The 115,343-nt window shown below is 42.6% G+C and carries 100 protein-coding genes (2 of these 100 only partly in view); 41 read left to right on the forward strand and 59 right to left on the reverse strand.

What is annotated here, in order from left to right; all coding sequences use genetic code 11:
- Positions 1–159, forward strand: the 3' portion of a protein-coding gene (locus tag U0035_RS09595; protein ID WP_114792093.1) for a 2'-5' RNA ligase family protein. Its footprint begins 444 nt before the window's first position; only the last 159 of its 603 coding nucleotides appear in the window; its start codon lies beyond the left edge, outside the window; its stop codon occupies positions 157–159.
- 44 nt (positions 160–203) lie between these two features.
- Positions 204–1,313 carry a PA0069 family radical SAM protein gene (locus U0035_RS09600; protein WP_114792094.1) on the forward strand — a complete coding sequence of 370 codons (1,110 nt, stop codon included), beginning with the start codon at positions 204–206 and terminating at the stop codon, positions 1,311–1,313.
- Here the strand turns inward: U0035_RS09600 and U0035_RS09605 are convergent.
- The gene (locus tag U0035_RS09605; RefSeq protein WP_114792095.1) at positions 1,310–1,546 is read right to left on the reverse strand and encodes a hypothetical protein; all 237 of its coding nucleotides are present in this window, start codon (positions 1,544–1,546) and stop codon (positions 1,310–1,312) included. The two genes, U0035_RS09600 and U0035_RS09605, sit on opposite strands and share 4 nt — an antisense overlap.
- Before the next feature lie 127 nt (positions 1,547–1,673).
- Here U0035_RS09605 and U0035_RS09610 point away from each other — a divergent pair, with 127 nt between their 5' ends.
- Complete coding sequence (locus U0035_RS09610; RefSeq protein ID WP_114792096.1) at positions 1,674–2,162, forward strand: ribonuclease H-like YkuK family protein; 489 nt, start codon at positions 1,674–1,676, stop codon at positions 2,160–2,162.
- Between the two features lie 742 nt (positions 2,163–2,904).
- On the opposite strand, the gene U0035_RS09615 is transcribed toward U0035_RS09610, so the two are convergent.
- The 4 genes from U0035_RS09615 to U0035_RS09630 form a co-directional block, all read right to left on the reverse strand.
- Positions 2,905–4,275 carry a DUF4153 domain-containing protein gene (locus U0035_RS09615; RefSeq protein WP_114792098.1) on the reverse strand — a complete coding sequence of 457 codons (1,371 nt, stop codon included), beginning with the start codon at positions 4,273–4,275 and terminating at the stop codon, positions 2,905–2,907.
- A gap of 52 nt (positions 4,276–4,327) precedes the next feature.
- Positions 4,328–4,618, reverse strand: coding sequence for a winged helix-turn-helix domain-containing protein (locus tag U0035_RS09620; RefSeq protein ID WP_114792099.1), 291 nt, complete (start codon positions 4,616–4,618; stop codon positions 4,328–4,330).
- Positions 4,619–4,635: 17 nt separating this feature from the next.
- Positions 4,636–5,250: a hypothetical protein gene (locus U0035_RS09625; RefSeq protein ID WP_114792100.1), complete on the reverse strand. Its 615-nt coding sequence runs from the start codon at positions 5,248–5,250 to the stop codon at positions 4,636–4,638.
- Between the two features lie 94 nt (positions 5,251–5,344).
- On the reverse strand, positions 5,345–5,833 hold the full coding sequence (locus U0035_RS09630; RefSeq protein ID WP_114792101.1) for a hypothetical protein: 489 nt from the start codon (positions 5,831–5,833) through the stop codon (positions 5,345–5,347).
- A 305-nt stretch (positions 5,834–6,138) separates the two neighbouring features.
- Between U0035_RS09630 and surE the strand changes: the two genes are divergently transcribed.
- Positions 6,139–6,987, forward strand: coding sequence for a 5'/3'-nucleotidase SurE (surE, locus tag U0035_RS09635; protein WP_114792102.1), 849 nt, complete (start codon positions 6,139–6,141; stop codon positions 6,985–6,987).
- Between the two features lie 39 nt (positions 6,988–7,026).
- Positions 7,027–8,169 carry a lipid-A-disaccharide synthase gene (lpxB, locus tag U0035_RS09640; RefSeq protein WP_114792103.1) on the forward strand — a complete coding sequence of 381 codons (1,143 nt, stop codon included), beginning with the start codon at positions 7,027–7,029 and terminating at the stop codon, positions 8,167–8,169.
- Here lpxB and U0035_RS09645 read toward each other — a convergent pair.
- The 3 genes from U0035_RS09645 to U0035_RS09655 all read right to left on the reverse strand — a co-directional run bounded on the left by U0035_RS09645 (position 8,155) and on the right by U0035_RS09655 (position 10,546).
- Positions 8,155–8,319 (reverse strand): DUF6728 family protein, encoded by a 165-nt coding sequence (locus tag U0035_RS09645; protein ID WP_317048840.1) that lies wholly within the window; start codon positions 8,317–8,319, stop codon positions 8,155–8,157. The genes lpxB and U0035_RS09645 overlap by 15 nt on opposite strands.
- Before the next feature lie 29 nt (positions 8,320–8,348).
- Positions 8,349–9,047, reverse strand: a complete 699-nt coding sequence (locus U0035_RS09650) for a hypothetical protein (protein WP_114792104.1) — start codon at positions 9,045–9,047, stop codon at positions 8,349–8,351.
- Between the two features lie 89 nt (positions 9,048–9,136).
- The gene (locus U0035_RS09655) at positions 9,137–10,546 is read right to left on the reverse strand and encodes an FAD-binding oxidoreductase (RefSeq protein ID WP_114792105.1); all 1,410 of its coding nucleotides are present in this window, start codon (positions 10,544–10,546) and stop codon (positions 9,137–9,139) included.
- A gap of 124 nt (positions 10,547–10,670) precedes the next feature.
- Here U0035_RS09655 and cysM point away from each other — a divergent pair, with 124 nt between their 5' ends.
- From cysM to U0035_RS09675, 4 genes are all read left to right on the forward strand, one after another.
- The gene (gene cysM, locus U0035_RS09660) at positions 10,671–11,552 is read left to right on the forward strand and encodes a cysteine synthase CysM (protein WP_114792106.1); all 882 of its coding nucleotides are present in this window, start codon (positions 10,671–10,673) and stop codon (positions 11,550–11,552) included.
- Between the two features lie 129 nt (positions 11,553–11,681).
- Entirely contained in the window at positions 11,682–13,421 is a 1,740-nt protein-coding gene (locus U0035_RS09665; protein WP_114792107.1) for a DUF885 family protein, read from the forward strand.
- 23 nt (positions 13,422–13,444) lie between these two features.
- On the forward strand, positions 13,445–14,536 hold the full coding sequence (locus tag U0035_RS09670; RefSeq protein WP_114792108.1) for a mandelate racemase/muconate lactonizing enzyme family protein: 1,092 nt from the start codon (positions 13,445–13,447) through the stop codon (positions 14,534–14,536).
- Between the two features lie 6 nt (positions 14,537–14,542).
- Complete coding sequence (locus tag U0035_RS09675) at positions 14,543–15,103, forward strand: 2'-5' RNA ligase family protein (protein ID WP_114792109.1); 561 nt, start codon at positions 14,543–14,545, stop codon at positions 15,101–15,103.
- Between the two features lie 2 nt (positions 15,104–15,105).
- Here U0035_RS09675 and U0035_RS09680 read toward each other — a convergent pair whose 3' ends face one another.
- Positions 15,106–15,432: an MmcQ/YjbR family DNA-binding protein gene (locus U0035_RS09680; protein WP_114792110.1), complete on the reverse strand. Its 327-nt coding sequence runs from the start codon at positions 15,430–15,432 to the stop codon at positions 15,106–15,108.
- Positions 15,433–15,610: 178 nt separating this feature from the next.
- On the opposite strand from U0035_RS09680, the gene U0035_RS09685 reads away from it, so the two are divergent.
- From U0035_RS09685 to U0035_RS09695, 3 genes are all read left to right on the forward strand, one after another.
- Positions 15,611–17,893, forward strand: coding sequence for a glycosyl hydrolase family 95 catalytic domain-containing protein (locus U0035_RS09685; protein ID WP_114792111.1), 2,283 nt, complete (start codon positions 15,611–15,613; stop codon positions 17,891–17,893).
- 85 nt (positions 17,894–17,978) lie between these two features.
- Positions 17,979–19,250: a sulfatase-like hydrolase/transferase gene (locus U0035_RS09690; RefSeq protein WP_245957785.1), complete on the forward strand. Its 1,272-nt coding sequence runs from the start codon at positions 17,979–17,981 to the stop codon at positions 19,248–19,250.
- A 34-nt stretch (positions 19,251–19,284) separates the two neighbouring features.
- Positions 19,285–20,730 carry a sialate O-acetylesterase gene (locus U0035_RS09695; RefSeq protein WP_114792113.1) on the forward strand — a complete coding sequence of 482 codons (1,446 nt, stop codon included), beginning with the start codon at positions 19,285–19,287 and terminating at the stop codon, positions 20,728–20,730.
- Between the two features lie 134 nt (positions 20,731–20,864).
- Here the strand turns inward: U0035_RS09695 and priA are convergent, their stop codons facing one another.
- Both priA and U0035_RS09705 read right to left on the reverse strand, forming a co-directional pair.
- Positions 20,865–23,360, reverse strand: coding sequence for a replication restart helicase PriA (priA, locus tag U0035_RS09700; protein WP_114792114.1), 2,496 nt, complete (start codon positions 23,358–23,360; stop codon positions 20,865–20,867).
- Positions 23,361–23,375: 15 nt separating this feature from the next.
- A complete protein-coding gene (locus U0035_RS09705; protein ID WP_114792115.1) occupies positions 23,376–24,116 on the reverse strand; it encodes a lysophospholipid acyltransferase family protein in 741 nt (246 codons plus the stop codon).
- Positions 24,117–24,368: 252 nt separating this feature from the next.
- Between U0035_RS09705 and mtaB the strand changes: the two genes are divergently transcribed.
- Entirely contained in the window at positions 24,369–25,658 is a 1,290-nt protein-coding gene (gene mtaB / locus U0035_RS09710) for a tRNA (N(6)-L-threonylcarbamoyladenosine(37)-C(2))-methylthiotransferase MtaB (RefSeq protein ID WP_114792116.1), read from the forward strand.
- A gap of 9 nt (positions 25,659–25,667) precedes the next feature.
- Here the strand turns inward: mtaB and U0035_RS09715 are convergent, their stop codons facing one another.
- The 3 genes from U0035_RS09715 to rpoB all read right to left on the reverse strand — a co-directional run bounded on the left by U0035_RS09715 (position 25,668) and on the right by rpoB (position 34,774).
- Positions 25,668–26,270, reverse strand: coding sequence for an OmpH/Skp family outer membrane protein (locus U0035_RS09715; protein WP_114792117.1), 603 nt, complete (start codon positions 26,268–26,270; stop codon positions 25,668–25,670).
- Between the two features lie 308 nt (positions 26,271–26,578).
- Positions 26,579–30,871, reverse strand: a complete 4,293-nt coding sequence (gene rpoC, locus U0035_RS09720) for a DNA-directed RNA polymerase subunit beta' (protein WP_114792118.1) — start codon at positions 30,869–30,871, stop codon at positions 26,579–26,581.
- A 99-nt stretch (positions 30,872–30,970) separates the two neighbouring features.
- A complete protein-coding gene (rpoB, locus tag U0035_RS09725) occupies positions 30,971–34,774 on the reverse strand; it encodes a DNA-directed RNA polymerase subunit beta (RefSeq protein ID WP_114792119.1) in 3,804 nt (1,267 codons plus the stop codon).
- Positions 34,775–35,024: 250 nt separating this feature from the next.
- Between rpoB and U0035_RS09730 the strand changes: the two genes are divergently transcribed.
- Positions 35,025–36,017 carry a ComEA family DNA-binding protein gene (locus U0035_RS09730; protein ID WP_245957786.1) on the forward strand — a complete coding sequence of 331 codons (993 nt, stop codon included), beginning with the start codon at positions 35,025–35,027 and terminating at the stop codon, positions 36,015–36,017.
- Positions 36,018–36,098: 81 nt separating this feature from the next.
- Here U0035_RS09730 and U0035_RS09735 read toward each other — a convergent pair whose 3' ends face one another.
- From U0035_RS09735 to rplK, 5 genes are all read right to left on the reverse strand, one after another.
- A complete protein-coding gene (locus U0035_RS09735) occupies positions 36,099–38,318 on the reverse strand; it encodes an autotransporter outer membrane beta-barrel domain-containing protein (protein WP_162817951.1) in 2,220 nt (739 codons plus the stop codon).
- Positions 38,319–39,146: 828 nt separating this feature from the next.
- A complete protein-coding gene (rplL, locus tag U0035_RS09740; protein WP_114792121.1) occupies positions 39,147–39,518 on the reverse strand; it encodes a 50S ribosomal protein L7/L12 in 372 nt (123 codons plus the stop codon).
- A 173-nt stretch (positions 39,519–39,691) separates the two neighbouring features.
- On the reverse strand, positions 39,692–40,288 hold the full coding sequence (gene rplJ / locus U0035_RS09745; RefSeq protein ID WP_114792122.1) for a 50S ribosomal protein L10: 597 nt from the start codon (positions 40,286–40,288) through the stop codon (positions 39,692–39,694).
- 52 nt (positions 40,289–40,340) lie between these two features.
- Positions 40,341–41,033, reverse strand: a complete 693-nt coding sequence (rplA, locus tag U0035_RS09750) for a 50S ribosomal protein L1 (protein WP_114792123.1) — start codon at positions 41,031–41,033, stop codon at positions 40,341–40,343.
- Between the two features lie 26 nt (positions 41,034–41,059).
- The gene (gene rplK, locus U0035_RS09755; protein ID WP_114792124.1) at positions 41,060–41,503 is read right to left on the reverse strand and encodes a 50S ribosomal protein L11; all 444 of its coding nucleotides are present in this window, start codon (positions 41,501–41,503) and stop codon (positions 41,060–41,062) included.
- 232 nt (positions 41,504–41,735) lie between these two features.
- Here rplK and U0035_RS09760 point away from each other — a divergent pair, with 232 nt between their 5' ends.
- The 7 genes from U0035_RS09760 to U0035_RS09790 all read left to right on the forward strand — a co-directional run bounded on the left by U0035_RS09760 (position 41,736) and on the right by U0035_RS09790 (position 49,500).
- On the forward strand, positions 41,736–42,665 hold the full coding sequence (locus tag U0035_RS09760) for an SMP-30/gluconolactonase/LRE family protein (protein ID WP_114792125.1): 930 nt from the start codon (positions 41,736–41,738) through the stop codon (positions 42,663–42,665).
- 93 nt (positions 42,666–42,758) lie between these two features.
- On the forward strand, positions 42,759–43,682 hold the full coding sequence (locus tag U0035_RS09765) for a hypothetical protein (protein ID WP_114792126.1): 924 nt from the start codon (positions 42,759–42,761) through the stop codon (positions 43,680–43,682).
- Between the two features lie 218 nt (positions 43,683–43,900).
- Positions 43,901–45,787, forward strand: coding sequence for an asparagine synthetase B family protein (locus tag U0035_RS09770; protein ID WP_114792127.1), 1,887 nt, complete (start codon positions 43,901–43,903; stop codon positions 45,785–45,787).
- Between the two features lie 14 nt (positions 45,788–45,801).
- Positions 45,802–46,065: a PqqD family protein gene (locus tag U0035_RS09775; RefSeq protein ID WP_114792128.1), complete on the forward strand. Its 264-nt coding sequence runs from the start codon at positions 45,802–45,804 to the stop codon at positions 46,063–46,065.
- A gap of 20 nt (positions 46,066–46,085) precedes the next feature.
- Entirely contained in the window at positions 46,086–46,502 is a 417-nt protein-coding gene (locus U0035_RS09780) for a lasso peptide biosynthesis B2 protein (RefSeq protein WP_162817952.1), read from the forward strand.
- A complete protein-coding gene (locus tag U0035_RS09785) occupies positions 46,493–48,277 on the forward strand; it encodes an ABC transporter ATP-binding protein (protein ID WP_114792130.1) in 1,785 nt (594 codons plus the stop codon). Before U0035_RS09780 ends, U0035_RS09785 begins: the two co-directional genes overlap by 10 nt.
- Positions 48,274–49,500: a nucleotidyltransferase domain-containing protein gene (locus tag U0035_RS09790; protein WP_114792131.1), complete on the forward strand. Its 1,227-nt coding sequence runs from the start codon at positions 48,274–48,276 to the stop codon at positions 49,498–49,500. The genes U0035_RS09785 and U0035_RS09790 overlap by 4 nt, the downstream gene beginning before the upstream one ends.
- 8 nt (positions 49,501–49,508) lie before the next feature.
- On the opposite strand, the gene U0035_RS09795 is transcribed toward U0035_RS09790, so the two are convergent.
- The 3 genes from U0035_RS09795 to U0035_RS09805 are packed head-to-tail and all read right to left on the reverse strand — an operon-like array spanning position 49,509 to position 56,638.
- Complete coding sequence (locus U0035_RS09795; protein WP_114792132.1) at positions 49,509–50,399, reverse strand: glycosyltransferase family 2 protein; 891 nt, start codon at positions 50,397–50,399, stop codon at positions 49,509–49,511.
- Positions 50,400–50,428: 29 nt separating this feature from the next.
- Positions 50,429–55,513: a putative type IX secretion system sortase PorU2 gene (porU2, locus tag U0035_RS09800; protein WP_114792133.1), complete on the reverse strand. Its 5,085-nt coding sequence runs from the start codon at positions 55,511–55,513 to the stop codon at positions 50,429–50,431.
- Positions 55,514–55,528: 15 nt separating this feature from the next.
- Positions 55,529–56,638: a putative type IX sorting system protein PorV2 gene (locus U0035_RS09805; RefSeq protein WP_114792248.1), complete on the reverse strand. Its 1,110-nt coding sequence runs from the start codon at positions 56,636–56,638 to the stop codon at positions 55,529–55,531.
- A 240-nt stretch (positions 56,639–56,878) separates the two neighbouring features.
- Here U0035_RS09805 and tyrS point away from each other — a divergent pair, with 240 nt between their 5' ends.
- Positions 56,879–58,159: a tyrosine--tRNA ligase gene (gene tyrS / locus U0035_RS09810; RefSeq protein WP_114792134.1), complete on the forward strand. Its 1,281-nt coding sequence runs from the start codon at positions 56,879–56,881 to the stop codon at positions 58,157–58,159.
- 38 nt (positions 58,160–58,197) lie between these two features.
- Here tyrS and U0035_RS09815 read toward each other — a convergent pair whose 3' ends face one another.
- The 3 genes from U0035_RS09815 to U0035_RS09825 all read right to left on the reverse strand — a co-directional run bounded on the left by U0035_RS09815 (position 58,198) and on the right by U0035_RS09825 (position 61,122).
- Complete coding sequence (locus U0035_RS09815; protein WP_114792135.1) at positions 58,198–58,953, reverse strand: sulfite exporter TauE/SafE family protein; 756 nt, start codon at positions 58,951–58,953, stop codon at positions 58,198–58,200.
- Between the two features lie 43 nt (positions 58,954–58,996).
- Positions 58,997–59,662: an SGNH/GDSL hydrolase family protein gene (locus U0035_RS09820; RefSeq protein ID WP_114792249.1), complete on the reverse strand. Its 666-nt coding sequence runs from the start codon at positions 59,660–59,662 to the stop codon at positions 58,997–58,999.
- An 86-nt stretch (positions 59,663–59,748) separates the two neighbouring features.
- A complete protein-coding gene (locus U0035_RS09825) occupies positions 59,749–61,122 on the reverse strand; it encodes an exonuclease domain-containing protein (RefSeq protein ID WP_114792136.1) in 1,374 nt (457 codons plus the stop codon).
- 109 nt (positions 61,123–61,231) lie between these two features.
- Here U0035_RS09825 and U0035_RS09830 point away from each other — a divergent pair, with 109 nt between their 5' ends.
- From U0035_RS09830 to U0035_RS09845, 4 genes are all read left to right on the forward strand, one after another.
- On the forward strand, positions 61,232–62,065 hold the full coding sequence (locus tag U0035_RS09830) for a hypothetical protein (protein ID WP_211316495.1): 834 nt from the start codon (positions 61,232–61,234) through the stop codon (positions 62,063–62,065).
- Positions 62,066–62,229: 164 nt separating this feature from the next.
- Complete coding sequence (locus U0035_RS09835) at positions 62,230–63,180, forward strand: class I SAM-dependent methyltransferase (protein WP_245957788.1); 951 nt, start codon at positions 62,230–62,232, stop codon at positions 63,178–63,180.
- A gap of 29 nt (positions 63,181–63,209) precedes the next feature.
- On the forward strand, positions 63,210–63,554 hold the full coding sequence (locus tag U0035_RS09840) for a hypothetical protein (RefSeq protein ID WP_114792137.1): 345 nt from the start codon (positions 63,210–63,212) through the stop codon (positions 63,552–63,554).
- Positions 63,551–64,246, forward strand: a complete 696-nt coding sequence (locus U0035_RS09845; protein WP_114792138.1) for a peptidylprolyl isomerase — start codon at positions 63,551–63,553, stop codon at positions 64,244–64,246. The genes U0035_RS09840 and U0035_RS09845 overlap by 4 nt, the downstream gene beginning before the upstream one ends.
- Before the next feature lie 4 nt (positions 64,247–64,250).
- On the opposite strand, the gene U0035_RS09850 is transcribed toward U0035_RS09845, so the two are convergent.
- The 3 genes from U0035_RS09850 to U0035_RS09860 all read right to left on the reverse strand — a co-directional run bounded on the left by U0035_RS09850 (position 64,251) and on the right by U0035_RS09860 (position 67,405).
- Complete coding sequence (locus U0035_RS09850; RefSeq protein ID WP_114792139.1) at positions 64,251–65,012, reverse strand: sugar phosphate isomerase/epimerase family protein; 762 nt, start codon at positions 65,010–65,012, stop codon at positions 64,251–64,253.
- Between the two features lie 54 nt (positions 65,013–65,066).
- Positions 65,067–66,110 carry a UDP-3-O-(3-hydroxymyristoyl)glucosamine N-acyltransferase gene (gene lpxD, locus U0035_RS09855; RefSeq protein ID WP_114792140.1) on the reverse strand — a complete coding sequence of 348 codons (1,044 nt, stop codon included), beginning with the start codon at positions 66,108–66,110 and terminating at the stop codon, positions 65,067–65,069.
- 77 nt (positions 66,111–66,187) lie between these two features.
- Positions 66,188–67,405 carry an HD domain-containing protein gene (locus U0035_RS09860; protein WP_114792141.1) on the reverse strand — a complete coding sequence of 406 codons (1,218 nt, stop codon included), beginning with the start codon at positions 67,403–67,405 and terminating at the stop codon, positions 66,188–66,190.
- A 116-nt stretch (positions 67,406–67,521) separates the two neighbouring features.
- Between U0035_RS09860 and U0035_RS09865 the strand changes: the two genes are divergently transcribed.
- From U0035_RS09865 to U0035_RS09885, 5 genes are all read left to right on the forward strand, one after another.
- Entirely contained in the window at positions 67,522–67,806 is a 285-nt protein-coding gene (locus tag U0035_RS09865) for a hypothetical protein (RefSeq protein ID WP_114792142.1), read from the forward strand.
- Between the two features lie 71 nt (positions 67,807–67,877).
- The gene (locus U0035_RS09870; RefSeq protein WP_114792143.1) at positions 67,878–68,660 is read left to right on the forward strand and encodes an MBL fold metallo-hydrolase; all 783 of its coding nucleotides are present in this window, start codon (positions 67,878–67,880) and stop codon (positions 68,658–68,660) included.
- 166 nt (positions 68,661–68,826) lie between these two features.
- Positions 68,827–69,093: a DUF2089 family protein gene (locus tag U0035_RS09875; RefSeq protein WP_114792144.1), complete on the forward strand. Its 267-nt coding sequence runs from the start codon at positions 68,827–68,829 to the stop codon at positions 69,091–69,093.
- Between the two features lie 5 nt (positions 69,094–69,098).
- The gene (locus U0035_RS09880) at positions 69,099–69,278 is read left to right on the forward strand and encodes a hypothetical protein (RefSeq protein ID WP_162817953.1); all 180 of its coding nucleotides are present in this window, start codon (positions 69,099–69,101) and stop codon (positions 69,276–69,278) included.
- A 43-nt stretch (positions 69,279–69,321) separates the two neighbouring features.
- Positions 69,322–69,564, forward strand: coding sequence for a hypothetical protein (locus U0035_RS09885; protein WP_114792146.1), 243 nt, complete (start codon positions 69,322–69,324; stop codon positions 69,562–69,564).
- Between the two features lie 212 nt (positions 69,565–69,776).
- Here U0035_RS09885 and U0035_RS09890 read toward each other — a convergent pair whose 3' ends face one another.
- The 13 genes from U0035_RS09890 to U0035_RS09950 all read right to left on the reverse strand — a co-directional run bounded on the left by U0035_RS09890 (position 69,777) and on the right by U0035_RS09950 (position 84,430).
- Positions 69,777–69,968, reverse strand: a complete 192-nt coding sequence (locus tag U0035_RS09890; RefSeq protein WP_114792147.1) for a hypothetical protein — start codon at positions 69,966–69,968, stop codon at positions 69,777–69,779.
- A 137-nt stretch (positions 69,969–70,105) separates the two neighbouring features.
- Positions 70,106–72,376 (reverse strand): S9 family peptidase, encoded by a 2,271-nt coding sequence (locus tag U0035_RS09895; protein ID WP_114792148.1) that lies wholly within the window; start codon positions 72,374–72,376, stop codon positions 70,106–70,108.
- A 63-nt stretch (positions 72,377–72,439) separates the two neighbouring features.
- The gene (locus U0035_RS09900) at positions 72,440–73,930 is read right to left on the reverse strand and encodes a glycine--tRNA ligase (RefSeq protein WP_114792149.1); all 1,491 of its coding nucleotides are present in this window, start codon (positions 73,928–73,930) and stop codon (positions 72,440–72,442) included.
- Between the two features lie 51 nt (positions 73,931–73,981).
- A complete protein-coding gene (locus U0035_RS09905; protein WP_245957790.1) occupies positions 73,982–74,512 on the reverse strand; it encodes a YdeI/OmpD-associated family protein in 531 nt (176 codons plus the stop codon).
- A 47-nt stretch (positions 74,513–74,559) separates the two neighbouring features.
- Entirely contained in the window at positions 74,560–75,429 is an 870-nt protein-coding gene (locus U0035_RS09910) for an outer membrane beta-barrel protein (RefSeq protein WP_245957791.1), read from the reverse strand.
- 76 nt (positions 75,430–75,505) lie between these two features.
- Positions 75,506–76,360: a porin family protein gene (locus U0035_RS09915; RefSeq protein WP_114792151.1), complete on the reverse strand. Its 855-nt coding sequence runs from the start codon at positions 76,358–76,360 to the stop codon at positions 75,506–75,508.
- Positions 76,361–76,478: 118 nt separating this feature from the next.
- Positions 76,479–77,480, reverse strand: coding sequence for an anti-sigma factor (locus U0035_RS09920; RefSeq protein WP_114792152.1), 1,002 nt, complete (start codon positions 77,478–77,480; stop codon positions 76,479–76,481).
- A 17-nt stretch (positions 77,481–77,497) separates the two neighbouring features.
- On the reverse strand, positions 77,498–77,983 hold the full coding sequence (locus tag U0035_RS09925; RefSeq protein ID WP_114792153.1) for an RNA polymerase sigma factor: 486 nt from the start codon (positions 77,981–77,983) through the stop codon (positions 77,498–77,500).
- 139 nt (positions 77,984–78,122) lie between these two features.
- The gene (gene rodA, locus U0035_RS09930; RefSeq protein WP_114792154.1) at positions 78,123–79,463 is read right to left on the reverse strand and encodes a rod shape-determining protein RodA; all 1,341 of its coding nucleotides are present in this window, start codon (positions 79,461–79,463) and stop codon (positions 78,123–78,125) included.
- Between the two features lies 1 nt (position 79,464).
- Positions 79,465–81,600 (reverse strand): penicillin-binding protein 2, encoded by a 2,136-nt coding sequence (mrdA, locus tag U0035_RS09935; RefSeq protein ID WP_114792155.1) that lies wholly within the window; start codon positions 81,598–81,600, stop codon positions 79,465–79,467.
- A gap of 264 nt (positions 81,601–81,864) precedes the next feature.
- A complete protein-coding gene (locus U0035_RS09940; protein WP_114792156.1) occupies positions 81,865–82,398 on the reverse strand; it encodes a rod shape-determining protein MreD in 534 nt (177 codons plus the stop codon).
- The gene (gene mreC / locus U0035_RS09945; protein WP_114792157.1) at positions 82,395–83,270 is read right to left on the reverse strand and encodes a rod shape-determining protein MreC; all 876 of its coding nucleotides are present in this window, start codon (positions 83,268–83,270) and stop codon (positions 82,395–82,397) included. Before mreC ends, U0035_RS09940 begins: the two co-directional genes overlap by 4 nt.
- Before the next feature lie 134 nt (positions 83,271–83,404).
- Complete coding sequence (locus U0035_RS09950; RefSeq protein WP_114792158.1) at positions 83,405–84,430, reverse strand: rod shape-determining protein; 1,026 nt, start codon at positions 84,428–84,430, stop codon at positions 83,405–83,407.
- A gap of 276 nt (positions 84,431–84,706) precedes the next feature.
- Here U0035_RS09950 and U0035_RS09955 point away from each other — a divergent pair, with 276 nt between their 5' ends.
- The 4 genes from U0035_RS09955 (at position 84,707) to U0035_RS09970 (ending at position 87,331) form a co-directional block, all read left to right on the forward strand.
- The gene (locus tag U0035_RS09955; protein WP_114792159.1) at positions 84,707–85,669 is read left to right on the forward strand and encodes a transketolase family protein; all 963 of its coding nucleotides are present in this window, start codon (positions 84,707–84,709) and stop codon (positions 85,667–85,669) included.
- A 93-nt stretch (positions 85,670–85,762) separates the two neighbouring features.
- Complete coding sequence (locus U0035_RS09960) at positions 85,763–86,329, forward strand: RNA polymerase sigma factor (RefSeq protein ID WP_114792160.1); 567 nt, start codon at positions 85,763–85,765, stop codon at positions 86,327–86,329.
- A gap of 27 nt (positions 86,330–86,356) precedes the next feature.
- Positions 86,357–86,935, forward strand: coding sequence for a hypothetical protein (locus tag U0035_RS09965; RefSeq protein WP_114792161.1), 579 nt, complete (start codon positions 86,357–86,359; stop codon positions 86,933–86,935).
- A gap of 42 nt (positions 86,936–86,977) precedes the next feature.
- On the forward strand, positions 86,978–87,331 hold the full coding sequence (locus tag U0035_RS09970) for a hypothetical protein (protein WP_211316496.1): 354 nt from the start codon (positions 86,978–86,980) through the stop codon (positions 87,329–87,331).
- 131 nt (positions 87,332–87,462) lie between these two features.
- Here the strand turns inward: U0035_RS09970 and U0035_RS09975 are convergent, their stop codons facing one another.
- From U0035_RS09975 to U0035_RS09985, 3 genes are all read right to left on the reverse strand, one after another.
- Complete coding sequence (locus U0035_RS09975) at positions 87,463–88,194, reverse strand: MBL fold metallo-hydrolase (RefSeq protein ID WP_114792163.1); 732 nt, start codon at positions 88,192–88,194, stop codon at positions 87,463–87,465.
- A 509-nt stretch (positions 88,195–88,703) separates the two neighbouring features.
- The gene (locus tag U0035_RS09980) at positions 88,704–92,069 is read right to left on the reverse strand and encodes a methylmalonyl-CoA mutase family protein (protein WP_114792165.1); all 3,366 of its coding nucleotides are present in this window, start codon (positions 92,067–92,069) and stop codon (positions 88,704–88,706) included.
- A gap of 306 nt (positions 92,070–92,375) precedes the next feature.
- Complete coding sequence (locus U0035_RS09985; protein ID WP_114792167.1) at positions 92,376–94,844, reverse strand: TonB-dependent receptor; 2,469 nt, start codon at positions 94,842–94,844, stop codon at positions 92,376–92,378.
- A 568-nt stretch (positions 94,845–95,412) separates the two neighbouring features.
- On the opposite strand from U0035_RS09985, the gene U0035_RS09990 reads away from it, so the two are divergent.
- Positions 95,413–96,594 (forward strand): aspartate aminotransferase family protein, encoded by a 1,182-nt coding sequence (locus tag U0035_RS09990; RefSeq protein WP_114792168.1) that lies wholly within the window; start codon positions 95,413–95,415, stop codon positions 96,592–96,594.
- 37 nt (positions 96,595–96,631) lie between these two features.
- Positions 96,632–97,309 (forward strand): ribose-5-phosphate isomerase RpiA, encoded by a 678-nt coding sequence (gene rpiA / locus U0035_RS09995; RefSeq protein WP_114792169.1) that lies wholly within the window; start codon positions 96,632–96,634, stop codon positions 97,307–97,309.
- Between the two features lie 82 nt (positions 97,310–97,391).
- On the opposite strand, the gene U0035_RS10000 is transcribed toward rpiA, so the two are convergent.
- The 6 genes from U0035_RS10000 to U0035_RS10025 all read right to left on the reverse strand — a co-directional run bounded on the left by U0035_RS10000 (position 97,392) and on the right by U0035_RS10025 (position 101,275).
- Positions 97,392–97,598: a hypothetical protein gene (locus U0035_RS10000; protein ID WP_114792170.1), complete on the reverse strand. Its 207-nt coding sequence runs from the start codon at positions 97,596–97,598 to the stop codon at positions 97,392–97,394.
- A 27-nt stretch (positions 97,599–97,625) separates the two neighbouring features.
- On the reverse strand, positions 97,626–97,913 hold the full coding sequence (locus U0035_RS10005) for a hypothetical protein (protein WP_114792171.1): 288 nt from the start codon (positions 97,911–97,913) through the stop codon (positions 97,626–97,628).
- A gap of 231 nt (positions 97,914–98,144) precedes the next feature.
- Positions 98,145–98,462 carry a hypothetical protein gene (locus U0035_RS10010; RefSeq protein WP_245957792.1) on the reverse strand — a complete coding sequence of 106 codons (318 nt, stop codon included), beginning with the start codon at positions 98,460–98,462 and terminating at the stop codon, positions 98,145–98,147.
- Between the two features lie 19 nt (positions 98,463–98,481).
- The gene (locus U0035_RS10015; RefSeq protein WP_211316497.1) at positions 98,482–99,054 is read right to left on the reverse strand and encodes an RNA polymerase sigma factor; all 573 of its coding nucleotides are present in this window, start codon (positions 99,052–99,054) and stop codon (positions 98,482–98,484) included.
- A 311-nt stretch (positions 99,055–99,365) separates the two neighbouring features.
- Positions 99,366–100,730: a histidine--tRNA ligase gene (gene hisS / locus U0035_RS10020; RefSeq protein ID WP_114792173.1), complete on the reverse strand. Its 1,365-nt coding sequence runs from the start codon at positions 100,728–100,730 to the stop codon at positions 99,366–99,368.
- Between the two features lie 89 nt (positions 100,731–100,819).
- Entirely contained in the window at positions 100,820–101,275 is a 456-nt protein-coding gene (locus U0035_RS10025) for a low molecular weight protein-tyrosine-phosphatase (RefSeq protein WP_114792174.1), read from the reverse strand.
- 150 nt (positions 101,276–101,425) lie between these two features.
- Between U0035_RS10025 and rlmN the strand changes: the two genes are divergently transcribed.
- The gene (rlmN, locus tag U0035_RS10030) at positions 101,426–102,466 is read left to right on the forward strand and encodes a dual-specificity RNA methyltransferase RlmN (RefSeq protein ID WP_114792254.1); all 1,041 of its coding nucleotides are present in this window, start codon (positions 101,426–101,428) and stop codon (positions 102,464–102,466) included.
- A gap of 55 nt (positions 102,467–102,521) precedes the next feature.
- Here rlmN and U0035_RS10035 read toward each other — a convergent pair whose 3' ends face one another.
- The 4 genes from U0035_RS10035 to U0035_RS10050 all read right to left on the reverse strand — a co-directional run bounded on the left by U0035_RS10035 (position 102,522) and on the right by U0035_RS10050 (position 106,092).
- On the reverse strand, positions 102,522–103,496 hold the full coding sequence (locus U0035_RS10035; protein ID WP_162817955.1) for a hypothetical protein: 975 nt from the start codon (positions 103,494–103,496) through the stop codon (positions 102,522–102,524).
- Between the two features lie 94 nt (positions 103,497–103,590).
- The gene (locus tag U0035_RS10040) at positions 103,591–104,190 is read right to left on the reverse strand and encodes a helix-turn-helix domain-containing protein (protein ID WP_162817956.1); all 600 of its coding nucleotides are present in this window, start codon (positions 104,188–104,190) and stop codon (positions 103,591–103,593) included.
- 153 nt (positions 104,191–104,343) lie between these two features.
- Complete coding sequence (locus U0035_RS10045; protein ID WP_114792178.1) at positions 104,344–105,390, reverse strand: sensor histidine kinase; 1,047 nt, start codon at positions 105,388–105,390, stop codon at positions 104,344–104,346.
- Between the two features lie 27 nt (positions 105,391–105,417).
- On the reverse strand, positions 105,418–106,092 hold the full coding sequence (locus U0035_RS10050; RefSeq protein ID WP_114792179.1) for a response regulator: 675 nt from the start codon (positions 106,090–106,092) through the stop codon (positions 105,418–105,420).
- Between the two features lie 212 nt (positions 106,093–106,304).
- Between U0035_RS10050 and U0035_RS10055 the strand changes: the two genes are divergently transcribed.
- Positions 106,305–108,566: a hypothetical protein gene (locus U0035_RS10055; protein WP_114792180.1), complete on the forward strand. Its 2,262-nt coding sequence runs from the start codon at positions 106,305–106,307 to the stop codon at positions 108,564–108,566.
- Between the two features lie 63 nt (positions 108,567–108,629).
- On the opposite strand, the gene U0035_RS10060 is transcribed toward U0035_RS10055, so the two are convergent.
- The 4 genes from U0035_RS10060 to U0035_RS10075 all read right to left on the reverse strand — a co-directional run bounded on the left by U0035_RS10060 (position 108,630) and on the right by U0035_RS10075 (position 112,694).
- Entirely contained in the window at positions 108,630–108,980 is a 351-nt protein-coding gene (locus U0035_RS10060) for a RidA family protein (RefSeq protein ID WP_114792181.1), read from the reverse strand.
- A gap of 179 nt (positions 108,981–109,159) precedes the next feature.
- Entirely contained in the window at positions 109,160–110,134 is a 975-nt protein-coding gene (locus U0035_RS10065) for a transglutaminase family protein (RefSeq protein WP_114792182.1), read from the reverse strand.
- Positions 110,135–110,221: 87 nt separating this feature from the next.
- Positions 110,222–111,157 carry an alpha-E domain-containing protein gene (locus tag U0035_RS10070; RefSeq protein WP_114792183.1) on the reverse strand — a complete coding sequence of 312 codons (936 nt, stop codon included), beginning with the start codon at positions 111,155–111,157 and terminating at the stop codon, positions 110,222–110,224.
- An 88-nt stretch (positions 111,158–111,245) separates the two neighbouring features.
- Complete coding sequence (locus U0035_RS10075) at positions 111,246–112,694, reverse strand: circularly permuted type 2 ATP-grasp protein (RefSeq protein WP_114792184.1); 1,449 nt, start codon at positions 112,692–112,694, stop codon at positions 111,246–111,248.
- A 499-nt stretch (positions 112,695–113,193) separates the two neighbouring features.
- On the opposite strand from U0035_RS10075, the gene flxY reads away from it, so the two are divergent.
- Positions 113,194–114,489, forward strand: coding sequence for a flexirubin biosynthesis putative acyl-CoA ligase FlxY (flxY, locus tag U0035_RS10080; protein ID WP_114792186.1), 1,296 nt, complete (start codon positions 113,194–113,196; stop codon positions 114,487–114,489).
- Here flxY and U0035_RS10085 read toward each other — a convergent pair whose 3' ends face one another.
- On the reverse strand, positions 114,490–114,951 hold the full coding sequence (locus tag U0035_RS10085) for a hypothetical protein (protein WP_114792187.1): 462 nt from the start codon (positions 114,949–114,951) through the stop codon (positions 114,490–114,492).
- A gap of 204 nt (positions 114,952–115,155) precedes the next feature.
- Here U0035_RS10085 and U0035_RS10090 point away from each other — a divergent pair, with 204 nt between their 5' ends.
- Positions 115,156–115,343, forward strand: the 5' portion of a protein-coding gene (locus U0035_RS10090) for a TonB-dependent receptor plug domain-containing protein (RefSeq protein WP_114792188.1). 1,867 nt of this gene lie beyond the right edge of the window; only the first 188 of its 2,055 coding nucleotides appear in the window; its start codon is at positions 115,156–115,158; its stop codon lies beyond the right edge, outside the window.

Here is a 115,343-nt window from a genome sequence, read left to right on the forward strand (position 1 = left end):
GGTTGGTTGGATTATAGCCATCAATCATTCAGCGGCAGGTTTATTGCGAACACGATGGTTTTATTAAGAAGAGAGACGCCGGATCAAAAGTACGAACTGGTTCATCGGTTTGAGTTCCAGGGAATGGCAGTTGGCGCTTCCCAGGCTGTGCTGTTTTAGCAATTAATAATTATCAGTAACCCCACTAACACCCGTATGTGCAGATGGACAAGAAATTAAAGCAGGACCATTTTAAAGTGGCCGTATCATCCAAAAAAGAAGAGCAGCAATACCTGCAGGGACGCGGCGCCCAGATCAATACCCGCAATCGCTTTTTAAAAGATGAACGGGTTAAGGAGCATATAGAAGCCATTGATGAATGGGATGAACCCAACCTGGCAACCCAGTATATTGAACAGGAAGCAAAAACGATCGTCAACAAAGTGGATAGTCCCGATGTAGGCATGGCTTATAGCATGAATGCCTATGCCGGCTGCGAGCATGGCTGCATTTACTGCTACGCCCGTAATGTGCATGAATACTGGGGATACAGCGCCGGGCTGGATTTTGAAAGAAAGATCATTGTCAAAAAAAATGCACCCCAGTTACTACGCAAGCAGCTCATGCATCCTAAATGGGAAGTAATGCCCATTATGCTCAGTGGGAATACTGACTGCTATCAACCCGCCGAAAAAAAGTATCGCCTGACGAGAGGTTTACTGGAAGTGTGCAATGAGTTTAACCAGCCCGTGGGTATCCTTACTAAAAATTCAGGCATTTTAAATGATAAAGATGTGCTACAGGAAATGGCCCAGAAAAACCTGGTGAGAGCCATGGTGTCTATTACTTCGTTCAATGAGGACCTGCGTCGCGTTATGGAGCCCCGCACTACTACTGCCACACAGCGCCTAAAGGTAATTGAAGAGTTGAGTAAGGCGGGAGTTACCATGGGCATTATGATGGGACCGATGATACCTGGCTTAAACGAACATGAAATGCAAAGGATTATGAAAGCCGCTTCAGAGGCCGGCGCTACATTTACAGCTTATACCTTTATACGATTAAACGGTGCTATCAAATTTTTGTTTCACGATTGGTTATACAAAAATTTTCCCGACCGGGCAGATAAAATATGGCACCTGATAGAGCAAAGTCATAACGGGAAAGTAAACGATAGCCGCTGGGGATTGCGCATGCGCGGGGAAGGCAGCATCGCTGAAATCGTAGCCCAGCAATATGCCAAGTATGGAAAACTCTATAACATGAACGAAGGCCGCACCGGCCTTAACCTGAATAGCTTTAAAAGGCCTGGTCAGCAGTATACATTGTTCTAATCACTGCGTCTGTTGCCCCTTAGAAGCGCTACCAGCAATAGAATAAAAAGGGCCCCGCCTACAACCCAAACCCAGGGCTGCATGAAGAAACTGTTGGCACTCTCACCAGCCCCTTTCGTATTGATGTCCACTTCAATTTTTTTAGTGTCATCCTGGGCCCATGAGGCTATAGAAATAAGGCCTGCGATAAGTGATAACACAATCTTAATGTGTAGTTGCTGCAAAGCTTTCATAACTTCAGTTTAAGTTAAAGTGATAAATATTATGCCAAAAAACCGAAGGCGCTCATTCACATACTGTGCATAAGTTTATTTGCTTTATATAACGAATAAATGATAACGTTGTGAAACACTAATTTCCATGCAGCATCAAACAAAACAATGGAGGAAGTTGACGGGCGAGTACCTCAAGAACTACATTGCAGACGAGGTACATGGCGCCATACTCCGCGAAAAAGAATTAGGTCACACACTGAAAGTGTGCATTGGCACCGACAGCCAGGTAAAAGGCTCCCAGACAGAATTTGCTACAGTTATCGTTTTCGTTCGCAAAGGCCGCGGTGGCTTTATGTTTTTAAATAACGAAACCACACGCGAAAAAATGAGTATCAAACAGCGTATGATGACTGAAGTATCCAGGAGTATTGAAGTAGCTTATCATTTAAGCAATGTATTTTCGGATCATAGTGTTGATATGGAAGTACATGTAGACATCAATACCAGCCCTCTTTACAAAAGTAATGACGCTTTAAAAGAAGCAGTTGGTTATATAACCGGCATGGGCTTCTCTTTTAAAGCCAAACCCGAAGCCTTTGCCAGTTCCTGTTGCGCGAACAAAGTGGTGCAGTAAAGAGAAGTTGACAGGTTGACCAATTGACGGTTGACGGGGTTTCCTATGCATTTATAATGTAACATTTCTGCTTGCGGGTTAAAGCAAATATCTCCAATCGCAGTGGGTAAAACACGCAATAACAAAATTATGAAACGGTTATTGTAATTCTTCATGCTATCGTAGGGTGAAATCCCATACCTGATAAGTCCCCTGTCCGGAAGCCGACCGGCATCCGGTTAATACCAATAAAGTTATAATGAACAAAACAGTCATGTCTATGACGGGTTTAATTAGTATGGTATCCCTCAAATGCACTACACCAAAAAATTCGAAAATCAGGGATGGCCTAACTTTGAAACAGCTATCAAAGTAAATAGTATTAACAAAAATATCAGCTGTTACTCAAACTATACCCCCGATGTAAACTTGAATCGCAGTCAGCTATACCAAAGGAAAGAAACGTACGATGTTATTATGATTAAACCCGGCGGAAAAAAGCCTGTTATTATTTCGATAACCAACTTGACGCATAAACCTATAAAAATGGCGCGTGTCTCCACGCGCCCGGGCACAGTATACCCATTGCTGTTTTCATAGGCAGGTCAAATGGTGCTGTAGTTATTGGTTAAGCTGTATAAATACCAGTATTGCAATAACAGAGAGTAGTGTAATTAATATCAGTATTTGATCTTTTTTCATGCATGTAATTTTAAAAAGGATGCCATAAACCCTTACTTATTAAATGCTGCGAGAACAAAGGCTATTGTACATCCAGGAATTCAAAGTATAATCTTTTAGAAAGGAATTGATCTGAGCGCTCTGCATCTATATCACGCTTCATTTCAGTATCAGGCATTCCTTTTTCTTTGTAAATGGTATTCAGCAGTTGCCTGTTGTAGTGCAGTGAGTTTAAATAGTTCCAGTCAGGATTGGCAAAATGGCTGGTATTGTAAAGGGTTACTATCCAACCCCAGTTAATCAGGCTACTTACCACTAAAACATAGAAAGCAGCCCAAACCATCCTGTTGATTAAAAATATATTGGTCTTCCTGTTCTTTAATTTTACCCAGGTAATAAAAAGCCCAAACAGGCTGAGTAAAAGGAATATAAACACACCAATGCGTTTAAAGGTAAGGCCATAGGCAACGATATATTCCATGTTTTGAAAAAACACCGTACCTATCAACAATACATTTAGGCCGATCCATATAAATGAAAGTTTTTTAAGCAAACCCGACTGTGTATCGAAATTGAGTAATCCCTGGAAATAAATCATGATCACACCAATGGCCATAACAATTGAGAGGATCAATACATATACGCGCTCATGTACATCGTTGCTTAAAGTTCCCGATGAGCCCGGTGTTCCAAACTGCTCTATACCATAAATAATGATGAAGAAAATCAATACCGCATTTAACAGGATCAGCGATATTTCACCGCTACGCCTCTGCGAAATCACGTCCAGTAAATGAAACCTTTTGTTTCTTCTTTGCACAAAGCCGTCCGAAAAATCATCTTTTAAATAGCCATTACAGGCAATAACTGCTTTAGGTACTGAAGAATAGAAAAAATTAAACATCAGGAAAAATCCAAGTACCGTTAACACTGCCAACTGCAGGAAATCAAACTCGAGGTTGATAACCAATAACGACGCAAACTTATCACTGGCTGCAGTATAGACACCAATAAAAATGGCGGCAAATGCAGCAGGAATCAGCACATAACTGATTGCCTTCTTTGCCAACCCGTCGCTGGATAACCGAACACCTAACCATTTCTGCGGAGTTAAGACACGAAAGATAAAGGTAATGTAATTGAAAGCGGTATTAAAGGGTAAAACCAAAACATTTAGCCTGGGGTAAAAGGCTTTAAACCCGGTTAGCAACAATGACAGGAACAGGGCGGCGAAGCAGATAAAATCACCATACCAGGCAAATGCCCCCACCGATACCAAACTGGTGACGGAGAGCGCCCAAAACATTTGCGTGCGCTTGATGGCGGGAGTTATGCCTAATAGAAACAGCCAGGTCATCAGACCAAAAAAGCTGATATTAATCCCGGGACTTTGGTTGTAAAACAACCCTACAAAAACAATCACCGAAACGAAGAAAAACAGATTCTTTTTCATATTTAAAAATTAAAAGTACTTTGTATTTCAAAGTTATAGTACAAAAAAATAGTTACCCCCGTAATAGCTTCTCCAAAGCATTGATATGCTTTTCAAATGCCCCCTTACCCGTCTTAGTGGCTTTGTAAGATGTTTTGGGCTTTTTCCCGACAAACTCTTTTTTCACTTCTATATATTTTTTCTGCTCCAGCGCATTAATATGACTGGCCAGGTTGCCATCAGTCACCTGTAAATGATCTTTCATCTCCAGGAAATCAATCCATTCGTTTACCACCAGAATCGACATGATACCCAGCCTCACCCTACTTTCGAAATCTTTATTTAAATGCTCTAATAAGCTCATTACACAATTTAATAGTCTTACCGGTACTTCTGATACATCAATAAACCGTACACAATATGTAACACACCAAACCCTAATGCCCAGAACACCAATCCATATCCGGGTATAAACATCGCAATAACACCTAAAAATGCCTCACAATAGCCCAGGTTCTGAATGTCAGAAAAGGTATACCTACCTGCATTAATGAGCGCCAGTCCATAAAATACCAGCATTAACGGAGCCATTATGATAAAATGTCCATGGTACATAGCGGCCAGGCAAAATAAGCCCCCAAAGATCAATGGAACAAATAAAGCAACCAATAATTTCTTAGTAGTGGAAGTCCATATTTTATGACCCTGCTTTTTCGTTTTATTTACAGTAAGCAAAATGCCCAGACCAACAGCTGCAATCAACACCACAATCGCCAGCAAGGTTAACTGGGTTACTACTCCCACACCTGTAGCTCCGCTATAATCCTGGAAATAATCGATACTACTTTTTTGCAGAATGTAATAGGCCACAAAAGCTCCTGCTAACGCAACTACGCCTGCCACTACACCCGATAACCCGTTGAGCGAAATAAACCGGGATGATTGCTCCATCATTTTCCGGATATGTTGTAAGTCGTCTTTTAATTCCTGACTCATAAAAGCACTTTGAAATACAAAGTAAGTAATCTAATGCCGGTCTACCAAAAAAAAGTCGCTGAAAAGCGACTTTTATCAATTTTAAACATCTTTCCTATCTGCGTCCTCTTCTTACATAATCCCTGTCACGGTTATTATTGTTGCGGCCGTTATTCCATTCTTTATGCTTAGGATGGTGCTTGCTTTCATAATATTTATATTCACGGCTATCACGTATTACAGCCTGGCCATGAGCACTACGGTACCGGTTGTAGCTCTGAATATCGCGGCTATTGTCACGGTACGGCTCATAATTCCTGTTTACCACAACTTTGTAAGTATTATAGAGATTTACCCTCCCGTAAGACGCAGGCAAAGATCTGCCATAAACCCAGCTGCGCCTGTTAGGGTATATGAATTGCTCACGCGCCACATCATAATAAACATTATACTCGGGCAGGTAGTAATAGCGGGCATAATCGTATCCCACCGGGCCCCATGCCGGCTGGTTACCAATATTTATATTAATCCGAACCTGTGCATTGGCATTTTGTGCTAAACTAAAACCGGCAATCACTAACGCAGCAAAAATGAACTTTTTCATGATCTTTAATTTTATCGTCGTTCCTTTTGAAGGGGTTGGACGGGTTTACAATTTTTTTGTAAAGCGCTTTGATTAATAGACGCTGAATTAAATCCAAAAGGTTGTGGGCCTTCTCACTTTATCAAATTATTAGCAAATCATTTTTTTACAATTATTATTCTATACTAAAGTCAGCCCATTGAATAGAATATTTTCTAAGTACCCGTGCTCCCAATCAACCAGTCACCTTTTCAACCTATCAACCAGTTACCTTATCAACCTCACAACTCGTTAACTTACCAACTTATCAGCTAAATTTGCTAACTATGGCAAAAGCAAAGAACAGCAAACCCGTTATCCTGATCACTAATGATGATGGTATTACATCACCTGGCATCAGGGCTTTATACGAAGCAGTTAAAGACCTCGGACAAATAGTTATTGTGGCACCTGACAAGCCCCAGTCGGGTATGGGGCACGCGATCACCATCGGACATCCCCTCCGTTTGCAACCGTCTGACCTGTTCCCGGGTATTGATGCTTATTCCTGCTCGGGCACACCGGTAGATTGTGTGAAGCTGGCAGTTGACAAAGTGCTCCATCGTAAGCCGGACCTTTGCCTGAGTGGTATTAACCATGGACCCAATCATAGTATCAACGTTATTTATTCGGGCACTATGTCTGCCGCCATGGAAGCCGCTATTGAAAACATTCCCGCAGTAGGTTTTTCACTCATGGATCATAGCATCAATGCAGACTTTTCTGCTGCCCAACACTATGCCAGAGTGATCACTGAAAAAATGCTGAAGGATAAACCGACCAAACATATCCTGCTGAATGTAAACATTCCCAACTTTCCTTTATCTGAAATAAAAGGGTATAAGATCTGCAAGCAGGCTTATGCCAAATACCAGGAAAAATTCCTGGAACGCAAAGACCCGAGTGGTAAAAAGTATTACTGGTTAACCGGGGAGTTTGTGAACTTTGATAATGGGAGGGATAGTGACGTATGGGCTTTGGCGAACAATTATGTGAGCGTAGTTCCGGTGCAATTTGATTTGACCAACTATGATCTCAAAACCAAACTGGAAAAGCAATGGAAAGACAAGCCAGACCGTTCAGTGAAAGCTCCTGTTAAGAAGATCGTTAAAAGATCAATGCCGAAATCTGAATAAAAAATCAGCATCGCTACGTATCACATAAATACAACTCACTTGAGTCAACAGAAAAAATACTATATCATCGCCGGCGAAGCATCGGGCGACCTGCACGGGGGCAACCTTATACGTGCAATTAAACAGCAGGATGCTGCTGCCGATATACATTGCTGGGGTGGTGATAAAATGCAGGCAGCGGGTGGTGTTTTGGTGAAACATTACCGGGACCTGGCTTTTATGGGTTTTATAGAAGTAGTAAAGAACCTGGGCACTATTTTAAAGAACTTAAAATTCTGCAAGCAGGATATACTGGCTTTCAAACCCGATATACTGGTGTTGATAGATTACCCGGGATTTAATTTGCGCATTGCCAAATGGGCTAAAGAACAGCGGATAAAAGTGGTGTATTATATTTCTCCGCAAGTGTGGGCCTGGAAAGAGAACCGGGTAAAAATGATGAAGCAATGTATCGATGAGATGATTGTAATTTTGCCTTTTGAGAAAAGCTACTTCGAGGATAAATGGAACTGGAAAGTAAGCTATGTGGGGCATCCGCTGATAGAAGAAATCGCCAAAAAAAGGGCGCATTCATCTGACCTGGCAATAAATGATGCTGCGGGGAACAACAACACCAAACCGGTTATCGCGTTATTACCTGGCAGCCGTAAACAGGAAATAGAAAAGAAACTCCCGGTTATGCTCGAAGTAAGTAAAGCTTTTCCCGGTTACCAGTTTGTGGTGGCCCAGGCGCCCTCTCTTGACAGTGAATTTTATCACACTTACACCCATCAATATCCCAATGTAAGCATAGTAAATAACCGCACATATGATTTGCTGATGCAATCAAAAGCCGCCCTGGTGACTTCTGGCACCGCTACCCTTGAAACTGCACTGTTTGGCGTACCGGAAGTAGTTTGCTACAAGGGGTCTGAGATCAGCTACCAGATAGCGAAGCGTGTGATCAGCATCAAATACATTTCGCTGGTTAACCTGATTATGGATAAGGAAGTGGTGAAGGAGCTGATACAACAGGACATGAATGTTGTCAACCTTACAACTGAGCTTAATAAATTACTGAACGATGCAGGCAGGCAGCAACAGATACGGGAAGATTATGTACAGCTTCAACAGATACTGGGGGCAGGCGGCGACGCGTCGGCAAAAGCAGCAGCTATTATAATAAAGTCAGCTTCTCAGTAACTTGATGATTAATATAATCATGCAAATGATAAAAAGGAAAATACTGAGGCGGTTGATATTATGCATGTAGCCTACCCAACTGCTCTTCGGCCTGCCGGGGTCTTTCTTTTTCAGAAAAAGATATTCAGCCAATTGTTTCAATACACCCATCAGTTCTTATTTAAATAACGACTCCTGGTTTAGTATTCGGGATCATAGCGGTTGTAACGCTTTTGAAACAAGCCCACATTTACACCAGCGCGTAATACAGGCACTATCCTGATACGTTCATCCGGGGTACCATAATAGTCTACATCTACATAAGGACTATTCCTGTTTTTGAGTATGTCTGCCAGAACAGAGAAGTAAAAGAAAGTAGTTCCCCCCTTAACTCTGCCTGTCGAAAGTCCGCCTCCCACTAAAAAAGAAGTGGCGCTGGTATTGGTTTTCAAATCAGCTGTAGCTGAGCCGGCTCCATAATAGCGTTGTATGGTAAAGTTTTGCTCCAATTGCACCTGGGCAAATAAAAATGGTAAAGGATAAGCTCTTGCAAAAACGCCGGGCCCGAATACATGCTGACGAAATTTATCGTTATAAACATAGCGGTCTCTGTTTCCCTGGTAAACATAATTAACTACTACTCCGGCATCAAAATAGTCATTCAGCTTATATCCTAAAACCGGGCTGGCGCCTAACAAACTTCCACCGGAGTAAAAAGACGCAGTGGCCCCTCCTCCCGTAAAAAGATTTTCCTTTTTAAACCCTTTTTCCACTACTACAGGTTCCGGATCTTCATTAGCATTTCTCACTTTTACTTCTTCATCCTGCGCCAAAGCAACAAAATTGAAAACCAGCATAAATACCGCTGACATACCTGTTATACAAAAAAATTTCTTCATCTATATCTGTTTAGTTTTACCGGCCGTAAAAATAGTATATATTTTTCAGGGCTGTATACACCAGCTAATCTGGCCGGCAATTTAACATCTTAATCAAATATTTTACCGGCATTCAGGATATTATTAGGATCGAATACCTTTTTGATCTCCCGCATAATCTGCAGCTGGCGTTCTTCAAAAACAATATCCATAAATCCTTTTTGAATAAGCCCAATGCCATGTTCTCCGCTGATAGTGCCGCCTAATTGCTTTATTAAAGCAAACAACTCCCGCACGATAGTATCCATTTCGGGATTTTGATAGCTATTGGGAACACCTTCTTTTTTGATGCGGATGTGCAGGTTACCGTCGCCCGCATGTCCGTAAGCCACTGCATCAAAGTCATGTTGCCTGCCCAGAACTTTTAATCCCCTGATCAGCTTAGGCAGTTCTGCCCGTGGCACTACCGCATCTTCTTCTATGGTGTAACCGGCCAATTTTACATACTCTGCTACCTTGCGGCGTAATTTCCAAAGTTCTTCTTTCTGCTGCGCGTCTTCAGCCAATAATAGCTCCCCAGCCTCAAAGTGCTCCAATACGCCTGCAATTTGTTCCATCTCTTTTAGTAATACGTCAGTATCATTTCCGTCTACCTCAATCAATAAATGAGCTTCCGTATGGTCGTTAACCGGCATCGCATGATTATCTATCATACTGCTCACAACCTTTAGCGCATTGATCTCCATAAGCTCCAGCGCACTGGGTGTATACCCTGCCCTGAATATAGCACTTACAGCCTCACAGGCCTTTTCCAGGTTGGCAAAAGGAGCCAGCATCAGTACATCGTATTTTGGCAAAGGAATCAGGCGTAATACAATTTTAGTAACGATGCCCAAAGTACCCTCGCTGCCTACTACCAGTTGTGTAATATTATAACCTGTGGCATTCTTCAAAACATTGGCGCCGGTCCATATAATTTCACCCGTTGGTAATACTACCTCCAGATTTAAGACATAATCTTTTACTACGCCGTATTTTACGGCCCTGGGGCCGCCACTGTTTTCTGAGATATTACCGCCTATAAAACAGGAACCTTTACTAGCCGGGTCAGGCGGATAAAATAAACTCTTTTCCGCAACAGCCCGCTGTAATACTTCAGTGATCACTCCGGGTTCGGTGGTTACCTGCAGGTTGCGCTCATCAATATCCAAAATTTTGTTCAGCCGTTCGGTAGAAATCACCACTCCCCCTAAATGCGGAAGCGCACCGCCGGTTAAACCAGTCCCCGCACCTCTTGGGGTAACCGGTACCTGGTGCTCATTGCATATTTTAAGTACAGCACTAATCTCCTGTGACGTAGCGGGCTTTAATACTACATGCGGTTTGAAGCTCAGTGTTTCCGTCTCGTCACGGCTGTAGCGCAGCAACGATTCGTCATCAGCAAAAAAATATTCGTTTCCTACTATTGATTTGAACGATTCTATAAGGTCTGCTGTTATTCTGTTTGGCAAATGCTCCATCGGTGTAAATATACCTTTTTACTTTTAAGCTAAATATAGTGACAGGTAAAAGAACCGGGGGCAGTGAAGCCGGATAGTCGATAAATTTAACATACTTATCTTTGAAGCATTCAAAATAAAAAAAATGGCCGGAATACTTGACCAGATTGGCAATACACCTTTAGTAGAGCTTACAAAAATAGCGGTAAATAAAAATGTAAAAATATATGCCAAGCTGGAGGGGAATAACCCCGGCGGCAGTGTGAAAGACAGGGCCGCCTATGGCATGATCAAGGGAGCTTTAGACCGGGGAGAGATTCAACCCGGAACTCAATTAATTGAAGCAACAAGCGGCAATACGGGTATTGCTTTGGCGATGATTGCTAACCTGTTTGGAATTGATATTGAGCTGGTAATGCCTGAAAGTGCCACGCGGGAACGGGTATTGACGATGCAGGCTTTTGGCGCCAAAGTAACACTCACCCCCAAAGAAAGAGGTATGGAGGGGTCTATTGACTACGCAAACGATAAAATAAAATCGGGCGGTTATTTGATGCTTAACCAGTTTGGTAATCCGGATAACCCGGGTATGCACTATAAAACCACAGGGCCCGAGATATGGAGAGATACCGAAGGCCGGATCACACATTTTGTTTCTTCAATGGGTACAACGGGTACTATTATGGGTGTTTCCAGGTATTTAAAAGAAGTGAATCCTGATATACAGATCGTGGGTTGCCAGCCAACAGACAACTCCAGCATCCCCGGCATACGTAAATGGCCGGAAGCCTATTTGCCCAAGATCTTCGATAAAAGCCGTATTGACCGGGTAATCGAACTGGATGAGTCTGATGCCCGCACCATGGCAAAAAGACTGGCCCGGGAAGAAGCCGTATTTGCGGGTATGAGCAGCGGCGGCGCCGTACATGCAGCCATTGAGCTTTCAAAAGAACTGGAGTCGGGTATTATTGTTTGTATTATTTGCGACAGAGGCGATCGGTATTTATCTTCTGATTTGTTCGATTAGTAGTTAGTCTATCATAAAAATCATTGTTGATGCGGCGCCTTTGGTGCCGCATTTTTACATAACTATACCAATAAAAATACTTCAGTTCAGCAGAAGAATTTATCTTCACGCCTTACTAAAGTTTTATAAATGAAAAGGTTCCTCACCATTTGCCTGCTGCTGGCATGCTGCACTGCTTTTTCTCAAAACTCCGCTGATCTCTATCTGCAAACCAGCGAAGTACATGATATCATGGTTCGCTATAATGCCGATAAAGGAAGCATCCTGCGTTTTTATGGAAGCAGCGATGGATGGCGGAGTGAAACTGGTTTTAATACTCCCGAACGAAGAGAACGCCTGATGAAACTGATCGGCAGCTACTTGTCTGAATTAGAGCAAATGCGTTTTGAGACGATGAATGTTAACGGTAAAGTAGATTATATCCTATTTAAAAATCAACTGGAAGACCAGCGCTATCAATTAAAAAAAGAAGAAAAAACATACAGCGAGATAGCAGGCCTATTGCCATTTTCTGACAGGATCCTTCAAATGTATACACCCCGAAGACGCGGTATTTCGGTAAAAGGAGAAGAAGTAGCCAGGGAAATGAATAGCATGAGCGGGGAAATAAAAGCCCTCATTAAAAAGCTGGAAAATAGTCCGGCTCTTGAAAAAGACCAGGCTTTAACGGCATCCGGATCAGCAAAAACCTTACAGGCCCTGCTACAAAATTACTTTAATTTTTATAATGGTTACGATCCCCTGTTTAGCTGGTGGGTTCCTAAGAGCTATAACGTATTAGACAGTGTTTTGGGAATATACACGACGGCATTGTCTAAAAAGATCACTACCAATGGTGTTCAGAAAGATGACGGCAGCGGTATTATCGGCAACCCCATTGGCCGTGAAGAGCTGATACGCCAGTTGAAGCTGGAGTTCATTCCTTATACGCCGGAAGAGCTGGTAGATATCGCTAATAAGGAATTTGCCTGGTGCGATGCTGAACTGCTGAAAGCTGCTAAAGAAATGGGGTTTGGAACCAACTGGAAGGCCGCACAGGAAAAAGTGAAGAACAGCTATGTGCCCGTAGGGAAACAGCCGGAAGCCATGCTGGAATTGTATAACCAGTCGGTTGATTTTTTAAAGAAACATGACCTGGTAACTATCCCTCCCATTGCTGAAGAAACATGGCGCATGACGATGATGTCACCCCGGCAACAACTGGTAAGCCCCTTCTTCCTGGGCGGAGAAACATTAATGATCTCCTATCCTACAGACGAAATGGCCCATGATGATAAGCTGATGAGCATGCGGGGTAATAATCCGCATTTCTCCCGGGCCACGGTACATCATGAGTTAATAGCCGGTCATCATTTACAGGGCTTTATGAATAACCGTTACAAAACCTATCGTGACTTCGGCACTCCGTTCTGGCACGAAGGGAACGCGTTGTACTGGGAGTTCATCTTATGGGATCTTAATTTCCCCAGGGGGCCCGAAGATCGCGTTGGTATGCTGTTCTGGCGCATGCATCGCTGTGCCCGTATCATCTTCTCTTTAAATTACCACCTGAACAAATGGACACCGCGGCAATGCATCGACTTTTTAGTGGACCGGGTAGGCCATGAAAGGGCGAATGCTGAAGGCGAAGTACGCCGGTCTTTTACTGGCGGATATGGCCCGCTTTACCAGATTGCATATATGATCGGCGGACTCCAGTTTTATGCTTTAAAAAAAGAACTGGTTGATACAAAGAAAATGAGCTACAAGCAATACCACGATGCCATCCTGAGGGAAAACAGTATGCCGCTTGAAATGCTCAGGGCTATTTTAATGAACCAAGACCTGAAAAAAGATTTCAAAACCAACTGGAGATTTTACAACAAATAACATGATTAAAATTATCGTTCAATATGAGTGCTTCTTCTACTAAAATAAGATCTTATCAAATTTTCAAAACAAAAGCCAGGCTTCAAAAACCTATTGCCGATGCTACGCATACATTGCATGAAATATCATTTTTAGTATTACGGCTGCATTTACATAACGGCGTTATGGGTGAAAGTTATTTACTGTCTTTTCAATATTCACCCAATGCGATACTAGGCGCATTAAAGGATGCATTGCCTCATATGGTAGGATTGGAGGCATTTGAAACCGGCAAGGCCGAATCCCTCCTCTATCATGAGTCTGAATATTTTGGGACTGATGGCCTCAATAAATGGGCCGCCGCCGCCATTAATATTGCCATGTGGGACGCCTGGGCCAGATCGCTCGAACAGCCTGTATGGAAACTATGGGGTACACATAAAGACAGGTGCGCTATTTATGGTAGTGGTGGCTGGCTATCGTATAGTACTGATGAACTAATTGAAGAAGTAACCAACTATAAAGCGCGCGGCTTTAAAGCCGTAAAAATAAAGGTAGGTTCTCCCAACTGGAAAACAGATGCGGAGCGCCTGCAACTGGTGAGAGATGCGGTGGGAGACGATTTAAATATTATGATGGACGCCAACCAGGGCATGCAGTTACCTGAGGCCATACAGCTGGCGAACAAAGCAAGGGAACTGAATATTTACTGGTTTGAAGAGCCTTTACATCATCAAAACTTTGAAGGATACAAAACATTGAAACAACAAACAGGTATATCGCTGGCGATGGGAGAACGCGAATATAATGTTCAGCCACTGAAAGAACTTATTGCCAAAAACGCTTTAGATATATGGCAACCCGATATTCTGAGGATTGGCGGTGTAGAAGCCTGGCGGGCCAGCGCTGCATTAGCGCATGCTCATCACCTGCCGGTATTGCCGCACTATTACAAAGATTATGATGTTCCGTTGGTATGCAGTATTCCTAACGGCGTGGGTGTGGAAAGCTTTGACTGGATTGATCCGTTAATTGACAATCCTATGCTGGTGAAAGATGGCTTTGCCTATCCGCACAACCAGCCCGGCTGGGGCTTCCGTTTTTTGGATGAGCACTTACAGGAAATAAAATGGTAGTTCGATATGTCAAGGGATAACCTGTATTTTATAGCCGCCATTCCGCACCGGCAGCTGCAGGATAAAGTCAGAAAGATCGAGCTGGACTTTGCTCAACGTTTTAATAGCAGCAGGGCATTGAAAGTGATGCCGCATATCACGTTGAAAGCTCCTTTCATTATACCTCCGGAGCTACACGAGTCGTTACTGAAGTGGTTTGAGGATTTTAAGCCGGCACAAAGAGCATTCACAATAGCATTAAATGGGTTTGGCGCTTTCCCCAATAACTTACATCCCGTTATATTCATTAAGCCTGTGAACCATACGGCGCTAAGCCTCCTGCAGCATAACCTTATTCAAAGCTTTAAAGGATTTGCGCCTTTCGTCATACAACCAGTTGACAAGAAATTTGTACCCCATATGACGGTGGCCTATCGCGACCTGACGCCGGATCATTTTGAAAAAGCATGGGCTGAATACAGCCATAAAGCATTTGAAGAACAGTTTGAGATCAATGCAGTGCACCTGCTTCAACACAATGGCACTCAATGGAACGTCATTGCATCCAAACCGTTGGCGACTGCATAGTATTATTTCTTTTTTTTAGCCACCAGCTCATAAGAGTGATCAATCCACTCTTTTAATTGTTTAAACGGCACCGACCCATCAGCCGTAACGGTGTTCCAATGCTTTTTATTCATATGATAACCCGGCTGTACACAGGTATAGGTTTCCCTCAGCTCCTGCGCCAGATCGGGATCGCATTTTACATTGAAAGAGAGGGGTTCACTATCCATGCCCATCAGCAGGAATATCTTGCCATTTACCTTATACACCAATGTATCCGGACCAAAGGGCAGGGTCTCTTCAACATCCGCTTTGCCCAAACAATAATTTCTGATACTTTCTATATTCATCAAAAAAAAATTAATACAGTCATATGCAACCGTTTGCACTTAAACCTTCTCCATAAAAATACTAACTTGATGTGTTTATCAGCGCTGTAACTTGTTTTTTTATATACTGGCAGGTAAACCCCAATATGCTGATTGAGCAAGAAAGTAATGATCTATATTGTATTAACATGTATATTCAATGAGAAAAGCGTCTATATTCCTGGTATTGTTAACGCTATGTTTTGCAGTTCGTTTAATTGCACAACCTCTGCCACAGCATAACCTTAACTTCGATCAACTGGCCAGTCGCTGGGATGAAGCTATTCCTTTAGGCAATGGTATGCTTGGGGCGCTGGTATGGCAGAAGCAAGGCAACTTAAGGCTTTCGCTGGACCGGGCGGATCTTTGGGATGAGCGAAAAGCACTGGATCTTTCTACTTTTAATTTCACTGATGTGCAGCGGTGGGTAAAAAATAAAACCTATGACTCTGCACATCGCCTGGGCGACCAACCTTACGATGCGTTCCCATATCCTACAAAGTTACCCGCAGCGGCAATCGAATTTGACATCTCTTCCTTAGGAAAGGTAATTTCCAATACGCTGGATATTACCACGGCATTAAATACGGTTCAATTTGAAAGCGGCATACTGTTCAAAACCTATATACATGCCGGCAAAGAACTGGGATATTTCTCGTTTGAACATATTGATAAAAAGAAACATCCGGATATAGTAAGCCTGCTGGCGCCAAAACTAATCGTGCACTCTTATAATAAGGGCGGATCCCGGGATAAAGACAACAGCCATGCAGGCGAAGGATTAGGCAAACTGGGCTATGCTGAAGGCGCTGTGGTTAAAACCAACAACAGCATCCGTTATCATCAGCCAACTTACAATGGCCACTACTTTGAAGTATTGATCAGCTGGAAAAAATTTCCGGGCAATCGCATCATTGGCCAATGGGTTATATCCAATGATAAAAAGGCACAGGCGCCTGATTTAAATACAACCCATAAAGAGCCCACCAGTTGGACCAGCCATATCAGTTGGTGGAAAAACTTCTGGTCAAAATCTTCTATTGCAGTGCCTGATTCCCTGATCGAAAAACAGTACTATCTTGAAATGTATAAACTAGGGGCCGTTTCCCGTCCTAACGCCCCTGCCATAACACTGCAGGCCGTATGGACTGCGGACAACGGAAGTTTGCCCCCCTGGAAAGGCGATTTCCATAATGATCTGAATACGCAACTCAGTTACTGGCCTGTATACACAGCCAACCGTTTAAAAGAAGGAGAAAGCTATATCAACTGGCTCTGGAATAATAAAAAGAAAAACGAGCAATATACCAGGCAGTATTTTGGTGTACAGGGTTTGAACGTGCCTGGTGTGGCCACGCTTAGCGGAGACCCTATGGGAGGTTGGATACAATATTCACTAGGTCCGACAGTTGGGGCATGGTGCGCGCAACATTTTTACTGGCAATGGAAATATTCAATGGATAACACATTTCTGCAAACCAGGGCCTATCCCTATATACATGATGTAGCTACTTACATGGAACAAATAACTTTCTTAAAAGATGGCAAAAGAATGCTGCCTCTAAGCTCCAGTCCGGAGTACAATGACAATGCGATTACTGCCTGGTTTACCCAATGGAGCAATTTCGATCTGGCCCTTGTACAGTTCTTGTTTAAAGCAGCAGCCGAGGTGGCACTTGCATCCAACAAAACTGCAGAAGCAGCACATTGGAAACAAATAGCGGCTCAGTTACCGGCTTATGAAACCAATGCAACCGGCTTTACCATTGCCCCGGGCCAGGACCTCCATTCATCGCACCGGCATATGTCCTCTTATATGGCTGTTTACCCCCTTGCACTTTTGGATATCAATAAACAGGAAGACAAGGATATTATCCAAAACTCTCTGAAGAGAATTGAAGAAAAGGGTACCAGTGCCTGGTGTGGCTATTCCTTTAGCTGGATGGCTTCGCTGTACGCCAGGGCCTATGAAGCCAATAAAGCGGTGAAACAGTTACAGATATTTGCTTCTAACTTCTGTTCACCTAACAGCTTTCACCTTAATGGTGATCAGAAAGGAGGACAGCACTCCAGCTTTACTTACCGGCCATTTACATTGGAGGGTAATTTTGCCTTTGCCCAGGGCGTTCAGGAGTTACTGTTGCAAAGCCGCGATGGTTATATCGAAGTCTTTCCGGCAGTTCCGCGCAGCTGGAATGATGTTTCATTTAAACGATTAAGAGCAGAAGGTGCATTTATCGTTTCTGCTCAAAAAGAAAATGGCGTTCCTGTTGCTATAACAATAACTGCCGAAAAGGGAGGTTTATTAAGGATAAAACTTCCTTTCAGAACATGGATAACCAGAAGTATTCCCATGTCCTTGTTCAATACCAGCGAGCAAGGTGTCATTTCTGTTAACATGAAAAAAGGGCAAACCATTACCATTGAAAACGGGTATGAATAATCGCTGTAAACAATCAACATAGCATATTAACGAATTAACCATGCGCCTGATCATCATTTTACTGCTAAGTATAACAACCTCCAGATTGTTTGCACAAAAAAAGCCCAATATCATTTTAGTACTGGCCGACGATATGGGTTATAGCGATATTGGTTGTTATGGCAACCCCTTAATACAAACTCCGTTCCTCGATAAAATGGCGCGCAATGGTGTGATGGCTACTAATTTCGTCACCACCTCTCCTATTTGTTCTCCTTCCCGTGCATCGCTGCTAACAGGCCGATACTGCACCAGGTCCGGCATCACTTATGTTATTGGCCCCGGCAATAAAATAACCATGCCCGAAAATGAAATAACTATTGCAGAAATATTAAAACCCAATGGCTATACAACCGGCGCTGTGGGTAAATGGCATGTGGGAGATTACGGCAGCGGCCTGCCTAATAAACAAGGCTTTGACTTTTTTTATGGGATGATGTACAGTCATGATTATAGAAGCCCTTATGTAAAAACGGATACGGTAATTAAGCTATTCAGAAACACCACCCCCGAAATCTATCAACCAGCCGACAGCGTATTGAATGATCTTTATGTAAAAGAAGCAACGGGGTTTATTACTAAATCTGCTAAAAATAAAAAGCCCTTCTTTCTCTACCTTGCTCATAACATGCCACATTTACCGGTTGCATTTGCAGCGATGAAGAAACGGGGAAAAAGTTCGGCGGGTGGTGAACTGGGTGATGTGATAGAGGATATGGATGAAGGATTATCCAGGATATGGAAAGCTGTTGAGCAGGCCGGGCAAGCGGATAACACAATTTTTATATTCAGCAGTGACAATGGTCCCTGGCAGAATGCTCCACAAAGAATGTATGACGATGGTTACAGTCAGCCCTATCATGTAGGCGCTGCAGGTATCTTCAGAGGCTGGAAGGCGCTCTCGTATGAAGGCGGACATCGTGTACCTTTTATCGTGTACTGGAAGGGGCACACTTTAAAGAATGAAGTGTTATTGAAACCCGTTTCCAATCTTGATGTGTTACCTACCCTGGCCGAATGGACAAAATCAAAGCTACCGGGCAATACCTTAGATGGCCAATCTATATCCGGATTTCTTACAACTAAAAATTACAGCGAGCCGCACCGTCCTATTTACTATCACAATACCGTATTGGAAGGTGTAAAAGACGGGGACTGGAAATTGCGAATTACCCGAAAAGATAACGATCAATTGAAAGAGTTATTTAACCTCTCATGGGATCCTTCCGAGAGGGTCAATCTTTTTGAGAATCCCCAATATACTCAGGAGAAAGAACATCTTTTACAATTATTCGAAGAGTTTCCCAAAGGCAAATAAAGCCTTAACTTCAGGCCTTTAAAATATTTGAATAATGATTGTAATAAAGCCCCGGTTTTTCACTAAACAATTATTGAGCGCTCTGTTCATTTGCTTTATACTTACTGTATCGTATACCACTTTTGGCGCGATAAGACTACCCAACATTATTGGAAACAATATGGTGCTCCAGCAAAAAAGTGAAACAGCCTTATGGGGTTGGTCCAACCCAGCTGAGAAAATTTACATAACTACATCGTGGGATAATCATAAGGATTCAGTGACAGCCGATGGTACCGCCAGGTGGAAATTGAATATCAAAACTCCTGAAGCTGGGGGGCCTTACACCATCACCTTAAAAGGAGAAAATACTATTGTGCTGGAAAATATCATGATCGGAGAAGTATGGGTATGCTCGGGCCAGTCCAATATGGAATGGAGCAGTATACAAAAGCTTCAGCAAATTATTGACGAGATGCCTCATAGCCAAAACAACAATATCAGGTTATTTCATGTGGCTAAAACAACCTCGCCCTACCCGCAGGATTATATAGAAGGGAGCTGGAAGGTTTCGGGGCCTGATGCCTTAAAAGGCTTTAGTGCTGTCGCTTATTTCTTTGCAAAGGAACTGCAGCAAAAGCTCAACGTACCGGTTGCCGTAATCAATACGAGCTGGGGTGGTACACCTGCTGAAACATGGACGCCGGCAGAAAAAGTAAATAATAATGAAGTATTGGCCAGATCTGCCGCCATGCAAAAAACAGTGCCCTGGTGGCCTGTAACACCCGGTTATGCTTATAATGCCATGATCTATCCACTACTAAACCTTTCTATTGCAGGCGCCATTTGGTACCAGGGTGAGGGTAATACGGCAATGCCTTTTACTTACGGGCAGCTATTTTCTGAAATGATCCAAAGCTGGAGGGCGGCATGGAAAAAAGATTTCCCGTTTTATTATGTACAGATAGCGCCCTTTAATTATGGCAATAATAACGTGGGTAACCTGATTCGCGAGCAACAGGCGAAAGTACTTAACCTGCCTAACACAGGTATGGTGGTTATTTCAGACCTGGTAAATGATGTTAAAAACATTCACCCCACCAATAAAAAAGATGTGGCTTTGCGGCTGGCCAATTATGCATTAGCAGAGACTTATGGCCATAATATAGCAGGCTATAAAAGCCCCTTGTTTAACCGCATGCAGATAACCGGTAATAAGGTCAACTTATATTTTGACAATGCTCCCAACGGCTTTAAGCTAAATGCAGGTAAAGCTGCTACCGAGTTTTACCTCGCAGGGGCAGATCAGGTATTTGTGCCCGCATCTATTAAAACAGAAAAAGACCGGTTGATTGCGTCCAATCCTGAAGTTAAAAACCCTGTAGCTGTAAGGTTTTCCTTTAGTAATGGAGGTATGTCCAATATCCTCAGCAAGGAAGGTTTACCGGTAGCTCCTTTCAGAACAGATGACTGGGCGGTGGATACAAGTAAGGTGAAGTAGGGATGGAAGACGCTGGATACTGGATGCGGGATCGAGATATAATGCATGACCTCAACGTTCAATATTCAATTAAAGCTGTAGAGAGCAGCCATACACCGTATATCGTACATTGAGAGAGAGACCGAATGCGGCCCTTATATCCCGTCTACATCAGGTATAACCGTTACCGATTTATACCTGGGCTCCTGGTGTAATACGGCGATCTGGTAGAGAATATCTTTTTTGCATTGCTCTAATGCTTTGGCATTACGGGGCAATTTCAATAATATTTCCATTAAATACTGGTTTCTAAGCCGGTTAATAACAGGTTCAGCCGGCCCGGTAATATGGTCCTTATACCGGTTAGACAAAGCTCCTGTAAAAATCTGGGCTGCGTCCTGCACTACTTCCCTGATCTTGTTCTTAAAAGTCAATTTAATGATCCTCGAAAAAGGAGGATAAAAAAACTGTTCCCGTTTAGCTATCTCATCGTTATAGAGTGCATCATAATCATGTTGCTGCACCTGCATCAAAACGGGATGTTTGGGTTGCGAGGTTTGTACCAATACTTTTCCTTTACCATGCTTTCTTCCGGCGCGGCCGCTTACCTGCTCCATCAATTGGAACGCTCTTTCGTTTACCCTGAAATCAGCGAATGATAAAATACCATCAGCATCTAAAATACCCACTAGGTCTACATTCCCGAAATCCAACCCCTTAACCACCATTTGCGTTCCAACCAGTATGTCGATATTCAGCTGTTCAAAACTCTGGATCAGCTGATCGTGTGCATTTTTTCCTCGTACTGAATCCATGTCCATGCGTGCCGTTTTAGCCAGCGGAAAAATTTCCTGCAGTACTTCCTCAATACGTTCAGTACCAAATTGCCTCTGTACAAAGTCGTGACTGCCACAGGCTGCGCAGGTCTGCATAGGCGCGTAGCTGGTTCCGCAGTAATGGCAAACCAGCTTATTGTAAAATTTATGAAATGTTAATGATACGTCGCAGTGCTTGCATTGAGGTATCCAACCGCAAACATTACATCGTTGATAAGGCGTGTATCCGCGCCTGTTCTGGAACAATATTACCTGCTTTGCGGCGTCCATTGACGCTTGTATGGCATTGCACAAAGGCTCACTTAAAATCGCGGCATTAGGATCTTTGGGTTTCAACCTGCGCGTATCAATCATTTCCAGTACCGGCATCTCTACGTTGCCATAGCGCTGCATTAGTTTTACCAACCCGTATTTCTCTTTGGAAGCATTGTAATAAGACTCCAGAGATGGTGTAGCACTTCCCAGCAGCACTTTACAATCTTCGTATAAAGAAGACATATAAATCGCCGTATCTCTGGCATGGTACCGGGGTGCGGGCTCCATTTGCTTATAGGACGTATCATGTTCCTCATCACATATGATCAGCCCGAGATTTCCAAAAGGTAAGAATAGAGCCGAACGGGCACCTAACACTATTTTCAACTCCCCATCTTTTACTTTATTCCATATTTCTATTCTTTCGTTTTGGGAGAACCTGGAATGATAAACACCGATATGGCCGCCAAAATGCTTTTGCAAACGCCTGATGGTTTGGGAGGTCAGCGCAATCTCAGGCAACATATATAATACCTGCTTACCCGACCTGATATAGTCTTCTATTAAACGGATATATATTTCGGTCTTGCCGCTCGATGTAACGCCATGCAACAAGCAGATAGGCTTCTCCGTTAGCGAAGTTTTAATTTCTTCAAAAGCAGTTGTCTGCGCTTCCGATAAACTAAAATTAATTTCAATATTTTTCGCCCCTCTTTTTATACGGTCTACCACCCTCCTTTCTGCCACCAATATGCCCTTTTCTATCAGCCCTTTTAATTGAGCATCTGTTGCTCCTGATTTTTTAAGTAAGGCCGACTTGGTAATTTCTCCCTCTGTTTTTTGAAAATGCAGGTAAGCCAGGAGTAACTCCATTTGCTTCTCAGCCCGTTGCAATCTTTTGTCTTCATTAAGCAACAGCTCCAATGCGGCTTCCGAGCTGTACTCCGTACTCAATAAGATATAGTCTTCTTTTTTAGGAGTATAGGTTTCCTTTAGCGCCTCCCATACATAACATATCCTTTTTTGTATCAAACGGTTGATCACCGGATACACGTGAGATGAGTCAAGTATCAACTGTACTTCCGGCAATTTTAGTTCTTTTCTAATCAACAGCGCTTCCGCTACCAGGTATTCTTCATTATCCAGTTCTGTAAAGTCCTCACCCGCTTCTTCATTAAAGACCAGAACTGATTCACTGCTTAGCTTAAAATGCGCCGGTAAGGCCGCCGCCATAACCTCGCCCTGCGTACACATATAGTAGGCCGACATCCACTCCCACAGCAGTAACTGCTGAGGGTACACCACAGGCTGAACATCCAGGATATTCAATACCTCTTTGGCTTCAAAAAATTCCGGAGCTTCCTGATGTAACTGTTTTACGATCCCGGCATAGCGTTTATTTTTACCCAGGTTCACTTCTACCCTGCATCCCACCTTGATAATCGGAAGCATATGTTGTGGCACCAGCCAGGTGTAATTAATGGGTAGCGCCAACGGAATTATAATTTCCGCGAAAACCTTTCTTGTATTAGTTGGTTCGTATAATTCCAGCTCCTGCATGTATGATCAATAAAATTACGATTTAGATACCCAATCTGCATTGTACTGGAGCAATGCCTGCTCCATAGCTGCAAAAACGGTTTGCTTTAACAAATGATAATCTGCTCCCGGTTCAATTTTGCTTAAATATAACGCCCTGCACCTCCCCGGCGTTAGCGAAAAAACCGTGCTGTAATGCATCCGTTTATAAGTATCTAAAAACAAAACCGGCTGCACGGGTGTTTGCGTCTCTACGGCCAGTTTAAATGCTCCGTTATAAAATTCTTTTAACGGAGCAGTAGTTTCATTAAACGTTCCTTCAGGAAATACAAATATGGATATCCCTTTGTTTAAAACTGCTTTAAGTGTTTTTAAACTCGAGGCTCTGTGAGCAGCATCGCTGCGGTCTACTGTAACGATCGCATTTTTATAAATGAAGCCGAATACCGGTACCTTAGTCATTTCTATTTTTCCTAACGGCCGCAACGGTGTTCTAAAAACCTTCACCAGCATAGGAATGTCCAGATAGGAAATATGATTGGCTACAATAATGCTTTTTTCACGGGCATTGAATGGTGTTTCATAAATCGATTTTACACGGATAAATGTAAAAGCGAACCAGCAATCGGCCCAGAAAACGCAGAGCCTGTAAATCATATTCCCACCTTTGATATGGCCGAAAAAACTGGCGATGATCACAAAAGGGAATATCAACAACATGAAGGCCACAAAGATGATGGCGGCATAAATGCTGAATAGAAAACGAAGTACTGTCATATACTGTAGCAAATGTAATGATTAGTTGGTTGGTTGCTTAGTTAACAAGTTGATATGTTGACTGACTCCCCGGCGGCTGACGGGGTTAACAGGGAACACGAAATCTACTTTGTTTTGTGTAGTGCCACGAAAACAAAAGCAGTTAGACGGAGACTGTTCAATCCAAAAACAGACAGAGCCTTGCGCACTCCCCTTCCTGGGATAGGTTAGGGAGACCAACCTTTCAACTTTTCAACGTACCTTTGCACTCTTATGCAGGGCGCAAAATCAGTAGCTTTTCACACTTTGGGATGTAAATTAAATTACTCTGAAACCTCCTCCATTTCGCGAATGATGGAAAATGAAGGTTTTGTGAAAAAGGAATTTACAGAAGAAGCGGATGTGTATGTGATCAACACCTGCTCTGTTACGGAAAATGCGGATAAAGAATGCCGCCAGCTGGTACGCCGTATACAGCGGAAAGCACCTGAAAGTATTGTAGTGATCACCGGCTGCTATGCCCAGTTAAAACCTAAAGAAATTGCTGAGATTCCGGGAGTTGACCTGGTACTCGGAGCTGCCGAAAAATTCAATATTACCAAACATATTAAAGAAATTGCCAAAGGTGACTCGGCTAAAATATGCAGTTGCGATATCGAAGAAGTTTCAGGATTCAACTCTTCTTTTTCGATCAACGATCGCACCCGTACTTTTTTAAAAGTACAGGATGGTTGTGACTATAATTGCTCTTTTTGTACTATTCCGATGGCTCGTGGCAAAAGCCGGAGCGATAGTATTGCCAATGTGATCAAAAGTGCGCAGAGCCTGGCGGCAACTGGTGCGAAAGAAATTGTACTTACGGGTATTAACCTGGGTGATTTTGGAAAAGGACCCGATGGCAATGAGCCTATATCTTTTCAAAACCGCGAAGAAAACTTTTACAAGCTGATTCAGGAGTTGGACCAAATAGACGGTATTGAACGCTACCGTATTTCTTCCATCGAGCCCAACCTGCTTACCAATGAAATAGTGGAGTTTGTAGCCAACAGCCAAAAGTTTATGCCTCATTTTCACATTCCTTTACAAAGCGGCAGCAATACTATTCTGGGGATGATGCGTCGCCGGTACAAGAGGGAGCTATATGCCGAGCGTGTTGGCCTGATCAAAACTTTGATGCCTCATGCAGCCATCGGAGTTGACGTTATTGTAGGATTTCCGGGCGAAACGGAAGCTGCCTTCAGAGAAACCTATGATTTTCTTCACGCGTTGAATATCTCCTACCTGCACGTTTTCACCTACTCTGAGCGTGATAACACGCATGCGCTTAGCTTGGGTCCTGTAGTGGATATGCATACACGGCATGAAAGAAACAAATCGCTTCGCAATCTTTCTTACATGAAAATGCAGTACTTCGAAGCCAGCCACGCAGGACAGACACGAAAAGTATTATTTGAAAACCATAATAAGAACGGCATGATGGAAGGATATACCGACAATTATATCCGTGTGAGTGTGCCTTATAAAACCGGCTGGGAAAACAGTATTATGGAGTGGCGCTTGTAGTGCCGGGATTTACTTGCCTTTATTTGCCTTGTATTGTTGATTTAAGCCTTGTATTACTTCGCTGGTAATATCATAAGCCGTATCACTGTAATAGAAGAAGGGTTCATGAGAAAATATAAAGGAATAAGTACCGTCAGCGTTAAACTTCTTAAGGTAATCCTGAATGTCTTTGATAACACTCATGTTTTTAGAGGCCAGCCAGCTTTGATAGCCATCCATTAGTGATTGTCTTTTTTCCAGGATCTGGCGTTGGGTACTCTCAATATCCTCCCGTGCTGCCACGGCCTGTTCCTCGGTCATAGAGGCACCTCTTTGTTGATAGCCTTCAAACTTATTTCTGTAAGCTTTGTCCATTTTATTCAATTCTGCATCTAAACTCTCCTGCCTTCTTTCTACTTCTTTAGATACAGCTTTAGCCAGTTCATATTTACTCTGGATGGAATCCATATTCATGTAAGCAAACAATAGTTTCTTACTCCCGAGGCTATCTTTTGTTTTCAAAACGCCCCCGGCTGTCACCACTTTTTCCGAACCGCTTGTAAATTGCTTATACAATAAGAATGATACGGCAATAACCAGCAAAGCATTTACAATCAATAAGGTTTGTTTCATCCGAATATTTTATTTTTTTATGGGTTGGACGCCCACCTTACAGGTGGAAAGCGAACGCCTGCCGCTATCCTCCCTATCAAACTTTTTACATGGCGTCTTATGTAACATCCAAATTTAAACCTGCAATATAGTCATCAATTAAAGAAAAAGTGCAGATGAAAACCTTTCTTATGAAAGGCTTAACGAGAATTCAGAGATTTTAGATCGAAAAGTTAAGAGTTAACATGCGAACTACCAAGTTTCTTCCATAAAAAAAGAGCAACCCTGGTATGATCCAGAATTGCTCTTACCAATCTTTATTTTAGAGATTACTCTTCCTCATCAAATGCCATAGCTTCACGGGTAGTTTGTAACAGTTCGTATTCTTCTTTGCTTCCTACGATCATGTTTTCAAACTCACGCAAACCAGTACCGGCAGGAATGTGATGACCGGTAATTACGTTCTCTTTCAAGCCCAGCATTTCATCTGCTTTACCGTGTATAGCTGCAGAAGACAACACTTTAGTTGTTTCCTGGAACGATGCCGCAGAAATCCAGCTTTGTACGCCCAAAGAAGCTTTTGTAATACCCAGTAATGTAGGCGATGAAGTTGCAGGTTGTGCATCCCTGAACTCAACAGGCTTTTTATCATTACGACGTAATACAGAGTTTTCTTCTCTCAGGTCGCGTAAGCTGATGATCTGACCTGCGCGAAGTTTAGCAGAGTCACCCGGATCGGTAACTACTTTCTTCTCGTATACGTAATCATTTTCGTCAACAAATTCAAATTTATCTACCAGGTCATCTTCAAGGAAACGGGTGTCTCCCGGATCAACGATGTTTACTTTACGCATCATTTGACGAACGATCACCTCAACGTGTTTGTCGTTGATTTTCACCCCCTGTAAACGATAAACCTCCTGTATCTCGTTCACAACATACTGTTGTACAGCAAACGGTCCCTGAATAGAAAGGATATCCTGAGGAGAAACCTGACCATCACTTAAAGAAGTACCGGCTTTCACAAAATCACCATCCTGAGCCAGGATCTGGCGTGTTAAAGGAACCAGGTATTTTCTGGTAACGCCATCTTTAGCTTCAATGATGATTTCACGGTTACCACGTTTTACAGCACCCATAGTTACCACACCATCAATCTCAGAAACCACCGCAGGGTTACTTGGGTTACGAGCCTCAAACAATTCTGTTACACGAGGCAGACCACCCGTGATATCTTTCAGTTTACCTAAGATACGAGGGATTTTCACTAACACTTTACCCGCTTTCACCTCATCACCTTCATCCAGCATAATATGAGAGCCCGTAGGTAAGTTGTAAGATTTATCCGTTTTACCTTCTACGATGATGGAAGGAATTTTCGTTTTATCTCTGGTTTCGATTACCACTTTTTCACGGTGACCTGTTTGCTCATCAGATTCTTCGCGGTAGGTGATACCTTCAATTACATTATCAAATTTCAACACACCATCTACCTCTGCTACGATAACGTTGTTATAAGGATCCCATGAGCAGATCGCATCTCCTTTGGAGACTTTCTGGCCATCTTTCACCAACAAGGTAGAACCATAAGGAATGTTGTTAGTAATTAATAACCTGTCCGCCTTAGTATCAATGATACGCGCTTCACCGGTACGACCAATAACCACTTTCACTTCTTCGCCTTCAGCATTGGTTGTAGCAACAGAGCGCACACCGTCAAACTGTATCGTACCGTCAAACTTAGCGATCAATGTAGATTCTACAGAAGCAGAACCGGCAACACCACCCACGTGGAAGGTACGAAGTGTTAACTGTGTACCTGGTTCACCGATTGACTGTGCAGCGATGATACCCACCGCGTCACCTCTTTGCGCCAATATGCCGGAAGCCAGGTTTTTACCATAACACCTAACGCAACATCCGCGCTTGCTTTCGCAGGTTAATACAGAACGTATTTCAATAGACTCAACGCCGGCTTCTTCAATTTGTCTTGCTACTGCTGCTGAGATTTCCGTACCTGCTTCAATAATCAGCTCATCAGTTTGAGGATGGAATACATCATGCAATGAGGTACGTCCTTCAATCCTGTCTGATAATGGTTCGATCACATCTTCGTTATCTTTTAAAGCAGATGTATTAATACCACGTAAGGTACCGCAATCTTCTTCAGTAATTACCACGTCCTGAGAAACGTCCACCAGACGACGGGTTAAGTAACCTGCATCCGCCGTTTTCAGAGCCGTATCCGCCAAACCTTTACGCGCACCGTGTGTAGAGATAAAGTAATCCAATACATTCAAACCGCCTTTAAAGTTAGAAAGGATCGGGTTTTCAATGATCTCAGAACCGGTAGAACCGGATTTTCTTGGTTTAGCCATCAGCCCCCTGATACCAGCCAGCTGTTTGATCTGCTGTTTAGAACCACGGGCTCCGGAATCCAGCATCATGTAAACCGAGTTAAATCCTTGTTTGTCTGAGGCCAGCTCACGAATCAAGGTTTCGGTCAACCTCGTATCCACACGGCTCCAGATATCTACGATCTGGTTATAACGTTCGTTGTTGGTAATAAGCCCCATGTTATAGTTGTCCCAAACCTCATCCACTTCACCTTTGGCGTTCTCCAGTAACTCAGCTTTAATTTCCGGAATGATCAGGTCATTAATGCTGAACGATAAACCACCCTGGAAGGCAGTACGGAAACCTAACTGCTTGATATCATCCAGGAATTTCGCTGTTTTAGGAACGTTAGTGATCTCGATGATATTACCAATGATCTCACGAAGGTTTTTCTTTGTCAACAGTGCGTTTACAAATCCCACTTCTTCGGGAACATGCTGGTTAAATATAACACGGCCAACAGTTGTTTCTAATAATTTAAACTCCAGCCCGCCTTTTTCGTTACGAACATTGGTTTTTACTTTAATCCAGGCATGAAGGTCGACACGCTTTTCATTGTAAGCAATGATCACTTCTTCTGCAGAATAAAAAGCCTTACCCTCGCCACGTACTTTTTCAGTCTCGGTTGATTTCTTACCCTTGGTAATATAATACAAACCGAGTACCATGTCCTGCGAAGGAAGGGTGATTGGCGTACCATTCTGAGGGTTCAGAATATTATGAGAAGCCAGCATCAATAACTGGGCTTCCAATACCGCCGCGTTGCTCAAAGGCACGTGTACCGCCATCTGGTCACCATCAAAGTCGGCGTTAAATGCCGCTGTAACCAATGGGTGTAACTGGATGGCTTTGCCTTCAATCAGTTTAGGCTGGAAGGCCTGGATAGATAAACGGTGCAGTGTTGGGGCACGGTTCAACATGATCGGGTGACCTTTCAGAATATTTTCAAGGATATCCCAGATAACCGCTTCTTTTTTATCTACCAGCTTCCTTGCAGATTTAACGGTTTTTACGATTCCTCTTTCAATCAATTTGCGAATGATAAATGGCTTAAACAGCTCAGCTGCCATATCTTTTGGCAAACCGCACTCATGCATTTTCATTTCAGGACCTACAACGATAACCGAACGACCAGAATAGTCAACACGTTTACCTAAAAGGTTCTGACGGAAACGACCCTGTTTACCTTTCAATACATCTGAAAGAGATTTCAATGCACGGCCACCCTCAGCTTTAACAGCATTAGATTTACGGCTATTGTCAAACAAGGAGTCGATCGCTTCCTGAAGCATACGCTTTTCGTTACGTAAGATTACCTCAGGCGCTTTAATCTCCATCAAACGTTTTAAACGGTTGTTACGGATAATTACGCGACGGTACAAATCGTTCAGATCAGAAGAGGCAAAACGACCACCATCCAATGGAACCAGCGGACGCAGTTCTGGTGGGATTACCGGGATATACTGCATTACCATCCACTCAGGGCGGTTGGTAATACGGGTATTGGCATCACGGAAAGCTTCTACCACGCTCAAACGCTTCAAGGCGTCTGCTTTACGTTGCTGAGAAGTTTCAGTAGCGGCACTGTTTCTTAAATCAAAAGATAACTGGTCCAGGTCGATACGTTGTAACAAATCATGAACCGACTCAGCGCCCATTTTTGCAATGAACTTCTGAGGATCATCATCAGGTAAATACTGGTTATCTTTAGGTAAAGCATCCAGTATATCCAGGTATTCTTCTTCTGTTAACAAATCACCATAACTCTGCCCTTTATCTTCACGCACACCTGCCTGAATTACTACATAACGCTCGTAGTAAATAATGCTCTCTAATTTCTTAGAGCTCATTCCCAACAGGTAACCAATTTTATTAGGAAGGGATTTAAAGTACCAGATATGAACTACAGGAACTACCAGTTTAATGTGTCCCATTCTTTCACGACGTACTTTTTTCTCGGTTACTTCCACACCGCAACGGTCGCACACAATACCCTTATAACGGATACGCTTGTACTTTCCGCAGGCACACTCATAATCTTTTACCGGGCCAAATATTCTTTCGCAAAACAAACCATCTCTTTCGGGTTTGTAAGTACGGTAGTTAATCGTTTCTGGCTTCAATACTTCACCAAAGCTCTTCTCCAGGATAGAGTCAGGCGAAGCAAGGCCAATAGTTATTCTTGAAAACGCTGCTTTTGGACGATTGTCTTTTTTAGTAGCCATGTTCTATTTAAAGTTTTTTATTTTAAGATTTAAGAATCGGGACGCTGACTGTTAGAAGAAGTCCATAGACCATTGATATGGTCCATGGACTTTCAAATATTATTCAAACGTCAGGTCAAGACCTAAACCTCTTAACTCATGTACCAATACATTGAATGATTCAGGAACTCCGGCACGCGGTACGTTTTCACCTTTTACAATGCTTTCGTACGTTTTAGCGCGGCCAATGATATCATCCGATTTAATGGTTAATAATTCCTGTAAGATATTCGATGCTCCGTATGCTTCGAGTGCCCATACCTCCATCTCACCAAAACGCTGACCACCGAACTGAGCTTTACCACCCAGAGGTTGTTGTGTGATCAGTGAGTATGGTCCGATAGAACGTGCGTGCATTTTATCATCCACCATGTGGTGCAGTTTGATCATGTAGATCACGCCCACTGTTGCTTTCTGGTGGAAGCGCTCACCGGTTTCTCCATCATACAGGTGCGTGTGACCGAACTTAGGGATACCTGCTTCGTCACAATAGTTCTCAATTTCTTCGGTAGAAGCACCATCGAAAATAGGCGTAGCGAATTTCACACCCAGGTTTTTACCAGCCCAACCTAAAACAGTTTCATAAATCTGTCCCAGGTTCATACGTGAAGGTACCCCTAGCGGATTCAATACGATATCCACCGGTGATCCATCCTCAAGGAACGGCATATCTTCCTGGCGAACGATCTTCGCAACAATACCTTTGTTACCGTGGCGACCCGCCATTTTATCACCCACTTTCAATTTACGTTTCACCGCCAGGTATACTTTAGCTAATTTCAATACACCTGCAGGTAATTCGTCACCTATTGAAATATTGAACTTTTCTCTTTTATAGCGTCCGAGTTCTTCGTTAAACTTAATGCTATAGTTATGCAGTAAAGTATTTACCTGGTCATTGATCTTTTCGTCGGTAGTCCAGCCCAAAGGATTGATATTTGCATAATCCAAAGAAGCCAGGTTTTTAGCGTTGAACTTAGAGTTCCTACCAATCACGATCTCATCAAAGCTATTCTTAACACCTACAGAAGTCTGGTTTTCCAGTAAAGTACCCAGTTTTTCTAACAGCACATTCAGGATATCCTGCTCGTTCTTTTCATGAACGCGATCTAATTTTTCAATTGCTGCTTTTTCACGAACCTTGGCATTTTTATCTTTCTTGGCACGCTGGAATAGCTTCTTACCAATCACCACACCTTCTACACCGTTCGGCGCTTTCAAAGAAGCATCTTTTGCATCACCTGCTTTATCACCAAAAATCGCACGTAATAACTTCTCTTCAGGAGTCGGATCGCTTTCACCTTTTGGAGTGATCTTACCAATAAGGATATCACCTTCCTTGATCTGCGCACCTATGCGGATAATACCGTTCTCATCCAGGTCTTTAGTAGCTTCTTCAGATACGTTGGGGATATCAGCTGTTAATTCTTCTTCACCTAATTTAGTATCACGCACTTCCAGCTCGTATTCCGAAATGTGGATAGAAGTAAACATATCTTCTTTCACCACACGTTCACTGATCACGATTGCATCCTCGAAGTTGTAACCTTTCCATGGCATGAAGGCCACTTTCAGGTTTTTACCTAATGCAAGCTCACCGTTTTGAGTAGCATAACCCTGGGTAAGGAAGTCTCCATTTTTTACCTTCTGACCTTTTTTTACAGTAGGCATCAGGTTAATACAAGACTCCTGGTTGGTTTTTATAAATTTGGTCAGCTTGTATATTTTCAGATCTTCTTCAAAGCTTACCAGTTTTGCATTCACATCTCTGTCGTAACGCACGTGAATTTCAGTTGCGTCTACAAACTCAACCACACCATCGCCTTCAGCGTGGATCTGGATCCTGGAATCGCGTGCTGCTTTTCCTTCCAGACCTGTACCCACGATAGGTGCATCAGGACGCAATAGAGGAACCGCCTGACGTTGCATGTTTGATCCCATCAATGCACGGTTGGCATCATCATGCTCCAGGAACGGAATCAAAGAAGCGCTCAATCCCACGATCTGGTTAGGAGCTACGTCCATGTATTCTACTTCAGATTTATCCAAAATGGGGAAGTCTCCTGTTTCACGGCTTTCAATTTTCTCTTCAACAAAATTACCATCAGCATCTAACGCAGTATTTGCCTGGGCAATTTTTGCTGTATCTTCTTCTTCTGCGCTTAAGAATTTAAGTTTCTTCACATCCACTTTACCGTTTACCACTTTATGATAAGGGGTTTCGATAAAGCCCATTTCATTAATAGTAGCATGTACGCAAAGTGTAGAGATCAGACCGATATTCGGTCCCTCCGGGGTTTCAATAGTACATAAACGGCCGTAGTGCGAATAATGCACGTCACGAACCTCAAATCCGGCTCTCTCACGACTCAAACCGCCTGGCCCGAGCGCTGAAATACGGCGTTTGTGTGTAATTTCCGACAGCGGGTTGGTTTGATCCAGGAACTGGGATAACTGAGACGTACCAAAGAAAGAGTTGATCACAGAAGAAAGGGTTCTTGCATTGATCAGATCCACCGGCGTAAATACCTCGTTATCACGAACGTTCATTCTTTCACGGATGGTACGAGCCATACGTGCCAGACCCACACCAAACTGGGCATATAACTGCTCACCCACCGTACGTACCCGACGGTTGCTCAGGTGATCGATATCATCGATCTCTGCTTTACCATTGGTTAAACGTACCAGGTATTTGATGATCTCGATAATATCGAGCTTAGTTAAAGTTTTCTGGTCCAGGGGAGCGTCTATATTCAATTTACGATTGATTTTGTAACGTCCCACTTCACCCAGATCATAACGCTTATCGCTAAAGAATAATTTATCGATAATACCACGGGCAGTTTCATTATCAGGAGCATCAGCACCGCGCAACTGACGGTAAATGAACTGAACCGCTTCCAACTCACTGTTCGAAGTATCTTTATTTAAAGTGTTGTAAATAATTGCATAATCACCTCCTACATCTTCTCTCTGGATAAATACGGTATCGATCGCCATATCAACGATCGTTTCGATCGCCTCTTCATCCAGAACCGTATCACGCTCCATTACAATTTCATTACGCTCAATCGATACTACTTCACCTGTATCTTCATCCACAAAATCTTCTACCCATGTGCGCAACACGCGTGCCGCCAATCTTTTACCAAGATGGGCTTCCAACGCTTTTTGGTCCCCGGCTACTTCATCAGCCATGCCAAATAATTCCAGGATATCCTTATCTGTTTCATAACCGATAGAACGCAATAAGGTAGTAACCGGGAATTTCTTCTTGCGGTCGATATACGCATACATTACGTTGTTGATATCGGTAGCGAACTCCATCCATGCTCCTTTAAAAGGAATAACACGTGCAGAGTAGATTTTTGTACCATTCGGGTGAACAGACTGACCAAAGAATACACCAGGAGAACGATGTAACTGGGAAACAACCACACGCTCTGCACCATTGATAACAAAAGTACCACGCGGAGTCATGTAAGGGATATTACCCAAAAACACATCCTGAACGATCGTCTGGAAATCAACGTGCTCTTCGTCGTTACAGCTTAGGCGAAGTTTCGCTTTCAGCGGAACGGCATAAGTTAAGCCCCGCTCCATACACTCGTCGATCGAATAACGGGGAGGATCAATAAAGTAGTCTAAAAATTCCAGTACAAAGATGTTTCTCGTATCAGTGATAGGGAAGTTATCTTTGAACACACGGAACAAGCCCTCAATGTTACGCTTGTCGGGTGTGGTTTCAAGCTGGAAAAACTCTTTAAATGATTGAATCTGAACTTCGAGTAAATCGGGCGTTTCAGCCAGATGCTTGATTTTCCCGAAATTCACTCTTGATTTTACGCTTGTAGCAGACATAAATAATACACCGGTTTTAATGATCGACCTATAGAAACGCCAAAAAGGACCACTTTTATCGCTAAAAGAAATCCTACTGAAATTCAATTACTTGAACACATTTCGTAAGTCAAAATTTTATTGGCCAAAATAAAAAGGACTGCAAAGTTAGGGGATAAAGTATAAAGAAAAAACTTATTAGCAATAATTTTGCCAAATTTTATTTTGATAGTGGTTTTTAGAAATCGTAAATTTAGGAAAATTGCTAGCTATGAGCCTGAAACACACGCTGAAAGAGTCTTTGACTTTTTCCAAAAAAGAACGTATAGGTATAATATTTCTGGTGCCTGTTATCCTGATTATTGCTTTTCTCCCCTTTTTTCAAAAACAGCCCGGCCAGGCTAAGCGCTCCTCAGCGGACTCAATATGGCTGGCAACTGCTAATAATCTGCTGGAAAAAAACACAAGCGAACCATCAGCCGGGCCCGATGACCTATCAGCGCCTGTTAGCTCCCATTTCCCTGTCGACAAAACGGCTGGTAGCTACAACAACCCGGCAAAAAGCGTTCTTTTTAATTTTGATCCGAATACCCTGGATGCCGGCGGCTTTACAAAACTGGGGTTAAGGGACAAAACAATCCGCACTCTCATCAACTATCGAAATAAGGGCGGAAAGTTCAGAAAACCGGATGACCTGGCGAAAGTGTATGGACTGCGACAGGAAGAGTTTCAACGATTGAAACCCTACATAACCATCGCAAACAGTACAGGCAGAGGTGATTACTATCACCCAAATAATAACTATAAAAATAGGGATCAGGAGGGATACATATCTTCGGAACGGAAGCCGCGCTATACCCTCAAAATAATCGACATCAATGCTGCAGATATCGCCGGCTTTGAGTCTTTATACGGAATCGGTAATAAACTGGCTTCTAAAATTATCAATTTCAGGGACAAGCTGGGAGGATTTTATTCGGTTGACCAGGTTGGAGAAACCTATGGGATACCAGATTCAACCTTTCAGAAAATAAAGACGCAGTTAAAAGTTGATGGCCGATCCATCAAAAAAATAAACATCAATACAGCTTCCTATGCGGAGCTCAATAATCATCCCTATATAAGTGCGAAACTGGCTTTCCAGATTTTAAAAGAAAGGAAAGAAAAAGGCAATTTCGCGTCTATAGAAGCGGTAAAAGATCTGGCCATGCAACCTACTGATGACTATGACAAGTTTTCAAGATATATTACCGTTGGTAACTGACAATAAGAGATGATAATAAAAGCCCGCAAATTGCTTTGCGGGCCTTCGTGTTAAAGGGCTCTGAAACAGAGGGCTTATACCCTACTTTTTTATTACTGCAACGGCTTTTGAATAAGTGGTAGTTCCATCTTTATCAACCTGGGCTATACGAACATAAGCGATGGGCTGCTCGCCCGTATCGTAAGAGTCCCCGGATTTATTACATGAGACTGAGACAAAAGCTAAAACAATCGCCAATACCGGTGTTGCCCAAAATGCAGTTTTACGTTTAACCGATGGGAATAACATTAAGGCAATAATGACAAGGGCTACTGCCGGGATCATTGCAAAGCCAGATAAAACTATCAACTCCTGCGCTGTTTTACTAAAGCTGTAACTAATGCTGGTATCAGAGTTACCTCCTTCTGCCTTTGAAGCTACCGTGCCCAGCTTCACCCATGTTTTGCCGTCTGCAGAGCCTTCAATTATAAACTCCTTATTATTCGTTTCGGAAATTGTGCTCCAGTCGATCTGCAGGCTATTATTCTGGAAGATGGCGCTAATATTTCCAAAAGTTACCGGAAGAACAGAATTTGAAGTAACAAAAGCACTATATACGTCCAAGCTGTTTCCCACACTTGTCAAGCCGTCAACTGTAAGCCTTACCTCATCAAAATCTTGACTGGTCTGGAAACCGATAATACTCACATCTGGCGCTGTAATCCCGTTAAGTAGTGTAAGCCCCAACGCACTAAGATTTAATAAATTGCTATTAGTAAAAGTTTCAGCAGCCACACCATCATTATAAGTAGTAATTGTTATGCCGGTAAGCAGTCCAACATCTAACAACCCACTACCTCCTTTTACAATAAAGCCCACGTATTCATCGTTCGTAAATGTATGATTCGGTGTCGTAACAGCTAATGAAGCTGAGCTGGCAGCGCCGGCTCCGACAACACTGCTGTTTAAAGTAACGAAATTGTCAGGATCCGCATCTACCAGGTTGTCGAGTGATTCAGAAAATCCGAGAACATTGGCGCCCACGAGCCCGGAGTTGCCTCCGTTCACAGCCACGCCCATACCGTTAGCAGTTGGGTTACCATTGGCCAAAACCGTATAATCTCCCAATGACGGGCTGGGTGCGCAAAAACCTCTTACCACTGCATTATATACATTAATCACCCCAACATTTGCTTCCAGCAAGCCCTGGCCAATATTAAGCCGTATCTCGTCAAATTCGGTTCCGGCAGTTACCAGAAGCCCGATAGTCTGCTTGCTGCCGGCCGTTAATACGGAGGCATTCAGCAAATTAAGCCCGGAAACACTTTGTACCGTAGTGCCATTATTAAGCACTTCTACGCCAAGGCCACTTAATACTCCCAGGCCCAACAAATTCGTATTTTCAATTTCAAAACCCGCAAAATGGCCAACGGGCATGCTACCTTCTAATAATCTTACAGACAGGTAAGCTCCTCCCGCTACACTTAAATTGGTTCCAATGGTAGCAAAATCGGTAGTAGTGCCATTTACAACATTAGCAGAGTTAGATATGCCATTTAAAATACCAGATATATTAGCCGCGGTATTCAACCCACCTGTTAATCCTGTTGCTCCATAACTCGCCACTGCAGGATAAGATGCCTGGGTTAATGTTGCGGGAGTAGCGCAATTGGGCGCCGTGCCAGCTTCAGGCACTAAAATTTCGGCATAATAGATATTCGGCGGAGTTAGTAATGCGCCAAGATCCAGACCAGAAAATGTGATACGCACTCTTCTAAAGTTTGCTGTGGTAACAAAACCGATCCTCTCTCTATCCGTACCCAAGCCCAAGCCCAGCAACTGCGCCGCATTTTTTGTTTCTACTGCCGTTCCGCCACTGGCTGTAGCGTAGGTACTAATCTGGATATTACTTAAAAGGGCGATACTCAAGAGACCTTTATCCACTACAAAACCAACATCAGCCCCTGCTGCAAATCCACCAGAATAGTCAACTTCAACATACCCGTTGCCTACGGCCAGAGGGTTCATTGAGGCAGAATTAGTGGTTGTATTATTATCAATAACATTTCCAGAGCTTAAAAAACCTGACTGCCCTACAGTTAAATTCCCGGCTGTAAACGTACCGCCACCGCCGCCAATAACAATCGGGGTACTGGTGTTAGTTGGAATTTGAGCATAAGCAGACATGGTATTTAGCAAACATAAAAAGGATAGTAGTACAGTAGCTGCCGTACCTAAATAACTGCTCAGGTTTTTAAAGGGTGAGCATTTGAAAACATAGGTTAAATAATGTCCTACGTTCAAAGATGTAATTTTCTTCATAAAAGGGCTTTTAAAATGATAAATCGGGTTTTTTAAGAATATTTTCAGGGCATAAAATATCTCTGCCATCAGATGTCGGGCGACTTCTGGTGTTGCATCTACACCATAGCATGGTACTCCATTGGGGCAGGTTCGACAGTTATAGTGCTCACAAACCTTTAAAGTGTCTAAGGGTAAGAAACCTGCTTCCAAAGGCAAAACATCCAGGTACTACTGCGCAAAGCTTATTTGCCTGAAATATTCAGACGTTGAAAGCCATACCAGTTCCTGATTGCAATTGAGAAGTACCCAATGGCAAAAAGCTACGGCAACGGTCGGTGATGAACGTGCGGATCGAACTTTTTACGGATATGCGACCGTATATGAATAGTTATTAAACTGCATAGTTCAGGTAGGGCCAAACCAGGGGCATTACAAAATTTCCGTGTGAGATCAGCATTCAGTCTCATAACGTATAGGTTTAAAATGAGCGTTATGCGCAAAATTCACTGCCTTTAAAAGAGAAACGGCTACTACACGGGGCTTAATCGCGTTTACAGCCAGCTTATGAACTTTAACGCCTTTTTTCGGGCTTTTAACTTAAAACATTTCCAAACATCCGGAAAACAAAATGAAGTGTAGGACATAGGGCTCCATTTGTTAGGTATTAGGGCTTTATAATACCTGGCGGCTTATTTGGAATACAAATATATCTAAAAGACGCTTATTATAATTAACAATAAAAATATTTATTATTAACTATTTTTATAGACCAATTTATATGCCACAATGCATGTAAAAAAGGCAACCATAGAAATGGTTGCCTCTATAAAATTATAGTGAAAGGAATTAAGCTACTTCAACATCAGCGCCAGCTTCTTTCAACTTAGCTGCGATATCTTCTGCTTCAGCTTTGCTCACGCCTTCTTTAACAGGTTTTGGAGCGCCGTCAACTAATTCTTTCGCTTCTTTCAAACCTAAACCAGTTAAATCTTTAACGATTTTAACAACGTTTAATTTAGAAGCACCACCGCTTTTCAGGATAACGTCAAATGCTGTTTTTTCTTCTACAGCAGCTGCGCCACCACCGTCGCCGGAAACTACTACTGCTGCTGCAGCTGGTTCGATTCCGTATTCAGTTTTTAAGAAATCTGCTAATTCCTGTACTTCTTTTACAGTTAAACCTACCAGGCTTTCTGCTAAATTTTTAATGTCTGCCATTTTTGTTTAATTTTTACCGTCTTCATTTCCCTCAGAAGGATCCGACGGCGGGTTTAAAAAAATTGTACCCCCAACCCCTTAAAAAGGGATGATTTGGGCGGTGATTTATAAAAAGAACTAAATCCTTGTTTGCCAGATTTGAAACGGACCTGCCCTCCCAAATCTGTTGCTGATTACTCAGCTGCAGGTTTTTCATCTGCCGCAGGAGCTTCGGGTGCTGCAGGAGCCTCGGGAGCCGCTTCAGCCGCAGGCGCTGCTTCAGCAGCAACCGGAGCCACATCTCCTTCTGGTTTGTTTTGTAACGCACCAATAACACGCTGAATTGGAGAAAGCAACAAGCCAATAACCTCGCCGATAAGTTCGTTCTTGGTTTTGATTTGTGTTAATGCTTTCAGCTGGTTGTCACCTGCATACAGGTCTCCGTTGATAAAAGCCAGCTTCAATTCTGGTCTTTCAGCTTTAGCTTCGCTACGGAAAGAGCTTAAAATAACAGCTGGTTCTTTGGGATTTTCAGAGAACATTAAAGCCGTTACTTTATGTAAAGAATCATAAACACCTGCATATTTTTCAGCATCCAGAGATTCCAGTGCTTTTTTGATAAGGGTGTTTTTAGCCACTTTCATTTCAACATTTTTATTGAAACAAGCACGGCGTAATTTACTTACCTGCTCTACAGTAAGCGATTCTGTATCGGTTATATAGAAATTGTCGTACTGAGAGAATTTACCTTTCAATACCTCAATTACTTCGTTTTTTTGATCTTTAGTCATTTTATTTCGATTTGACTGTGTTTAAAATTGTTTCGGTTGTTCTACAACCTGATTAGTGAACAAAGCCTTTAGTGTCTAAAGCAATGCCTGGGCTCATAGAGCTTGCCATGCTGATACCTTTTAAATAGGTACCTTTTGCCGTAGAAGGTTTTGCCTTAATGATAGCGTTGATGAACTCCTGTCCGTTCTGAGCGATCTTTTCCGGAGAAAAGCTTACGCGACCGATAGAAGCGTGGATAATACCAGCTTTATCAACCTTAAACGCAATTTTACCACCTTTTACTTCATTCACTGCAGCTGCCACATCGTTGGTAACAGTACCTGTTTTAGGGTTAGGCATCAGGTTACGAGGACCTAATACTTTACCTAATTTACCAATTTTAGGCATTACGGCAGGAGTAGCGATGATTACATCAACATCTGTCCAGCCGCCTTCAATTTTTTGAATAAACTCGTCTAAACCTACGTGGTCTGCTCCTGCTTCTTTAGCAGCAGCTTCTTTATCAGGAGTGCAAAGAACCAGCACTCTTTTTGTTTTACCTGTACCGTGAGGTAAGGTAACGGTGCCGCGAATAGCCTGATCTGCTTTCTTAGGATCAACACCTAAACGTACGTGCAAATCAACAGAAGCATCAAATTTCGCAACATTTATTTCTTTCACCAGTGAAGAAGCTTCGTTAAGCGTATAAGCTTTGTTAGCATCCACCTTGGAATTTACAGCTTTTCTTTTCTTTGTAATTGCCATTGTAATTCTTTTAAGGGTTTAATGGATTAATTTTCCCAGGGGGCTTTACCTTCTACAGTTAATCCCATGCTACGTGCTGTACCAGCAACCATTTTCATGGCGCTTTCAGGAGTAAAGCAGTTCAGGTCAGGCATTTTATCTTTTGCGATCGCCTCTACCTGCTCCCATGTAACTTTACCTACTTTGGCACGGTTGCTTTCTTTAGACCCTTTTTGAATTTTAGCCGCTTCCATCAACTGCACAGCAGCCGGAGGCGTTTTAATTACAAAGTCGAAACTTTTGTCGGTATAAACTGTGATTAATACAGGAAGTACTTTTCCTGGTTTTTCCTGTGTGCGCGCATTGAACTGCTTGCAGAATTCCATGATGTTAACACCTTTGGAACCCAGCGCCGGACCGATTGGAGGTGCAGGATTGGCCTGACCACCTTTACACTGCAGCTTTACAAAGCCGGAGATTTCTTTTGCCATTTTTAATGATTTATTGGTTCAAACGCTCTGCCGGTTATTCCGGGAAGAGCTCCCAAATTCCTCGTTCTGTATTGATATGTATCTGTACAGAAAACCTAAAAAGAACTAATTGGGGGTGCAAAGGTAGGTATTTTAGTTGAAAAGTTAGCAAGTTGACAGGTTTACAGGAACAGGCATCAACCAAAGACGCAAAACTAATTGGTTTCAAAAGTATTATTGATAATTTTAGGGAATGAAATATATCCTTTTCGCATTGTTTGTCTCCTTTTGGGTGCCGGCTTCGGCCCAAACATCGCCATTTTTCGATTCAACAGGTATTGTTGCCAGTGAATTTGAAGGCTTGATGAAAATAAAGCAGGTATTTAGTTTTACCGAAGGACCTGTTGCTGATAAAGACGGTAAAGTATATTTTACCGATCAGCCCAATAACAGGATATGGCGCTACGACCCAGCTACTACCGTATTATGGGAGTTTAAAAAAGATGCCGGCAGAGCCAACGGTCTGGACATTGACGCTAAAGGTAATATTATCGCCTGCGCCGATGAGAATAATGAAATATGGTCGATAGACACCAGGGGGCATATTGTAAAAGTGTTGCTGGGTAAAGTAGACGGCAAAAAGCTGAATGGCCCCAACGATTTATGGATTGACCGTAAAGGAGGCATTTATTTCACTGACCCCTATTACCAGCGTGATTACTGGACCCGCACAGCACCCGAAATCAAAGAACAAAACGTATATTATTTGCCTAAAGGCGCTACCCAGCCCATAACGGTGAATAACGAACTGGTAAAGCCGAACGGCATCACAGGTTCGGCTGATGGAAAATATCTTTTTGTGGCCGACATAGGGGACAACAAGACCTACAGATTTCAGATAAACCGTGACGGCACTTTATCAGGCAAACAATTATTTGTGTCCCAGGGATCGGATGGCATCACCCTCGACAACAGAGGCAATCTATACTTAACGGGAAATGGCGTTACTGTTTATGACAGCACGGGCAAAAAAATAGCCTATATACCGGTACCGGAAAAATGGACGGCCAATATTTGCTTTGGGGGAAAAGACCGGAATATTCTTTTTATGACAGCGGGACCGTCTGTATATTATTTGAAAATGAAAGCTAAGGGGCCGGAAAAGTTTAAACGCAACCAATAGTGTCGAATGAAAATTTAAGCAGTTTATTACCTGACTTAAAACCTCACTGACTACTTTTGCAGCCTCACCCAATTAGTGGGTATTTTAAAATCAATGGCTTATCATTACCTAGCATTCGGCATTCCTGTTATTTCAGAAATTGAACTGCCTGCATTATTTCCTATCAATGAATCCTCCAACCTGGAAAACCCGGTATATGTAAAGCTGGGCCTGGCGCCCGTTGAGCTTACAGGTGAGGGACAAAATGCTGATAGAAATGCTTACTGCAATGCTGATGAAATGATTTACACGATCAGCAAGAAAATCAAATTCTATATTTCTAATGGCAACCAGGTGATCATTGAGCCGATTGCGGCGGATTACCGTACTAACCTGATTTATTTTTATTCCAACGGGCTAGCGGCTATTTTGTACCAGCGGGATATGATCCCGTTTCATGTGTCCGGAGTTTTCACCGGATCCGGAAAAGTTGCGCTCTTTGCAGCTCCCTCCGGCACAGGCAAGTCTACCCTGGCCGTAAAATTACAGGAGTTGGGGTTTCAGCCCTTTACAGATGATACCGCTGTATTATTTATAAAGGACGGGAAGTGTTATGCACAAGCGTCCTATCCTATGATCCGTTTGTGGGAACAAACATTGGATCAACAGCATTTGCTGAATATTGCCAATAAGCAAAAGATCTTTGATGATGGGGACCGGGATAAGTTTGGCTTTTCCTTCCACAGCCAGTTTGCAACAGCGCCGGTTGAGGTTGAAAAAATAATCTTCCTGGATAAAGAGGGTTCGGAAATGCGTCTGTCGCCTATAGGAAATATAGAAGCATTTAAAGCGCTTTCGGATAATGTGTATCGGAACCATTGGATACCGGTGATACAAAAAAGCAAATTACAGTTCTCATTAGTAGGTAAGATATTGAATTGCACCCCTTATTTCTTGGCTCTGCGTCCCAAAGATGTCAATAGCATATCAGAATTCCCCCTATTCGTGAAAAAAATTTTGCAAAATGTTCAGAACTAGGTATTTTGCACCCCGTAATTAACATTAAAACTTAATTTATGGAAACTAAAAAAACTTGGATCGCCCCGGAAATAGCTGAGATTGAAATCAACAACGGAGTTGATGCCAAAACCGACTTTTCGAATACTGCAAGCTAATTGTTATCAGGCAGTATTAGTTAATGCTAAAAAAATTTAAGCGGAGTTTAGTTTTAAACTCCGCTTTTTATTTAATGACTGATGGACATCTTATCTGGGTGCTGGCAATATTACGATCCTGGTTCTATTGCCTCAACACTTAAAAAAATGTATAGTGCGTTCAAGGCACTGCCACATATTTCTTACAATTGTAAAACAATAGAATTTGTAGGATTTGGACACCTAGTTTCTGGGACGATTTCATCGGTTAACAACGCTCCCTTGTATTTGTCTGGTGAACGGTTACTTTTCGCTGCGCAAGGAAGAGTTGACAATATAGATAAACTCACTAAGGACCTGGGTGCTGAATTTAAGAATTCATCTGGTTCTACGTTACTTTTGCAAGCCTACATAAAATGGGGGAAAGACTGCGTGCATTATTTGCGTGGCGATTGGAATATTGTAGTTTTTAACTGCAATACTGAAGAGTTATTTATAGCGCAAAGTCCAACCGGTTACACATCAATCTATTATTACCAGGATAATACCGGATTTTACTTCAGTTCCTCCATAAAAGGTATTCTGCAGCTTCCTAATTATTCCAAACAGTTGAACGAAACGCATTTCATGCGTCAGCTCACGCTATGGGATAGAAATAGATGCGAAAAAGATACCTTTTATAACAATATTTTTTCTTTACCCTTAGCACATTCCCTTACGGTAAAAAACAGGAGACTATCAATAGAAAGGTACTGGCAGCCGCAAAACATAGCTAAAAGGACCTACAAAAATAAGCAGGACTATGCAGATAAAATGACCGAACTGCTTACAACTGCTATTAAGGTCAGACTTTGTAGTCATAAGCCTGTTGCATCTACCTTAAGCGGCGGTCTGGACAGCAGTACAGTAAGCTATATAGCGGCTGAGCTTCTGAAATCACAGCAAAAAAAGCTGGCCACTTTCAGCCATGTCCCCCTTTTTACATCTGATACGGCTCGGGATATAGAAAAGAAAAAAAGTATTTTGGATGAAACGCCTTTAATCGAAGAAGTTGTACGGGCTTCGGGAAATATTAGACCGACATTATTAAATTCCTCCGGATACAGTGTACTTAATGGATTGAAAGACTTTTTACATATTTACGATGCACCGATTCACGGTGCAAGTAATGCCTTTTGGTTTCTTGACATTTATAAACAATCCAAGGAGGCAGGAATAGGTGTTATGCTTACTGGAGAGGGAGGTAATGGCAGCATCTCTTTTGCGGGTGCGCGCTATATGCTTCCGCCAAATCTCTCTGGTTTTCTGCACAGCCCATTATGGTTTATGAGAAATCATATTATTAAGCCCGTTGCAAAAAGCCTTTTTGCAGACTATATTAGTAAAAGATCCTATAATAGAAATGATTTAAAAAAATATGCGTTAAACATTTTTGCACAGCCCTTCATGTTGGAAAAATGCAATATTGGCGCAACTATTCCCGAAAATACCCAATCGCTAAAATTGAATAGCAGGGATATTAATCAAGACAAAGAGCTTTTTCTACATTTATACAATACTAGAAGCTTGGTAGGTGCGGCCTGTGGTCATTATTACGGAATAGAATTAAGAGACCCTACGGTAGATCAAGATGTTATGGAATATTTTTTCAGTATTCCTAATGAGGTCTTTTTTGATGACCGACATAATAACCGCATGTTGGTAAAACGAATGATGCGGGGCAAAATACCGGACAGCGTTTTATTTGAAAAAAGAAAGGGTCTCCAAAGTGCGGATATAGCGTATAGAGTGAAGGCACAAAGTGACGAAATTACTGCCGCTATCGATACGATAAACCGAAGTGCTGCGGCCAACCACTATATTAATACAACGGAATTGGCAAAAACCTGGTTGTCTTACTCAAAAGAATCGTATATACAACCTTATCAGATGCAACGGCTTCTGAAAGCTCTTCAATTTGCCTTATTTTTGCAAATCAATTTCGATTAGTCAATTACGCCGGCATGAACTATCAATTTAACGCAAAGGATATATTAATAACACAGCTAGGAGAAGAAGGTGTAGCATTTAACAGCGTTACGAACGAGTATTTTTCGTTAAATGAAACCTCCTTTAAAATTCTTAAAGGAATTGAAAATAATTTATCAGTTGACGCTATTTGCGAGCAATTGATAAAGGAATATGATATTGCAAAATCTGATTGTGAAAAGCAGGTAAATACCACCATTCAGCTTTTTCTTTCCAAGAAGTTGATTACAAAAGAATGATCAACAAAATCAAATCTTTTTTGAGATTAAGCCTATCCAGGAAAATCATAGTGATCCAGGCTTTTTGCGTATCGGTGTATACCTTTTTCCTTTTTAGATTTTTTAACCGGCGGGCCAGGTTCGGAGAAAAAATACCTTCCACAGGTAGCCTATATCAATTGCCTTATAAAAAGGCAATTGATATAGGCTGGGCTATACAAATTGTGGCTAAATATATCTCCTGGAAAAATGTATGCAGGCACCAGGCTTACCAGGCAAAATTGCTTTGTAACTTATACAAAATACCCTACATGATTTTTGTAGGTTTTAAGAAAGATGCGCATACAAATGAAATAGAAGCACATGCCTGGACGGTTGCCGGAGGGAAAATAATTACAGGGTTCTGTAATCCCGATGAGTACATGGTGCAAAGCGTATATAAAAATAAATGGCAATAGAATTAAAAAACTTTAATCCCAGGGACCTGATCAAGAACATCAGGCGCTCTCTGCTGCTATTATGGGAAACAAGTAATTCTTTGGCATTATTGACCTTTGGCCTGCATATAATACAGGCCCTATTGCCCGTGGCCTCTCTTTACTTTATTAAGATATTAATAGAAGGCGTCACCAATAAACGGGATTTTTCTGAAATTGTTCCTTTTATCATTTACTTCCTGGTATCCCAGTTATTGCTTGCCCTTGCACAGCAATATGCCAACTACATTGTAACCATTTATCAACTCCGGGTTACCGACTACCTGTCCAGGCAGGTTCTTGAAAAAGCAGTGAGTGTTGATTACGGGTATTATGAAAACCCCGCCTATCACGATAATCTGCATTTAGCACAACAACAATCTCTGTACAGGGCAGGTATGCTGTTAACCAGCTTTACGGCCTTTATTACCTCTGGTTTTGCGCTCCTGTTTCTGCTGGCATTTTTTATCAGTATGCAGTCTTTTTTTGCGTTATTGTTTATTATGTTCTCTTTGCCCCTGGCTACTATAAAATGGTATTATGGCATTGCGATCATGCAACAGGAGCGAAAACTAACCCCGCTTGAAAGAGAAAGCAATTACTTACACCAGATATTAACCGGCGTTAGTTTTGCAAAAGAAGCCCGGATGTTTGGCTTTGGCTCATTCTTCATCAGCAAATTTGTAAACATTCGCAATTTTATCAGGCTTCAAAAGCAACAGCTCAATAAAAAGCTCACCAATTATAGCCTCATTGCCGAAACCGTAGAAATAATTGCAATGGCTATTATTTTTGCTATGCTTGCCCGCCAAACCCTTGCAGGAGCTGTTTCTATTGGTCTTTTCGTGGTTTATATCCAGGGGTTTCAAAGCCTGCAAAATAATTCGAAAAATTTCCTGCAAAGCATTGTACAGATTTTTCAGCAACGTATTTTCTTACAAGACCTGTTTTTGTTCCTCGATATACCTGCATCTCGTCAAACAAGCACTCTGAACCCCTTCCCACTTACTCGGTCAGGATTAATTATCAACAACCTTAGTTTTCAATATTCACCTGACAGTAAACAGGTGCTTCACAATGTGTCACTTCAATGTAAACCCGGGCAGATTATTGCCATTGTGGGTCAAAATGGATCAGGAAAATCTACCTTAATCAAACTCCTGGCTAAGCTGTATGAAGCGAGCCAGGGTCATATATTACTTGACGATACAGCAATCGGCGATATCCCCCCTCAGGTTTATAAAGATCAAACGGTTTTCCTGTTCCAGGATTTTGAAAAATATTTTTTTACAATAGAAGAAAATATTGTTTTGGGCGAGCCCGACAAGACAAAAACCACAGCTGACCTCCAATCGGCTGCAGAAGCTGCAGGTGCAGAAAGCCTGATAGCAAAATTGCCGCATGGCTATAAAACCCGCATGGGCCGCATTTTCGACGGCAGCACCCAGCTCAGCGGAGGAGAGTGGCAGAAAATTGCATTGGCGAGAGTCTTTTACCGCGATAAAGCCCAGTTGATTGTTTTGGACGAACCTACCAGTGCATTAGACGCGCCGGCTGAATACGAAATATTTAAACAAATCAAAGCCATTGCAAAAAACAAAATGGTTATTTTAATAACACACCGTTTATATAATTTAAAGATCGCCGATCATTTATACGTGATGGAAAACGGCCGAATTGCGGAAGAGGGCTCTTTTGACGAATTGATTGAAAAAAATGGCGTATTTGCACAGCTTTATAATATGCAGCAACTATGATGATTCCTATCGAAGATGTAAAATCAAAATATGGGACCGAAATATCAATGGTATTGCTATGCTGCCGGCTGCATTTTGATACTGAAAAACTTGCAACCTTACAGCACTGTATCGATACCTATGAAATTAACTGGGATGATGTTATCTATCTTTCAAGATATCATAGAATTGAACCTATTGTCTATAAGATACTAAGCAAGGCTAATTTGCCGGCCGCTATCGCTTTGCGCGTAAAGCAAAGTCAACTCCTCTTAGTTCAGAATAATTTTAAACAGGCTTTAGAGACTGAGCGAATAATAGAATTGCTTGAAACCAGGGATATCGAATGTACGCCTTATAAAGGTGTTGCTTTTTCCATGCAGTTTTATGGCGATATTATATCCAGGGAGTCGAGCGATATAGACCTGGTGATATCACATAAAGACTTTGGCGAAGTGTTAAAGCTGATGACAGCGGATGGTTATATTTTTGAAAACGAAGTTGAATACAACTATTATAAAAAAGATATTTTTGATAAAAGCAATAGTCTCAACTTTGATAAATTTAAAAAGGACGTAAGAGAATTTCACATCGAATTTCATTGGCGGATAACTGAAAACTTCATACAGGTTCACAGCGAGGCTCACAGGCAGCTATTCAATAATTCCGATAAAATTGTTTTAGCAAAGCGGGAAGTAAATGCATTAAACGTTAATGCCCATTATGTAACCATCTTCATTCATCATTCTAATCATGATGGGTTCAGAGTTCTTAAGAACCTTGTAGATCTTTGCCAATTCCTCCCTTCCAACAATCCTGCTATCGATATCAACTATATTAAAAAAGCTTTTAAAAACCTCCGGTTGGTAAAGGCTGCTGAAGTCTGTTGCTATCTTGCAGCTGAGGTATTAGGCGTTCATCTGCCATTTTCCACAGCCAACAATGATAACAAAATACCTGAAAAATTAAAAGCATTTTTTGTAGAACGGCTACTGGGTAAAAGGTCCTACCGCGATACGGCTTTGGATAACCTCGACAACAGAAGCCAGCTATATCTCAAAGATTCCCTGTCGGAGAAAATCGCATTTATTTTTGCCGGTTTCAAACAAAGAACCTCCCCTTCTCCGGAAGACCTGCAAACCCTGAAATTAAACCGAAATCTACACTTTCTTTACCCTGCTATTAAATCCTTCAGGCTATTTACCAAAGGCATTGATAAGAAGCATATAAAAAAACAAAAATGATTATGGTCTTAATGATGATAACCTTTATATAGATGGTAGAAGACTAATAAGTGAACCGTTTTTATTCTGAGCGAAAGAGGCAAACGGCGGTTTTCAGCAGCCTGCATCAGTAATCTTCTCGGAATTAAATGATACAGTATTTTTCCTTTCCATGAGGTTAAGAAATTAAGCTGAAAAACATCGTCAGCCCATGGATGCTTTTTAAGCAGGTACTTTAAACCCTGATTCGCGAAAGCTTCCCGCTGCTGCAATGCAAAACTTAGAGGTTTATCCATTACCCCGGTCGCAACCGCCTGTTTATTAAATAAAACCTTTACTCCTGCTTCTTTTTGCATTCTGCACCCGAGTTCAGTATCCTCCCCCCCATAAGTAGTGATCCCTTCGTCAAAGCCGTTGAGTTTAACAAACAAAGAGGCGGGCATGGATACATTTCCTGTGAGGATATATTTTGCGGGTATTTCAGCCAGGTTATTTTGAAACCGGTTCATTCCCCTGGTCATGTCATACTCCCCCCAGATATCACCTCTTTCATATTGGATTTTCCCTAATGAAATGATGTATCCGCCACTGACTTTGAAAGCTGCATAATGTACCGAAACAAAGTCACTTTGCACCGTCAGGTCCGAGTCCAGGAACAGCACGTAGTTTGCTGTTAAATGAGGGAGCACCAGGTTTCGTGTAGCGGCTCTTCCATGATTCTTTTTATCGGAATGCTCCACCCAACTCAACGGGAAATTAAAAGAATTCAAGGATAGATATTCTAAAGTAGCATCGGTTGAGCCGTCTACTGCCACCCACACTTTAAAATTGCGAAGGGTTTGCCTTTCCAGGCTTTCGAGGCATTGTTTAAGCTCTTCGAGGTTATTATAGGTGGGTATAACAATATCAAAAAGCAGCATTCAAAAAATTTGATTTTAACTGAAACATTTTATCTGATCAACACCATTTTCCCGTACCCCTTATTAAAATACTTATCGGTATTATTATCTTTTGTACTGTATTTATCCAGGCTTCTTCCATTCAAATTAGTAAGCACCCGGTACAGGTACACACCATTGCCCAGTTTTTGACCATATTGATCGGTTCCATCCCATTTAAATTCGGTGATATTCCTCCCAATACGCAACGGCCCCAATTCAGCCTTGGTAATTTCACGAACGATCTTACCGGTTACCGTTAATATCTGGATTCTGATATTCTGTGGAATATCAGAACCGGTTAAAGTAAATACAAATGCGGTCGAACTTGTAAAAGGGTTAGGATAGTTGAGTAAGTTAGAGATCATGGGTTTGTTGATCACCTGGAATGCGATCCTGTAGTCGAGATTACCCGCAGTATTTCCGCTTTGGTCTTTTGCACTAACCATTAATTCATAATCTCCGTCTGCCAGGAGGTGGGGCTTAAAGGTTACCGTAGCGGTGTTGGCATTATTACCGCCCTGACCCGGAGTGGTTAACACTAAAGTATCATTGTTAAACTTATAATCGCGCGTTGCACCATCAGGATGTTTCAATTGTACTTTTACCAGGTCGGTATTATTCAACAGCAGATACTTAGAGTCGTCAGTAAGCTTCATCACGATAGTGGGCTTACTGGAAATAATATCCCTGTTAAGAATACGCGCGCCATCAAAAGTTACATCCAGATAGGGATTGGTGGTATCTCTTCGTACATGAAAATTCCGGGATACAAAATTATTAAACAGATATTGTTCAAGCTGGTGATGCCCGCCTTCCGGATTCACTTCCAGGTAAGCAAGATTGGTTCCACCGAAGGACCTGGTATCAACCGAAACATTCACCCGAACAGTATCTCCCGGTGCCAGGGGTTTTATTTTAGGAACATTTATTAAATGTTCTACATTGTTTTGATCACGAATCGAAAGTTTAAGAGCCAAACTATCAAAACTATGATCACTCACATTTTTAAAGGCTATCCCCAGATTAAGCGGCTCACCGGCTTCTACTGTGTCTTTCGTGCTGAAATATATATTGGGAGCAATACCTCCTTCAGGTGCTGGAACATTATAAAGACGCCAATACTTTAGCTGATAGGGGCTTTTATCTATCGTATCACGCGTTTGCAAAGCAATTCTTAAGCCTGCATAATTTTGTACATTAAGGGAAGAGAGATCCAATCGTTTCTGACTAACAGGTACCTGGCCAATTAATTCTGTTTCCCGGCCGGTTGCATCTACACCCAGCACAGCCAGAAAAGCATTATCCGTTGATGGAGTTTCAACACTATACCCATCCCAGACTAATGTTTTCCACTCTTTGGCTTTAGGGTAAACAGGAGATTTTACCGTACCTGTTGTTCCATAAGCAGGCACCGTAATACTCACACTTAGCTTATCGGATACAGTAGTGCCAACCGCCTGGGCTAATGGGCCGGGCTTTCCTTTTTGATAAATAAAAATATAAGGAACTACAGAGTTTACTAAATCCAACTCCGACAGGCCGATAGACTTAAGCTGGTGATATAACGAAATATTTCTACCAAGAACACTTGTGTCTGCCTGCCAGGCTGCCGGTAAAATTGTTGACCCAATTTGATTGCTTGTTAGCGCAACGTAATAGCCATTTGGGATAGAATCTAAAAAGCTCATGACCGTCTTCCTGGCATTGGTTGTAGATATATCAAACTGAAAATACTTCACCAGCCTTGGATGAGTACCTGCTATGGGAAGGGGGCGATAGCTACCGTACATACCACTTGCCCCCAGATCGGCGTTCTCGACCGGAGCAAGAGATCTGTTGTTAATTAAATAAAAACGCAGCGAATTTTCCTGAGGGTTGGCACTCCCATTTGCCGGATTCATAATATATCCTCCCTGTATTCCTAACCCATTTATCTGGTAAGCAACATCATTAAGCAATCCTGGCGACCTTGTAATGGCGTTTGTAACGATTAATGAAGCTGTCAGGCTATCATAAACAAAGCTCCCGTCGCTTTTAATACCCATTTCACTGTAAGCATTGTCTATTAACTGTCCATAACCTGATTGACTGTAACCGTAATTCGTTCCCTGCATGTAGGTAAAAGAAGCTCCATTCCAGATAGGTTGCTCGTTAGCATTTGATGACTTATAAGCTACCCGCCAGTAATAAACTGTGCTGTCCTTAAATGTGAAACCGGGACTAAATTCAAGAAGTCCACCGGATGAAATTTTATTTTGGCTAATTTTAAAAGATGAATTGAATGTTCTCACCGTATCTATCTCTATTACATAATTTCTTGATTCGGCAAACGGGTTTCCTGTTGAAGCAGAAAGCACTATATTCTGGCGATTTATTATGGAATAATTAGCAGGGAATACCGGTTTAATATCATCTTCGTAAATAAAAATATCCTTAATAAGTGTATTATTGGTTTCAAATAATTCACTAGTAGCGTTCTCCGGATCGATAGTAATCGTAAACTGGTTAGCACCCTTATCAATCAAAGGATCAATATGTATTTGATATAAGATTGAATCTGCATAGCGTATAGGAGGTAATGTATCCCTTTGGATTATCTTTGTAGAAAGATCAGGCAGCGTTCTCTTTAATTCTACAATCACATTCCTGTTAACTGCCTTTCCCAGGTTAGCAATTTTTGCTTTTATAATGAAGCTCGGATCGGCTACCGAAACAATAGAAGGATTAACCGTAACCATTTGATCCTCGATAGCATAATCCGGCTTGTCATACTGGTAGAAACGTATTGCGGGGTCTCCGTTCAAAGTATACTGCTCACATTGAGCTCTTACATACCTGTTTCCCTCACCACCCTGCTTTGCAAAAGTTTTAACAATTGCCTTTTGCATCATTTCTCCAAGGGTACCTCCATAGCTTGTTTTACTTAATTCAGCATATAGTTCCTGGTTATACAACGCCAGAGATTGGATAAAACCCAACGCCGTTCCCGCCATCATAGCAATACTCCCCCTCTCCTTTTCAAACATAAACTTCTCTGAAAAAGTGGTAATATTGGAAAGTCGGGCCTCGTTCAAAATAAAAATATCTCCAACATTGCACCCCATCATATGGAATACAGGATATTTACCCTGGTTCAAATACCCGGTTGGGTCATCAAGTTTAAAGACAAGCCCTTCGGTACTTGAATGACCGAAGTAGGATACCAGGTTCACTCCGCTATTCATTAGCGATCTGAATGCTTCAGCTGCTTTTTGTTGTTCACCTGCGTTGGTGCTTTTCAGGAAATCAATAACATTAGCACCATATAAAGTATCGGTAGCAATATTTTTAGCGAAGTTCAATGCTGCATATAATTGACTGATTTCACCCGGAACGTCAGAACCGACTATATGAGCAATATTTTTTTTCCAGCTATTGGCTAGCGGATTCGGTTGGGGCAGCAATTTTTCTTCATACTGTTTCACTTTTTCAAGGTAAATTGCAAATTCGTTGCCGTTTACTACAGGTACCCGGCCAATTGGAGTTAGGGGAATAGAACTTGCGCCCTCAGCAGCCAATAGCTTATCTGATGCAGGCTCTCCAAAGGTAGGAATGAGATTCAACCTGCCTGTTACCGGATTAGACTCATTATATCGGGCCGCAGTATACTTTACACCCTTACCAACAATAAACACACTTTTGGGAGCAGTAGAAAAATGGCTCCGGGCAAACCTCAGAAAATTCCTTACACTCAAAGGGCTTCCTTTAATACCATAAGCAAATTGATCCGTTAACTGATCAATCAGGTATATCTTAGCATTATAACCTCCACCAGCCTGAGAGCTTCTATAGGCACGATATTCCTCAACAGGTTGAGATCCGCCCGATCCGTTCAATATGGCTTGATGTGTGATCATTAAATAATTCCCCTGATTGGCCGGAGCGGAATAATCAATAAAACTCCTTGTTTCGAAATTGTTGATCGTTTTAACAGTGGCAGTATTTACTAATACTACCTCCGCATTGGCTATAGAAGGCAATACATATATTTTTACAAGGGAGGGATTAGAGGCATCGGCGTCATATCTCTTTCCACTGCTGAGGTCATATAAAACAGGAGCACCTGAAGTGTTAAAGCCGGCAATTTCCATGTACTTGCCGGTAGCAGTTGCGCCCGGTAGTTTAAAACGGAAATTACCCGAACCTCCAAAATTGAAAATGCGGGGATAGACAATTTCAATGGCGCCAATTTTAATACGATTATTGGCAACCGCAGATATATTTGATACCTGAATGCTTTCTGAAGCACCGGTTAAAGCAGTAACAGGCAGGGTGCCGGATAATCTGGAATAATTGAATTGGTTTAAGGTTGTATTGAATACTTCATTATTATTCAATTTCATTTGTACCACCCGGCTATTGTCACTGTTGCCCACAACGCGCATATTAAGTTGCATTGGAGGAGCGCCAGAACCAGTGAACGGGAATAATCCGGATTGTGGAATTGTTCTTGTTTGATTTTGATTTATTTCATTCGAGGTCCAGCCTTCGCCTCCTTCAAAAGAAGCCGAAATTGCCGGAGTTGACACAGCACCTTCATAAGGCCCTAAATGTATGCTCTCATTGAGATAAATACCTGCAGTATGCATGAAATAAGGCTCCGCAACCGCACCTGCAGGTATGGTGTTAGCTGTGGGTATAAGTCTTTTGTTACTGCCGGCTGCATTTACAGTAAGGAAATAAGCGGCTGTGTCGGTAAACAAGCTTTTGCTGTTGTTAATCTGGTCCAGCGGATTACGATATAGTACCTGATCCGCCTTACCATCGTTGACCTCACCCCAGAACTCTATGAACCCGCCAGCAGCCAAAGCACCGGTTTGACCGGAAGTGTAAATGGGCACTTCTACCCCGTTACGCCAGAGCTGAAAAGCCGAAACATCGGTATTAGCCTGATTGATGGCCACCAATGCCGATTGCGGGATCCTGTAAAGCCCGTTGGATCCCACTTTAAATTTGTAATAGGTTTTGCTATAATCGATCCACTCATTATTAAATGATTGCGCCAGGGCAGTCATTGTATGCAACAGGAAAAGTATAGTCAGCAGCTTCTTCATCGGGTGCTCATTAATTTAAAATACCGAGGATTTCTTTTCGCGGTTCAAATCTAATCTAAGCGAGAATACGTGGGTAAATAATGGATTAGACTGATTGGCCAGGTTGGCAAATGCGTAGTCAATTACAACAGACCTAACCCTGAAACCTACACCCACACTGGGCTGATAGATCCAAACCTTTTTCTGGTTCAGTGTGTCTCCATCGGCTAATCCCTGTTGAAAATTATTAATGCCTCCTCTCACGAAAAAGATATTTTTGTATCCATATTCCAGTCCTACTTTAGGATCAATACTTACGGCATCACTGCTCACAACCGTATTGCGCTTACCATCAAAAGTCAGGTCAAAATCAGTTTCTGCGAGAACGGTAGAGGTTTTACCAATGGTGAATAAGCGTGATGCCGCTAACGTCAATCTTGGTGCGGTAAGCTCTGACGATTTTACCGGGATATCGTTATTGGTGAGATATAATACTTCTTTTTCTTTTTCAGTAAAATTAAAGGTCCAGGTATTAAAGGTACTGGTGATGTCCTTCGCCACTATGCCAAATCTCCATTTATCTTTAAACACCTGTAAACCGGCATCCAGACCAAAGCCCCAGGCCTGCGCAAATTTTCCCACATTCCGATAGATCACCTTGGCATTGGCGCCAAAATTCACCATACTATTCTCAGTCTTTTTGAGGTTTTGTCCATACGATAAAAGAAACGCATAGTCGGCCGAAGAAAAAGTCTGGATATTATTATAATTGAGCGACCCGTCGGGGTTTACCAGGAAAAGCGTATTAGGTATATCATCCACGGCAAACCTCATAGCAGAAAGCCCCAATACCCTTTTTTCATTGGTAGTAGGTATGGCTACATTGGCAAAATCATATTTACCGATGCCTGCAAAGTACTCGGAGTGCATCAAATTTACTTCGGTTCGGCCCTGCACATTCACTAATCCCGCCGGGTTCCAGTAACCGGCCGTTCCATCAGCTACTGACGCAGCCTGGGCTCCCCCCATCGCCAGTCCACGGGCTCCGGCGCCAATATTCAAAAACTCGTTGGAATATTTTCTAAACTGCGCGACAACCGGCTGGTAGCAGATTTGAATTGCCAGAAATATGCTTACAAAGGGTATAAATTTTCTTATAGTCACTAAACAGTTATTAATAATTACCGGTCAGCTCCAGACTGCACATACTTGAATGGCCTGTTTCTTCATCAAACGACCCACAATGGCAGTACCTGTCAACTTTCTCGCATGTGATCAAAATTAAAGGGCTTATGCGAAATTAACATTATCATACAAATCAGCAGCAGAATTAGTTAAATGCTTAATAATATTCGCCCAACAGGGTAAAAACGTACTTTTGCGCCCATGGATTTAATAAAAGAGCTGAAATGGCGAGGAATGGTGCAGGATATGATTCCTGGTACCGATGAACAACTGAAAAAAGAAATTACAACTGGTTATATCGGGTTTGATCCAACAGCCACCAGTCTGCATATTGGCAGCCTGGTACCTATCCTGCTTTTGGTACATATGCAAAAAGCAGGACACAAACCTATCGCCCTTGTGGGTGGCGCTACGGGTATGATCGGCGATCCCAGCGGTAAAAGTGAGGAACGAAACCTGTTGAATGAAGCACAATTGGCTGAAAATGTAGCGGGCATTAAAGCTCAGCTGGAAAAATACCTGGATTTTGATGCATCAAAGCCTAATGCGGCCCTGATGGTTAACAACTACGATTGGTTTAAAACCATTTCGTTTATAGATTTTCTACGGGATGCCGGAAAACACATCACGGTAAACTACATGATGGCGAAGGACAGCGTGAAAAAGCGCTTTGAGGGAGAAGTTGGCATCAGCTACACAGAATTCGCTTATCAGATGATGCAGGGATACGACTTTTACCATCTGTTTAAAGAAAACAACTGTAAACTGCAAATGGGCGGCAGCGATCAATGGGGTAATATTACCACCGGTACCGAGTTTGTACGCCGGAAGGTTCAGGGAGAAGCTTTTGCATTTACCTGCCCGCTGATCAGAAAAGCCGACGGTACTAAATTCGGCAAAACAGAAAGCGGCAATGTTTGGTTAGACCCTGAACGTACTACTCCCTACCAGTTTTACCAGTTTTGGCTAAACGCCAGCGACGCTGATGCAGAGAACTGGATCAAAATATTTACCTTTTTAGATGAGCCAACCATCAATCAGCTCATCGAAGAACATAAAAAAGACGCTGCAAAACGCCTGCTACAAAAGGTTTTAGCCAAAGAGGTGACAACTTTCGTACATGGATCCGAAGCTTATGATCAGGCAATTGCTACTACAGAAAAGCTTTTTGCGGATCAAAACAAACCTGCCGAAGAAATGAGCATTGAAGACCTGGAAGGTATGGCCGGGATTGTGAAATCTACTATCGGCAAAGATGTTATCGCCAAGGGAATCGATATTGTAAGCCTTTTAGCTGATGCAAAAATTACCACCAGCAAAGGAGAAGCCCGCAAACTGGTTCAGGGAGGTGGCGTACAGCTCAATCGCAGGAAAGTAGAGGATGCTCAGCTATCGGTAAGCAACGACAACCTGTTGCACAACAAGTACCTGTTACTTCAGAAAGGAAAGAAAAATTACTACCTGGTTGAGATTATTGGATAAAAAGTTAAGGGAGCTGTCGCTCCCTTTTTTTAACAGTTTTATTTCTTCAGAAAAATAAAAATAGCGCCTATAAAGGTGAGCACAATAATCAATCGCCGGTAGCTGGTATCTTTTATTAATGAAACAATTTTAATACCTAATAGAAAACCAACTAACAGAGCAGGCAAGAGCAAAGCATCGGTCTTCAAACTATCTACCGTTACATTTTTCCAGACGAATACCTGGAAGGGAAGCTTAAAAAAATTAATGGCCAGGAACACCCATGCAGCCGTACCGATAAAATTGTTCTTGGGCATGCGCATCGCTAAAAAATAAATATTAGCGAAAGCACCGGCAAGGTTGCCGATCATGGTGGTAAAACCTGAAATCAATCCCATGCCGGACACAAAGAATTTATTAGACGGAACGATCATTGTTTTCCTGACTTCCAGGTACAACATAATGATCACGGTTATCACAATAATCGTAGCCATTATTTTCCTGAATACTGCTTCGTTCATGTGCTGACCAGCAAAAACACCTACCAGCACCCCAACCACCATCCAGGGAATCAGTTTCCAGAAATGCTTCCATTCTGCATGGCGGTGATAATACTTTACCGCCATCAGATCGGCTGCGCATAATAAAGGAAGTACCACACCTGTCGATGCCTTGCCGCCCAGCACTATCGCCATCAGGGTTACATTCAGCATATCGATCCCTTTTAACCCGGCTTTAGCCAGCCCTATAAAAAAGGCGGATAATGCGAGCAGCACCCAGTTAGTTAAGGAGTAATCATTAAATAACGCTTGCAAAAATATCTTTTTGAATATTAAGTCACAGGATCTGAAATCCTTGTTATTTTAAAGGCTTCACCGCTTTCCACATTTCCTGCGCTACCAATAGATTACCGGCGCCGTTAAGATGTACCCGATCGGTGGTTAATATCCCCTTTTCTTCATTGGCCGGATTATTCTTATCCAGGTAACTCATAAACGATTGACGAAGATCTACCAACGGTATATTATTTTTCGCTGCATATTCCCGGATCCATTTGGCATAAAAATTCAGGTCGCCATCCTGCAAATTAGAGTCATCGTTTCTTTCGCCGATTACAGATGGCGTACACATAATTGGCTGTATACCTGCCTGCTTCATTTTATTGATCATCTTATCATAAAAAGCGCCAAATTTGCTGAGCTCAGTTCCCGTACCGCTTGTTGTTTTATGCCATACATCATTGATGCCGATATACACCACAACAATATCCGGTTTCTGATCGAGTACATCTTCCTGGAAGCGATAGAACAGATCGTATACCCGGTTACCGCCTATCCCTTTGCCTACAAACTCAAAGTTCTCTGCCAGCTTATCCTGCCTGCAAAGACTATCTACCTTCGGTATATATCCATTGGGACCGGCTCCCTGCTGTGTAATAGAATCTCCAAAAAATATTACTTTTTTCTTTTTAACGGGCTGGAAAGCAATAAGCGCAATGGCGGCAAGCGTCAGTAGATACTTCATGTGTTGATACTTTTTTATAGTAAAAATTTTATACTGTTCAGAGAATTTCGTTCTCAAATTAACGGGTACAAGTTTAAACAAAAACATCAAATAACACTATTAAATGTTTTTACTTTAGCCGGATATCTTTTGGCATAGCTGAAAAGCATGTTGGTAATGATGCTATTTTCTTTATAGGGTGTAACCAGGTCTTTCAACCTTTCCGGCTCTTCCACAACGGTATCGTTAGGTATAAATCCCATGCCATAAAACTTGCCCTGCCATACCAATATACAGGAGTTTTGGTCGCGGGTAATACCTTCATCAATGATAACAAAAGACGGCAGACCTTTTAATTTATCGATGGCCGACTCAACCCGGCAATTATAATCGACCACTGTTTCTCGCTTTTCACAAGCTCCTTTGCACAAGACGGCATGCTTGGCTTCATCGTAAAGATTTTTGCTGATGAAGCAGAGATGCGGGCAGAGATTGAAATCCTGAACAAGCTGTCTCAAGGCTGCACCTGCGTTTTCTAGATGATGATAAGAGCTGATGACCTCGTAACGGCTATTCACCTTATCTATAGCCAGCCTTATATATCCATTCTGATCATAATAGCGAATGATGCCATACATATCTTCCCGCTTTTTTTGAGCCGCATTAAAACGGGGCCACAATCGTTTTATTTCAGATGATTCTTTAACAGCAGCCATTAGCTCCGTACCACACTCCTCGAAACTGATGCGGTATACTTCCCTCATAAAGTTTTGCTTTTGCCGGGAGGTAGCGTTATTGCTAAAATGACTGCTTACCCTGTAACGTATATTTTTCGCCTTTCCTACGTAAACCACCTTTCCTTTTTCATCATGAAAATAATAGACCCCTGCAGTATAAGGCAGGTTTTCAAAATCAGTTTTGGGCACATTGGGCGGTAATACATGTTCCTTAGATGTACGCTTTAAGCTTTTAATGATATGCCCCTCGGTGTCATGCTCCAACAGCATCCTGAACAATGCTACAGTAGCGTCTGTGTCACCGCCGGCTCTATGATGATTTACATGAGTTATACCCAAAGCATTGCACAGTTTACCGAGGCTGTACGACTGGTAGCCTGGTAGTATTTTACGGCTCATTCTAACCGTACACAGCTTGTTCGCATCATAAGCATATCCGCAAACCTGTAGCTGGTTACGTACAAAAGAATAATCGAAGTTTACGCTGTGCGCCACAAATACTTTTCCGTTCAGCAGTTCATAAATACGTTCGGCTACCTCTTCAAAAACAGGTGCTCCGGCTACCATAGCATTGCTGATACCTGTCAATGCTTCGATATAAGGAGGTATACGATGAACCGGGTTAATCAGAGTTTCATATCGTTCCACTACCTCAATTCCATCAAAAATGACAATGCAGATTTCTGTGATACCATTGGCATCGGCATAACCACCCGTGGTTTCTATATCAACAATTGCATACATGTGCGACCCGCTAATTTCGGAAAATTATTTGTCTTTTTCCTATGCAAAATTCGGGATACGGCGTCATAGATTTTGATTAATCTGTTTGTGACAAAACAAAGCTTGGGATATGCACCTTTCAGTTAAATGCTTTTTCCTTTTATCTTTTATATATATCATTGGTTGCCATGCCACTCCGTCGGGAGAAAGGGAGATAGTTACACCCGATGCGCCCACTGCAACTGAGCCCGGATATGACACTACACAAAAAAATGTCCATGTATTGGTAGCTTTATGCGATAATAAATACCAGGGGATTGTTCCTGTTCCCGCAAAAATCGGGAACGGACAAGATCCCGACAATAACCTGTACTGGGGTTGCGGCTACGGCGTACGAACCTATTTTAAGAAAAGCAGCCACTGGACATTTATCAAAAGCATAAAGCGGGATGGCATCAAAATGCAAAGACTGGTGTTTAAACACAAGCGAAAGAACAGCTACCTTATTGCCGATGCTTATAATGGTATGTACATTAAGGACTGTACTGTGGATTTTTTCCAAAGCTGCTCCGGCCGGTTAAAGGATGTTCTGGATATTAATGGTAAGCGTATCGGTATTAATGGGAATGCTTCATTAATAGCTTATATAGGCCATGACGGACTGATGGACTTTAACCTGAACGAATCTTTTCAGAATACGGATGGCAAAAAGCGGGATGCGATTATACTGGCATGCATCAGTAAAAAATATTTTACGCCTTATTTATCGCAGACCCAGGCCAGACCTCTGGTTTGGAGCACGGGGCTTATGAGCCCCGAAGCCTATACCCTGCACGACGCCTTGAACGCATATCTAAGCAATCAATCGCCGGAAGCCATGAGGTCTGCCGCTGCAAAGGCTTACGCTAAATATCAAAAATGTAGTGAAAAAGCGGCCAGGAATTTGTTAGTGACCGGATTTTAGAACGCGTGTAACACTTTTGCTATTACCAGGTCTTAATATTTGAACGTTTTCATCGAAAAAACATGAAGGAGTTAAGGATAGTTAGGGCTAATCACTTAAATCCATATTTTACCCTTAATGATTCTTAATTTCTAAATGGTTTAATTTTACGGAAATTTATATTGATGAGCGGAACTGATAAATTCGGGATGTTTAAAAACCGGTTGACCAAGGTTTACAGGCATTTACAAAAAATAGCCAAAAGGCAAAATATATCCTGTTACCGGGTTTACGATCATGATCTGCCCGAATTCCCATTTATGGTGGAGAAATATGGTGACAACCTTTATGTATCTGAATATAAACGGAACCATAGTCTCAATGAAGACGCTCATCAATTCTGGATGATGCAGAGCATACAGGTCATTTCGGAAGTGCTGGAAATACCTCAGGAAAATGTATTTACTAAATTAAGACAGCGTAAAGCAGGGCGCGAGGGCCAATATCAAAAAACAGCTGAGACGAAAAGCGAATTTATTGTTGAAGAAAATGGATTGAAGTTTATAATCAACCTGGCCGATTACCTCGATACCGGCCTGTTCCTGGATCACAGAATCACCCGTAAAATGGTGCAGGATCAATCAGCTGGTAAGCGGGTATTAAATCTATTTGCTTACACCGGCTCTTTTTCGGTATACGCAGCGGCCGGTAATGCCGCACAGGTAACTACGGTAGACCTATCGAACACTTATACAAACTGGGCTAAAAGAAATATCGAACTGAATGGCTTTACAGATGACAGCAGGTATCAGTTTATCGCTGCAGATGTTATACAATTCCTGCAAACGTTAACACCGGCATCTTTCGACATTATTGTGATGGACCCTCCCACTTTTAGTAACAGTAAAAAAATGGATGGCATTTTAGACATTCAAAGAGATCATGTATCGCTGGTTAACAATTGCCTGCATGCACTTTCTCCCGGAGGACTGCTTTATTTCAGTAATAATTATACCAGGTTCCAACTGGATGAGAACGCTATCAACGCCTCCGCTATCAAAGATATTACCAAAGCAACTACTCCCTTTGACTTTGAAGGCAAACTAAAAAGATGCTGCTTCCTGATCACCAAATAGATTTTAGCTGAATCATTTACTTTTGTGGCATGTTTAACAATGATGATTTACAGGTGCGGTGGTGGACACTGGAAGCTAAACTCGTGGAGCGGTTTGGTAAAAAACCCGATATGGAAACCATCCTTTTTTTAATAGGAATACAGGAATTAGGTACCGTTGCAGAAAGATTTACCAAAGAGCAGAAGCAAGACCTGATGCATATAGCAGTGTGCCGCTTATTGGTACCCAGTGGTTATTATGAATTAACCGACACTGACCCTGATGGCTGGCCTCATTATAAGCAATTAAAGCCCATGCCCGATTTAAATCCCTTTGAACAGGAGGCGTTTTTAAAAGATCATGTATTGCTTTATTTTGAAGAAAACGAAATATGATTCCTAGAATTCCCCTTATTATATTTTCTTTATTCGTTTTCAGCTGTACTTCACAACAAAAACTCCGCAAGGCCGATCTTAAAAAAGATATTGCACTAGAAACCAATTATGGTACCATTCGGGTTCGCTTAAGCGATCAGACACCACTTCACCGCGGTAATTTTCTAAAACTTGCTAAAAGCAAATATTACGATGGTGTGTTATTCCATCGTGTTATCCATACATTCATGATACAAGGCGGCGATCCGGATAGCCATAAAGCAGCGCCAGGCAAGGCTTTGGGAGAAGGCGGTCCGGGATATACCATCCCTGCTGAATTCAGAGCGGCTCTTTTTCATAAAAAAGGAGTGATTGCCGCGGCGCGCGAGGGCGATGATGTGAACCCCCAAAAAGCCAGCAGCGGCAGCCAGTTTTATATTGTACAAGGTAAGGTATGGACTGATGGCGGATTGGATACACTTGAAATAAAAAGACTCAATGGCAGAAAAATTCCTTCAGAGCAGCGCGATGCCTATAAAACAGTTGGGGGCACACCTCACCTGGATCAGAATTATACCGTATTCGGGGAAGTAATAGAGGGATTGAACGTTATAGATACAATAGCAGCAGTTGCTACAAGCAAAGGGAAGGATAAAGACCGCCCGTTAAAAGATGTGGTGATCAAAAAAGCCCGGCTGGTTAAACGCAGGTAATCGTTTAAAACCAACACTCTATGATCTTATGGCTGCTCAGTATTTCGCCAAGTGGATCCACGACATCCGAAGCCATTTCAACTATCGCATATTCAAGTCCGGCTAATTCCCTGTTGGCAATAGCTGACTTAAAGTCAATCGTCCCTCTACCTACTGCCGTCGTTTTTCTGGTTTCAGCATCGATATCCCTTAAATGCCAGAGCGGAAAACGCCCGGGATATTTTTCAAAAAGTTGCACCGGGTCGTGGCCGGCATAACCCAGCCATCCCAGGTCGGGCTGGAAAACCACCAGCTCAGGGTCGGTATGCGCTAATAAAATATCAAATAATAACACACCGTTTACCAACTCAAATTCGTGCGCGTGGTTGTGATAGGCCAGCTGCAATCCAAAGGATTTTGCGGTAGCGCCCATTTGATTTAGGGCTTCAGCGGCTCTTTTATATGCCTCTGAATTTTGCTCTATTTCGTTGCTGAAAAAAGACCGGATTATATATTTAATGCCGATTGAAGCAGCGCAGTCACAGGCTGTCAATGCGTCTTCCGTACTAAACTGAAAATGAGCACTCACCATCTGTAACCCCTGATCGTTTGCGAGGCTCTTGAGCTCTTCCGGCTTAAAACCCTGGATCGTAAGGTCACTAATATTGAACCCCGCCGGCTCTGCCACGGTATAACCAGCTTTAGCCAGCTTTTCGAATGTGGCTTCCGGCTCCTCCCGCAACACATTTCTTAAAGACCATAACTGCGCGCCTGTTGCAGGTTTCATTAAATGTATATTGAATGTAGTGGCTTAAGCAGCTTTGCTGAATAAATTGTAATTCTATTCTATCGTTGGCTTTAACTGTAATATCAGCTGCTCCAGCTCTTTAATACGTCTTTCCAGATCGGGCAGCTTACGGCTTAATGCCTGGCTTCTTAAAGCAGACGTATATTCATGTGCCGGAGAACCGGTAACTGCCTTGCCCGGCTCCAGGTTTTTACTAACCCCGCTTTGCGCATTTATTTTCGCTCCATCGCCAATTTGTAAATGGCCTACAATACCTGCCTGACCACCAATCATAACCCCCTTGCCAATCTTGGTACTACCGCTAATGCCCGCCTGAGCAGCAACTACCGTGCTATTACCTATTTCTACGTTGTGTGCGATCTGAATCAGGTTATCCAGCTTGGCACCTTTCCTGATAATAGTCGAGCCAATAGTGGCCCGGTCTATGGTGCTGTTAGCGCCTATCTCTACGTCATCTTCTACTATTACATTACCAATTTGAGGTACTTTAGAAAAACTGCCGTCCGCCTGCGGCGCAAAGCCAAAGCCGTCGCTACCAATTACAGTTCCCGCATGCACCGTAACGTTGTTACCAATCTGACAGCTATGTAACACTTTCACACCCGGGTGCAATGTAACATTATTACCTATTGTTACATTATCGCCCAAATAAACGCCAGGGTAAATTTTAGAGCCATTGCCGATTTTAACCTGTTCTCCCACATAAGCAAATGCTCCCAGGTAAATATCATCGGCATAACTCGCGGTTGCCGCTATAAATACCGGTTGTTGAATACCTTTCAACTGTTGCTGGCGAAACTCCTGGTACTTTCCCAACAAAGTAGCAAAAGCGCTATACGCGTCTTTTACTTTTATGAGGGTTGCAGTAACGGCTTGTTTCAACTCCAGTGAGTCGTTAACAATAACAATTGTAGCTTTCGTGCTATATAAATATTCTTCATATTTGGGATTAGCCAGAAAACTCAGTTGCCCCTCTCCTGCTTCTTCTATTTTACCAAAGGATTGAACAGCGGCCTCAGGATTGCCGTCTACATTACCATTTATGAGCAGTGCGATTTGCGAAGCAGAAAAAACCATTCGTGGATTTTTAATATATTTTTATTGGAGTCGAAAGTAGGCAAGTAAATAATTATTAAACGTTAAAACTCGTACCATTAAACTCTCAGGTAGCAAAAGTAGTATTTTTTAACAGGCTCGCTTATTTTTACGTCAATCAATGGATCATCCACCTGCGAAATATCTTTTAAAGAGCCATCTTTATATAGGATATTGATACTTTCATTATCAGCATTGTATAACCGGTTAGTAGCGTCTCCCCCAAAAGCGAAATAGTCCATATCCTTTTCATCAAGGCCGGTAGCCAGGGTTACTTCTTTTATTTTATCCTGCTGAAACGATTCCTCTATGGGGGTTGACTGCAGCCTGATACGCATTATTTTACGCTGAATGATCGCCTTGCAGAGAAGAGACAATATCTTGTCATCATGGCTGCACCAGTTTTTCACCGTGGCCATAATATCATGATCATCCATCTGGCAAAAGTCTTCCAGCAATGATTCGATAGCTCCGTTACTGTGGCTGCCCTGCAGAAAACGGTTGAAGGCCGGTGTAGCGGCTGTAGTTGCAGTTCCCGCTGCAATCAATGCCTTCGCCCTGCGAATGATCATGATCAGCATTTTCTCGGCGGCAACCACCGTTTTATGCAGGTATACCTGCCAGTACATCAGCCTCCGGCTTAATAAAAATTTCTCAATAGAATAAACTGCCTTTTCCTCTACTACCAGGTTGCCGTCTTTTACAGCCAGCATTTTGATAATGCGGTCATACCCGATCACACCCTCGGCTACACCGGTAAAAAAACTGTCCCTGTTCAGGTAGTCCATTCTGTCCACATCCAGCTGGCCTGAAACCAGCTGGTGTAAAAATTTTTTAGGATATTGATCCGTAAAAATGTCGATTCCGGTTTGCAACTGTCCACCAAACTCTTCGTTCAGTTTTTGCATAATCAATAACGACAGCCGCTCATGGTGGGCACCTTTAATCAATTCCTGCTCCAGGGCATGAGAAAAAGGGCCGTGTCCTATGTCGTGTAACAAAATGGCCAGCTTGGCTCCCAGCTCTTCCTCTTCCGTTATTTCAGCTCCCTTGCCCTTAAGCTCGCGCAAAGCGGTACACATCAGGTGATAGGCACCTAAGGAATGATGCAGGCGGCTATGTACGGCACCGGGGTACACCAGGTGTGCAAAAGCCATCTGGTGAATATTACGCAGCCTTTGATAGTAAGAGTGGGAAATGATCTGCAGTAACAGCGGATGATCGACAGTAATAAAGCCGTATACCGGGTCGTTGATAATTTTTCGAGCCTGGGCCATAATATATTAAAAACACAAATTTAGCGTCTGCCTGCCTATTTTTCACATTCCCCATAATATTAACATGCCTTCCCTGCCTTTTTCCAAACCGTTATCTTTGCACATTAACTAAAAACATGATCAAGTACACTCAAAATACATTAGACAAGCTGGAAGCAATACCAGAACAGTGCGGGTATATTTTAAGGTATGAAAGAGGCAATTTTCAAAGTGGCTATTGTATTTTAGATAATAAAAAGGTTGTGGTACTGAATAAATTTCTTCAAACAGAAGGCCGTATTAATGCGCTTATTGAGATCATTCCGCAATTGAACATTGATACGGAAATGTTGGATGATAACGCTAAAAAGCTTTTCACCGAAATATCGGAAAAGGCCGATGCCGGCGAAGACGAAGCATAGTCTTCCTCTTTTATCCATTTTCAATTGCTCATTATTTACGACTCATTACTGATCACTCATTACTCATCATCTTGCCTTATACTCCATTACAAATAACTTTTTTAGGTACCGGTACCAGCTCAGGAGTACCTATGGTAGGATGCCATTGTGAGGTATGTACTTCTGCAAACTCCAAAGATAAAAGGCTTAGATCGAGCATCCTTGTTCAATCTCCTACTACAACCCTTGTGATAGATTCCGGCCCCGATTTCAGACAGCAGATGCTTACCCACCGGGTAGACCAACTGGATGCAATACTGTTCACTCATTCCCATAAAGATCATATCGCCGGGCTCGATGATGTGCGGGCTTATAATTATTTTCAACAAAAGCCCATGGATGTTTATGCCACCGAGGCTACGCTTAACCGGGTAAAAGTTGAGTTTGATTACGCTTTTGCTGATGTTAAATATGCCGGCGTGCCTTCTATCCAACTACATCGCCTTAATAACAACGATGCTTTTATAGTTGGAGATATGGAAATACAGGTGATACCCGTATGGCATATGTTTATGCCGGTTATTGGCTTCAGGATGGGGGATTTTACTTATATCACCGATGCCAATCGCATCGAAGATAGCGCTAAAGAAAAAATAAAAGGCTCCCGGATATTGGTTTTAAATGCCCTCAGGCAAGAAAAGCATATTTCTCATTTCTCATTGCAGGAAGCGCTTGACCTGGCCAATGAACTACAGATCCCGGAAGTCTATTTCATTCATCTTTCTCATCAGATGGGCCTGCATGAAACTGTTTCACAGGAACTTCCATCCGGCAGGTTTTTAGCATACGATGGGTTAAAAATTCAAATACACTAACATTTGTTAGTGTATTTGAAATAGAAATATTATATTTACAGGGACCTCTTTAGCTTGTCAGGATAGTCTCAAAGTTTTACCGTCGTGTATCATAACATGACGGTTTTTTTATTGCATAAAGTAAAATATTACTTTAATTTTATTAAAAATAAATTTAACTTTATTAATGAAGCTTCCCGTTTTTTGTCCCAGTTGTGAAAATACGCTCAATGTGAGCCAAATGAAATGTAATGATTGCGGAACGGAGGTAAGCGGCAATTACGAAATGCCCCTGTTCTTAAAACTGAACTGGGAGGAGCAGCAATTCATTATGGATTTTTTCTTAGCCAGCGGCAGCATTAAAGAAATGGCCAAACAGGCCGGAAACAGTTATCCAACCATGCGTAATAAAATGGATGACATGATTGAGAAGATAAAAAACCTAAAATGCTGATAAATATGAATTTCAAACTTCTTTTTAACCCCTTCGAAAAATTTTCCGAAGTGGGTCTTGCTGTTACGGGACTATCGGTTCTGCTTTTTTCTATTATCCTGTTTTGGGTCACCGGCCAAACCAACGACGGTATTTACCACGTTATCGTATCAATCTGGGATACCATTAGCACAGGCCGTTATTGAAGCACTGATCTATACTTTTTCTCCTTTTTTTTATTGATCGTTATTGGGCAAAGCAGTAAATCCTAAAACAGGGCTGACAGATATTTTAACTGTCACTATTGTTCATCGCATTCCGATGACGATAGGCATGCTTATGATGCAGCTACCTTTTTTAAAAAACGTGACAGATGCAATTATTAATGCTATTCAAACCAATACCTTACAACGGCTATTCCTGACTACGCTATGGATCTCAACAATTGTAAGCCTGGTAATGCTTGCGCTGTTTATTTACTCAATAATATGACTGATTAATGGTTTTAAAACGGCCTCGCATGGCAAAAAGCCCTGGCATTTTATCTTATTTGCATTGTCTGTTATTTCTTCAGAAGCTGTCTACAGGCTTTTGATCCATCCATTGCTATTAAAACATTTCTGTTAAAGTAACTCGTCGCCTGTCTTAATGTTTCTGCGTCAGCTTCCGGGCGATATTATAAAAAAGCGGCCTAAGCCGCCTTTCTATATACTTTGTTGCGTTTTTTGCGGACTTACCGCTTCCTTAACGCCCTGAGGAACTTTATCCCAAAGATTTTTGCCGGCATCACTCACCTTGTTTTTAAGGTTTTGTTTCTGTTCGGGAGTCATTTTGTATTTCCAGTAAGCAAAAGCTGCTAAACCCAGCGCAATTAATCCGCTTGTTTTATTTTTCATAATTATTGGTTTTAAATTTTATTAAATCGAAATAATAACAGACTAAAAGTGTGCCATTGATTTGCTTAAATCTTAAAATATGGTCAAAAAAAATCCCGGGGTTGATTCCCGGGATTTGATATTCAAACTATGAGTAGCTATTTAAGGTATTGTGCAAAAAAGCCCAACATGGTTTTATAAAACTCAATCCGGTTATCTTCTCTCTGAAAACCATGCCCCTCATTGTATTTTACGATGTAAGGTACATTAAATCCTTTAGCACGCAAGGCTTTTACAATCTGGTCAGACTCGTTGATATTAACACGCGGATCGTTAGCGCCCTGAACGACTAACAACGGTTTACGAATTTTATCTAACTGATAAAACGGTGATACCTCTTTCGCAATTTTTGCTTCTTCCTGGTTATCCAGGTCGTACCAGATCTGTTTTACCATCTCCTTATAAGGCTTCCAATACTCGGGGAAGGAGGCGAAGAAGGTTTCGATATTCGACACCCCTACATAGTCAACACCACAGGTATATAAATCAGGAGTTTTTACCAGTCCCATTAAGGTAGCATAACCACCGTGACTCCCTCCGTAAATGGCGGTTTTGCTTTTATCCACCCAACCCTGCGCAATGGCGTATGCCACTCCATCTTCAATATCATCCATTAGCTTCCGGCCAATTTGTTTGAAACCGGCTCTTAAAAACTCCTTTCCATAGCCGCCACTGATCCTGAAATTTACCTGCAGGGTAGCATAGCCCCGGCTGGCCAAAAGCTGGGTTTCCGGATTGAAGCCCCAGCTATCCCTGATGCCTTGCGGACCTCCATGCGGATTTACCACCAACGGCACTTTCTTGCCTTCCAAAGCAGCTTTAGGTAAAGTGATATAGCCGTGAATGGTTTTGCCATCGCGGCTTTTGAAAGAAACAGGCTTCATGATTGCCATATCGGCTTCCTTCAATTGTGGCATTAGGTCGTACAGGAAGGTTGTTTTACCGCTGGCTGCATCATAAATATAATATTTACCTACCAACCTGTCGCTCGTTACATACACCAGGTATTTGCTTTCATCATCTGTTTTACCGGTTAACCCAAACTGGTAGCCTTTGAACTCTTTAGATAGATTCTCGTAGATCTTTTTGAAAGTAGCGCTAACCGGTATGATCTCGTCCTTTTCACCTTCATAATTGAAATAGTCTACCTCGTAATTTCTTTTACGGGAAAGGCCAATTCCCGAAACATCGAAATCTTTATTGGCAAAAACTTCCTTGATCTTTTCTTTTTTCTTAAAGTCATACAAAATGATGCGGGCCTTATCAGAATCGAGGTTGGTTACCACGTAGGCTTCATCCGGGTTGGAGGGATTGTAGCTGAAAGATTGTATGTTGAAGTTATCATCCCAGTTATTGGTGAAATACAATTCAAACTCTTTACCTCCCGCAGGTTTGTAAAAATACTGCGATTTAATGCCCTGAAACATCCGCCCGAACCCTCTCAGGTTGCCGTCTTTGTCAAAGTCATAACCTACGATGGGGTTAGCTACATCTTTATTTTCATATAGCTTTTCAAGAGATCCGGTTACCACGTTTACCTTGTAAGGTTCAAAGACCTGCTTATTGTCTTTGTTCATGGTAATGATCATATAGTTCTTCTGATCTTTCAGAATGCGTTCGATGCCGGCCTGCACACCATCAAAAGGGGTCAGGTCCAGTACATTGCTCCCGTCAACATTAGCTGCATAAATATGGAAGTTTTCATTGCCACCATTATCCATTACATACACCAGGCGTTCATCATTGATCCAGCCATAGCCTTTGATCAGTTCATCCTTCTCCTCAATAGCCCTGGCTACTTTACCACTGGCAATATCTTTCACATATACATGCCTTTTACCGTTTTCTTCTTTCTCCATATAAGAAAGGTATTTCCCTCCGGGAGATAACTGGAATTGTGACGACTTAGGCCGCGCGAAATAGTCTTCTACTTTGTAGTGATAATCACCTTTATCCTGCGCAATGATCTTTTGAATTTCCGCATCACCGGAAGGCAATGTGGTATCGCCTGGTTTGGTTACCACTGTTTTGGTAAGAACGAGCGGCAGGTTCATGCCTGCCTGTTTGAACTCACCCGTAATCGTTTTATCTGCTAAGGTTCCGGTGTAGCTTAACCCTGCAGCTTTTACGCTCAGGGATAACTTATTATCTGCAAAAGCAGTACTATCCACCGGAATGCCTGTGGCGCCCTGGGCCGGACTGTCCATGGTAGTTACCCATTTGTCGCTATCTTTTTTTATATGAAATACCAGTGGAATCTGAGTGCCCTGCACTTCCAGGGTTCCTTTCCAGGAGCCTGCAATATCCTGCGCTTTTATTAATGTCATAGAAACAATAGAAACAATAAATGTGAGAAAGAGTTTTTTCATCGTACAAATTTTGGTAGGGTATTTAAGAAAAAACACATCCCGTGAGATGTGTTTTGTGTGTTATTAGCTAATAGCCTGGGAAACGATATTCCCTATTTTTTCTATGGATATTCTCTCCTGCTCCATACTATCGCGATGCCGTATGGTTACGGTACCATCTTCTTTCGTCTGGTGGTCGATGGTTACACAGAACGGCACACCTAAAGCATCCATTCTTCTGTAACGTTTACCAATAGCATCCTTCTCTTCGTAGAAACATTTAAACTCGCCACGGTATTGCGCCATGATCTCCTGCGCAATTTCCGGTAATCCGTCTTTTTTCAACAATGGGAATACGGCCAGTTTGATAGGGGCCAGCTTAGCAGGAAATTTCAGTACTACGCGATTGTCCTGCTTTTCAGGTGTGCTCAGATCTTCTTCAGTGTAAGCTGCACAAACCATCGACAGGAACATACGATCTAAACCGATGGAAGTTTCAATTACATAAGGGATATAATTACCATAAGGTTTTCCTGTTTCAGGATTCACATCATTATCGAAGTACTGCATTTTCTTCCTGCTGAACTCCTGGTGCCTTGATAAATCATAGTCAGTACGGCTATGGATACCTTCCAGCTCTTTAAACCCAATAGGGAAGTTGAATTCGATATCGCAAGCAGCATCGGCATAATGCGCCAGCTTTACGTGATCGTGGAAGCGGTACTCCGTATCGGGCACGCCCAATTCCAGGTGCCATTTTAAGCGAGCCTGTTTCCAGTACTCATACCACTCTTTCTGGGTGCCAGGTCTGATGAAGAACTGCATTTCCATTTGCTCAAACTCACGCATACGGAAAATAAACTGGCGCGCTACGATCTCGTTACGGAAGGCTTTGCCTATCTGCGCAATACCGAAGGGTATTTTCATACGACCGGTTTTCTGCACGTTGAGGAAGTTTACAAAAATACCCTGTGCTGTTTCAGGACGCAGATACACTTTGCTGTTTTCATCTTCAGAAGATACGGTAGATCCAAATTCTGTAGAGAACATCAGGTTGAACTGACGAATATCCGTCCAGTTGCTGGTGCCGCTAACGGGGCACTTTATTTTATTATCATCAATGATCTTTTTCAGTGCGGTAAGATCGCCTGCCGCATCTGCTTTTTCCATTTCACTGATGATAGCAGCAACTTCCGCTTCTTTGCCTTCAGTTTTTAACTGGTCAGTATAAGATTCTATCAAATGATCTACACGGTAACGTTTCTTACTGTCTTTATTATCGATCATAGGATCATTAAACCCATCCACGTGGCCGCTGGCCTTCCAGGTAGTTGGGTGCATAAAAATAGCTGCATCAATACCCACGATATTGTCCTGTAACTGGGTCATCCATTTCCACCAATAATCCTTAATATTTTTCTTTAACTCGGCGCCCCACTGACCGTAGTCGTAAACCGCCTGTAAGCCATCGTATATTTCGCTGCTTGGGAAAATAAAACCGTACTCTTTACAGTGCGATATAATCGCCTGAAACCTGCCTGCCGGCAAGGTTTGTTTATTTGTCTCTGTTGCCATAAGGCTGCAAAAATAAGGGCGTTTTTTGATTTATTACCGGTGATTTGAGATTTAGGATTTGTCCCGGTGATAACGGATCATTTGTCCATAATCCATTTTATTAGTTAAGCCGAAAATAGCCTGTGCTATCCGTTTCGTCCTGGTAGCATCAGTTTTAGCTTCGTCTATCCATTTGCTGAAATAGTTTTGATGAGAAGGTGCCAGGGTCTCAAAAAACGCCTTTGCGGACGGGTCATCATCCAGGCATGCTACCAAATCGGTATTGAGCTCGTATTTTTTCTCGTCCAGCTCCAGGCTGGCGGTTACCATTGCACCCTGTCTTTTGGCAATACCTTTTCGCATCGTGGCATTAATGGCCATTATATAATTGCCGCCGCCGGCGGGTAAAAGCGTTACACCTGAAATGGGATATTGATCTAAATGGCCTTTTACACGAAATGCTTTCCTGCTATCGGCTTTCAATTGCTTCGCCAGCTCCGCTGGTATTTCAATATAGGTCCAGCCGGTTTTATCACCGTTCTCTGCAAATTTTTGAAGCGCTGTAGTAAAATGAATGCTGTCGGGTCCCATGCCTATCTGCACGTCTTATATGTTATATCATAAATCATACATCGTATATCGTACATATACTAATTGGTTTGTACCTTCCCGAACAATTCAACAGGTTTGATCCGTACACCAAAATTATACGGAGTAATGTCCAGGCCGCGCAAATACATACTTTTAAAGGCATAGGAGCCGTACAATCTGATAATACCCAGGTTTACTTCAGCAATATAAGATAGCTTCCAGGGACGTAAATCAAAATCGCCACGGGATTTGGCCTTTCCCTCATCAGAGTTGATGAATTTATTTCTTGCCGAGTACAGGTAACCCACGCTTACGCCTGCGCTTACTTCAAAAGCATATAAGTTATGCGGCGTTAAATTGAAATTGAGCATCAATGGTACGGTGAGGTAATCGGCAGCCAGTTTATTCTTTTTATAAGTTCTTCCGGGAGTACCGTCAAAGCTGATAGCCGGGGCATTTTCCACCATTGCTGTTTGCACCTGGTAACGGATGGGTTGCTTATAATGATAATTATTTAATTCCAGCCCGATCCCATAATTAAAATTTACATAGTTATTAATAAGACTCACCTGTTGTGTAACTACCCATATATTCACGTTACGTGATTTAAAAGGTCTCAGGCCCATCCAGTCACTATTAACATCACTTGTTGCGTACTGTTGTGCTTCAACACTGGTATAATCTGTATTATCTACAAAGTTGGAAAATCCCAGGTCAACAATGCCCCATTGCGTGCGTAATTTTTTGGGATGGGTACGACTGCTTAACTGCTTCAGAAAACCTTTCTTTGGTGGTGCGGCAAAAGCACCGGGATCATTATCCCTGATGATTGTAACACCGCCTATTTCGAGCGTATCGGGTTTCGGTTGGTCCTGTGCTATACCAGAGATAGCCAATGATAAACCAAGTACGGAAAGCAAAAATCTCATAATTCCGTAAAGATACATTTTACCAACAACCGAAAAGTTAAAATTCATGCGCGTAGTCAATTGTTAGCGGTTGTTATTAAAACCTGATTCCCACGTTGTAAGGAGTGATATCCAAACCATCTTTAAACATGCCTTTCATAGCATAAGACCCGTAAAGACTGATGACTCCTAAATTCACCTCGGCTACATAAGATAATTTCCACGGGTTCAAATTAAGGTTATCCTTCAGCTTTTGCTTGCCCTCATCTGACGTGATGGTTTTATTGCGGGCGCTGTATAAATAGCCTGCGCTGATACCGGCGCTAAAGCCCCATTCTTTAGTCTTTTTAGCAGATATTTCCAGTCCCTTTTTGTGCTTTTTAGTAACGGAGTATCCACCGGTATGTTTTCCGAAATCAAAGTTCAGCATCAAAGGGAAGGTCACATAATCTGCCGCCAGTTTATTTTTTGAATAACTACGCCCTTCCGTGTTATCCCATTCAACATAAGGGAGATTGCTGTTAAAACGGATAGGATTCTTAAACCTGTAATTATTCAACTCCAACCCTAATGCGTACTTCAGGTTCACATTATGATTGATCAGGTTTACTTTCTGACTTATCAGCCAAATATTTACATTCACTGACTTCCCGTTTCGAAGGTCAAACCAGGATGCATTTGCATTGGGCGCAAAAGCCTGTGCGCCTGCCGATGCATAATTAGTATTATCTACAAAATTCGAGAAACCGAGGTCGACACCGCCAAACCAGCTGGTCGTAATATTTTTACGGCGGGTGGTTTTTTGCCATACTTCGCCATCCTTGTCTACAATTACTTTTTTATTATCCTTATCGGTGATTACCTGCACCGTTACAGAAGAAGTATCTTTTTGAGCATAAGCTGCAGCCGACATCAACACACACAGGGCCGTGGGTAAAATTTTGCGTACCATATATTTTTATTTTTCTTATAAATTTTTGTATTACCTTAGTAAAGAGTAATCTTTGATGTAATTTTTCTTTCTGTGTTGTGTAATTTGGAAAAGAAAAATCACCTACCGGTCCTGAATATTATTTTTCTACACGAATGGCAAATCCTGCCACATTGATATTATCACCTCCATCAGATAAAATATCCAACGCGCGGTCGCTGATCTGTTTTCCTATCTTTTTAAACAGGGATTTCTTTTCTTTAACCGGCTCGTTAACAGCAGCCACAGGAGTTAAAGGCGCTGCTGATGGTGATTTCTTTATTGTCTCTCCCATATCTATAGGAAGCTCTGGTGATTGGGTTGGCGGGTGCTCTTTATTATTGTTTTCTGCTAAAACCTCAGTGGCACGGGTTACTTCGTTGCTGCCTGTTACTGATTTTGATGCGGCCACATGTTCGGCTACGTACTGATCTGTTCTGCCCGATGGTTTATGCCGCTTTTCAATACTACGCTCCCTGCCATCAGAATAGACGGGCTGCTCCGGAATGGCAACAGGTTCCTGGCGGTTATTGGTATCAACCACAGTAGGCGCAGGCCCGGCGGGTTGGCCAACAGGTGGTGTATTAACAGCTACCGGAGCATCATTTGATTCATCCTGCTCTGACTGGTTTAAAACCAACCAGGTGCTTACACACAATAATAAAGAGGCGGCTATAGCCAGTTTGCGCCAGTCCATACTCCGTACAGCGCCTCTTTTGTATAATTTTTCCTTAGAGGGATATTGAATGGAAAGATCGGCTTTAAAATAAAGTCGGCCCAGATTTTCTAACTTCAGTTTTAAGGCATCGTTGCTCTGCATCCCCTGCTCTACCTTGCCGGCCAGTTCTTTTCCGGCTTCGCCATCCAGGTATACCAGCAAATCTTCTTCGGTCAACTCCGCTCGTTTAATTAGTTTTTCCTTGCCGGCAAAATCAACTGATTCGTCGATATCCAAAACCGTTTGTTTCAATAATTCCAATTCACCAGCCAGATGTGGGCTTTGTTTAACAAAAGCCTCCACTATTTCTTTTTCCTGTACAGACAATTCATTGTCTACGTACAATAAAAAAAACTCTTCGTAATTATGTTGGTTAATTTGCATTACTAACTTCTTTGTTGTTAAACCAGATTATTCACATTTACCAGGTACGATTTTAATTGTAACCTGGATCGATGCAGGTAGACTTTTACCTGCGATGCATTCAACCCGGTGATTTCCCCTATTTCTTCGTAGCTATAGCCTTCATAATCTTTTAAGAGAACTAACGACCGGTTTTGTTCTGACAGACGGGATAAAGCCTGTTCTAACACTGCTTTTAAATTATTGCGCTTCTCTTCTACCCCTCTATCCAGGTTTTCAAAGGAGTCCTGTAAATCCATCCGGCTGCTCTTTCTATAATGATCTACCATTTTATTATAAGCCACTCTAAACAGGTAAGCTTTTGCTGTGTCGGTGTGAATGTCCGTCCGGTTTTGCCATAACACTTCGTATGCATTCTGCACCATATCCTCCGCGTCAGCCCTATGCCGCATGGTCTTTAGCATAAAGCGGTATAAAGCATCTGAATAATTTGTTACACAATCATTATAGTCTTTCTCAGTCATAAAACAGCCAGAACCTTAATTATCAATTACTTTTACTATCATTCTACTCCCGATTGCAGTAAAAAACTATTTAGTTACCCCGCGCTCGTATTTATTATACGGGCAGGAAAACCAAAAGTTACAAAAAAATAAAAAAAAGTTAACGGAGCACCATTTGCCGGTCTGCATCCAGCCTGATCAAAATAAAAAGCATTATGGAAAAGGTAAGTAAAGATGTTCCTCCATAGCTGATCAATGGAAGTGGGATGCCGATTACAGGCGCCAGACCAATGGTCATGCCCAGGTTAATAGCAATATGAAAAAAGAAAACTGACGCAACACCGTAAGCATAACAGCGGCTAAAAACACTTCTTTGCCGCTCTGCGATGGTTACAATTCTAAATAAAAGCAACAAATAAAGCCCCAGCAGCACCACGCTTCCAGCAAAGCCGAAGCCCTCTCCTATGGTATCAAATATAAAATCGGTACGTTGTTCAGGAACAAACCCGTACCTGGTTTGAGTGCCACTTAAAAGCCCTTTGCCTACTAATCCACCGCTACCAATTGCTATTTTAGACTGCTTTACGTTATAATCCGCTGTATTTTTTTGTTTACCGGTTTTGGCATCTACTTTCACTTCGCCCTTAATATACTCCTCCGGTATATCCCTGCCGATAGTACTGAAAATACGCTCCACCTGGTGTTTCTCAAATACATGGGTGAATAGAAATGGGACCCCAAATCGCTGCACGCCTATACAGAGCAGTCCAATCAGCAGAATTTTCACTAAAACACCTTTATCCCTTTTGATCTGTCGCTGGTTCAGTAACACCACGATACCAATAATTACCGCTAATATAATCGCGAGCAGATCTTTATCGAGCAACAAGGTAGCTACTACCAGCGCTGCGGCGGCAAAACCAATTATAATATACATTGGGGGAAGTCCTTCCCTGAACATCACCAGGAAAAAAGCAAAAAAAACCAGGGCCAAACCTGTTTCCTTTTGCAGAATGGTTAATACCGCCGGGGCCAGCGTCAAACCAGCCGCAATTAACTGGGACTTGGGTCTGCTAAAATCCATCTCAGGCAGCGAAAGGTATTTGGCCAAAGCCAATGCTACGGTTATCTTACAAAACTCCGCCGGCTGAAACTGGAAACCTCCTATACGGATAATAGACTCTGTTCCTTTTACCGATGAGTGAAAAGGAAATACCAGCAGTAGCAGCAATATTCCCCCCGCATACCAGAGATTAGCTGTGGCAGGGAAAAACTTACTATCCGTTAATAAAATAAACAACCCCAGCGCCATTGCTACACAGGCATAATAGAACTGTTTACTATAGTCCGTTTTGTAGCCCAGGAAGCTCTGCAGCACCGGATCCCCATCTTTGTAGGTTACTGCGAAAATGGCCAGCAAGCCAATAGTCAGTAAAATAAGGTAAATAATGATTAACGAGTAATCTATGCCCTTCGATATCTCTGATTTACGCTGTGTCATGCTATGCCGTATATGTAGCTTTGGAAGGTTGGGAATTTTTCTTTGGCTCGGTTAAAATTGCTACCGCTGCTGCTATTCTTTGATTTGCTTTTTTCTGCTGCTCTTCTTTTTTCCTTTCCTCATCGAGTTTTTTACGTTTTGCTGCACTGTCGGCAGTGGCTCTGCCACGGCCGCGGAATTTCAGGATCATGCTGCTATCCTTGTAATCCTTCAACCACTGGTAGGCCCGCGCAGAGTCTGTTAAATATTGCAGGCGGGGCAAATAAGGAGGCATCAGGTTTACATTCGCTGTTCTTTCTGCATCGGCCAGGCTTTTCGTGCTTAAGGTATCAAATAAATATTTTTCCATCATCAACCGGGCTATGGGACCAGCAGATGAACCACCATAACCGCCACTTTCTACCACTACAGCAACACAAATTTTAGGATCTTCTTTGGGAGCAAAACAAACGAACATGGCATTATGCGGCAGATCCCATTTCTTACCCCCAATGATCCGGGAGTTTTGAGCCGTACCGGTTTTTGCACAAACATTGATACCCGGTATTCTTACATTACGGGCTGTACCATGAGTAACCACATCCTGCATACCATTGATGGTGGCGCTAAAGGCAGTATCAGAAATATGCGTCAACGCATCATGACGGGTACGATATTTATTCATAAATGCCGAATCGGCAATAGTTTCATTCTCCAGGCTGTCAACAAAATGGGGCGTATAATAATAGCCCCGGTTGGCAATAATGCACATGGCATTGGCCAGCTGTAAAGGGGTAGCCAGCATTTTGTCCTGCCCAATGCCCAGTGTCAGGTTAGTACAGGAGTTCCAGGAACCCCGGTATTCTTTGTCGTAAACAGCTACTGTCGGGATATTCCCCATGTTTTCACTAGGTACATCTACACCCAGGCGAACCCCCAAACCAAACAAATTCATATAATCTTCCCAAACCTCGTATCCCTTTTTGGTGTTGCCGTATTTGCGGTTGTCCACCACCTTCCGGTATACATCTACAAAATAAGAGTTGCAGGAATTAGCGATGGCGGCTCTGAGATTAGCTGCGTGCCCTCCACCGGCATGGGTACAGGCGGGCTTTCCCGCACCGCAGGAAAAATAACGCCCCCCGCAAGGATAGCCAAAGGCGGGAGTGATCACGCCTTCATCCAAAGCTACCAGGCCGCCCAGGGGCTTGAATGTAGAACCAGGAGGATAGCGCCCCTGTATGCCCCTGTTTAACAAAGGCGACGCTACATCCAGGTTCATCTTCTGGTAATTCTTTTTGAACTCAGGCCCAGTAAGGTCATTAGGATTGAATGTAGGCCCTGAAGCCATGGCCAGGATGCCACCCGTTTTAGGGTCGATGGCTACCGCCGCACCTACTTTATTGCTGATCAACTTTTCGGCAAGTGCCTGTAATTCTACATCAATATGCGTTTTTAATCCACGACCTGCAACCGCCATGGTGTCAAAATCTCCGTTTTCGAAGTGACCTACCAGCCGGTTCTTGTTATCCTTTATCATGTATTCAATACCCCGCTGGCCCATCAGCACTTTTTCATAAGTATATTCCAACCCATTTTTACCGCGGTAATCGCCCATACGGTAAAATCCGCCCGAACGTTCAATATCCCGCTGATCAGCTTCACTGATATATCCTAGGATATGTGCGCCCACATTAAAGGGGTAAGATCTTACCGGGCGGGCTACCAGGTTAAAGCCGGAAAACCGCCAGCCATTCTCTTCGAACCGCGCCTGCATTTCAGGGGTCAGCAGCGACATAAATATGGATGGTCTTACCCGCGTATTCTTAACCACTGCCTCTACGATCTTTTGTCTGAATTCAGCCGTATCTATATTCATTAGCCTGCAAAAAGCTGATGTATCAATATTCTTGACCTCGGCAGGCGTTACCATCAGGTCAAACATGATTACATTGTTCAGGATGGGCTTCCCTTTACGATCGAAGATGATACCACGCTCGGGGTATACGATCTTCGCGAAAACAGCATTATCCCGGGCCAGCTGATGATATTTCCGGCCAAAGATCTGGAGGTTAACTAACTGAGCAAGGATAACAATAAAAACGGCCAGGAAAATGGCGCGTATGATATAACTCCTCGATTGATTGAATACGGACATGTAAAAAGGAAAACTTTTGCAGGATAACAATAATAGCTGCAAAAGTACATAGAGAGCGTGGTTGCTTTAACTATTTCTACTTAAAAAATTTATAACACTTGTATACTTTAAGAGACCTGCAAATTCCCGCGACGGATCACTTTTTTATGTATCCATAAGTGAGTACGCTCCGGTACCTGTATTCACATCTTTGAAGTCGTTTTTGTTACACCGTCAACGAATGAAGCGGCGGCAAAGGCAATCAAACAGCAAATTGTGCAGCCCCTATGCTGTATTGGACCTGAACTTCAGCTTTCGTGGGAAGATCAGTTCAGCAATAACTATCATCAGCATACTGATGGCAGAAGTGGTCACTACCTTCATTAAAAAATGAATGAAAGAGCCAAACGAAAGCCACTCCAGGAATAATAAGTAAAAATTGTGGCAAAAAGTTAAGATCAACGCATACAATAAATAGGCGTTCCAACCCATTGCTTTGGGAGAGGGTTCTTTATAGCTAAACTCGGTTGCGTCTTTAGGTGCAAACAGATTGATAATGAAGGGTCGTAAAAAGGCGATCAGCACACTGGCCGCCGCATGTAAACCAGGGCTCATTGTATAGTAATCCACGCTAATACCTAATAAGAATCCCAGTATCAGTACCCAGCCTTTTTTCATATAAAAGGGCAGCCATAGAATAAAAAGAAAATAAATGTAAGGTGTGATCAATTGGTGCAAATGCGGCATTACATTTAATACATATACCTGCAGGAAAACAAACAGTATAAAGCGGATGGTATTTCTTACAAGATCACTCATTTGTTACCTCCCTTTCGTTCAACCATATTATGTGTTGCTTTATCCAGCTGTTCCAGCTCGTTATAGTTAAGGTTTTCTACTACAAATACCTGCTGCAGGCTGGTTAAATTGGCTGCCGGCTTTACTTTAAGTACAAAGAAATTACTTGACTTATCAACTAAAACCCTGGACACCACTCCTACCATGCGCCCCGGTGGATAACTCCTGGAGTAGGTGCCGGTTAAAATGGTGTCCCCACTTCGTACCGAATCTGTTTTAGGAATATTATTAAGTGTTAGCTCCTGTGGTGATTTCCCATCCCAGCTCAACATACCTGCGCTACCGGTTCTTTTTAGCTGTACACTAAATTTGTTCACTACATTTAGTAAGCTCATTACCTCGCTAAAATTCTTTCCGGTATTAATCACTTTTCCGACTAATCCACCGTTAGAACTAAAAACCCCCATATCATCACCGATGCCGTTACTGCTTCCCCGGTTGATCTGCAGATAATTCTTATCACTACCCGAAGTGCTGTATAATACCTGGGCGCTTCTCCATATAAAATGACGATTACTACCTAAAGTATCCCGGTAAGTGGAATCCCGCAAAACGGTTGTTCCCGAATCTGCCACAACAAAGTTGGCGTTCAATAAATTCATGAGGGAATCGTTCAGCCGGTGCACCCGCCTGTTTTCTTCCTGCATGGTAAAAAAGTCTTCTAATGAATTGTATTTCCCGTTAAAGTAGGACGTAACACCTCCTGCCAACCCGAGCCCTTTAGCCCGGTGCGAGCCGTTATAGGTAAACAAAAAATACAGCGCAATGATCTGTAAGACCAGGAACAGTACGAAAACTGAATAACGCCGGATGAATAAAAAGATATTACGCATGGCTCCTTCGGATGTTGATCAGTTAACAGGTTGATAAGTTGATAAGAAGAACAAACAGATGCATTTACATATAAATTCTGCTACTACTTGCTTAACCGGCAAATCTTTAAACTTGTAAACCTATCAACTCAAAATTACCTCATTACAAATGGGTACCTGTCATAGTTTTGCAGCGCAATGCCTGTACCTCTTACCACACTTTTAAGCGGATCGTCAGCTATATGTACCGGCAGCTTAATTTTCTGGCTTAATCTTTTATCCAACCCTCTTAATAAAGCTCCACCGCCGGTAAGGTATAAACCGCGGCGGTAAATATCGCTGGCCAACTCTGGGGGTGTTTGCTCCAGCGCTTTTAAGATGGCCTCTTCAATTTTAAAAATGCTTTTATCCAAAGCTTCGGCTACTTCCTGGTAGCTCACCATGATTTGCTTGGGAATACCGGTTACCAGGTCACGGCCATTTACCGGGATGTCATCCGGGGGATTGTCCAGATCCTTCATGGCGGCGCCGATCTGGATCTTTATTTGTTCTGCCGTGCGCTCTCCAATTAGAAGACTATGGTATCTTCTTAAAGCCTCCATAATATCAGCCGTAAATTCATCACCCGCAATACGTATACTTTGATCACAAACAATACCAGCCAATGCTATTACCGTGATCCCTGTAGTTCCACCACCGATATCGATAATCATATTACCCACCGGCTCTTCTACATCAATACCAATACCTAAAGCGGCAGCCATGGGCTCATGAATCAGGTATACTTCTTTGGCCCCAGCCTGTTCAGCGCTATCTCTAACCGCACGTTTCTCTACCTCGGTAATGGAAGAAGGAATACAGATCATCATTCTCCAGCTCGGCGGGAATAAGGGCTTTTTCGGATACACCAGCTTTATCAGCTCGCGTATCATTAATTCAGCCGCATTAAAGTCAGCAATTACACCGTCTTTTAACGGACGGACGGTTCTGATGCTTTCATGTGTTTTCTCGTGCATCATTAATGCACGCTTACCAACCGCTAAAACCTCTTTTGGATTATTACGGTTTAATGCTACAATACTTGGCTCATTTACAGCCACTTCTTCGTTATGTATAATGAGGGTATTTGCGGTACCCAAATCCATTGCTATTTCCTGAGTAAACCAGTTGAAAAGTCCCATTCTGCTATATATTCAAAATTGTGTTGGCAAAGGTGAAGTAATTTCCCGAAAGTAACAAAGCAAAAGAACAAAACGCTTTATTTTTCGGCATTTGCACATTATTAACAGAATTTTTAATTCGTTTGTTTAATCCGGCTATTTACCTCAAAACAGAACCTCGACCCTTCGCTTAGAACCCGACAGGTTTATCACTTTGGAGCTTTATCAATCGTTAACCGAAAGGAATGGTTTTTTTTCAGTACGTTTGCCGGATAACTAAAGTTAAAACCAAAAGAGATGGCTTTAAAAGACATTCAATCAACAGGAAGTAAAGATACGCGCAGCGGCTTCGGCGATGGTATTGTAGAAGCAGCACGTAAAAACGAAAATATTGTTGCCCTCACAGCCGATTTGTTAGGCTCGATGAAACTAAACCAGTTTGTTAAAGAGTTTCCCGAAAGATTTGTGCAGTGCGGTATTGGTGAAGCCAATATGATCGGCGTTGCATCAGGACTTTCCATTGGAGGAAAAATTCCTTTTACCACCACTTTCGCCAACTTTAGTACGGGCCGGGTATATGACCAGATCCGCCAGTCCGTTGCTTACAGCGGCAAAAATGTAAAGATTTGTGCTTCGCATGCGGGTGTAACCTTAGGCGAAGATGGCGCCACGCACCAGATACTGGAAGATATCGGGTTAATGAAAATGCTACCGGGTATGACCGTAGTAGTACCTTGTGATTATACACAAACCAAAGCGGCTACACAGGCTATTGCTGAATATGAAGGACCGGTTTACCTGCGTTTTGGTCGCCCCAGCTGGCCTATTTTCACCAAAGAAGAAGATTTTCAGATCGGTAAAGCCCAATATTTCTCCGAAGGCACTGATGTTACCATTTTCGCTTGCGGTCATCTGGTATGGAATGCCATTCAGGCAGGAGCAGAATTAGAAGAAAAAGGAATTAGCGTGGAGGTAATTAACATACACACCATCAAACCTTTAGACGAAGAAGCGGTGATCAAATCGTTGAAAAAAACCAAATGTGCGGTTACTGCAGAAGAGCACAATATTATTGGCGGACTGGGCGATGCGATTGGGCAGTGTGCGGCTAAAAACTTCCCGGTTCCTATTGAATATGTGGGTACGAAGGACACTTTTGGCGAAAGCGGTACTCCTAAAGAGCTGCTGAAAAAGTATGGCATGGACGTTTCAGATATCGTTGCCGCTGCCGAAAAGGTAATGGCCCGCAAAAATGCATAACATTATTGAATGATAGTAGTCAACCCGCGCATGTCGCGGGTTTCTTTTTGGAGTTAAACCTTTCTCTGTTTTGAAAGTCTTATATATTCTTTAATGGAGCGCTCCTTTCTTTCTGATGATGAACTTTTACTTCTGTTTCGTGACCCGGTTACGAAACAGAAGGCGTTTTCACAGATTATTGAAAAATACAAGGAGAAACTTTACTGGCATATACGACGGATGGTATTAATACATGAGGATGCCGACGATGTATTGCAAAACGTTTTCATCAAAATGTGGAAGGGGCTTGAGCAATTCAGGGAAGAGAGTAAATTATATAGCTGGCTTTACCGCATCGCCTCCAACGAGAGTATTACTCATTTGAACCGAATCAAAAAGCAACTACAGGTAGAAACAGACCAGGCAACTCATAGCTACCTCGAGGAGCAGGTAAAGGCCGACTCCTATTTTGATTCGTCCAAAGTAGAATGGAAGCTGCAACTGGCTATTCAAACCCTGCCCGAACAGCAGAAGCTTGTTTTTAATTTGCGGTATTTTGATGAAATGACCTATCAGGAAATTAGCGAAGTACTGGGTGTAACAGTAGGCGCATTAAAAGCCAGCTATCACCATGCGGCAAAAAAAATACAGGATTACCTGGTAAACGAATTAAACTTTTAATACCCGTCGGGGTCTATTTTATAAGAAATGAATGAACACAATGACATATTAAAAGCATTGCGTCAGCAAATGAAAGAGAATAATAACTCAGAAGGGCATCCGCTCCGCACCCCACAGGATTATTTCCCTGGCCTGGAGAACAGCATCCTGTCAAAAGTTTTGGAAGAGGACACCTCACTAACCCTGCCTGACGATGGTAAAGAGCCAACATTCACGGTCCCCACCGGCTATTTTGAGGGCCTGGAGAAAGAAATCCTTAAAAAAACCGCTTCACCTGCACCAGTCAGGAAGCTATTTTCTCACAGATGGAGGTCAATAGCGGCTGCGGCGGTTATTGGAGTGCTTATAGGGGGAGGTATTTATTACCGGGAAGCATCTAATTCTCAACAAATTGCTATTCAAAACGGGGCAGGCAGCACCGCGGTAATCCATAATATCAGCAGTAACGAGCTAACAGATTTTGTGGAAGATGGAGCTGCGGTCAATGGTAATAGCAGCGACAAGAAAAAACCAGTTGACATTAATCAACTTTTTCAACAGGTCAGCAGCCAGGATCTGGAAAGTTTTTTGAATGAAACCGCAGTTAATAATACCGAATTATTTTAGACAACCATGAGCATATGTAGCCGCATACTATTTGTTTTTGCAATGCTTTTCGTGTCACATTTTGGCACCTATGGCCAGCAAAAGCACCCATCGAAACTTAACGATGTCTTTTTTGAATATGTTTCAAAAACCCTGGAGCTAAAACCCTCAGATGCAGCACAGATGCGGCCTGTGATCAAAAAGTATCTTGATGAAAGAAAGAAGGTTTATGGCAAATTTTCGGATCCGTTAGAGCGGGAGCAGAAAATATTGAACATAAAAATGAGCTCCCGGAAAGAAATGGCTGCTATTGTTGGCATGCAAAAAGCCAACGCTTTTTTTTCGAGCGAGCAGGCCTTCCGCCGCAAAGTGAGGGAAGAGCTGAAACAGCGGAATGAGGAGCGGAAAAAAAATTAATGTTTAAACTTTTTTCTTAATAAATTTTTTTTGTCTGAATCTATTTCCTATTTTTGCAACTGGTGTTTTTCATAGGTTAGCAACGGCCAGCTCTTTTTAGGGCAGGCCTTTTTTTTATTCTTTGCTTTTTATTATTCAAAACGTTTTACAGGTGTTTGAATATCGTGATAGAATAAAAACTGCCACTCTGTACCTTCCAGCAACCATTTCTCCCGCAATTGCATAGCTTTTTTTCCATCATAGTCGTACTTAGCCGCAAACCTGGTTTTCATTTGTGAGAGCTGAGGCGCGTCATCTGCACCAAAGAAAATCGTCTCTTCGCCCTCCCTTAGCCAAATTACGCGATGATATTTTGAATGAGCGCCTGTTACCTCGTAGCTGATCCCATCGGCTATAAAGCCGGTTTCTGCCTCTGTGAGCACGAGGGCATCGCTATTTTGTAACAGCTCCAATAAATCGGTATTGTACGATGCCGACCCAATTTCCGTAGCATATTCCAGCTCCTGCTTTTGAATATGATAAGTGGCATTTTCAAACGCCAGCTGCCGGGTATAGGGGTTGATCAGCCCGCCCGCGTGGTCTTTATGTAAATGGCTCATGATCACCATTGTGATATCGCCGGCATTAATACCCTGATCGCGCAGGTTTTTATATAATTGAAACTGCCCGTCTTCACCGGTAAGCCCTAAGCCGGTATCAAGCAATATAATATCGCTGCCGGTTATCACAACAAAAGGCTGAATTTCCACTAAAAGACTGCCCCGGTTACGGTCAGCCATTTCATCTTCATTGAATTTAAAGGGAATAAATTGCTTCGACGCATCTACGGTAAATGCGCCTTCTGAAAGGGGTATAATCTTCATCAGGCAAAAGTAGTTGTTATTAAGTAGTAGCGGACTGTATGCGGCGTCTTAGGGTGCCATTCAAATTTTGCGTTAAGCGTAACTTCTTTTATAGAGTCATTTCGAACCTGTCGCCAAACCCGCCTGACCGGCCGGCAGATCTCCTGTATTTTGGCGGATGTCTCCATTCCCAGGTCTGCATGACGCTGGCGAAAATTGGAAAATTAATATTTCACAGGAAAGCCATATTAATGATCGCATTATGCCTTTTCCTAAATGGGATTATCATTGGATTGATGGCCGCAGGTAATGATAAAGACAATTTCTTGTTTTATTATATTTCGATCTCTATTCCTTATATATTCTTCTTTAGAACAATAAGAAATAATATAACCGAAGTTAAGCAAGCTATACCGGGAGCAATGTTTGAATGAGAATTTCCTCCATTCTTAGCAAATACCGAACGGGATTTTGAAAGATACTGGAATCCGGTAGCAACCCCGGTTTACAAATGGTATCATTTCCTTTCCTTACATATTCCTTCTGTACTGACCTCCTACTTCGTATAAAGCATGAGTAATCTCTCCCAGCGAGCAATACTTCACGCAGTCCATTAATTCCGAAAAAAGATTACCACTCTCCAGTGCAACCTGTTTGAGTTTTTTTAAAGCCTCCGCATTCTTTCCCTCATTTCTTTGCTGAAAGGCCTGCAGGTTTTTAATCTGAAGCTCCTTTTCTTCAGTTGTGCTCCTTATCACTTCCTGTGGCAGTATTGTCGGGCTACCTTTTTTGCTTAAAAAAGTATTGACGCCTACCAGCGGTAAGTCCCCGTTGCTTTTCTGCATTTCATAATGCATGCTTTCTTCCTGTATTTTGTTGCGCTGGTACATTCTTTCCATCGCTCCTAATACACCGCCTCTCTCGCTGATGCGTTCAAATTCAGCCAACACAGCGACTTCCACCAGGTCAGTCAATTCTTCCAGGGCAAAACTTCCCTGCAGGAAATTCTCTGATTTAGCAGTTCCTAATTCCCGGTTAATGATCAACTGGATAGCCATGGCCCTGCGCACACTCTCCTCCGTAGGTGTGGTGATTGCTTCGTCGTAGGCGTTCGTATGTAAAGAATTGCAGTTATCATAAATAGCATATAGTGCCTGTAAAGTAGTGCGGATATCATTAAAGTCGATCTCCTGTGCATGCAGGCTCCTACCGGATGTCTGTATATGATACTTCAGTTTTTGTGACCGTTCATTAGCGCCATATTTCTGCTTCATCGCCTTGGCCCATATACGACGCGCTACACGCCCTATTACACTATACTCAGGATCCATGCCATTACTGAAAAAGAACGAAAGATTAGGTGCAAAATCATCGATATGCATCCCCCGGCTCAGGTAATACTCCACATAAGTAAACCCATTCGCCAACGTAAAGGCCAGCTGAGTAACAGGGTTGGCACCGGCCTCAGCAATATGATAACCGCTGATACTTACGCTATAAAAATTCCGAACCTTATTATCGATAAAATATTCCTGTACATCACCCATTAGCTTCAGCGCAAACTCGGTAGAAAAAATACAGGTGTTCTGCGCCTGGTCTTCTTTTAAGATATCTGCCTGCACCGTTCCCCGCACCTGCTGCAAGGTGGCCGCTTTTATTTGTTCGTAAACATCAGCAGGCAATACTTCATCTCCACTTAATCCTAATAGTTTTAAGCCAAGACCGTTATGACCTTTTGGAAGATCACCTGTGTAAACAGGAGGGTTATTCCCCTCAAACTTCGTCTCCAATCGGCTATTGACCATTAACCATTGACTATTCTCTTCCACCCACTTTTCACATTGCTGATCTATAGCCGCGTTTAAAAAGAAAGCCAGCAACACAGGCGCGGGTCCGTTAATCGTCATTGATACAGAAGTGGTGGCATCGCAGAGATCAAACCCGCTGTACAATTTCTTGGCATCATCTACCGTAGCAACGCTTACGCCGCTATTCCCCACTTTTCCAAAAATATCAGCGCGATGCGCCGGATCTTCGCCATAAAGGGTAACGCTATCAAAGGCAGTGCTCAGGCGCTTTGCAGGCTGATCAAGGCTTACATAATGAAAACGCTTATTGGTTCGTTCAGGTCCGCCCTCACCTGCAAACATCCGTGTAGGATCTTCGCCTTGGCGCTTTAACTCAAACACACCTGCAGTGAAAGGGAATTTACCGGGTAGATTCTCCTGCAACTGCCATTTTAAAATATCACCCCAGTCTTTATACTGCGGTAATGTTATCTTTTTGCTTTTTGAACCGCTTAACGACACGTTAATTAATGGTTGCCTGATTATTTTATCCCGCACTTTATATTCAAAATAATCCTGGCTATAAGCATTGATAATTGCCGGCCATTTATCTATCAGCTCTTTATTTCCCGGATCCAGATTGAGCAACAGCTGTTGTTTCTTTTCTTCAATCATTGCAGCAACGTCCTTCATCAGTTTTTGAACCCCCTCAAGCTGGTATAACTGTGAAGCCAGGGTAGATTGTGTGTCGACCCATTGATCGTACATCTTTATAGCTTCGGTTATCTCAGAAAGATAGCGGACTTGCTTCGTCGGAATGATCCTCGTTTTACTGGTAGTATCATTCGTATGCGCATGAAGTACCACAGGCCCACCCCATGTGATCTTAGTTTTTATTTCGATGGCCTTAACAATCCGATCAAACAATTCATTCACGCCGGAGTCATTGAACTGTGCGGCAATAGTGCCGATAACCGGAATCTCCTCTTCTTTCGCAGTCCATAACTGGTGATTCCGCCGGTATTGTTTTTTTACATCCTGCAAGGCATCCAGAGCGCCGGGCTTATCGAATTTGTTAATACAGATCCAATCGGCATAATCCAGCATATTGATCTTTTCCAATTGAGAAGCCGCCCCATACTCGGGGGTCATCACATACAAGCTTAAATCACAGTAATCTACAATGGAAGCATCGCTTTGACCCACACCCGCACTTTCCAGTATCACCAGGTTAAAACCGGCTGCTTTACAGATATCAATTGCTTCCCGAGCCGTTTGGGTCAGGGCAAGGTGATCATTCCGGGTTGCCATTGAGCGCATATAAGCTCTGGGATGAGATATTGCGTTCATGCGAATCCGGTCACCCAACAAAGCCCCACCCGTCTTTTTCCTGGAAGGATCAACAGATACAACTGCAATAGTTTTACCCGGAAACTGATGTAAAAAACGACGCACTATCTCATCTGTAACGGATGATTTACCTGCACCACCGGTGCCTGTAATGCCCAATACAGCAGCGTCCTCCAAAGGAGCTCTTGCGAACTGGTCTTCCCCGGGAACGGAGAGGCCTTCAGCCGGTAAACCCAGTTCTGCATGGGTAATAGCTCTTGCTATGCGGCGGATGTCTTTGCTTTCGCCTAAAGGTGGCCTGTCATCCCAACTTTTTTCGGCCTCAAAATAGGCCGACTCTCCTGCCCGGCTCAACAGGTCTTCGATCATGCCCTCCAGTCCCATTCTTCTACCATCATCAGGCGAATAAATATGTTCAATACCATACTCATGCAGTTCGTCGATCTCTGCCGGTAAAATGGTACCGCCACCGCCACCGAATATTTTGATATGACCACAACCAGCTTCCCGCAACATATCGAATATATATTTAAAGAACTCAATATGCCCGCCCTGGTAACTCGTAATAGCAATGGCATGCGCATCTTCTTCAATCGCACATTCTACTATTTCATGCACACTCCTGTTATGCCCCAGGTGAATAATCTCGGCGCCCTTACTTTGAAGAATGCGGCGCATGATGTTAATAGCGGCATCATGCCCGTCAAATAAAGACGCGGCGGTAACAATGCGTATCGTGGTTGCTTGTGTTTTGTTCATATAGCGGGTACTGTCAACAAATTTAAAGATTATTGTGTAGCAAATGCAATGACGGCAATAAGGTCAAATGTGGGTAGCTCAACGGAGAAAAAGACGAAAGCGTAAAAAAAATGGAGCACCTTTTACAGGAAACTCCATTACTGGTCATGCAAATTATTTTCCTACTTTAACCGCAATGACGCTAAGTCGCCAGGAAACAGGCAACCTAAATAACATCGCGTCTTTGCGCCTTTGTTCGAAGAATTCCGTTGGAGCGGTCGAGCCTTTTCCTTCAGGTAACTTCAGTGCGATACACGCGACGCAGCTCTAAAACTTCAACGTAATACTGGCCATTGCCGATCTCGGCATTTGAGGCGCTAGTACACCTTGTCCTGCAAAGTATAACTCATCCGTTAAATTATCCAGTTTTAATCCCAACCTGAAAGATTTGGTTTCATAGAAAACAGTAGCATTCAATAAGGTGTAGGAAGGTATCGTGAAAACACCTGTCGCAGCCGAATTAGCGGTTTCAAAATCGCCAACATAATTACCTCCAAAACCTGCCCCTAATCCTTTCAATTTACCACCAGGTATGCCGTAACTGATCCAAAGATTAGCCAGGTCTGCCGGACCTGCACTTGGAGGCCGTCTACCCTGCGTAGCAGCTACCGCCGATTTGGTAAGCTTGCTGTTATTATGTGAATAACCTGCTACCAGGTTCAAGCCGCTGAAAGGATTGGCGATCAGTTCCAGCTCATATCCTTTGCTGAACTGGGTACCATCCTGAACCTTTATAATATAGTTTACATTTTCCCATACCAATTGCCCATCCCGTACCAATTGTTCTTCCCGTGTAAATTGCTCATCCCGCACCACATTGCTCACTTCAATTTCGTAATAGCTGGCAGTAAGGTTTAACCGGCCGCTAAACAGATCCAGCTTCACACCCGTTTCCCATTGATTGGCCTGCTGCGGTTTCAACACGCCTGAAATATCCAGCACAGGCTGGGTAACGGGAGCCACATTGGAGAAGCCATTCATATAATTACCAAATACTGAAATACGGTCTTTTATTACCTGGTACACTAGTCCCAGCTTGGGAGACAGGGCGGTTTGACCATATTTTGAATTAGCCAGAATTGTATCGGTAGCCAGGTCGTAAGTACCATTGCCTTCAAAGCGATCCAACCTCAGGCTCACCATGGCCAAAAGGTTGTCGGTAATATTTAACACATTGGAGGCATACGCACTGTAAATATTCGTACGTGTATTATTTCTTACACCACGGGCCGTGCTGGCCGCCAGCCGCGCATCTACCAACGCCCGGTTAAGCTTTGAATAATTAGGATCAGTCGGATTTAATGCGTTTACAAAGTCCAAAACAATGTAAGGGGAATTATCATTTTTGATGCGCTGGTTTACATAATCAAGCCCTACCAATAGCCTGTTGCGCATCTTCCCTATCTTAAAATCTCCCACAAAATTCTGCTGCACATCCAGGTTCGCATTCATCGTATTCTGGTAAGAGATATTTCTCTCCAGGCTGTCGTCTGTTGCTTTCCGGATAAACTGGTATTGGTAATATCCTTCAGACTGACGGGTATTGTTGGAGAGAATCGTTTGTGAAGTCCATTGATTGGAGATCTGGTAATTGAATACAGCCCTGAGATTAGCTGTAGGATTTTTCATAGAGAGATCATTATTGGTATACGACCTCTTGAAATTAAAGCCCAGCTCTTGGGGTGTATGCGCGACAAACTGCCTGGTCCGGTTTAAGAAGATAGCTGATGGAGTGGTAAACTCCGAGGTATAGAGTTCAGCGTTCAGGTTAATCTTCAACCTTTCATTTACCCTGTACTCCAGTGCAGGTGCTATAAAAAAAGATTTCCTGAAACCGGCATCCTGCCAGCTGTTCTGATTTTGATAGGCAATGTTTACCCGCCCCAGTAAGTTCTTTTCTTTATTAATAGGTCCGTACACATCAGCCGTCAGCCTGTTTAAGTTAAAGCTGCCATGTATAAAAGATACTTCGCCACCAAAATTCTCCTGGGGCTTGCGTGTAATCAGGTTGATCACGCCACCATAAGTGGCCACGGCCCCTCCGTACAAGGTAGCAGACGGCCCACGCAGCACTTCTACTTTTTCTACATTGGCGGGGTCTATTTCTCCATTGGTTTGTGTAGGCACGCCGTCTACCATCGACACTTCAGTTCTGAAACCACGAAGACTGTAATAAGTCGCGCCATCGGTATTGATACCCCGGTTGGCAGACACTTTAAAAACACCCGGTGCATTTTTCAGCAGGTTACTAAAATCGGTAGTGATCTGTTCTTTGATCAACTCTTTTGATATACTGCTGTATGCCTGGGGATTTTCCAGGTTGCTTAAAGGCATTTTGGCTACCGTCTGGCTTTTCTTCACTAAAAACTTATTCTTTCCCGCGGTTATGATTACGGTTTCTAACTCAGCGCTATTAACCTGCAAGGCAAATACCGGGTTAACTGTTTGCCCGGCTGGTACAGTCACCTCCTGTTCTTTACTTTCATACCCCAATAAAGTCACCTGCAAGGTATAGGTTCCGGGTTTCAGCCTTGCAAATTCAAAGCCCCCTTCGTTATCGGTTGCAGTACCCTGCTTTGTATTTTTGATCACTACACTTACGTTGGCGGCAGGCTGATCGTCGGAAGTTTTAACCATACCTGCAATAGCCCCAAATTTATCCTGGGCCAATATACTCATGCAAAACATGGTGCAGACAATAACAGCTAAAGCGCGGAATACCATCAATCTTTTCATTCATTTGGTTTTGTGGCCGCAAAAGTAGGTCCCGGTTTAGTCTGGGGTGTTACGAGATGCGGAAAATTAGTGCCGGCTGGTTTCGATTTCAGGAAAACTTTCAGTGCAAGTCTGGAGCTTCCCGAAGAAACGAGCTCTCACCGATCACCCAGCATACACACAGGCCATACTACCTTACCATAGAACTTTCTGTGCTGCTCCGTGACTTCCGTGAGAGATGACTTCTCACAGATCGCTCAGAATACACAGACAATACCACGTTGCCATAGTACCGATAAAATAGAAACTTTTCTGTGTAGCTCCGGGGCTTCCGTGAGAGATTACTTCTCCCAGATCACTCAGAAATACACAGACAATACCACGTTACCATAGTACCGATAAAATAGAAACTTTCTGTGTAACTCCGGGGCTTCCGTGAGAGATTACTTCTCCCAGATCACTCAGAAATACACAGACAATACCACGTTACCATAGTACCGATAAAATAGAAACTTTCTGTGTAACTCCGGGGCTTCCGTGAGAGACTACTACTCGCAGATCGCTCAGAATTACCCTACCTTCGCCCCGCATGAATCAACGGGAACTATTTTTACGCCATGTAGCGCAAACATCAACTGCGCCATTGGCATTGGAAATTACAAAGGCAGAAGGCGCTGTCCTGCGCGATGTTAACGGGAAAGAATATATCGACCTGATAGGCGGCATTAGTGTAGCCAATGTAGGGCACCGTCACCCTAAAGTAATTGACGCCATCCATCAGCAGCTGGATAGCTATATGCACATTATGGTGTACGGAGAATTTGTGGAAGCGCCGCAGGTGCAATATGCCTATTACCTGGCACAGCATTTACCTGAAAGCCTGAACTCCGTTTACTTTACCAACTCCGGCGCAGAAGCGGTAGAGGGCGCTATGAAGCTGGCGAAACGGGCTACTAACCGCACCCGGATCATTGCCTGCGAAAGTTCTTATCACGGTTCTACCCAGGGCGCTTTAAGTATCATCGGTAGCGAGTATTGGCGTAATGCCTACCGGCCGCTTTTACCGGGCATCCTGCATCTGCAATATAACAGCCAGGAATTAATTGATTCTATTGATAACCATACCGCTTGTGTGATACTGGAAACCGTACAGGCAGAAGCTGGTATTATAATACCCGACACGAACTGGTTGCAGGCTGTCAGAAAAAAGTGCACTGAAACACGAACGCTGTTAATACTCGATGAAATCCAGGCTGGCTTTGGCAGAACCGGTAAACTCTGGGGTTTCGAACATTTTGGTGTAATACCTGATATTGTGCTGTTGGGAAAAGCATTAGGCGGCGGTATGCCCCTGGGCGCCTTTGTAGCAGATAAGGAATTGATGATGCAACTGGCAGACAACCCGGTGTTGGGGCATATCACCACTTTTGGTGGCCACCCCGTTTGCTGCGCGGCTGGATTGGCAGCTATGCAGACATTGATCGATGAAGCCATGGCAAACGAAGTGACCGAAAAAGGCAACCTGTTTACATCCCTGCTGCAACATGACCAAATAAAAGCAGTACGCCATATCGGCTTATTAATGGCGGTAGAATTCGATAGCTTTGAAACCAATAAAAAAGTGATCGATGCTGTGATTGAAACCGGCGCCTTAACCGACTGGTTTTTGTTTGCGTCTAACTGCCTGCGTATTTGTCCGCCATTAACCATCAGCGAAGCAGAAATAAGAAAAGCCTGTAGCATCATCATTGACGTACTCAACAAAAATTAAGACATTTATAGCAATCGCAATTACATAAAAGAATACAATGGATACCGCAAACAACGAAAAAAAAATGGCAGCGCTGGAAGCTGTAAAAGAAATTAAAGACGGCATGACTGTAGGGCTGGGAACTGGTTCTACCGCTTATTATGCTATACATGCTGTGGCAGAGCTGATTGGGCAGGGTATGAATCTGAAAACTGTTCCCACTTCTGAACAAACCAAACAAATGTCGATAGAGCTAGGCATTCCTATGGTAGATATAAACAGCATCGATTCGCTTGATGTAACTATTGATGGCGCCGATGAGTTCACCCAAAACCTGGAGCTGATCAAAGGTGGGGGTGGTGCGCTATTAAGAGAGAAGATCGTTGCGTCGATCACTAAAAAACAAATCATCATCACGGATAGTTCTAAAATGGTGCACCAGCTAGGTAAATTCAAAGTGCCTATTGAAGTAATTCCTATGGCTTGCAGCTATGTAATGCGTCAACTACCTGCCATTGGCGGAATCGGCCTGGTTCGCAAGAAAAAAGATAAAGATTATATTACCGACCAGGGCAACCTGATCATTGATGCAGACTTTGGATTGATTGAACATCCTGCGGTATTAGATGAACAACTGAACAAAATTGTAGGTGTAGTAGAACATGGCTTGTTCATCGGACTGGCTCACAAAGTAATTATGATAAAGGATGGCGAGGCGATCACGTTCTCTGCTTAAACATAAACATAGGATCAATGATAAAAAAGGCTGTACCAAGCTTAACGCTTTGTACAGCCTTTTTATTTAACAGCAGTCAATACTATTGCGCGGCTTCACTTTTCAAAGCAGGCCGCTCTCCTTCCTGATACCAGTCCTCAGCATGCATTTGCTTGCCGTGTCGTTCATTACAAAACCTACCATTGTGGCGTTTTGCAAAATATTGCTCACCGGCAAAAGCATACAAACTTCCAAAGGTTACTACCGCTGCTAATAATCCTACCAGTAGATGTTGTCTTCTTTGTTTCATTGGTACTTCATTTAAAAATTAATAGATTTATTGGGCCATAGTTGTCTTATGATGCTGCCCTCCGCAACCATATTGAAAGCGTTCTTTGAACTGGGCATACTCTTCATCTGTCATGTTCCTAACCTTATCAGCAAAGCGGGTAAAACGCTCCTGGCGCCTGCTTCCCGGCCCCCATGACCGGCGTCCAAACAAGCGAAATAATAATCCTACGATAAGGACAAACACAGCTACCCGCAATACGAAAAAGGGTATGAAGAATAAAGCAGCGCCGATAAGAGCGCCGGCTATAACGGGTTTTAAAATGGATCTGTTCATAACTATTATTTTAATTTGTTACCTATAGAATAACGTCGGGTAATTGTAAATTACTTTATAGGAAATCGTTTTCCCCACGGTTTGGAGCTTTTTGCCGGTGAAAGCACCCGCAGCGCCGGTAAACAACGATTGCATATTATTAAGGTGCAGCAATGCAGGTTTTGACCTGTCACCTCAAAAAAAAATGCGAAGGGAATTACCTCTTCGCATTTCAACTATTTCGCTTCATTATTAAGAATGCATCCCGCAACGACGCTTCCATGCTTCTTTAAACTTTTGCCTATCCTCCTCGCTCATATTGCGGTACTTGTCTCTTAGCTCGCCTCTCGATCCAAACTTCTTATGCCCCTTGCCACCAAAACCACTGAATAATATTTTACTTAGCACCAGTATGCCCATGGCTTGCCAGTAGCTCACCGGCTTCACAGGCAAAACATCTGGTAATACCGCATTCCAAAGCAACATTACAATGGCGCTAAATAAAAAGACAGCGGCTATGCCACACAGTATCATCAGTATAACCGGCGGTCGCCCACATTTTCTTCTCATGCTCATAAAATACCTTTTTTTAAAAATTACTTAACTCGTTGTACAAATATTGCAAACGCTTACGCAAATGCTGTACCGCATACCGTTTCCGGCTAATAACAGTTTTAATGCTTTCACCACTTCTATTGGCTATTTCCTGCAGTGTCATATCTTCCAGCTCATTCAAAATAAAAGCTTCCCGTTGGGCTACCGGAAGCTCTTCCAGTGCATCAAATAAGGATTCCCAAAAAAGTTCCTTAAAGTCTTCCAACTCGGGATTATCATTGATAGCCAGTAAAATATCCTTAAAATAAACGTCGCCGTCTTCGCCCTCGTACTGGTAATCCTCAATCAGATCTGGCTTCTTTTTACGATATTTATCGGTGATCTTATTGCGGGCTACAGCAAATAACCAGCCGCTTACTTCTTCAATAGTTTGAGTGGCAGATGTGTTGGAAAACTGGTACCATACATCCTGCAAAATATCTTCAGCATCGGCATCGGTATTTACCTTCCCGCGTATAAAGCCAAAAAGCCGCTTACTGTAATTCTTTACAGTATCAACAATGTTCTGCTTTTTGTCTTCGGCCATTATCGCTATTCCGTCCGCCATTAAAATAGTAAACGGACGATGGAGGAAATTACTTTAAAAATCTGGAATTATCGTTTGGGAATTGATTTTGAGCAGATAAACATTGGACACCTCCTTTTCAACACTATAAAACGGCTCTCATACCGCAGCGAAAATGTGATGCAGTAATGCAAATAAATCATTAACAAAGATACCAGCAATAGAACAGATGGCAGCTTCGTTGCCTGCCCGTTCTGGTCGGGCGGGCATCGCAATCACTTTAACTGAAGTACACAGAACATCAGTGGTTTCCATCAACTACAACAATCTTATACCTACCCCTATGCGTTCAATTATTGCCAGTTAAAATCCACCAGGTTTTCAAACACCACTTGCTGCTGCGTTCCCGTTGCCAGGTTTTTCAAATTCACCACCCCGGCTTCCAGCTCCTTGCTCCCCAGCACGGCTATAAATGGAATGGACTTTTTTTCGGCATATTTAAACTGCTTATCAAATTTGCTGTTCTCATGGAATACTTCACAGGCAATCCCCTGGCTACGCAATGTTTGAGCCAGTTCCATGGCTTTGGCTACTTCGGCTTCACCTAAATTAAAAAACAGGAGTTTCGTTCCCGAAACTACTTCCGTTGGAAAAACATCCAGTTCACTCATCACATCATAAATGCGATCTACACCAAATGAAATACCTACACCCGGAATATTAGGCACGCCGAATAAACCGGTCAGATCATCATAACGGCCGCCTCCACCAATGCTGCCTATTTGCACACCCTTGGCTTTTACTTCGAAAATAGTTCCGGTATAATAATTCAGACCGCGGGCGAGTGTGAGATCAATTAAAGGTGAATAGGGAATAGTGAGGGGTGAATGGGCAATCAAATACATTAACTCTTCAATACCTTTTAAGCCGGTTTCATTCCCGGCGAAGATGGTTTTTAGTTGTTGTAATTTTTCTTCGTTACTGCCGCTGATATTTAAAAAGGATTCAATGGTCTGAACCTGTGCTTCATTCAAACCTCTGCCCAACAGTTCCTCTTTTACTTTTTCAATCCCGATCTTATCCAGTTTATCAATGGCGATAGTAATGTCGATCATTTTTTCAGCACCGCCGCAGATATCGGCAAGCGCAGCCAGAACTTTGCGGTTATTGATGCGGATTTCTACATCCACTTTCAATTTCTGGAAAACAGTTGCATATATATTTACCAATTCCAGTTCGTTCAGCAAAGACTTGCTGCCTACCACGTCCGCATCACACTGGTAAAACTCACGGTAACGTCCTTTCTGGGGGCGGTCTGCCCGCCATACCGGCTGCATCTGGTAGCGTTTAAACGGCATGGGCAGCTGCTGGTGATTCATAGCCACATAACGCGCGAAAGGGATGGTCAAATCATAACGTAATGCCCTTTCCGTTATATCCTTACTGGACTTACCTTCAGTAATTTTGGCAAACCCTTCCCGGATCTTTCCGGCCTTGGCTTCATTATCCAGGCCGTTATTTAATATTTTAAAGATCAGCTTGTCGCCTTCTTCTCCATATTTGCCCATTAAGGTTTCCAGGTTTTCCATGGCAGGCGTTTCCAGCGGCTGAAAGCCATATAATTCAAAAACAGCCTGGATGGTACTGAAAATATAATTGCGTTTTCTTACTGTATCCGCTCCAAAATCACGGGTTCCCTGTGGTATTGTTGGTTTCATTTTTATTTAGTTCATGGTTCATAGGGTATGGTTCATAGTATTGCCGATTAACATTGCTTTCCATGAACTATGATCCATTATCTATGAACCTATTTATATTTCTCTATTATTGCCTCGCAGGCACTGTCGATCATATCATATACATCATGGTAGCCCGGCTCCGGGCCATACCAGGGATCCGGCACATCCCTGTTCTCACCGGGATAGATCTCGTTCATCAATAATTCTACTTTTGACGGATCGAATTTGCCTTTTGCGATCCATTTTATTTCATCCACTACATCCCGGGCCATTGCGTAGATCTTGTCATATTTTTCAAAATCGGCTGCAATAAACCGGCGGGAACATTGTCCGCTAATATCCAGCCCCCTGGCCTTTGCCACTTTTTGAGAAAGCTGGTGCGGCGCTTCTCCTGTATGATAACCATTAGTGCCGGCGCTGTCCACCCTCCAGTTTAAACCTGCCTGATTTACCCGATGCTGCAAAATACCTTCAGCCAAAGGGCTGCGACAGATATTACCCAGGCATACCATCAAAATATTCATCTCTCGTATGTTATTACGTTTATTCTATATAAATAGCCCATTATCTGTTATACCACTGATAACCGGGTCCATTTCAAGTGCGCAAAGATAGAAAAATAGACTGTAGTCTATCATTCATGGTCTATGGCCCGCCCGCCGTATCTTTGCAAAATGGCAGGAAAACAAAACATCAGGCATCTGACGCTCGCAGAGCTTGAGCAGTACCTATTATCTATTGGCGAAAAGAAATTCAGGGCAAAGCAGGTTTATGACTGGCTTTGGCTGAAACCGGTGCAGCATTTTGATGCAATGACGAACATTAGCAAGGATTTACGTGAAAAATTAGCCAATAACTTTTCCTTTCCTTCCATTACGGTTGATACGGTTCAGCATTCGGAAGATGGCACCATTAAATCGAGGTTTAAGACGATTGAAGGCCACCTGACCGAAGGCGTTTTGATACCTACCGAGGAGCGCAAAACAGCTTGTGTAAGCTCCCAGATCGGTTGCAGCCTTAGTTGTAAATTCTGTGCTACGGGTTATATCGACCGCAAACGCAACCTGAATTTTGACGAGATCTTTGATGAAGTAGCACTGATCAATAAGCAATCTTTAGAAGTATACGATAAAAAGCTCACCAATATTGTTTTTATGGGTATGGGTGAGCCTTTACTGAATTATAAGAACGTATTGAAAGCAATCGAAAAGATCACTTCACCTGAAGGGCTGGGTATGAGCCCCAGGCGAATCACCGTTTCTACGGCGGGGGTTGCCAAACAAATCAAGCAATTGGGCGACGATAAGGTAAGATTTAAACTGGCTTTATCATTACATGCACCTACCGACAAGAAGCGGCACGAGATCATGCCGATCAATGATAGTAATAATATCAAATCGCTGATAGAAGCACTGAATTATTTCTACCAGCAAACCAAGAACGAAATTACTTTCGAGTATATACTGTTTAACAATTTCAACGACTCGTTACAGGATGCAGACGACCTGATCAAGATCTATCGCCAGGTACCCTCCGATCTAATCAACCTGATAGAATATAACCCGATCGAGTTTGCCCAGTTCACCAAACCTTCTGAAGAAAAGGTGGAAGCCTTTATGAAACATCTTGAAAAGAACCGGGTAAATGTGCGCCTGCGGCGTAGTCGGGGAAAGGATATTGATGCAGCGTGTGGACAGCTGGCGAATAAAGGATAGGAATAAGAAATATACCATGTTAGAGGTGTGATGTACGGACACCTCACCACCGCTGTTATTTCAGGTCGCTTTTCTTCAACGATGGCAACATGGCAAACTGTTGATTCTTTGTATCGAGTATCAAAACATGATGTAAAAACAATTTATTCCCCGTCATACCGCCTATCCCGGCTTTTAACATGCGCTCCACCTGTGAGGTACTGGAGCCTTCTATATAAGTTACAGACTGCAGGGAAAGCTTCGTATTGGCTATATTGATACTGGCCGAAGATGCATAGGTATTTGCGGTTAAAGTTCTGTCCCACGATTTCACCTGATGTTGCGCTGGTTTTGCTCCGGTTGTGGCCAGTTGCAAACAAGTGACTTTGTTAGTGAGCAGTTCAAACATACTGGAACCCGTATCAAAAAACAAGAGGGTTTCTTTCCCATTGATGATTGCCGGTAACAATACACTGTTATTAACATAAGTAAAATTTGAAAAAGATCGCTTTTGTTTTAGCTCCCGGGATACGGTTGGTAAAATATGTATCTTCTTACCCGGGTAATCAAGCGCTACACCCCTATGATCTATCAGGTCGGCCCCAATGGTTCCGATTATTTCTCTACCCTCCTTCCAATCGATAACGGAGCTATCAAATTGTTTTACCAGTATTTCATGGGCTAGAACCGGTGTTCCATCTACCCAAAAATGATACGCACTGATCCTGCTGCCCTTATCTATCAAAGGGATTGCGCCGGGGTATTTAGCCCGGATGGCATCGAGTTTATTTTTATAAAAAAGCGAAGAAGGCGCGCCCAGGTCGAATTGCATATAAAAAGTACGGGGACAGTCTTTTAGTTTTACCGGGATGACCATAGCTGCATGGGCTTCCCATTTAGATAGAACGGAATCGCCCTGCCACTCAAAAGAAATAACAGATTTTTTCAAAGGCAATACTAATGGGGTAACAGCTGCCGGTTGGGCTAAAAGGCCGTTGACAGGAAAAACAAAAAAAGAGATAGCGATGAGTAGTGTGCTTAAAAACTTCATTATAGCGGGTATCATTTTTTACATGCAAACCTAACATGAAGTGATGGGCATTAGCCCGGCATTTACCCGACGTTTGCCCGACGTTAAATGATAATCAATTACTTACAGTAACCCATTTCAATTGATCCACACGTCGGAAAGTTGCGATAATCATAAAGGCATTGGCCAGGTACATAGCAAAGAACGGTACTAAATAGCTAATCAAATACGCTTTATTGAAGTAGGCGGCCATAATCAGATTATAACCCAGGGTTAGCAACATTAAAGCATGGAGGACGATGATCCAGTAAATCTGTTGCCGGATAATGGCTCGTGCCATTGCCACAGTTTCAGGATGACTGTGCGCCTGCTTCCTCAAAAGATAAACAGGAATTAAAAAATGTACGAAGGGAATAACCAGGTAACTGAAGCAGGATAAGCAAAGGGTTTGCAAAAAATGTTTTTCGTTCCCAGGGTCGTTGCCGATTGGAGACAAGTCCGGTTGATTTCCCAACCCCTCAGGTCCCATTTCATTAGCGAGCTCTTCAAAGTTTGTTTCCAGTGCGCGGGCCAAAGCTTTTATCGTAAATGCTCTGGGAACGCTTTCACCGCTCTCTATTCGTTGAATGGTGCGAACTGTTACATGGGCCAGGCTGGCTAATTCCTCCTGGGTAAGCCCTTGCTTTTTTCTCGCCAGTACTATTTTTTTTGACAACTCCATGCAGTAAACTACTGCGGTAAAGATAGTTATTGTGACTACATTTCAGTTTCTTATCACCAAACCGAGACATTAGCTGGCATTTGAATATACATAGAAAAGATTGTATAGTCCGTACATCGTACACCCTTCATCGAACATCGCACATTCCTAATCCTTCTTCGCTCTTAAAGTAAACCCGATGGTGGTACCGACATCCTGTGTGCTGCGGATATGTATCGTTTGGTTATGAGCCTCGATAATATGTTTGCAAATGGCTAACCCGAGGCCGCTGCCGGTGGCATCCATACTGCGACCGATATCCGTTCTGTAAAACCGTTCAAATATGCGTGGGAGGTTCTTTTCAGCAATGCCAACACCATCATCACTGATCTCGATCAGAATCCGTTTATCATCGGTTCGATAAATACCAGCTTTTATAGACCCGTTGTGCTTACCATATTTAATGGCATTTTCAAAAAGATTTAAAACGATCTGCCGTATTTTTTCTTTGTCGGCATGTACCACTATCGGAGCCTCACACCCCTTTTTTATACTAAACCGAATGCTCTTAGGTTCTGCTTTAATAGAAATGCTTTCGAAGGTATCTTTGAGCAAATCCTGGATCACGAAATTGGTTTTTACCAATACGAGCTCGCCGCGCTCCAGGCTGGAAATTTCATCCAGATCAGCCAGCAGGTTGGTAAGGCGATCTACATTCCTTGCGGTCTTCTCTAAAAATTTTCTGCGCAGGGCCGGGTTCTCCGGCTCATCCTGTAGCAAGGTATCTACGTAACTTTGTATGGTGAAGATGGGCGTTTTGAATTCGTGCGATAGGTTCTGCAGAAATTCGCGGCGAAACTGTTCATTGGCTTTTAATTGCTCTACCTGTTTTTGATTCTCCTGCGCCCAGGCTTCTACGTCTTCTGTAACCTCTCCTATACTTTTCTTCGGTAAAATATATTTATAATAGGTTTCTTCCCGTTTGGTAGCTTTTGTTTGATAAATAAACTTATAGATCAGCTTTATCTTACGGTAAATAAAGTTATCCAGCACAAAGGATATCAGCACATATGCCCCGGTAAGTAGTATCACAAAAGAGATAACTGCAAATAACCAGCGCTTTTCTACCGCGTACAGTAAAATACTTACCGGCACTGCCAGGGCCAGCGCCGTGTAAAAAGATAATTGCTTCGGTGACAGATTCTTTGGGTTCATCCTATTCTAAGTTCAGCCCTTACAGTCTTAAATTTCAAACTTATAGCCCACTCCCTTCACAGTAGTGATACAATCCATATCCAGTTTCTGGCGTATTTTACGTATGTGAACATCAATGGTTCGGTCGCCTACGATCACGTCGTTACCCCAAATCGCATTTAATATCTCGTTTCTTAAAAATACACGTCCAGGCTTGAGGGCCAGCAGGTATAGCAATTCAAATTCTTTTTTGGCGAGTACAATTTCCTTGTCTTCTATCTGAACCAGGAATTTTTCAGGGTCGATGCTGATATTACCTACTTTCACCGCTTTTGAGTGGTCCTTTTGCACACGCCTCAAAAGTGCCGCAACCCTGCTCAACAATACTTTAGGACTTACCGGTTTGCTTACATAGTCGTCAGCACCTGTTTCCAAACCGCGCACCTGGGTCACTTCGTCGTTTAAGGCGGTTAAAAACATAATCAGTGTGTCCTTAAAAGCCGTTTGTCCGCGTAACACCTGGCAAACCTGAACACCGGTTTTTTTGGGCATCATCATATCCAATATTATCAAATTGGGTTTATGCTGATAAGCTTTGTCTATTGCCTCATCACCATCTTTTGCCGTGATTACTGTATATCCCTCTTTTTCAAGATTATAGGACAGGATTTCTAAAATGTCTGGCTCATCATCAGCAATTAGAATTTTATAGCCTTTCTCCATTTTAATAATAATTTAAAGCAAACGTAACAGTAATTTGTTTTATACGGAAATAACCGGCTTTTGTTAAGCGTATCTTAATATAAAGATAATATAGTAACGGCGACCATCGGGTTGCTCAATGAAGTTAAATATGGCAAAACCGGCTCAATTATTGCTGCAAACTGGTTGATTTTTTATAAATACCAATAAATTTGCTGTTACCTTATCATACTATGAATTCTTTATTGATAACGATCCTGAGAAGCATGTTACCCTTTATGGCATTGCTGCTTTTCACGGTTCATGCCGATGCCCAGAGACGAAAAAAAAAGAAACAGGTAATAGCGCCTGTGGTCGTTGTTGATACCATACCGGCTTATAAAATTGCCATCAACAGGCAGATCATGCATGAAAAAGTAGAGAAAGAGCAGGCTTCGCTACTTTCTATTGATGGCAAGGCCGATAAAATTTTAACTATTTCGGGCGATAAACAGTTAAATGAAGCAGTGACTGATGCAGCTACCAAAAGAGTTGACTGGCTTCAATACGAGATAGAAACCAATCCCTCTATCGATGCCCGCTTAAAAGCTAATTACCTTGACGGATTAGCTACTATTCTTAAGTATGTTAAAACTTATAGTCGCAGCAGGCAATCAGCCCTTAATTACCTGCCACAGGTTATTGCCACCTATAAGCAACTCATTGAAGCTAACACAGCACAAAAATCCATCGCGCCCATTATTCAGCCTCTTTCATTTGAAATAGCCAATGCAGCGCTTCAACCCGAAGTGTTTAAAGACAATGCCGGTTATAACGACGTGAGGGACCAAATGATCCTTAAAACGGCTGACCGCTACCCCGAAAAAGCATTTTCCGCCCTGAAAGCATATCCCGAATCTCCGGTAGCAGATAGCCTCATCAGAGCCATAGGGCACAAATATCCTTACCTGGTTTACGATTACGCACAGGCCAACAATAAATTCAGCTACCGTATTCAGAATATAGAAGATGACTCCCTGATCGTACATATCGTAGCAATGGCCCGTAATCCTAATAAAAGCGGGCAGTTCTATTTTCCTTTCCTTGATAATATTGTGAAAGGGAAAATAACCATGGAAGATATTGACAAGGCTAAAACTGATCCTGTAAGATATTTCCGGCTGCTGGTACAAACACAAATTGATTATACACAGCGCGCATTAAATGGCGATACAGCAATGGGACATACCGCCCTTTTAAAAAAGCTGGAGCAGAAAGCGAAAGATGATTTTGTAGCAAAAATTAATGGGTTGCACGAAATGTCGGACGGCGTTCGTTTCCGATGCCTGCAGCCTTTAACGGCCGAGGAGCTGTACTATGTAGCGGTGCTCACTAACGGCCTTATTTATACCAGCAGCTATACCAGTGGCGTTTACCCGTTGATGATGCGCAAGGCCAATCAAAAAGGAGACGAATTACTGAAAAAGATCAACTTCGACCATTACCGCAAATTTTTGAGCCAGGCGGCATCTTATAACACTTTAAAGAATTTCCTGGGCAGCTTCTCAAACAATACAGATGCTACAGACCTGATGAAGGCATTTGTAACAGGGCTCGAAAAAAGCAACGGCCTGGAAGATGGTGTGGATGTTGCCGACTCTTACGCCAGCATTTCAGAAACTTTGCCGGACCTGGCCAAAGGGATGCTTGAAAACGTGAAAGTAAACCTGGACCGAAATCATAGCGAAAACAATGAAAAGGGTACCGCCATCTATGACATATTGTATAACCTGTTTTTGTCAGCAGATTCATCTAACCATATAGACCTGACGAGTAAACTTGAAATACCTCCTGTATATAATGTTCCGTTCTCCACCCTTACTAATGAAAATGGAGAAGTGATTTCACAGGTATTCTTTTATGGGGATCAGGATGGCCGCAATATATTCAACGGATTCCTGAATATGTTTGGTGGCGGTAACTGGAAAGTAGACGGCAGCAATAAACAGTGGGTGGTGATTAAATCTACCAAAGGCAAACCGGTATCTATTTATGCTAATCGCCCGCTGGATGAAAACAAAGGGCTGGATGATAAAGCGCAAAGAGCCCTGAATGATTACCTGGATGAGCACAATTTGCATCCTACTGTTACCATCCATCGGGGTCATAGCTATTATGCCGAAGCCACTATTGGCCATATGGCTCCAACTTCTAAAATTGTATTTATGGGATCCTGCGGTGGTTTTAACCTGATCGATTCCATTCTGAAAAAATCAGAAGATGCTCATATCATAGCTTCCAAACAAATCGGTCGAACTTCCATCAATAAACCTTTCTTTTACTTATTGACTGAGAAACTGCGTACCGGCAAGGATATTGACTGGATCCCTTTCTGGAGAGAGTTTAAAGGAAGGGCTAACGTAGCCGGCTTTGAAGACTATATTCCACCTTACAAAAATCTCGGCGCTATTTTCATAAAAGCCTACAAAAAAGAAACCGGTGAGACTGATGTATAAAAGAAAGAAGCTGTTTCCTTATTCGAAACAGCTTCTTTTTTATCTGCTTTAAGCGAAGCCTGGCTACACCGTAGCGAATACCTGTACCTCTACTTTCCATTCTGGCCTGGCCAAACGTACGACCTGCATGGTTGCACGTGAAGGTGTCTGGCCCTGGTCGGCGGCTACCCATCCTTCCCATACCTTATTCAGCTCATCAAAATCATTAATATCGGTTAGATAAATATTAGCGAAAAGAATATTGGCTTTGTTAGTGCCTGCTTTTTCCAGTAAGGCATCTATACTATCGAAAATGCTTTGTGCCTGGCTGGCAACCGTTTCACCATCGGCAACCTGTCCTGCTAAAATCACCAGGTTTCCGGCTTTCGATGCTTCACTCATACGAGGGTTTTGTTCGATTCTTTGAACACTCATTTCTTTTTGGTTTTAATTTAAAAAATCAACTCACGATCAGTCATGACCGCATAAATATAGAGATAAAAAATTATTGGCTCGCCATGCAGTTGAAAACAGGCTCATTGTACTACATCAAACAAATAGCCGCCTGCAAAATATCTTTGAAGACGTCTATTATTTTATCGCATCGACATCTGTTATTGCTGCTGCTGTTGCTGCATCTGCTCCATATAAAAACGGTAAGAGTTTGTTTTGGTAGACGGAACCGGCTTATCTGATTTATAACTGAAAGCAGGCTGACTCACCGTTTCTTCAATAGGAACAACCGTTCTGTTATCAATTGAAACCAATACTTCCAATACGTGATGTGAAGAACCTTTGTAAGTGCCTTTTACGGGTGTTACGTCCGAAAAGTTTCTTCCTACGGCTAACCTGATATGCCGGTCGCTTGCAATGCAATTATTAGTAGGATCTAAACCGATCCATCCATAATCAGGTAAATAAGCTTCTACCCAGGCATGCGTGGCTCCCTCGCCTCTGAACTCGTGATTCTTGGGGCAGATATAGCCACTGACATAGCGTGCCGGAACCCCTACCCTTCTTAACATCAATAATAAAACATGAGCAAAATCCTGGCATACGCCCGCTTTCAATTTCCATATTTCGTCCACCTTGGTTTCTACACTGGTAATCCCTTGTTTATACTCGAAGTTTTTATAAATAAACTCAGAGAATCTTTGCGCATTTTCAAAAGGAGTTTTGCTACTATCAAACGTTGCTTCTAAAAACAATTGGAGCTCGTCGGCGCTTTCAAAAGCCTCCTGCTGCATAAAATCGATATAGGGGAACTGTTCCTGCATCGTTAATAAACGTTGCCACTGATCACCGGCAGGTAACTCATTTTGTGGCGCCTGAATCTCCTGGGTCACCACCTCTGCTTCGGACGAGATCAATAATTCGGTATGAGGTTCCACGATAGAAAACATACCCAGTGTGTTACCAAAATAGTCTACAAAAATTTCTACGCCGGGATTTTTGGTAATAGTAATTTTATGACTTACCAGGTTCTGCAGGGCATCCTGTATAGGATACAACATGATCTGGTTGGTGCATTCAACTGCCGGACTACTATAAGAATAGCGTGTAATATGTTTGATCTTAAATGATGGCATCTGTAATATTTGAAAGGTTTGGGTACCGCAATGCTACTATCAAAATTCTATTCAGTCAAAATTGAAGGTTAAGCAGGTAATGCAGGATTAACTATACCCGAAATAATGCTTATTAAATGCACGGGCTATATTATGTAAATCAGCACGGGTTTGGGCCAGCAGACTCCTGATACTCTGACCGTCTTTCAGATCGCAGCTACTGTACTTCAGATTATTTAAGCCTTTGCCGATCAGGAAGTCCACATTCTCGTAGCTTTCCGGTATACTTTGTCCATACAGCCTTTTAAAATAGCGACTGATATGCGAAGTGCAGTATAAAATGGAGTGTACAAAATCTTCGTCGTATAATATCTGTTTGATAATGGTATCTGCTTCTACAATACCGCGGGATGACTTTAAGTAGGCCTCATACCCGGAAAGCGAATACAGGAGGTATCTCAGCGAGGGTGTTGCAGTTTCGTGTGCCAGATCATAGCCGATCTCTTTCAATTTAATATCTGTTACATCTGTTGTAATAATCGCTCTTTCCACATAAAGCCCTACATTTAAGAAATTGTAGGCTTCACCACGCGACATGGTGACATTAATCGTTCCATACAAAAAAAGCCCATGTTTAATCAATGCATCCAAAGCTGTTATAGGATCGCCATATCTAATAGTACGTTGAATACCGGCTTCCCTGATCAGTAAATAATACCCATTCAGTGCATGCCACATCTCCTTGGTGATATGATCCTGTACTGCTTTGGCATTTTCCCGCGCGCGGGTAATATTATTAATGAGCGATGCATCGTTATCCCGCTCCAGCATCACATAGTTTAATACCGCACGTGCATTATTTTGAACAGGCTCTATCTCAGCAGCATCCAGGTATCCATAAGTTTGCAATACCGTCTTCCAATTGTATGCCTTCATTTCATCCTGAGATGCGATATAATTGGTTCGCAATACTCTCAGTAACCCATTGGTTCTTTCCATATAGCGCGCCAACCAAAACACAGATTCTGCAACACGACTTAACATCTTAAATTCTAAATTTTAAACTCTAAATATTAAACTTCAAATGACCATTCTCCCGGTCAACCGATCAACAGTAAACCATTCATCCGCTCTAATCTCCCAGCACCCAGGTATCCTTACTACCCCCACCCTGAGAAGAGTTCACTACCAGCGATCCCTCTCTCAGGGCAACGCGTGTTAACCCGCCGGGAACGATATTGATCCCATCCGGCCCATATAGCGCGAAAGGTCTCAGGTCCACTCTCCTTGGCTGCAGCTTACCATCGATATAGCAGGGCGATGAAGACAAATTGATAATGGGTTGGGCAATAAAATTCCTGGGATCCTCCAATATAGCTTTTTTGTATTCCTCCATTTCTTCCTCAGTAGCTTTATTTCCCATCAGCATCCCATAGCCACCTGATTCGTTCGTTTTCTTAATCACCATATTACCCATATTAGCAAAAACCATCGAACGGTTCTCCGGTACATTTAACTCATAAGTAGGTACATTTTTGAGGATCGGCTCCTCGTTCAGGTAATAGCGTATCATATCCGGCACATAAGAATAAACCGCCTTATCGTCGGCCACGCCATTACCCATTGCATTTACAATAGCCACATTCCCTTTCCGGTAAGCCCAGTAAATACCCGGTACGCCTAATATGCTGTCCGGACGAAAGGTAAGCGGGTCAATAAATTCATCGTCTACCCGGCGATAAATAACATCTACCTTTTGTAACCCACTAGTGGTTTTCATGTACACATGATGGTTCTCCACCACTAAATCCCGTCCTTCCACCAATTCAATACCCATCAGGCGTGCCAATGTCGTATGCTCAAAATAAGCCGAATTGTACACGCCTGGGGTTAGTAAAACAACGGTGGGGTTACTGGTTTGCCGGTTAGCCAGGCCCAGCAAATTCTTCAGCAATAAGGAGGGGTACTCTATTACCCGGCGTACATTATTGCTGGGTATTAAATCAGGAAATATTCTGAAAGTAATGCTTCGGTTCTCCAGCATATAAGATACACCCGAAGGTGTTCTTAAATTGTCCTCCAATACATAAAAACTACCATCCGCATCCCTGATCAGGTCGATACCCGATATATGAGAATAGATATCGAAAGGCACATTTACGTTCATCATTTCCCTCAGGAACAGAGGGCAGGAATAAATGAGCTTAGCCGGAACAATTCCATCTTTTATGATAAACTGCTGATGGTATACATCTTTCAGGAAGATATTTAATGCCCTGAGCCGCTGCTTTACACCTGCCTCAATAATGGCCCACTCTTTGGCTTCTATGATACGCGGGATAATATCGAAAGGAAATATTTTCTCCACACCTTCGTTATCGCTGTACACGGTAAAGGTAATTCCCTGCGTCATAAAGAGTTTCTTGGCCAGCTCATCCTTGTTACCCATTTCTTCAGCAGAAAGTCCCTCCAGTGTTTTAACCAGTTGAAGATAACTCTCCCTAACGCCAGTCTGGCTCATGAGCTCATCCCAAACCTTGGATTGAGTATGATAAGATTCTAATATTTTCGGTAGGGTCATAATCCAGACTTAGTTGCTTTAAAATTGGAATATATATAAAAAAATGCTAAAAAACAAATAATAAAATTTAAATAAAAAATTACCATATATGTTAATATTAAATAATTAATACACTAAAAGCGAATAAAAAACGATAATATAACACATAATAAAATTAATATAAATGAAAAATATTTGCCTTATTGACACTTATTTAAATTAATTCAATTTTATATATTAAATTTAACTAAAGCTTGTTTTTGGTGTTCAAATCCCTTTATCTTCGCTATGCTAATGAATCAGTATTACCGAAAACCAAATCAATGAAAAAACACAGTACTCAAAAAAACAGGCAGGTTTTGAGGATTATAAAATTTAAGAAGCATATTAAAAAGCGCATTTCTAAAAAAAGGGAGTTATTCAAAGTGCTTTACTGGAATTACTATGCCCTTACTTTCTTGTCTTAGCAAATGAAAGGAGCGGTTGTTTCGCAAGTGAAATATTTCCGTAGGTTTGGCGCATGAACGAATTACCGTCTATTTCTTTTCAAAAAGCGTCGGCCATTACCAGTTACCAGGAGAAAAAACTGGCAGACCTCTTAATGTACCTGCAAACCCATTCGGCCTATTACCGGGAACTATTTCATATACATGGTATAGAAATTCAGGATATAAAAAGCATCAACCAACTGGCTTTGATACCACCTACGGAAAAAGAACACCTGCAAATGAGGAATAGGGAGTTCTTATGTGTAGCTAAAAACAAGATCATTGAATATACGGCTACTTCCGGCACAGTGGGTAGTCCGGTAACTATTGCGCTGACAGAAAATGATCTGCAAAGGCTGGCTTATAATGAATACAGCTCGTTTGCCTGCGCCAATGGTACTTCGGAAGATATTTACCAGTTGATGCTTACACTCGACCGGCAATTTATGGCAGGAATGGCCTATTATAGCGGTATCCGTAAACTAGGGGCTGGTGTGGTACGCGTGGGACCTGGCGTGCCCTCCCTGCAATGGGAAACTATCGATCGTCTCAAACCAACAGCCATTGTAGCAGTACCGTCTTTTATTATCAAGCTGATACAATATGCAGAAGATAACGGTATTGACATCAACGCCTCCTCTGTAAAAAAAGCAGTATGTATAGGAGAGAATATAAGAACCGAGCAACTGGAGCCTAATATACTGGCACAAAAAATAACAGATAAATGGAATATACAGCTTTTCTCTACCTACGCCTCTACTGAAATGCAGACAGCCTTTACCGAATGCGAAGCAGGAAACGGCGGACACCTTAACCCTGAACTACTGATTGTAGAACTGATTGATGACAATGGACAGCCCGTTGCTGAAGGAGAACCCGGCGAAGTAACCATTACCACCCTGGGTGTAGAGGGGATGCCACTATTAAGATATAAAACCGGTGATATTTGCAGGGCTTATACCAAACCCTGCAGCTGCGGCCGGCATACTTTACGCCTCTCTCCTGTTATTGGCCGAAAAAAACAAATGATCAAGTATAAAGGCACCACACTGTTCGCTCCTGCCCTATTCGAGATCATTCATCGCATTGACGCGATAAAGGAATATGTGGTAGAAGTATACAGCAATGAAATAGGAACAGATGAAGTGTTGCTGCACCTGACAGCCACAAACGACCAGGAAGAAACCCAGAACAAGATCAAAGCTTATTTACAGGCCAGGTTACGTGTGACCCCCCATATTAAATATGTTGAGACCGACATTATGCAAAAGCTACAGTTCCCCGATGGAGTAAGAAAACCCGTTAAGTTTATTGACCGGAGGAAGTAACTAATATTTATACTCCAATGTTTTATAATATCCTTGCTGCCCCGAAATACTGACAGATATTTTATTGGTGTTTTTTTGCCTGATCGGGTAAAGATCGAAATGATAGGTTCGCGTACCTGGCATAGCGCACCCGACTCCATACGTTAATGCAATTTTTAGAGCATGTTGTTGCGGGTAAACGGTAGCAACAGAAACTCCATGCAGCACATCAAGACTTGCAGGGTCTGTGCAACCGCTGGCCAGGCCTAATTTTAATGTCAGGCAATCACCGGATATGGAAGCTTCCATAATCGTGAAAGCATCTGAAGTTACAGTAGCAAAGTTGGATGCATTAGCCACAACCGCTTTTCCACATGACTGGCTTTTCCGGGCATCCTCCACATTTTCTTCTACAGGTGAAGAGCGCTTACAGGAAAAACCCATAATGATTAGCAATAGAATTGGCAGGGAAGTTAGTTTCATAGTATCATTTTATGTAATGACGTAAGACATCGTTGAAACGCAACTTTATAAAAATATGCAATTGCCCGGGCATTCCCAGTAATGTTTCCATAATCCTTTGGCAGGCAAACGTAAAATTTCCCAATTTCGTAAACTGAAATTCCCGATCTCACAAATGATTGCCTGAACTTATCAAGAGTTTTGCGTTCTTATTAAGAAGGGAAGATGAATGTACTCAAAAAATATTTACTGATCACCTTAACAGCTTTATCGGCGAATCAATATTTACAGGCGCAAACGGATACCACCTACAGGTCATTAGATTCCATCCAGGTAATAACTGGCCAGTATGCGCCTAAATCTCTAGCCAGGTCTTTGTATAAGGTTCGACTTATCAGCAATGAGCAAATAAA

The sequence above is a fragment of the Niabella yanshanensis genome (assembly GCF_034424215.1).
GTDB classification, from domain to species: Bacteria; Bacteroidota; Bacteroidia; order Chitinophagales; family Chitinophagaceae; genus Niabella; species Niabella yanshanensis.

Coding starts and splice junctions, on each gene's coding strand:
- U0035_RS09600 (WP_114792094.1), top strand. CDS start 204: ATGGACAAGAAATTAAAGCAGGACCATTTTAAAGTGGCCGTATCATCC.
- U0035_RS09605 (WP_114792095.1), bottom strand. CDS start 1,546: ATGAAAGCTTTGCAGCAACTACACATTAAGATTGTGTTATCACTTATC.
- U0035_RS09610 (WP_114792096.1), top strand. CDS start 1,674: ATGCAGCATCAAACAAAACAATGGAGGAAGTTGACGGGCGAGTACCTC.
- U0035_RS09615 (WP_114792098.1), bottom strand. CDS start 4,275: ATGAAAAAGAATCTGTTTTTCTTCGTTTCGGTGATTGTTTTTGTAGGG.
- U0035_RS09620 (WP_114792099.1), bottom strand. CDS start 4,618: ATGAGCTTATTAGAGCATTTAAATAAAGATTTCGAAAGTAGGGTGAGG.
- U0035_RS09625 (WP_114792100.1), bottom strand. CDS start 5,250: ATGAGTCAGGAATTAAAAGACGACTTACAACATATCCGGAAAATGATG.
- U0035_RS09630 (WP_114792101.1), bottom strand. CDS start 5,833: ATGAAAAAGTTCATTTTTGCTGCGTTAGTGATTGCCGGTTTTAGTTTA.
- surE (WP_114792102.1), top strand. CDS start 6,139: ATGGCAAAAGCAAAGAACAGCAAACCCGTTATCCTGATCACTAATGAT.
- U0035_RS09645 (WP_317048840.1), bottom strand. CDS start 8,319: ATGGGTGTATTGAAACAATTGGCTGAATATCTTTTTCTGAAAAAGAAA.
- U0035_RS09650 (WP_114792104.1), bottom strand. CDS start 9,047: ATGAAGAAATTTTTTTGTATAACAGGTATGTCAGCGGTATTTATGCTG.
- U0035_RS09655 (WP_114792105.1), bottom strand. CDS start 10,546: ATGGAGCATTTGCCAAACAGAATAACAGCAGACCTTATAGAATCGTTC.
- cysM (WP_114792106.1), top strand. CDS start 10,671: ATGGCCGGAATACTTGACCAGATTGGCAATACACCTTTAGTAGAGCTT.
- U0035_RS09665 (WP_114792107.1), top strand. CDS start 11,682: ATGAAAAGGTTCCTCACCATTTGCCTGCTGCTGGCATGCTGCACTGCT.
- U0035_RS09670 (WP_114792108.1), top strand. CDS start 13,445: ATGAGTGCTTCTTCTACTAAAATAAGATCTTATCAAATTTTCAAAACA.
- U0035_RS09675 (WP_114792109.1), top strand. CDS start 14,543: ATGTCAAGGGATAACCTGTATTTTATAGCCGCCATTCCGCACCGGCAG.
- U0035_RS09680 (WP_114792110.1), bottom strand. CDS start 15,432: ATGAATATAGAAAGTATCAGAAATTATTGTTTGGGCAAAGCGGATGTT.
- U0035_RS09685 (WP_114792111.1), top strand. CDS start 15,611: ATGAGAAAAGCGTCTATATTCCTGGTATTGTTAACGCTATGTTTTGCA.
- U0035_RS09695 (WP_114792113.1), top strand. CDS start 19,285: ATGATTGTAATAAAGCCCCGGTTTTTCACTAAACAATTATTGAGCGCT.
- priA (WP_114792114.1), bottom strand. CDS start 23,360: ATGCAGGAGCTGGAATTATACGAACCAACTAATACAAGAAAGGTTTTC.
- U0035_RS09705 (WP_114792115.1), bottom strand. CDS start 24,116: ATGACAGTACTTCGTTTTCTATTCAGCATTTATGCCGCCATCATCTTT.
- mtaB (WP_114792116.1), top strand. CDS start 24,369: ATGCAGGGCGCAAAATCAGTAGCTTTTCACACTTTGGGATGTAAATTA.
- U0035_RS09715 (WP_114792117.1), bottom strand. CDS start 26,270: ATGAAACAAACCTTATTGATTGTAAATGCTTTGCTGGTTATTGCCGTA.
- rpoC (WP_114792118.1), bottom strand. CDS start 30,871: ATGGCTACTAAAAAAGACAATCGTCCAAAAGCAGCGTTTTCAAGAATA.
- rpoB (WP_114792119.1), bottom strand. CDS start 34,774: ATGTCTGCTACAAGCGTAAAATCAAGAGTGAATTTCGGGAAAATCAAG.
- U0035_RS09730 (WP_245957786.1), top strand. CDS start 35,025: ATGAGCCTGAAACACACGCTGAAAGAGTCTTTGACTTTTTCCAAAAAA.
- U0035_RS09735 (WP_162817951.1), bottom strand. CDS start 38,318: ATGAAGAAAATTACATCTTTGAACGTAGGACATTATTTAACCTATGTT.
- rplL (WP_114792121.1), bottom strand. CDS start 39,518: ATGGCAGACATTAAAAATTTAGCAGAAAGCCTGGTAGGTTTAACTGTA.
- rplJ (WP_114792122.1), bottom strand. CDS start 40,288: ATGACTAAAGATCAAAAAAACGAAGTAATTGAGGTATTGAAAGGTAAA.
- rplA (WP_114792123.1), bottom strand. CDS start 41,033: ATGGCAATTACAAAGAAAAGAAAAGCTGTAAATTCCAAGGTGGATGCT.
- rplK (WP_114792124.1), bottom strand. CDS start 41,503: ATGGCAAAAGAAATCTCCGGCTTTGTAAAGCTGCAGTGTAAAGGTGGT.
- U0035_RS09760 (WP_114792125.1), top strand. CDS start 41,736: ATGAAATATATCCTTTTCGCATTGTTTGTCTCCTTTTGGGTGCCGGCT.
- U0035_RS09765 (WP_114792126.1), top strand. CDS start 42,759: ATGGCTTATCATTACCTAGCATTCGGCATTCCTGTTATTTCAGAAATT.
- U0035_RS09770 (WP_114792127.1), top strand. CDS start 43,901: ATGGACATCTTATCTGGGTGCTGGCAATATTACGATCCTGGTTCTATT.
- U0035_RS09775 (WP_114792128.1), top strand. CDS start 45,802: ATGAACTATCAATTTAACGCAAAGGATATATTAATAACACAGCTAGGA.
- U0035_RS09785 (WP_114792130.1), top strand. CDS start 46,493: ATGGCAATAGAATTAAAAAACTTTAATCCCAGGGACCTGATCAAGAAC.
- U0035_RS09790 (WP_114792131.1), top strand. CDS start 48,274: ATGATGATTCCTATCGAAGATGTAAAATCAAAATATGGGACCGAAATA.
- U0035_RS09795 (WP_114792132.1), bottom strand. CDS start 50,399: ATGCTGCTTTTTGATATTGTTATACCCACCTATAATAACCTCGAAGAG.
- porU2 (WP_114792133.1), bottom strand. CDS start 55,513: ATGAAGAAGCTGCTGACTATACTTTTCCTGTTGCATACAATGACTGCC.
- tyrS (WP_114792134.1), top strand. CDS start 56,879: ATGGATTTAATAAAAGAGCTGAAATGGCGAGGAATGGTGCAGGATATG.
- U0035_RS09820 (WP_114792249.1), bottom strand. CDS start 59,662: ATGAAGTATCTACTGACGCTTGCCGCCATTGCGCTTATTGCTTTCCAG.
- U0035_RS09825 (WP_114792136.1), bottom strand. CDS start 61,122: ATGTATGCAATTGTTGATATAGAAACCACGGGTGGTTATGCCGATGCC.
- U0035_RS09830 (WP_211316495.1), top strand. CDS start 61,232: ATGCACCTTTCAGTTAAATGCTTTTTCCTTTTATCTTTTATATATATC.
- U0035_RS09835 (WP_245957788.1), top strand. CDS start 62,230: ATGAGCGGAACTGATAAATTCGGGATGTTTAAAAACCGGTTGACCAAG.
- U0035_RS09840 (WP_114792137.1), top strand. CDS start 63,210: ATGTTTAACAATGATGATTTACAGGTGCGGTGGTGGACACTGGAAGCT.
- U0035_RS09845 (WP_114792138.1), top strand. CDS start 63,551: ATGATTCCTAGAATTCCCCTTATTATATTTTCTTTATTCGTTTTCAGC.
- U0035_RS09850 (WP_114792139.1), bottom strand. CDS start 65,012: ATGAAACCTGCAACAGGCGCGCAGTTATGGTCTTTAAGAAATGTGTTG.
- lpxD (WP_114792140.1), bottom strand. CDS start 66,110: ATGGTTTTTTCTGCTTCGCAAATCGCACTGCTCATAAATGGTAATGTA.
- U0035_RS09860 (WP_114792141.1), bottom strand. CDS start 67,405: ATGGCCCAGGCTCGAAAAATTATCAACGACCCGGTATACGGCTTTATT.
- U0035_RS09865 (WP_114792142.1), top strand. CDS start 67,522: ATGATCAAGTACACTCAAAATACATTAGACAAGCTGGAAGCAATACCA.
- U0035_RS09875 (WP_114792144.1), top strand. CDS start 68,827: ATGAAGCTTCCCGTTTTTTGTCCCAGTTGTGAAAATACGCTCAATGTG.
- U0035_RS09880 (WP_162817953.1), top strand. CDS start 69,099: ATGAATTTCAAACTTCTTTTTAACCCCTTCGAAAAATTTTCCGAAGTG.
- U0035_RS09890 (WP_114792147.1), bottom strand. CDS start 69,968: ATGAAAAATAAAACAAGCGGATTAATTGCGCTGGGTTTAGCAGCTTTT.
- U0035_RS09895 (WP_114792148.1), bottom strand. CDS start 72,376: ATGAAAAAACTCTTTCTCACATTTATTGTTTCTATTGTTTCTATGACA.
- U0035_RS09900 (WP_114792149.1), bottom strand. CDS start 73,930: ATGGCAACAGAGACAAATAAACAAACCTTGCCGGCAGGCAGGTTTCAG.
- U0035_RS09910 (WP_245957791.1), bottom strand. CDS start 75,429: ATGAGATTTTTGCTTTCCGTACTTGGTTTATCATTGGCTATCTCTGGT.
- U0035_RS09915 (WP_114792151.1), bottom strand. CDS start 76,360: ATGGTACGCAAAATTTTACCCACGGCCCTGTGTGTGTTGATGTCGGCT.
- U0035_RS09920 (WP_114792152.1), bottom strand. CDS start 77,480: ATGCAAATTAACCAACATAATTACGAAGAGTTTTTTTTATTGTACGTA.
- U0035_RS09925 (WP_114792153.1), bottom strand. CDS start 77,983: ATGACTGAGAAAGACTATAATGATTGTGTAACAAATTATTCAGATGCT.
- rodA (WP_114792154.1), bottom strand. CDS start 79,463: ATGACACAGCGTAAATCAGAGATATCGAAGGGCATAGATTACTCGTTA.
- mrdA (WP_114792155.1), bottom strand. CDS start 81,600: ATGTCCGTATTCAATCAATCGAGGAGTTATATCATACGCGCCATTTTC.
- U0035_RS09940 (WP_114792156.1), bottom strand. CDS start 82,398: ATGAGTGATCTTGTAAGAAATACCATCCGCTTTATACTGTTTGTTTTC.
- mreC (WP_114792157.1), bottom strand. CDS start 83,270: ATGCGTAATATCTTTTTATTCATCCGGCGTTATTCAGTTTTCGTACTG.
- U0035_RS09950 (WP_114792158.1), bottom strand. CDS start 84,430: ATGGGACTTTTCAACTGGTTTACTCAGGAAATAGCAATGGATTTGGGT.
- U0035_RS09955 (WP_114792159.1), top strand. CDS start 84,707: ATGGCTTTAAAAGACATTCAATCAACAGGAAGTAAAGATACGCGCAGC.
- U0035_RS09960 (WP_114792160.1), top strand. CDS start 85,763: ATGGAGCGCTCCTTTCTTTCTGATGATGAACTTTTACTTCTGTTTCGT.
- U0035_RS09965 (WP_114792161.1), top strand. CDS start 86,357: ATGAATGAACACAATGACATATTAAAAGCATTGCGTCAGCAAATGAAA.
- U0035_RS09970 (WP_211316496.1), top strand. CDS start 86,978: ATGCTTTTCGTGTCACATTTTGGCACCTATGGCCAGCAAAAGCACCCA.
- U0035_RS09975 (WP_114792163.1), bottom strand. CDS start 88,194: ATGAAGATTATACCCCTTTCAGAAGGCGCATTTACCGTAGATGCGTCG.
- U0035_RS09980 (WP_114792165.1), bottom strand. CDS start 92,069: ATGAACAAAACACAAGCAACCACGATACGCATTGTTACCGCCGCGTCT.
- U0035_RS09985 (WP_114792167.1), bottom strand. CDS start 94,844: ATGAAAAGATTGATGGTATTCCGCGCTTTAGCTGTTATTGTCTGCACC.
- U0035_RS09990 (WP_114792168.1), top strand. CDS start 95,413: ATGAATCAACGGGAACTATTTTTACGCCATGTAGCGCAAACATCAACT.
- rpiA (WP_114792169.1), top strand. CDS start 96,632: ATGGATACCGCAAACAACGAAAAAAAAATGGCAGCGCTGGAAGCTGTA.
- U0035_RS10000 (WP_114792170.1), bottom strand. CDS start 97,598: ATGAAACAAAGAAGACAACATCTACTGGTAGGATTATTAGCAGCGGTA.
- U0035_RS10005 (WP_114792171.1), bottom strand. CDS start 97,913: ATGAACAGATCCATTTTAAAACCCGTTATAGCCGGCGCTCTTATCGGC.
- U0035_RS10010 (WP_245957792.1), bottom strand. CDS start 98,462: ATGAGAAGAAAATGTGGGCGACCGCCGGTTATACTGATGATACTGTGT.
- U0035_RS10015 (WP_211316497.1), bottom strand. CDS start 99,054: ATGGCGGACGGAATAGCGATAATGGCCGAAGACAAAAAGCAGAACATT.
- hisS (WP_114792173.1), bottom strand. CDS start 100,730: ATGAAACCAACAATACCACAGGGAACCCGTGATTTTGGAGCGGATACA.
- U0035_RS10025 (WP_114792174.1), bottom strand. CDS start 101,275: ATGAATATTTTGATGGTATGCCTGGGTAATATCTGTCGCAGCCCTTTG.
- rlmN (WP_114792254.1), top strand. CDS start 101,426: ATGGCAGGAAAACAAAACATCAGGCATCTGACGCTCGCAGAGCTTGAG.
- U0035_RS10035 (WP_162817955.1), bottom strand. CDS start 103,496: ATGAAGTTTTTAAGCACACTACTCATCGCTATCTCTTTTTTTGTTTTT.
- U0035_RS10045 (WP_114792178.1), bottom strand. CDS start 105,390: ATGAACCCAAAGAATCTGTCACCGAAGCAATTATCTTTTTACACGGCG.
- U0035_RS10050 (WP_114792179.1), bottom strand. CDS start 106,092: ATGGAGAAAGGCTATAAAATTCTAATTGCTGATGATGAGCCAGACATT.
- U0035_RS10055 (WP_114792180.1), top strand. CDS start 106,305: ATGAATTCTTTATTGATAACGATCCTGAGAAGCATGTTACCCTTTATG.
- U0035_RS10060 (WP_114792181.1), bottom strand. CDS start 108,980: ATGAGTGTTCAAAGAATCGAACAAAACCCTCGTATGAGTGAAGCATCG.
- U0035_RS10065 (WP_114792182.1), bottom strand. CDS start 110,134: ATGCCATCATTTAAGATCAAACATATTACACGCTATTCTTATAGTAGT.
- U0035_RS10070 (WP_114792183.1), bottom strand. CDS start 111,157: ATGTTAAGTCGTGTTGCAGAATCTGTGTTTTGGTTGGCGCGCTATATG.
- U0035_RS10075 (WP_114792184.1), bottom strand. CDS start 112,694: ATGACCCTACCGAAAATATTAGAATCTTATCATACTCAATCCAAGGTT.
- flxY (WP_114792186.1), top strand. CDS start 113,194: ATGAACGAATTACCGTCTATTTCTTTTCAAAAAGCGTCGGCCATTACC.
- U0035_RS10085 (WP_114792187.1), bottom strand. CDS start 114,951: ATGAAACTAACTTCCCTGCCAATTCTATTGCTAATCATTATGGGTTTT.